Below are 113,172 nucleotides of genomic sequence, written 5' to 3' on the forward strand. Positions count from 1 at the left end.
CAAGGAAAGGAGCAGACACCATGAAAGAAAAAAGACGGGATAACAAAGGTCGTATCCTGCATACTGGAGAGAGCCAACGAACAGACGGAAAATACTTATATAAATATGTGGACGCATTTGGAAACACAAAATATGTGTATGCTTGGAGATTGACACCCACAGACCCGACACCAAAGGGAAAACGGGAAAAACCCTCACTTCGAGAACTGGAACAGCAGATAAGACGGGATATTGAGGACGGTATCGATAGCACAGGCAAGAAAATGACGCTTTGCCAACTCTATGCCAAACAGAACACACAGAGGGCAAATGTGAAGAAAAGCACAATGAAACAACGGGAACAACTCATGCGGTTATTGAAAGAGGATAAGTTAGGTGCTAGGAGCATTGATACAATCAAGCCCTCTGACGCTAAAGAATGGGCGTTACGCATGAAAGACAAAGGCTTTTCCTACAATACCATTAACAACCATAAACGCTCGTTAAAAGCGTCATTCTATATCGCCATACAAGACGATTGTGTAAGGAAAAACCCTTTTGATTTCAAGTTGAGTGAAGTCCTAGAAAATGATACCAAAGAGAAAGTCGCATTGACAGAGGAACAGGAACAAGCCTTATTGTCATTTATTAAGACAGACAATGTGTATCACAAGTATTATGATGATGTGCTGATACTGTTAAAGACAGGACTTCGTATCTCGGAACTGTGCGGACTGACAATCATGGACGTTGATTTTATCCATGAGGTTGTAGTTATCGACCACCAGTTACTAAAGAGCAAGGAACAAGGTTATTATATTGAAACGCCTAAGACAAAAAGCGGAACAAGGCAAGTGCCATTAAGCAAGGAAACGATACAAGCATTTCAACGGGTTATGAAGAAACGCCCAAAGGCAGAACCATTTGTGATAGACGGACGGGGCAACTTCCTATTTGTCAATCAGAAAGGCAAGCCCAAAGTTGCGATTGATTACAATATGCTTTTTGTCCGTATGGTAAAGAAATACAACAAGCACCATAAGGATAGCCCTTTGCCACATATCACACCGCATACGCTACGCCATACATTCTGCACAAGATTGGCAAGCAAGAACATGAACCCGAAAGATTTACAGTATATCATGGGACATTCAAATATCAGTATCACAATGAACTGGTATGCTCATGCGTCCATAGATACTGTAAAATCAGAGGTTCAGCGTTTAATCGCATAGAAGTATTTACCACGATTTTAACCACGCTTGATAGCGAAAATATAAAAAGATAGACCTAGATATGTGAGGTTTACCACAAAAGCAAAATGCCCGTAGAGCCGATAAAATAAGGCTTTGCGGACATTTAAGAAGATATAAAAAGATAGTTAAAAAGATATATATAATTTCTCTTAATTCATTATATTCTTCGCCCGTATCTGTAGCATTTGCACTCAACAAGCTGCTGTTGTATCTAGCCCGTTTGACGCCAGCTCCTTTATCATCCCGCTGTATCTCTATATCATATAATTTCCCTTCTAAATCAACTGCATATATATCCAGCCGAATTGATCTTCCCTGAAGATTATGAATGACATGCTGCACATGAACATCCTGAACTTTCAAATCGTCCCGATTCAGAATAATCTTCAAAAGAATTTCTGCACATTCCGAATCTTCAAATACTTTACTCATAAAGTCATCATCTAACAGGCGGAATTTTTTGATACGTTCCAAATCTGCTTCATGCATTTTCTGTAAATCTGAAACTAATTTATCATTTGGCTTCATACAATCCTCTCTCCTTTCACGAATATCTATAAAAGCAGAAATGACCGTCAAAGCCTTCGCTATATAACTATTTTATATAGTCTATAGTTTTTAGTCAAACAGATTTTATAGAATTAATTTTATGTTGTCTTTTAGTTATTTTCTCACATCCTATCACAAAATCAATCCAGAATCAATAACGAATTAAGTAAATAATATTTTTATATTTTCGCTTATTATCTTGACATAGTTGATTCCAAATGGTATACTCACCGTACCTTTTAAATAACTTTTGCTCTACAAGCAAAGGAGGGCGACTATGAATCACAAATCTATCAATTACGAATCTGAACAGAATACGGAGCGTGTTAACGGAGTTCATGAAGCTATGCCTGCGTATGCAGTTCCACGAAAAAGACAGGGGGAATATACCTTGGAAGACTACTATGCTCTACCAGACGATATCCGTGCTGAACTGATCGACGGCGAACTGATTTTTCTGGAGGCTCCCTCATCTATTCATCAGGAATTAATTGGCGAATTATTTTTTGAAATCAAGCTGTATATACGTACCAATAACGGCCCTTGTAAGATTCTTCCATCACCGTTAGACGTGCAATTGGACTGTGATAACCGCACGATGCTCCAGCCTGACATTTCCGTCATCTGTCATCGCGACCGCATCGTGAAAAAAGGCGTATACGGTGCACCCGATCTCTGCATTGAGATTGTCTCCCCGTCCAGCCGAAAAAGAGATTATGAAAAGAAACGTATGAAATACCAGAATGCCAGCGTACGTGAATATTGGATTGTAGATCCTAAAACAGAATCTGTCCTGTGCTATTTCTTTGAAGAAAGTGACAAACCTCATTCTCATACTTTCGACGATAAGATTCCTGTGCGGATCTATGACAGCAATCTAGTCATCAATTTTGCAGAAATTAAGGAGCGGCTTGTATAAACCGCTCCATGATGACTTTTCTTTTTTATGCTTTATATGACTATTTTTCATGTCAGTTTAGCCAATGCTCCTAACTGCCCATTCAGCAATTTTCTGTTCAGAAGCTTTTGCCTCAGCTCCATGAATCGCAAGACTTATCCCAAAGATTGCACCCTTGCACGCCTTTTTAAGTCCCTGTTCGCTGCTTCCCAGTCCGCTTCCTTCATGTGTCATCAGTCCCATTACCTTCTTGCCTGTAAAGTCCAGCTTCTCGAGCTGTGTAAATACTGCCATCGGATAAGTTCCACACCAACACGGTCCACATACAAAAATTTTGTCATATGCAGCAATATCTTTTAAATATGTTTTCAATTCCGGTCTGGCATTCTCCTGCCATTCTTTCTTTGCTTCTTCTACACATGCACGATAGCTCTCTCCATACTCCGTTACAGTTTCGATTTCAAAGAGATCTCCTCCCACCGCTTTCTGGATATATTCTGCACAAATTTCTGTGTTGCCCTTTGCAAGCTTCTCTATATTACCATTCACGTAATTCTCACCCTTTCGAGAATAGTAGATGATCAAATTCTTCGCCATATCTGTATTCCTCCTGTCTGAATGTTTAATTGCCTTTGTATACTCATACATTTTACTCGTCTGTAGCTATTCAGGCAAGAGTAAACTTATCAGATTCTTGGTATTCATTCTCTTTATTGCCATCGTTTTTAACAGGCAATTCTACTACTCCATTGCGATCAATATCCGTTGCATAAAGACTGTATTTTGGAGTTATTCATATGGATTTTTCTTGTTTTTTATGATATTTTCTAAATAGTACCAATAATTAAAAACCATTTCAAAGGAGGTATCCGTATGAAGCCCCAAAAAAGGTTCCGTTTTCTAATTATCGCACTAACAGCAACCATTTTTCTATCAGCATGCAAGTCATCAGAAAATAATAACTCTGTCAGTACTGCCGCTAAAAAAATTATCCAGACAATTGCTAACTGTCCGAACGAAGAATACTATTCTACGAGCGATATAACTGCTATCGGAGAAGGTACTGATAGTAGTTCAGAAAGTTCAGAAACCGAGCCCGAGCCTGTAGATACCTACCAGAATTTAAAAGATACACTCGGAGAATATTTTACTGATACGGCTTTTGATGCATTTTATAGCCAGGGAATTGCCGATAAATATTTCTCCGACGCTTTTATCAATAATTATGAAATCTCCGTTCAGGATATAGAATTGGTAGAAAAGAAGGATAATTCCGAAACCGTAAAAGTAACCTTAAAAAAAGGGTCTGTTGAAGACACCAATACCTTCTTGTTCACATACGATGATGACGGGCTTGTCACTAAAATCGTTATTACCGATTAGACAAAAGCCGCCGGACAACCTCGTGAAACTTCGTTCACTCAGCCCGCGGGCATACGCCCTCGCCTATTCCGTAAGCCGCTGAACAACCTCGCAAGCACAGCTTGCTCAGCCCGCGGCATATGCCTCGCCTATTCGTAAGCCGCCGGACAACCTCGTGAGCATAGCTCACTCAGTTGTGGGGCGGCGCCCCATGTATGCTTACGGCAGTGCTACAACCTCGTGAACTTCGTTCACTCAGTTGACGGGCATACGCCCTATGCATAAAAGAAAGAGAGGCCAGATCCCTACAAGTAGGATCTTTCCTCTCTTTCTTCCATGCGCACTGCCTATTTCTTAACAATATTTATATCTACTCGAAAATGTTGATTTTACGCTGTTTTTCGCTATCTATCTTATGATTTACTCCATTTTTACTCCAATTTTAAGCCAATATTTTCAGTTCGGCTACTTCTTCTTTTTTCTTTTCTTCTGAAACGTGCGTGTATAAATCGGTTGTCATTGCCAATGTGGAATGACCTAAAAGTTTCTGCACTACCTGTTGGTCTACTCCATTTTCATAACACCTTGTAGCGTATGTATGTCGCAAAGTATGGCAGGTAAACAGTTCAAATATCTTCGGCTCTCTCTTTTCTTCCTTTGCTAGTTCAATCTCTATTACATTGATTTTTGCCACATAGTCTTTGATTGCACTATTGACGTTATAATAATAAACTGGCGAACCGTCCGAACAGGTAAATACCAAGTTTTGAAATTCTTTGTGCTGTTTCCATATTGAGCGTTTCCACATCTTCTGTTCTGTCTGCTTTATCTTCTGATTTTGCAAAATCTCATACACTTCATCTGTCATAGGAATTACACGATTACTGGATATGGTTTTTGCAGTCGTATAGAAAAACTTTGAACCCTCTACGGGACTAGAAGCCTTTGAATAATGAATTGTCTTATTGATTGTAATTTCTCTTTTTTCAAAGTCACAATCTTCCCATTTTAGTCCCAGCACTTCTGCTTTTGTCAATATAAGTCTAAAAAAAATTTGCTTTTAATTCGCAAAAAGCACCACTGTTTTCATCCAGTGATGCTCCTGCGAACAATCTTATTCCGTTTATGCTTTTTCTTCTTTGTAGAAAATGTCATCCATCTTCCAGCTTATCTCCATACGACCTGGTTCATAAATAAAGACTTTCTCAATAATCTTTGACAGCTGTATTTTGTCAAAATCCTGCAATGCTGCAATCTCATTTACTTCCATTTCTTTTTCTGTTGCTTCATCACATTTTTTCTTCGCTACTGCAATCTCATTCTCCAATTCTGCTATCTGCAAAGTGATTTCTAAAATACGGGAAGTCGTTTTTTCCAGTTCTTCCATATACCCTTCCTTGTCCAACACTTCTGAACGATAATCAGAATATAGTTTCATCTTTCTTGACGAGAGTCGCTTTTTTTCACTTTTCAGTGTTGCGATATTTTCTTCTTTCAAAATTGTTTTATGCCATTCTCTTTTCTTTTTCTCAAGATTTTCCGAAATGAATTGTGCCATATTTCTGGCTGCATCCAGTACTGTTTCTTCTGCTTCTTTCCTGTCCATTTTACTTTCCGCACACCCACTAAGACCACTGATATGTGCCTGCATACAGCGATACCCAGTCTCTCTGCTGGTAAAACCAAGTCTTCTTCCACAGGTCGGGCAAAAGAAAATAGGGCAGGCTACTCCTCTTTTTGCAAGAACTTTTTTCTGGTTAGTAAACGCTTTCTCATTTGCTTTCCGGAATAATTCATCGGATATAATTGGTTCATGTGCATTTTCTACAACAATCCACTCCTCTTTATCATTGGAAACCAATTTATTGCTTCCTGTTCTTGCCACTCTCTTTTTATTCCAAATAATTTTTCCAAGATACACTTCATTTTTGAGCATATCTGAGATTGTTGTGACTGACCAGAGTTTCTTTTCTTTTTCGTTTTCTCTGTGCATTTTTATACCTTTTCTGCACATATACTCCCTGCATGTAAGCACATGGGTTTCGTTCAGATATTTTGCTATCTGTCCTTTGGTTTTCCCATCTGCCGCCATTGTGAATATCAGTTTCACTGTTTCAGCCGCTTCTGGATCTATAACCAGATGATGCTTATCTTCTGGATCTTTAATATATCCATATTTTGGAAAAGCCGGCATATATTCACCGTTTTTAGCATGTGTTTTCATCGCAGAACGAACTTTTCTGGACAAATCTCTGCTGTACATTGCGTTCAGCATATTTTTTAACGCTACACTCATTCCTCCAGTAAAACCAGAGGAATTGATACTGTCAAAACCATCGTTAATTGAGATAATTCGAATACCAAGGACTGGCAGGATTTTTTCCAGATAATTCCCCACTTCCAGATAATCTCTTCCAAATCTTGAAAAGTCCTTTATAACAATACTTTTTATACGTCCTGCTTTTGCATCTTCCATCATCCTCTGAAATCCTGGACGGTTAAAGTTTGTACCACTGTACCCATCATCTACATATTCAACTACTGAACAGTTAATAAATTCGTCCTGTTTTTTGATGAATTCGTTTATCAGCATTCTCTGTGCACTGACACTGTTGCTTTCGGCTTTTATACTGCCATCTACATCATTATCCTCCGACGAAAGTCTGATATAAACAGCGATACATTCTGTTACTGGCATGACTCAGCCTCCCGTTCTTTTGCATATTTTCTTAATTCTTCCAACATATCATCATACACCAAACGTACCGTAATAGAACCGCTTTCATGTATTTCGATTTTTTCTACAAAAGCATTGACCATTTCCTTTGTCAGCGTTCTCGTATTGCGGTATTTATTGATCAATGTTTCCCATTCTTCCTCTGTGTGAAAATTTTTTTCATATCCAACCTGATGCTTTAATAAAATCTCCATGTTATTCTGGATCTCTTTTTCTGTTTCCGCATCCTGCTTTGAAAATGTTTCATACTGCTCTGCATCAATAATACGGCACACATAATCCTCAAACAATCTTTCCCGGTGTACTGCCACTTTTTCCAGTTCTTTCCGGCATTTCTTGATTTCCCTGTTAAACACATCATATTTTTTAATGCTTTCCTGTCTTTGATTCAACCGCCGAATCAAATCTACATTTTCAACATATACATTGATATGTACACGTATCACACGCAGTACATAATCATTCACTTCCAAATCAGTGATAGAATGTGGCGTACACTTCCCGTGGAGCTTATTATTTCCACAGTAAAACCTACGATGATTGCCTTTTGTTTTCCCATATAAATACATGGTTTTTCCACAGTCTGCACATACAATTTTCTGCTTGAAAAAGTTGAAGTCTCTTACATTATTGCCATTTGATTTACGAGCTTCATTAACCCGTTTTACGATATGACCAATCTTTTCCTGTACCTCATCAAAATCCTTTCTGCTCACAAGTGCCTCATGGGTATTTTTGATAATGATCCATTCTTCTTTCTGATTCATTTTCTGTCTCTGTGCTGCCCAGGAATCATTGGTAAACTGATTATGCACACTATCACCGGCATAATATTGGTTCTCAAGGATTTTGTGGACTGTTCCTCCACTCCATGTCCATGTCGCTGACTTTTCATTTGCTTTTCCTGCTTTATCCAGCTTGTAGGCTTTCGGGCAGAGATACCCATCCGCATTTAATTTCCGGGCAATCTCTGCATAAGTCATTCCATCAATAAAATACTGAAATATCTTTTTCACCACTGGTGCTGCTACCGGATCTGGAATCAGCTGATGAGGATTATCCTTGTCTTTTTCATAACCATAAGCCATCTGACCGGAAGGAAATTCGCCATTTGCCCAGCTCGTCCGGTATGAACTTCTTATTTTCTTTGCCAAATCTCTGGAATAAAACTCATTATACACGTTTGACATGCTGATCAGCAGGCTTATGTCATCTCTGAACGAATCATAATGATCATTCACCGAAATAAAACGCACATTAAAGAATGGGAACACTCTTTCAATATAGCTTCCTGCCTCTACATAATTTCTTCCAAGTCTAGAAAGATCTTTAACAATAACACAGTCAATATTTCCCTCTTTGATGTCCTGCATCATCTCATTAAAACCATCTCTCTCAAAATTAGTTCCGGTTTTAGATATATCATAATATTCCTTTGCAACCACGATATCTTTCTGTTCTTTTACGAAATTATGAAGCAGAACCATCTGCGTTTCTATCGTATTTCTTTCTCTGTTCTTTTCACTCTCATAGGAAAGCCTTGCATAAAGGGCTGCATGTGAAACTTTTTCACACTGGTTTTCAGCTTCTGTAACCAAATTTTCTTTATTTCCAACATTTACATAATCTACTTTTCTTGATTTTCGAGCCATTTATACGACCTCCCTCTTTTGAATTTCTATTCTTCCGTCCATACCTGTGCTGACATCGCATCCCACCGACTGTATCTGCCGTAACAGAGATTGATAACAATCATCAAAATTAAATCTGACTTCAATATGTTTTTTGTCATATACTAATATCTGGTCAATCAGTTCAACAGCAACAGTTCTTGTAAGTTCCTGTATATTCTGATGCTCGGCAAAATAATCAAGCCAATGATATTTATCACTTTTTGATTCCAGGACTTCACTGATCTGTTGATCAATGCTTCGGACTGCTTCCTCGGCTTTTTTCCGTTTTTCTGTGTACCCGTCATGAAGCTCTTTATAATCTTCTTTTGAATGATTCCTTCACGGAAATCCTCATATAGATAATCTCTTAACTCCCGGCATCGCACGGCTTCTTTTTCTTTTGCTTCTTTTCTAATTTCCAGTTCTTTTATATCCAATTCTTGAATGGTACTTCATGGATAAAATCCATGATTTTTTTCATATCAAGGATATTCTCAATATGGATTTTTACCAGTTCCAATACTGTTTCTTCTAGTTTACCCATTGGTATTCTGTGTGCTGCACACGCTTTCGTAGCCGCATGTCTGGAACAGATATAGTAAGCGTATACCTTTCCTCCTGCCGGAACATCCCGTTTGATCATCATTGCCCCACAGTCTCCACAAACCGCAAGTCCAGATAATGGATATACCTTTTCCTCGTTCGGAGAAGTCCTTGTATCTATCCCTAATAATCTCTGCACCAGTGCAAATTCTCGTTCTGATACGATAGCCTCATGATTTTTTTCAATTCTAACCCAATCTGTCTCCGGCTTTTTCATCAATTTTTTTACTTTATGGTTTGGTGTTGTTCTTTTTCCCTGCACCAGAGTTCCAGTGTATACTTCATTTTCAAGGATTCTTTTTACCGACATGGCGCTCCATTCTGCCTGTTCGTGTGTTTTAAAATTATCCTGAATCCTTATTCCAAGACTGTGCTTATATTCCATTGGTGAAAGAACACCCTGTTTGTTCAATGCATTGGCAATTGCTGTCTGGCTCATACCTGATAATTTCATGCGGTAAATTTCTTTGACGATACCTGCCGCATATGCATCTAGCACCAGTTTGTTTTTATTATCTGAATCTTTCTGGTAGCCATACGGTGTAAACGCTCCAATATATTCCCCATTTTTTCTCTTTACTTCCAGGTGGCTTCTTATTTTGATAGAAATGTCACGGCAATATGCATCGTTAATGAGATTCTTGAAAGGAATCACGATTTCGTCTGCCTGACTTTTTCCTTCCAGGCTGTCATAATGATCATTGACCGCAATAAACCGCACGCCAAGTGCCGGAAATAATCTTTCGATATATTTTCCGGCATCAATATACTCACGTCCAAAACGGGAAAGGTCTTTTACAACGACACAATCCACAATTCCTTTTTTGATATCTTCCAGCATCATCTGAAATGCAGGACGTTCAAAATTAGAACCGCTGTAACCGTCATCCACCCGTTCTGATACAACAACTATATCCTTTTTATCTTTTAGGAAATTTTTTATCAGATCTTTCTGATTTGAGATACTGTTGCTTTCACGCTTTCCAGCAGTAGCAACATCGCCATCTTCTTTCGATAAACGAACATAAATGGCTGCATGATAGATTTTCTTTGAATTGTTAATTTGATTCATCTTCATCCTCCTTAGTTTTACCTTTCCATCAACATTGGTAAAACCCAGAGGGTGAGTCGATTTTGTCCTGATATGAATGAGGAGTCCTGAATTCCTCGTCTCCATATTAACATAACTCTTCAGATTTTACCATCACTTTTTATACAGAAAGCAAAAGTTCCTCAAATGCATCTTCAAAAGATACTCCATTGTTTGCAAACCTTATTTTCACTTTTACATTTCCTATACAGACAAGATAGGGATTTCCCACCTGTCTGAGATATTGAGCTATTCTTTTTTCCTTCGTCTGATTCCGGTCAATCCTTATTTTTCGGATATCCTTCAATTCCTTCAGATCCACATCATCAAAATCCGTTTCCAGATAGTTTCTATATTCTTCTGCCGTCATGCACTTCTCCTTCCATTCCCATCTGAATCCGTACTGCTTTCAGTACCCGATCCAGGCTCCACTTATTTACTCTTCCGCATTTCTCAATAATACATTTTGTGGAAATGCTCATAACCTGTTCAGCCAGTGCCAAACTTCCTTTTCGGATTCCCGTCATATCATATTTACTGATAAAAACATGTGTTGGCAAATACCGTTTCTTATATATTCTTGATGTCAGCGGAACTACCGTTATGACTGAACTGTATGTATTGGCTTTATTATTGCTCACTACGATCACCGGTCTTACACCACCCTGAACAGATGTTGTAGGAAACATACCGAGATCTGCCCATAAGATATCTCCTCTTCGAATCGTCACTTGTCATCTCTCCAATCTTTTTTTATTTGTAAAGCATTCATAGCGCTATATTGGCTCCACAGGGATACGGCAGAGTTCCTTTCCAAGCTGGAAAGCTCTGCCGCATAACCTCTATAGCCAATTTGATTATTAAACAGTGCTCGCTCGATTCTATTTATCCTCGATACCCCGAATCGTTACTCCTGCATCTGCAGGAAGGGAATAATAACCTGTCCGGATGCTACACTCCGGACCACAACCCAAAAACTCTCATTTCCAGGCTCTGGCAGTTCATAGGTTTACCAGTTACAGACTTCTCAGGGTCTGCAAGTGTATCGCATCTCACACATGTCCTCGCATCACCAGCCTGCCAACTGGCTTTGGTCAGTGCTTTTTCGCAGCATTATTAGCTCTAAAAATGTTTTTACGTCTTATAATCCTATAGCGGCATCTTCCTCGTGCTCACTGTATGAAATGTCACGTCAGTTATTATTGGATATTCAGTTATCATGGTGCAATTTAGGGAGTCCTTAAAGCTCCTCTAATTACTAAAGTCAAATGACTTCGGCAGATGCAAAAAATTTTCAAAATTTTTTAAAAAAATTCTTTCATATACATTTCACGCATTTTATTAAGGATCGTTTTCAGCTTGTACGCTAATACTTGTCTGGAAATCCCCATAATCTCTGCCATCTGCGTCTGAGTCTTATTTTCAAAGAAAATGCCATAAATAATCATGCGTTCCTCCGCATTCAGCTTATCGATCACTTTGTGAATATCCTGCTGTTCCATTTTTGTCAGTACACTGTGCTCCACATCACAGTTCAAATCCGGGAAATCCTCAATCATGAATCCTTCTCCATCAATAGACTGTCCACTGTAAGGTACCTCCCGCAGCATCTTATCCACGACCTCTCCTAATTCGTTCTTAATCTCAACTTTTTTTGCCTTGCTACTTCTGTAAAAATTGTTCATCGCATACGCAACTTCTTTTGTAATCTCGATCATTTCTCCATCAATATTTGCGTAGTACTTTCCTTCATAAAAATATGGGTGTTCAATGTACATATCCGTTCCTCCTAAATTTGAAATCTTGTTGCTCGTTTCAAATCCAGAAGGCGGACCTCTGTTTAGGATCATGCCTGCTCCGCCTTTATCCTGCCGGGATACGCCCGCAGTTATTGGCTGAGAAATTCAGGCACGAAAAAAAGCCCCAGTAGTTTTTTCTTAACTACTGAGGCTTTCGTCTCTTTCTTGTATTCAGTTATCTATGCCTTCTTTCATCAGCATAATCATTGTATCAGGATAAAGTTCACAAAGTATCCGCAATACGTTCCCATAAGTTCATCTCATTATTAGAATCGTACATATTTCAATGTAAAAAGTTCACCGTGTTATTCTTCTACTTCTTTTCCATCTATATGTAGTTGAAATTTATCAGGATTATTGACAACATCATAGTCCTTTCCATATTCTAAAGGTCTGTATTCGGCTGTCATTACCGATTCCCCGTCTTCAACATCCTCTTTCCATAAATAGATGTTCATATCAAGGCTCGTCGCATATCCTCTGTCTGTGGAGAATTTTGTTGAATAAAAAGAATCATCCTTGTACATCTGCAAAAGTTCTCTTGCAAACGCTTCTCTATCCTCAATATTTTCCCGGTTAGCGACCACAGTTAAATTTTCATCCCGATTTACGGAAAATGTTCCTACCACATCCGGTTCACCTTCTTTATGACTGGATTCAGGTTTCCCATATATACTTCCTGTAGCAATTATCAAGATGACTGCTCCTGAGATCCCTGTAATTATCTTTTTCTTCATATTTTCATTAATTTCCTTTTAATTTTTTTACTGCATAATTGATCACTTCTTCCGGTGTTGGTCTGTCTCCTTTAAGTGTCATTTTCTTCCATTCTTCCTGCACAGCCGGATCGGGATTATCAAATCCTGCATCTATGGCTATCTGCATTTCTCTGCGTACTTCTTCTGGTGTTGTGTTGTACTTTTCTGCAATCTTCTCATAAATAGTTTTCTCTCTCATTCATTTTCCTCCTATATATAACCGGAATTACTCCTTGTTCTATAGAACCAATTTAGCATATTTCTATTATCATGAAAAGACACTTTACAACTTAAATCTGAATAAATGGTCAAAAAAAGAAGAGCTACTTGCTCTTCCCAGTTTGTCATATCACTCTTCCAATAATGTGTGAATTACTTTGATGATTTTTTTCTGCTCTTTAATCGGAAGTTTTTCAATTTTTTCTGTCAGCTCATTGGTAACACCTGTAACTGAATGTGCCACAACATCAATTAAAAGAGTATCTGCTGAAACATCTAATGCATTTGCAATTGCAACAAAGGTATCCAATTTTGTAACTTTCAAGCCTCTCTCTATTACACTCACATGCGTTGGACTTAAATTTACTAATGCAGCCAGTTCCTCTTGCGTGAGATTTTTTGCTTCTCGTGCTGATTTGATTCGCTGTCCAACTGCTTTCAAATCCATCGTAACACCTCCTCCAGAACGAATAATCGTTCTGAATTTAGTATACTTGTGGATATCTTAAATATACAGAATCGCAAAACCAAGTTCTAATTCTACAGAACTATATCCAAAGTTTTTCTTTGCATTTTCGTAAAAAAGCGTTATGATTGAATCAGTTAAATCAAAGGAGGTATCAAATCATGAAATCACATAAATACTGGTCCTTAGGCGCACTTTTCTGTATGTTGGGATGCATTTATTCTGGAATCAAAAAATCTATGACTGCACATAAATACTTTGCCTATTCTTCATTGCTTTGTATGGGCATGTCCATTTATTCCGGTCACAAACTGGTTTCTCCAAAGAAGAAAAAAATCACTGAATCAAATAATAGTGAGAATAGTTAAATAAAAAATTGATCTTTATTCATCAAAGACAAAGTTGCTGGAGAATATTCTTTCTCTCCAGCAACTTTCTTTATCTTTAAGCCATTGAAACACAATACTGTCCAATCAGCTTCGTCCAACTATTATATTTATTCTTTTCACACACCTTTCGGCAAATTTCATTTTCCATCAATACACAGAACATCTTATCATAATCAAATGCCCAGACAGCACCTTTCACATGGTTTTCCACTGCATTCTGATCTATGCTTTTCAAACGACTAATCATTTTTTCAATTTCTGCATTTTCCAAGTTACCAATATTTTTACAGATGAATCGAAAGAAATTCAACGTTGCATATTCGTCATGCCAATGGAACTCTTCTGGATTGTTTTTAATTTTACTGGCTCGCTGCTGTTCTTCGATTATCTGATCAGCTATACCTTTCATCGAATCTTCGTATCTCATATTACTCACCTACTCTTCCTCAACGCCCAATGACGGTTTAAATCTTTTATCCTTTGCCTGCGGTACCACGATCTCATAAAAGTAAAACCCTAAATATCCAAGTGCCTGCTTCTTCATTTTATAAAATGAAGTCCTACCTATACCTAACTCCTGCTGTACTTCCACATCTGTCTTATTATAATGACTGCAAAAACAGGAATGAAGGATCTCACTGAGCATCACACCATTCGGTGCATAAAACTTCACCAGTGTCATTCCGCGATAGATCATATCTGACAAACCGTAAATGATCATCAGGTTATTCATTTCCCGGTGCATCTTCGGCACATTCAGCTGATTACTATAAATGCTCAGATAACTTAACGCATATGCCATATCTTCATTGATCTTCTCCTGGCACTCCATATCTAGTTCTTCTAACACAATCTGATTTTCTAAAATCAATTTCTGATAGCTTGTCATCAGTTCTTTAATATCAGTATAATGTCTTTCGATTGTAACTTCCAGATAATCCTGTGCATAGCTTGCCATCTGGAAGGTAATTTCTTTCATTGATTTAATTGCATAATCTCTGTCTGTCATCAGTTTCAAAATCTCCTTATCATCATCACACTAACTGGCGGTCTTTCAGACCAGTTCGCTTTCCCCATGATTTTGATGGGAAGCAATTACTTACTACAACTTGCAGAAGCGGATATCCAAAAGGCATTGTGGGAGCTGCCTTTGCTGACCGGAATCCATCTTCTTATGTAAAACCTACAGGAATATAAAGGGAAAGTGACTATCCCTGCCGGTTAATAATCCAAATAATATCGTCTATACCAATCTCTCCTTATGCTGTTTTTCTCTCCATAAACCATTTATCCACTTCATAAAACAAATGGCTTTCCTGTCCCTGTATCATACAGGTATACATCATTCCTACACCGCCTGCCTTTCTGCTGGCACATCGCTCAATTTTCAAAATTCTGTCAATGTTATATTTTCTTCCATCTTCCCAGGTGAAAAATATAGGAACCAGTTTTCCGTCTTTCCGAAACTCTGCCACTACATCTACATACACTTTATTCATACCGACACCTCACTATAAGATCTCTATTGCTCTTGGCGATGCCGGGATTCTGCGGATATATCCATTTAACTCCAACTGCTTGATTCTGGAAAATGCTGATGATGTTGATTTCACCCCGATCAATTTTCCAAATTCCCGTATTGTCGGTGGATATCCATGTTCATTGGTATATCGTAAAATACACTGATAACTTTCTTCCTGTTTTCTGGTTAATGCTTTTTTCAAATCTATCCCTCCAATTACCCATGGAAATAACTATGTGGATGGATCGTGTGCGTACCAGCGTCTAAGTGGGATAAGACTTTATCCTGATACATTGCCGCTCGCTGTATACTGAAATAACCAAACCGTCGTCTGATCTCATCTACAGTACGATCCAGCTTCTCTAACTTTTCCTTTTTCTCCTGATTTCCAAATAAATCCAACTGCACGGGAATATCATCTAACACAAGATCCGCAGCTCGGATTCCCAGGCTTCTAATGGGATGTTCCCATTTGTAATTATCTTTAAATAGCTGAAATGCTGCAGTTACAATCTCGTTTGTAATATTCGTTGGCTGTCGTAAATGTATCTGTCTGGAAAAACTATACAATCGATTATCTCGAACTGTAATTTCTACTGTTTTGCATTTAAATCCATGTTTCCGCAATCGTGCAGCTACACTTTCTGCCAATGCTATTTGAATGATCCAGACATCCAGATCATTTTCCAGATCTCTCGGTGTTGTAGTGCTATTACCTATCGACTTTACTGGTGCTTCATATCCTTCCTTGCAAACCGGATCTTCATCCCAGCCATTTGCGAAAGCCCATAATACATTTCCTATTTTTCCAAAATGACTCTCTAACAACTTTTCGTCTGATTCCGCAAGTTGCCCGATTGTCCGGATTCCAAGTTTTTGCAATTTCTTATTTGTCTGTCTTCCGACATAAAGCAAATCTGACGCTGGAAGCTGCCATATCCTGTCTTTATAATTTTCTCGATTAAACTCTGTGATTGCATCCGGCTTTTTATAATCTGAACCAAGTTTCGCATAAATCTTATTCCAGGAAATTCCAATACTTACCGTTACACCCAGTTCGTATTTAATCCGATGGCTGATTTCTCTTGCAATCGTCATTCCGCTTCCTTTCAGATTTCTGCTGTCCGATACATCCAGCCAGGCTTCATCAATTCCATATGGCTCAATCTTGTCCGTATACTCCGAATAGATTTCTCTTGCCATCTTTGAAAATCTCAAATACAAATCCATCCGTGGTGGTACAAATATGATTTCCGGACAAATCTGTTTTGCCTGCCATAATGCCATTCCGGTCTTTACACCTTTTTGCTTTGCAATATAATTTGCTGTCAGCACAATCCCATGTCTGGCTTCCGGATCGCCACCGACTGCCAGCGGCATTCCGGCAAATTCCGGATGATGCAGCATTTCTACACTGGCATAAAAACAGTTCATATCACTATGCAGGATCACACGCTCACTCAAACTTTTCACCTCCCAGCTGTTTCCTTCAACATGATGTCTTATCAATTTTTGTATGTTTAGTATATATCGACATTCCGGAGATAGTCAAGTAACATCTTGGTTGTGTTTTCTCCATTTTGGAGATTATTGTTGATTTTATTTCTAACATACGGTATAATGCATATAGAAAATTCAAATAGAAATGAGGCGAACAAATGCGTGATTTCGGGGAAATATTAGCAGAAAATAGAAAAAAGAAAGGATACTCTCAATCAGATCTGGTAGACCTGCTTTCTCAGGAAGGTATTCAGGTCACTACAAAAGCAATCTCCAAATGGGAGACCAATGCACGAGAACCAGCTTTACATGTTTTCCTGACACTTTGCCAGTTACTTGATATCGAAGATATATATGAATCCTTCTTTGGAGAAAACCCATATAACATTATGAGTGGATTGAATGAAGAAGGCAGAAATAAATTGATTGAATTTGCTGATATTTTGAAAGCTTCTAAAAAGTTTTCTCCACTGTCTGCAAAAATTATCCCATTCCATCATCCTGTAGAAATTACCTGGGAACCAGTTTCTGCTGGTACTGGAAATTACCTGGAGGATTCTGTAAAAGAAACCTATGATGTAGGACACCTTGCTCCTGAGCAGACTGACTTTGGTGTACGGATTTCCGGTGACAGTATGGAGCCACTTTATCATACAGACGATGTTGCATGGATTCAGAAAAAAGATTCTCTTGCTAATGGTGAAATTGGAATCTTCTATCTCAACGGCAATACTTACATCAAGGAATTACACGATGAGCCAGATGGTGTTTATCTGATTTCTTTAAATCAAAAATATCGTCCTATCCAGGTTTTGGAATCTGACTCTTTTAAGATTTTTGGAAAAGTAATCGGGAAATGCAAAGGTGCAGAAATTCCGGGATTTCATTAGACTTCAACAGCAGGTTCATGATCCTGCTGATAACAATAAGCAAAGGAAGTGATTGAATGGCAATCAATAATACACTAAAAGATATTCGTGAAGAACGGAATCTCATTCAAGCAGATTTGGCTGAAGCCATAGGTTCCTGCAGCCAGACGATAGGCCGCATCGAACGTGGAGAACGTAATCCCTCTCTTGAGATTGCAATCCGGCTGGCACATTACCTGAAAGTGCCTGTAGAAGATATTTTTCAGGTTGAAGACTGAAACACAGCTGCCAGAAAACCGAGGAGTAAAATCCCCGGTTTTCCTTTTGCTCAAAAATCAGTGTAATCCTTTTACGAAATCCGCTGCGTTTTTCATATCTTCTTCATTCGGATGGTCTTTAGCAATACCTCCAACCAGTTTAAATGGTCCGAATGTGTCATACCCTTTACAACCAAATTTTCCAACCACACTGGCATGTCTTTTATCCAAAATCTGCTCTATGGTTTTATAATTCGCACTCCCGCCATAAGTACAGATCAGAAATATCTTTTTGTCGTCCGGTAGATTCTTCTCTGCAAATTCCAATATCGACTGATGAAACTTTGAAAAATAGATTCCTGATGCAAACCCAATCATATCATAACTGCTCAGGTCTGCATCTGGCTGTTTCACAGCATCAATCAAATCCACCTGACATTCTTCTGCGATCCTCTTTACTAATTTTTCTGTATTTCCATGATGCACAGATGCGTATACTATCGCTGTTCTCATTTTTCTTCCTTTCCGTCTGCTCCGTCAATCAGGTCATAGCTCATATCCAAAAAGTCCAATATCTTCGCTTCACTGACTGAACCATCCAGTAAAATCGTGATCCAGTGCTGTTTATCCATATGGTATCCTGGTAAAAATCCATAAGTCTGAATAATCATGCTGGTCATTTCTGGATTGCACTTTACATCCATAATGTCAACCAGATCATTTCCCTCTAATCCCAGTTTCGATTTTTCAACCGTCATGATCACTGCATACCATTTTCCATTTTTATGTCGAAGTACTGCACTGTCCGATAGTTTACTCCATAAATATTCCGGCATTGTGCCATACTGTTTCTGCACATATTCAAAAATTTCTTCTTTCTTCACAATCTATTCAACTCCTGATTTTTCTGATATCCTGCCCATAATCATACCACATTTTCGTATCCCATACTACCTGCCAAATTCTTTTGCATTTTTCCGGTTCTCCTGACTTTAACTAATAGAGGGGTAAAACAGCAAGGACAGGAAGTGAGGATACACTTCCGGAAAATCCCAATTTAGGGTACCCTGCCCTAAATTGAAAAAACGCTGAAAGCAACGATACTACTGCCCTCTCAGAAAGGAGAACCCACCAATGGCTGAAAGAAAGAGAAACAAAGAAATTCATTTTTATGTCACCGAAGAAGAAAGGAAGCTAATCCGCAGGAAGATGATAGAATCAAAAACCAAAAACATGGGAGCTTATCTGCGAAAAATGGCAATCGACGGTTATATCGTCAACACCGATACCACTCCACTGAAGAAACAGTATGAGGAAATGCACAAGATTGGTGTAAATATAAACCAGATTGCAAAAAAGGTAAATATCACCGGAGATCTATATCCGGAAGAAATGCAAGAATTGAAAGAGATGGTGAAAGAATTATGGCGTATCTTAAGATCTTCCCCGTTAAAGTAACAGACAAGAAAGCTCTGGACTACATCACGAATCCAGATAAAACAGATGAAAAACTGTTAGTTTCCAGTTTTGGCTGTTCCCCGGAAACTGCAGATCTTGAATTTTCTATGACAAGAGAAATGGCAAAAAAGAATGGAATGGACAAAGGTGATAACCTGGCATTTCATCTGATCCAGTCCTTCAAGCCTGGAGAAGTTGATGCCGAAACCGCTCATCGCTTAGGGCAACAATTTGCAGACGAAGTACTGAAAGGAAAATATGAATACGTGATCAGTACTCATGTTGACAAAAATCATATTCACAATCACATCCTCTTCAACGCTGCAAGCTTTGTTGATCATCACAAGTATGTTTCCAATAAACGGAGCTACCACAAACTTTGTAGAATCAGCAATCGTATCTGTCATGAAAATGGACTTGCCACCAGTATGCCAACCGGAGAAAAAGGTAAAAACTATAAAGAGAACATGGAATATCATCGTGGCACCAGTTGGAAAGCCAAGCTACGTGTTGCGGTTGATAAGGCAATCTGGGTTTCCATCAACTATGAGGAATTTCTGCAAAAGATGCAGTTAGCCGGATATGAAATCCGCCAAGGAAAGCACCTGTCCTTCCGTGCACCAGAGCAGAAAAACTTCACTTATATGAAATCTCTCGGAAGCTATTATTCCGAAGAAAATGTTCGCATCCGCCTGGCAAAAAATCGTAGCAAAGTAAAAGCTCCAAAGCATCTGTCCAGAGAAGCCCGCCTGTATATCAATATCTCCACGTATGTTACAACCGGCAATCGAGAAGGATTTGAACGATGGGCAAAGCTCAATAATTTGAAAGAGGCGGCCCGCACCTTCAACTATCTTTCCGAAAATAACTTGCTGAATTATGACGATTTCAGGCAGCATGTATCTGACATTGAAGCTTCTGTGAAAGTTGCCGACCAAAGAATAGCACAAATCAACAGTGAACTGAGCACGCAGAAAGTCATTCAGAAACACTGTGATTCTTATCGGCTTTGCCGTAAAGTAATTGAAGATTGTAAATCTGCTAAAAATCCAAAAGCATACCGCACCAAACATCAGGCAGAATACCAGCTCCACGATTCACTAAAAAAAGAGCTTCAGGATCTCGGCGTTACCAAAATCCCAAGCCCTAATAAAGTCCAAAAGCTGATTGAAAATCTTGAATCTGAACAGGCTGCTACTGTCCGGGAAAAACAGGAATTGCAGAAAAAGCAGAAAACCTTGGAAATCATTCAGCAAAATTTCTCTGTGCTGCTCGATGCTCCGGAAATCAATTCAGACTTACTTCCGGCAAAACGGGAATCCGTTTCTGTCACAAGAGGTCAATAAGATTGCACTGCAACTCACTCATTTTCTTCCCAAGGTTTCAGACCCATTTCCTCCCAGGTGACACCATACGGTGCACCTCCGGAGGTATAACCGGCAATAAAGAAAAATCTGTCATCTTGCAAGATTTCTTCTTTAGCCAGATTATCTCTTGTTTCTTTTTTCTGTCTTGCTCGCCTCTGCTGCTTCTTTTGTTTCGCAAAAGCTGCTTTTCTCTGATATGCTTTCGTGTACTCCATACAGTAGAACGCAGCCTGCCGGTCTGCGGCAAGCTGCGCTCCCGCAGCGATGTTTCCATCGACCAGTCCTCCCCGCATCAGGTTCAGCACCGCACGGAGCACGACGGGAAAGAGTGTTGCTTTTTCCCCCTTATCGCCTTGTTGTAGCAGGAACAGTCCTCTTCCTTCGTTGAATACCGCACGCCTCCATCTATCGCCCTGTCAAAAGGTGCCGGCAGATCCATCCCAATCTGCCAGCTGTCAAATAATCTGGTATTTGCCATACGTTTCTGTTTCCTCCAATCTTTTATTTCCTACAATCCCTTGTAATTCTTTCGGCCGCTTCTTTGAAAAATCTCTCTTCCAGGTTCCTTACCGTACAATACAATTCGGGTAAAAGGTATTTGGGTTCTCCACTTTTCCACATTCCAATCCATTATATAAATATATTCGATCAAAGGTTGTTCTTGTCTTCCCTCCTTTTGCCAGCCTGAACATAAAAAAAGACACCAAAAAACAATTCTTTGCTTTTTGATGTCTTTTCTGTCTTTTCAGGCTGATGCCCGAATCAATATTACAGAAGTCCGAACAGACTTCTCCTGTACTTTTCGCACAATCTACTTTCAAATCCCGGACCTCTCCAGAATGAAATTTCTTATTCAGGATATTTCCCAAATAAAACTATTTACGCAATTATCATAGCACTGTATTTTGTTTGCGTCAACATTTCAATCACAATATATAGATAATATCTGTTGATTAGATGCAAATTTCTGTGCTAAATAATTCATTCAAGTTATGCTGTATCATTGCTCTGTTTTTCAACCGAAGCTTTCAATTTCTGAAAAGTCTCTTCGCTGATTGCATGTTCTATCCGACAGGCATCCCTTTCTGCGGTTTCCCGATCAACCCCGACAGCTACAAGCTGCTCCGTAAAGAACTGATGCCGTTCATAAATTTTCTCAGCAACCTCCCGCCCGTCTTCGGTCAGATGGAGATATCCATCTTCATCCACGGTCAGAAAACCGCCATTCTTTAACACACCTACTGCATGGCTGATACTCGGTTTACTGAATCCCATGTGTCGGGCAAGGTCAACGGAGCGAACCATGCCTTTTTCCTTTTGCAATACAAGGACTGCTTCCAAATAATCCTCGCCCGACGCATAAATCTTCATTGCCGCCTCCTTTACTGTGCCAGTTTCCAGCCGATAGCTTCCTGCCTTTCGGATACGAAGTCCGCATACAGACCCTTCTGCTGGATCAGTTCTGCATGAGTGCCGCGCTGAACGATATGGGAATCATCCAATACCAATATCTGATCCGCACCCCGGACGGTTTTCAGGCGGTGGGCGATCATAATAATAGTCTTGTCGTGCGTCAATTCCGCAATCGCCCGCTGCAATTCTTCTTCATTTTCCGGGTCAACGCTGCTTGTGGCTTCATCCAGAATGATAATCGGGGCGTCTTTCAATATGGCGCGGGCAATGGAAATACGCTGCTTCTCACCACCGGACAGGGTTCCTCCGCCTTCCCCGATCACCGTATCATACCCGTCGGTCAGGGCGGAAATAAATTCATGGCAGCAAGCCTTTTTCGCCGCCTCTACCACCTGTTCGTGCGTGGCATCCGGGCAGCCGAATTTGATGTTGTTCTCAATCGAATCGGCAAACAGATACACGTTCTGAAATACCATGCCGATATTCTTCATCAGGCTGTCCAGTTTAAAATCCCGGACATCTTTGCCGCCAACCGTAATTCTCCCGGCGTCTACATCCCAAAATCGGGCAATCAGGTTGCACATAGTCGTCTTGCCAGAACCGGACGGGCCGACAATGGCAGTGGTCGTTCCGGCAGGGATCGTAAAGCTGACATGATCCAGAATTTTTCGGTCTGCATAGGAAAAGTCCACATTATCAAATATAATTTCCGAGGATGCCGGAACCACATCTGCGCCCTTTTCATCCATGACCGGCGTATCGTCAATAGAGTTTGCCGTATCCATAGAAGCCGCCAGCATTTGCAGCAGGGAGGCCATGTTTCCGGCGTTTTCCAGATCATTGAACACCATAAAGGAAGCGATCACCAAAATCACGCCATAGGCCAATGACAGGGAACCGTTCAGCCAGAAGTAAATGGAGGCCAGGAGCAGCAAAACACTGAACACCCGGACAACAACCTGTTTCAGGGCATCATAGGGGACACTGGCTTTTGTCAGTTTCAAATTGTCCCGGCAGCTTGCCTTGATTGCGCTGTCAATGGACTGTGTGCTGTCCTTCTCCATACCGAAGGCTTTCACGATCCCCATCCCCTGGATATACTCCAGGACGGATTCCACAAGGCTTTCCTGTGTATGCTGCCGCACTCCGCTTAAGCGCTCAGATTTGCGGAGCGCCAGTTCCGCCGCTGCAAGATAAAGCAGGACGCCGACTGCGGCAATCAGACCGATCCGCCAGTCAAAAACCACCAAAACGATGACAAGCGCCACCGAATTGAAAAATCCGCCCAACACAGATACCAGCACACGCGCCGCCGAATTTTCCACATCCCCTAACGTGGTGGTAACGATAGCGGTAATGTTCCCGATACTGTTCTTGTTAAAATATCCCATCGGGATGTAACGCAGCCGGTCTCCGATGTGGATACGCTTTTCCGCCACCATACAGTAGCCGGTTTCCGTCTGCTCCATCGTGGAGAAATAGGTCGTGATGATCCTTCCAACCAGGGAAACAGCCATGATGCCCAAAGAAATCCAGATAAACCGGCTGTCCCGGTTATCGGATACCAACGCCTCCACCACGATAAAGAGGGCGGCAAACTGTAAAGCCGCAAACAGGCCGGAGAGGAACGCAAACAGCAGGGATTTTTTCAGCAGTCCCTCTTTGCTGCCAGCAAACGCAAAAATTTTTTTCAATGTTCCATACATTTGACAACACCCCCTTACATATGATCCTTTGCGCCGATATGCGCCTGCCACATATCCCGGTAAAGGGGACAGGTTTCCAGTAACTTATCATGCGTTCCCCGGGCATGGATAGTTCCATCCTTGACCACCACAATATTGTCCGCACCGATAATGGTAGACAGGCGATGGGCAATCACGATCAGCGTTTTACCCACTGTCAGGGCAGAGATTGCTTTCTGCACAACTGCCTCATTCTCTGGATCGATATATGCTGTCGCCTCGTCCAAAATGACCACAGGGGCGTCCTTCAGCATGGCGCGGGCAATGGCGATTCTCTGTCGCTCACCGCCGGAAAGATGGGAACCGGCGCTGCCGACAACGGTATCATACCCTTGATCCAACTTGCGGATAAAGGTGTTACAGCCACTTTGTTTTGCTGCCTGCTCCACCTCCGCATCTGTGGCGTCCGGCCTGCCCATGCGGATATTTTCCCGGATGCTGCGGTTAAACAGGTAATTATCCTGCGATACATAGGAAATCTGGGCGACAATTTCAGACAGCGGTATCTCCTTCAGTTCATGGCCGCCCAGGGTAATACTACCGGACGTAACATCCCAATACCCAGCGATCAGCTTCGCCACGGTAGATTTTCCGGAACCGGACGGTCCTACAAGGGCGGTCATGGTTCCCGGCTGAATGGAAAGGCTCACATCATGCAGCACCTCAGTTTCCCCATCATAGGAAAAGGAAACATGGTCGAGTCCGATACTGGTATCTGCCAGATTTACTGGCGTATCTTTATGGTTCAGTTCTTCCGCGTTCAATAGCTGGCTGATTTCCTCCACATTGGTTCCCAGTACAGCCAGGTCATCCGTAAAGGTAAAGACGGACATGATCGGTCCCACAAGCCCCAGGGAGAAAATCACAATGGAGAGGAACGCAGATAATTCCAGGCTGTCGGACAGCCAGAAGGCAAACCCACAGGGCAGCACACAGATCAGCACTGAGGGAAGGATCGCATTGTAGGCACTCATGGTTTTCTGGTTTTCCCGCATCCATTCCACATAGTAATTCGCATTGTAATTCACGGCGTCCGAATATTTCTTGTAGGAACCGGCTGACTGGCTGAACGCCTTGACGACTTCAATCCCGCCGATATATTCCACAATGGCATTCGCCATATCTTTTCCGGCTTTGACCGCACCCTCCCATTTCTTTGGGTAACTCATCATACCGACAGACATTACGGCAAGACCGACTACCAGCGTAACAAGGGACAACAGCGCCATGCGCCAGTCCATAATGAAAAGATACACGACAATTACCACCGGAACCAGGATGTTTGCGGTCATCTCCGGGATGAGATGTGCAAACGTGGATTCCATCCCTTCTACCCGGTCAACAATCGTTGTTTTATACTGACCGGACGGAGTATCCAGGATCGTTCCCATCGGAACGCGGGCCAGTTTCCCTGTCAGCCTCTCCCGGATATCCCGCAGCGTGTAATAGGCCGCTGTATGGGAAATAGTCGTTGACAGACTGGAAAACAGCACTTTCCCCAGGTAGCCGCAAAGTGCGACCATGCAAGCTGTCACATAACGGGAAAAATCCTGCTCCCCGTCCAACATCATTGTGACGATATGCGCCACACAGAAATAAGGCACCATCTGACAAGCAACACCCAAAACCGCAAGGACGACACTGCCGATGAATTTTCCGTGATACGGTTTGCCCCATCCCAATAAAACACTTATTGGCGACGCTTTCTTTTCTTCCTTCATTTTTCAGATACCCCCTTTATGAAGTATTCTCTTATTTTTCTGAGGCCATCTTCATCCATTCCGTACTGGTCAATAATCGAACCATCCTCAAAATGAATGATGTCCGTACAGCAATCTAAAATCAGTTCCAGGTCATGGGTAATGACATACACAGTGATTCCGGCATCCCTGACCTGCCGTAATACATTTGCAACCTCTTTCATATGCCTGTAATCAAGGCCGCTGGTCGGTTCATCAAAAAACAGGATCGAGCGTTTTGAAGCGATTACCGAAGCAATCGCAACCCTTTGTTTCTGGCCACCGGACAGGGACATGGGATGCCTGTCCTTAAAATCCAGTAAATCTAACCGACTTAGGATTTCTTCTGCCCGCTTCTGGTTTGCTTCCTCCATACTGATCAGCACTTCATCAAGGACCGACTCGGTGAAAAGCTGATGATTTACCTCCTGCATGACCATATAGCAGGTATTCAGCCGGTCTTTCGGACGGTATTTCTTTCCGTTCCAGACAATCTCCCCACAGCGCTTCTCCAAGCCACAGAAACAGCGTGAAAAAGTGGATTTCCCGGCGCCGTTATTCCCGATAATTCCAACGATCCGGTTCGTAGGGATTTCACAATCCATGATATGTAAGGTTTCCGGTTCGTTTTTATAGGCAAAGTGGAAATTACGAAGCGCAAGGGCGGTCTTTTCCTGCTGCGGTAAAACCGGAGGCAGGAGACGCTCCAAAGCAAACGTGCGCAGTCCCATATCGGAACGCTGCTGCTCCGTGAGCTGCTCAAATTCTGCCGCAGAATAATCATGACTCACCTGCCCGTCTGCCAGATAGATAAACCGATCCGCTAGACCGCGAAGATAATAAAGTCGATGTTCCGATACAATGATTGTTTTCCCCTGCGATTTCCAAAACGCAAGAATCTTTCTCAAATCAAGGATGGAAGCCGCATCCAGGTTAGATGAGGGTTCGTCCATAACGAGAACATCCGGTTCCATAATGGATACCCCGGCACAGGCAATCTTTTGTTTCTCCCCGCCAGATAAGTGGAAGATATTACGATCCATCAGCTTCTCCAGCCGGAAGTCCCGAACCGTTTTTGCCAACCGTTCCCGGATGTCTTTTTCTGGCTGTCCAAGATTTTCGCAGCCAAATGTAATTTCACTGGTGGTATCCACATTGAAAAACTGGGACCGGGGATTTTGAAACACGCTGCCCACAACTGCAGCTGTATCGTAAAGGGGCTGTTCGGAAACCTTGGCTCCATTTACCCATACTTCTCCCGTCATCTTTCCCTCATAATAATGTGGGATCAGTCCATTAATCAGGCGGGTGACCGTAGTTTTTCCACACCCACTTTCACCGCAAAGGACAACAAACTGACCATCCTCTATATTTAGATCAATATCCCGAACACCGCCGGTATTTTCATTCTCTTCTCCATAAGAAAATGAAATATGGTCAATCTTTATCATAAGCTCACCCCCTTAAAAAGAAAAATACTGTCCCAGCAAAAACAGAGCGAAACATATAGCACAGAGCAGGATCGCAATCATGTCCTGAACATGAAAACCAATCTGACATACGTTAGTCCGTTTGACCGGAGCGCCAAGCCCCCGCGTCAGTGCAGCGGCGGAAAGTTCATCTCCAATTTTCACAACAGACACCATCAGCGGTACAAGACGGTATTCCACCATCAAAAATGGATTTTTCCCTCCAAACCGGATACCCCTCATTTTCATTGCATCACTGATTGCCTGGTATTCTTCGCTGATTGTAGGGAAAAAGCGAAAAATAACAGACAAAGGGATGACGATTTTCTCTGTCAGGTGCATACGTTCCATCGAACCGATAAACTCACTGACTGAGGTGGAGGAAAGCAGCCAGGCCCCCGTCATAATACCAGGGGCAAACCGCGTCATAATGGATGTCATCGCCAAAACCACAAAGGACAGCAGATCGCTTAATGTCGTCAGCGCTATGCGTTCCAGTGCAAAGCAGGCGAGATATAAAAGCAGGTACTTGCCTGCCGTTTTGAAACGGCGTTCCGACAGGATCAGCACAAAGGGGATTAGGCTTAACACAGGTTTTACAAAATTCATAATCCCTTCGTTGCTGGTGCTGAACATCAATGTAGTAACCGTCAACAGCAAAATCAACTTCGTACGCGGGTCGAGCCGGATTCCTTTCCTTTTGTCCGTTGTGGCGGAAAAGGATACCCCCTCCATTATGCGATGCCCGCTTTCGCAAAATGTTTTTTCAGAAGCGTTTTTCCAAGCAGTCCGCCCAAAATGGCAAAGACAAAAATCCCGGCAACCACAAGGATAATGCTCCACATCGGCATAACCGCCATTACCCGATCGGCATATTTTTCCCCGAAGCTGGCGGCAAAGCTTGCCCAGGAGTCCTCGACCATAAAATACATCGGAATATATGTACCTACCATCCACAGGCTAAATACAGCATAACCAAGGATGCTTTTCTTTGCGCTTTTATAGTCGCCGGATTTCAAAATGAGATCCCCAAGCAGGCCGAAAATCAGTCCCATAGGAACACCCCAAAACCCCATGCCGGTAAGTCCCATCAGCAGACCGCTCAAAACACCCATGATTGTAACCATGCCAAATTTCTTAACCCTTGTGAGGAACAGCATGAAAGGGATACCGGTAATCAGCGACCACAGGCTTCCGAGAACAGGAAGAAAGATCGGGACAAACCCAATCGGAATGGCGACACAGCAGCCAATGACAAAGTAAAGAACCGTGAACAGACCAAGGTTAATGAGGTCTTTTGCTTGTAACTTGTTATTCATGATGAATACCTCCACATTCATTTTTCAGTTAGCATCTTCTAACCTTTTTTATAGAATAGCATAGTACCGGCTGATTCTCTACAACCAATCATCTTTTTAGCTCCAAACAGCACCGAGTTTTTCTGTTGACTGACTTTGACTGTGATCTTATAATAGAAGTGCAAGGCTCAAACAGAGCGGTTAACAGACCAAATGACAGGAGTTAGAAAATGAAGATAGATGAAATTATCAAGAAAAGCATTGAAATTCCAGGTATATCTATAAAACGAGGCGAATTTAGCGCAGAACTCATTCTAAAGGAGAGAGACGGGAAAGGTTCCATGACTTTTTTCCCTCTGTTCCCAGGAGTTACATTGGCTTATATTTTTGTGAACTCTCCTGCCTGGACAGCCCCAGACTTTCACGATAATGGCTCCATGGAAACAGGACCATTACTCTTAAATTACTGTGTAACAGGGCGATGCGAACTCATCCTGAATAACGGGAACTTTGTGTATGTGAAAGATGGGGAGATATCCTTAACCGAACGATTCGCCAGACAGCAATACGTTTATCCCCGCCGAATCTATGAAGGAATTGAGTTTTTTGTGGATATGGATACCGTAAATGCTCAAAGCTCCTGGGTAGAGGCTGAATTTGATATTGATTTCCACAGACTCAGAGATCTTTACTGCCCGGATGGGGGTACTTATATTGCGTCGGTTACGACTGAGATAGAAGAAGTCTTAAAAAAGCTGTGGTCATTACTGGATATTTCTGTTCCGCTGGCAATCCCACAAATGAAAATCTATACCCTTGCCCTGTTTTCACTGCTTCAAAATCTGAAAGAAATACCACCTTCCCAATCCTGCACATTCTTCACAGAAACACAGGTAGACATTGCAAAACGTGTGGAAAAAATCATCACTTCTGATCTGCGCCAACACCATCCTGCGTGGGAACTGGCTGCACAGTTTTCCGTCAGTGAAACCAGCCTGAAGAACTACTTTCGCGGAGTTTATGGTCAAAATATATCAATTTATTTACGTGAAATTCGTATGCAACGAGCTGCTGAATTACTCACTACTACAAACTTATCTGTATCGGAAATTGCAGAACAAGTTGGTTATTTGAATCAAAGCAAGTTTTCTTCGGCATTTAAGAAGCAGTTCAACGCTTCGCCATTAGAATTTAAGCGCCGCAAAAATTTAGAGAGAAATACTTCCAACTGACGGGTTCTAACATTTTTCACAATAAATATTTTTATTAGAAACTCATGACAAATGAAGTCAGAGTCATTTCTTATATTATAGGAAGTGACTCTGATTATTATAATTTATAAAAGTACCTATAAATTTTGCATAAGCTTTAATCAATTATTCCTTCTTCAATAGTTTCTTCTTTCCATTGCTCTTTATTCTTAATATACGCATAATATTTATATATAAGTTCATATGTCATGGGTTTAATTTCTAGATTCATTTTTTTTAATTCAGAGCGTAAGTTTTCTGTTGAAAATTCTATCTGTCTTTCTTGTTTCCAATATTTATCATCAAAAAAATCAAGAAATAACGTTATAGGCAAATCATCTCTATTATTCGCAATTTCTATCCATTCGTTTTTTTCTAAAGGTTGCAAGCAAATCCCTATCCTATCTACAATATCTACAGCATCTTGAAAGCTAATCTCTTTCGTATTTATAACATGATATGTCTTGCCATATTGATCTTCTATTTGGGATATTCCTACCACAATTTTCGCGACATCATCTATCGCAATCGGCGCTATGCTTCCTTTAATATCAGGATATACTCCTAGAATTAAACAACTTTTTATTATTCTAAAAATAAAGTCTCCATCATTACATACTCCTGTTTCCGAATCCCCAACAACATGCCCCAATCTGTAAACCATTACAGGGATTCCACATTCTTTTGCTTTCCATATCAGTCCCTCTGCAACCCATTTACTTTGTGTATAACCAATAGGTAAAATACCCGGATCAGAAATATCATCATTTTCCATAATTATATTATCGTTTGTTCTAAATTTTGAAAAAATTGATATTGTGGAAATATAAAATATTGCTTTTATTTTCTTATATCCTGCAAACCGTATTATTTCTTTTGTTCCATTTACATTTATATTCTTTAATTCATAGTAATCGCTCAAAAAATGTACCTTTGCTCCATTATGATAAATACAATCAACTTTTTCAGCTAATTTCTCATAAACATCCATGTCCATTCCCAGATTAGGTTCTCCCAAATCGCCTAAAACGATATGAACTCTTGCTTCTTCATAAAGTGACATATTAATTTTATTTAATACTCCTTCTAATCTGTCCTGTGCAGCTTCCATTGATTTCGCCCTTATCAAGCAATATATTTCCATATTAGTTTGCCTTAATATTTCTTTCAACAGATAGTTTCCTAAATTTCCTGTTGCTCCCGTCAATAGACATACTTCTTTTTTTATTGGCACACTCTTTCCTTTTAAATCTATATCCAATTTTACTTCCATCTCTAATTCTTTTGATGTCAACCCTGCTTTTAAGCAACCATTTAAAATTTCATATATGGCATTACTTAGTTTTTCTACTGTAGGATAAGAAAAAATATATGAAAATGGTATATCTATGGAATTATCAAATAATTTTTTTATTTCCCCAACTATCCGAATTGCATTTAAACTATTTCCTCCTATCAGAAAATAATTTTCATTTATTTTCAAATCCTTTCCCAGTTCTTCGCTCCATATTTTTTTTATTTCATCTTGTAATTCATATACAGTATACTTGTTTTTTCTCATATGGCTTTTATTGTTTCTCCTACTATTATCATTATATGTTCTACATAAATAATCCTTAATTTAAAGCCCCTTAATACAAATTGGCGGAAATTTATCGGGATAAATATCATGTGTAGGTCCTATACATGTGCCAATATCATTCCATAACTTACATAAATTCAATTGGTATTGTATAAACTGTCGATCACATTTTTCTTTAATTATAGTAATAAATTCATCAAAGGCATTGGCTATTCCCTCCGGCCATATATTCTCATATATGTCTTGATATGTGTATTGAAGGCATTCTTCGTTTAACACTTCACTTACTTTTTGTTTTGAATACTCATTGTCTCCAAACAGCTCTAGTATATTATCTTTCTTAGGGATAAAATATCGCGGTTCCCACAGTACAGCTCCTATGGAATTATCCATAACTAATTGACCGCTTTTTGTAAAAACTACGATTCTATGAAATAATAATGCATAATTGTCTGAGTCTTGCGAAACCATTCTATTTTCAACTTTCAATATCAACGGAATTTCGTTTATGCTCCCTTCCAGTATTGTTAATATTCCATTTTTTTCTCCTGTCTTATATACTTTACATGGTGTAATCCCTCCCAACATTTTCCCTATAATGTCCAAAAGAGGATACAATACTTGTATACTACATTCTGCTTCTACTAAAATCGGATCCGCTAAATGAAGAATTTTATTTGCATATCTAATAGCTGCCATACCAGACGGTAGCTTTGAATAAAAATTATTAATATAATAATGGCATTTATTCGCTATTGCTATTGCATACAATTCCTTCGCATCTGTAAAATGAACTGGTTGCTCTTGAATCACGTTTATTCCTTTTTTTAAACACTCTTTAGCAATTTCCGTTCCTTTTCCACCAGTAATAGATGATTTTACAGCCACACATACAATATCTACTTCACTGCTACTTATTTGTGAAACATTTGTATATAATGGAACGCCATTACTTTCTGCACACTTTCTAGATTGTTGACTCCCTTTTGATAATATCCCAACCAACTTACATTTTGTAGTTTTTCTTGTGATACCTTCTATATATATTCTTCCAAAGTTTGTCCCACAAACTATAACCCGATAAAATTTATTTTCCATATTTAATTTCATCCTATCTACTTTGTTTAATATAATTCATAATCTTAATCAAAGAGAATAAAGTAAACATCTATAGTTGTATTTACTTTATTCTCTTTTTTGTTTATTTTATTAACTTGGCCGCTTCACGCACATATGGTTCTTTAAGACAGCTAATATGTTCCCCTGGAATATAATCTACAGTTAATTGTCCTAACACAATGTTTTCCCACAAACTTTTATTGGTAATATTTCTAACAGGGAAAAAATGCTTCGTATCATCTTCCACAAACATTGCTTGTACATCTCCTACATATACCGAAGGTTCATAGTGCATGATTCCTTTGAAACTGTGTCGAAACAGAAGAAACAACATTTTAAACATACTTACATTATCCGCATCAATTTTCTCATCACCAGAAACATTCTCATATATTTTTTTTAGCCTTTCTTCTTGTGATAATTTATTTAATTTTCTAAAACTCATGCCCAAAATTTCATATTCTCCATGTAATGCACATAGATCTCCTATCGATATACCTTTATCCCCATTTTCCTCTTTGTATGTCTCTAGTGCTTTTTGTAGCAAATCATTACTCCCCAAATATCCGGCTTTTTCTATATCCGCTCCTATAGACAGTCCAAATGCCCTTTCAAGAAGCAGTTCATTATCATAATTATGACCGCACAGACTTGAGCTGATTGTAATTACTCTGCTTACATTTTTCCCTTTCTCAACCAGAATTCTTGCCGTTTCCAAAGCCAACCATCCGCCAACACAATAACCAATTAAAATATACTCTTCTGCTGGATGCTCTTCTAAAATGTCTGCATATACTTTCGCAGTTTCGATGATCAAACTATCCGTATCTCTCTCCAAATATTTATCAAAACTCCCAAAATTGAAGCCACATAGCAGATCACAAGGAGCACTGATATTTGCTAAATATGGAAGAAGTTCTTTATAGGAACTTAATGTTCCTGTTCCAGCATGAAAAAGTACTCTTGCCTTTTTACAATCTCCTTCCGCATCTTTGAACGTAATAAATGGAGAAATTTCTGGGACATTCTCCTTTTTTTCACTTTTTGTCACAAAATTATTTTGTAATTTTTCGGCAATTCCTCTTATAGTTGCATTTTTCATCATCTCCATCATTAAAGCATCCCATTTCCAGTTTTTTGCTTCCGGTAAGTTTTGAATCATTTTACTAATCGCTTGTGCAATGAGTAATGAATCACCACCTATCGAATAGAAATCATCATTTCGTCCTATGTTCTGACAACCGATAACTTCACACCATATTCTCTCAATTCGCTTTTCCAAGTCATCAATGCATTCTTCTTTTTTCTCTGTTTGATTAGAATTGTTTTTTTGTAAATACAATTTTTTCCTATCAATTTTGCCATTATTAGTCATTGGTAACTCTCTTAACTGAACTATTCTATTCGGAATCATATATGTAGGAATTTTCCCTTTTAAATATTCTTTTATTTCTCTTATATTTAATTCACTTTCCGACGAAAATTGAATTCCCATCAATACTTGTCCAGCAGGATATAAAATGTCGTTTTTTTCAGGATATGACATAAAAATATTACCCTCCATAGTTTTGATAATGCGTTGCCACTCATCAAAATTTATAAATATACTTTCACTTATTTTACGCCCATCCTCATATTTAACAGCCGCTTCTGCGAACTCAAACTCCACAGATGTCATCAGTGCATATCTTTTTCTTACTTCTTCTATAATAAATAAACTACCTTCATTATGAAGCATTTCTTTTAGATTATTGAGACTTTTTTTAATATCAACAGCATTATGCAAAACATTTCCACATAATATAATATCAAATTTCTCATTTTCAAATCCTTGTTCCCAATTCGATTTATTAATATCATAGATTTTGTATCGAATCCAATCATTATATTGTGAAAAAATCACTTTTGCCTTATTGAAAAAGAAATTAGATATATCTGTAAAATAATATTCTACATTACATGACTGTATTTTACTTAATAATTCTATGCTACTACCTCCAACTCCAGCTCCAACCTCCAAAATTCTTATTTTCTTTTTCTTTTGCTGTTTTATAATCTCTAATACTTCGTTGTGAAGTATTCTGTTAATAGATCTATTAACAATATTATCTTTATATGCAGCATATGCTATATCAAAATTTCCTTGAGGGAACAACAACTCATTCGGATGCATTACTCCTGTAATTAACTCTTTGAGATGCATGGAGGACTCATGTATATACTCCATCAATACGTCACTATATTGAATCTTCTTATCTACTAATTTCCACTCTTCCTCTGCTTTTTCTGCAATATTAGTACTATATATCTCTTCAATATAAAATCCTTCTTTATCCAAATGAAGATATTTGTTTTCTTTTAAAGCCATCAACCATCGCATAAGTAGCTGCTCATATTTCGGTATTACATTTAAAATACCTTTAATTTGTTCGAAGGAGTATCGCTTTTCAACATCCTCAAATACTTTTTCATTTACCAAAAAGCGTAAGATATACATCAAGGCTGTTTTATCTGCTTTTTCAATCCATTCTTGAAATTCCTTTCTTGTAAATTGAAATTTAAATTCTTTCTCCTCATCAATTATTTTTTTCTCTATTACCTTTTTTTCTTGCTTGCCTTTATTTCCTAGAATGTAAGCAGTTAAACTACCCTCATTACTTTTTACAACTACTGCATTTTCTATTCCCGGGTATCTCTTTAATGCATTTTCTATTTCGCCTAACTCCACTCTGTATCCATTAATTTTTACTTGTGTATCTTTTCTTCCTACAAATTCAATTACCCCATCTTCCCTATATAAACCCAAATCACCCGTTTTATATACTCTTTCCTCAATTTCAGTAATAAATTGAAATTTTTGATCTGAGAGAGTTACATCATTCATATATCCTTTCGCAAGACTCTTTCCAGCTATACAAATCTCTCCTATAACATAATCAAGGCAAGGCAAATTCTTTTCATTCAAAATATAAAATCTTTGATTAGATAAAGGAATTCCATAAGGTATATTTTTATCCGTACTTTTTACTCTATCCGTTGGATAATATATGGACCAAATGCCCCCTTCCGTAGCTCCGCCCAAACTAATACATTGAACATTTGGCATTTTTTGATGAATTTTTTCAACTAATTTAACTGGAATCCAATCCCCTGATAGCAAAATTAAGCGCAATGTATCCAGCTTGTACTCGGTAGTCTGTAAATAAGCCATATACATTTCCATTTGCGCCGGAACCAAATTAAGCACTGTTACACCATGTTCCTGACATAGTTTAAACCAAAAGGAAACTTTTTCCTTTTCTGTTTCTGATGGTAAAATCAATGTTGCCCCAACAAAAAATGTCGCAAAAATATCAAATACAGATAAATCAAAGTATAAATTTGAAATTCCGAATATTCTATCTTTCTCTGAAATATTAAATTTCTTGCACATATCCATAATTGTATTCATCGCTGCGGCATGACTCATCTCTACTCCTTTTGGAATTCCTGTACTTCCAGATGTAAAAATACAGTATGCCGTTGACTGTGGATCAATATACTTATATTTTATATCCCATACGTTGTTAAGCATTTCCGCATTTAGCAATATACTTTTTTCATCTTTCCAGCATGTTTGTTCATCACATATATTCAATTTTATATTAGCTTGAATCATTATTTGTTGTATCCGTTCAGCTGGTTGCGTAATATCAATTGGCACATATACTGCTCCAACTGACATTACCGCAACCACTGACGCAACTTGCCATACACCTTTTTCAAGCAAAATGCCTATTTTATCCTCTTCCTCTACATTTTTTTCTATTAATCGCTGTTGAATTGCACTTACATATTTTAGAAGATCGCTATATGAATATTTCTCTTTCTGATAAATAAGCGCAGTATTATAAGGTGTATTCCTACATCTCGTAAAAAAACCATCAACTAAAGATTTCTCATCAAAAGGGGTATTGGTATCATTAACTCTTGCCCGTATTTCTTTTGTTCTATCGCTTATCCCTACTTCTAAATTTTTTTCAAAAAAATCCTCGTCGCTTATGCTTTTATTAATTAGCTGGATGAATGATGCAAACATTTCATCAATTAATCCTTTTGGAAATACCCCATCTCTTATATCCCAATTAATCAATATTCCATTTATTTGTTTACTGATTTGGCAATCTATAATAACCTGAGGCGTTTCACTTATTTTATATAATAATTGTCTCTTACTTAATGTGCTGTCTTCACTTTCGCCCCCTATTGTACTTGTAAAAACATACGGGAAAAGATTTTCTTTTCCTTTTCTTTTTAGTTCCCGCAAAACTGCTATTCCAGTAAAGCTATCATGTGCTAAATTTTCAAATAAATTGCTTTGTACCTTCTCTACTTGTGCGTTTACTTTTCCCTCAAACGTTCCATCGAATTCAAATAACGATGTTGTTGTAAAATCCCCTACTATTCTCTGAATATCCTCATGAATACTTGGTCGTTGTAGGGTTGTAATATTAACTGTAAATTGACCATTTCTTGACCAATTGTTTAATGTTGCACAATACAAATACAAAAGCAATGCTGTCGGAGTAAAATTTAATTTCTCACATTTACTCACCAAATATTGCCACTTTTTAGGATCAACTGTATATTCTTTACATATGAAAGTTCCTTTCCTTATAATCTCCGGTTCCTCTCTTGTATACAGCTCCGGTTTTCCAGGAAAAACATCAACCTTATTCAGCCAATATTTTTCATCCTCATAATATTTGATTAAAAAATTTATATCCTCTTTCTGATTCTGATTATATATTATATAATCTCTGAAATTCAGTGTTAGCTTTTCCATTTTTTGATTATTGTACAATTTCTCCAAATCACTAATAATCAAATCTATACTAACAAAATCTCCAATTAACATATCCAATGACAAGCATAAAATGCTCGCATTGTCATGGATGAACAGACATAAATCAAACAAAATATCCTTCTCTGGATCATATTGTTTAAATTGCATTTCTTCCCTCTTGGCAAGTATTTTATGTTTTATTTTTTCTTTCTCCCAGCCTCTTATATCGTAAATTTGGACAGGTGCATTAAATATGTATGGTAAAAATCTTTGCTCGCCTTCTTTCGAAAATTGAACTCTTAGCATTTCATGTCTTTCAATAAGTTTTTTTACAGCATCTCGAAAAATAATCTCATCTGTAAATTCAGTTAAAAACTCAGCATAAACTTTACAACCTATTCCACCATAAAGATACCCCTGATTTCTTCCAAGCAGATATGCTGTCTGAATATCTGTAAGCGGAAATGGCTTGTATTTTTGATCTTCGCTAGATTGAATTTTTTTTCTCTCTTTTCTGTTTAAGTATTCTATAATTGCGTCTTTATTTACTTTTATATTTTGTTTTAGTTTTTCATCGAAAACGCCGACTGGACTTCTAAAATGCAATTTCCCATTTTCAATCCATAATTGTATTTTTCTTTTAGCGCATTCTTCAATAATACTTTTTAGTTCCATCTTTTCACCCTGCCTTAATAATTTTCAAACACAATAAATTTTATCTACCCTTCCGATTTCCAAATTATTTTGCAATTATCTTTTATAATATTCCTTCATTATAGTCCTCCGTCTTTTCTATAATTCTCTTTGCCAATTTTCTTACACTCGCATTTTCATACAAATCTTTTATCGTTATTACGATATTATATTTTTCATTTATCTTCCTTATTAGTTTCAATGCATTTAATGAATCTCCTCCAATAGAGAAAAATTCTTTATCAACACTTACGCGAATCCTCAGGATATTTTCATACTCGTCTAAAAGTCCCCTTTCCAAAGGAGTTGTTATTTCTGTTTTTTCCTTATTATTTTCTTCCTCGTATTGATACTCTTCTGCCAATTTTTTTCTATTTATCTTGCCATTATCTGTAAGTGGAAACTCATTTATATTAAAAATCCGCTTTGGTATCTCATATTTAGGAATTGTCGATTCTAATTTTTTCTTAATTATTTTTTCATCGTAATAAAGTTTTCCTTCTACTATTCCAATTATTACAATTCCATTGTTCCTTTTAATAGGAATTACCACAGACCTATTTTCTGGGAAAATATCGGATACAGCAGCTTCAATTTCGCCCAACTCTACCCTGTACCCATTGATTTTCACCTGATTATCCAGTCTTCCAAGGAATTCAATATTACCGTCATTCCAGTACCGTCCCATATCCCCGGTACAATACAGTCGTCCTCCATTTCTATCTAAAACAACAAATTTTTCCTCTGTTTTTTCTTTATCGTTTAAATATCCCTGTGCAACACCGTCTCCGGCAATATAAAGCGTCCCTGGTACCCAGTCCGGACAATCTTCCATATTCTGATCCAGAATATAATACTTCTGGTTTGCAAGTGGTTTTCCATACGGAATACTCTTCCAATCTTCCGGCACAACCTCTGGAATCTCGAAATGATTAGACCAGATACTGCCTTCTGTTGCTCCTCCAAGAGCAACAATCTCAACATTCTGGAACAGATTACGAATTCTCCCTGGAAGTGAAACAGGAACCCAGTCGCCACTCATCATTATCAACCGCAGCGATTGTGAAGTTACCTGCCTTTGATATTCCTCATATTCTGCCAGCATTTCTACAAAAGCTGGCACGCTGTTCCATACGGTAATATTCTCATGATTCAACCAGTGAATCCAATGCGCTGGATCTTTTCCATATTCCGGATCCGGAAGAACCAATTTCCCACCTGCGCCTAAAACGCCAAAAACATCATAAACAGACAGGTCAAAATGAAGATTGGAGATTCCAAACGCCGTATCCTGTTCTGTAATCTGATAGCGTGCATTGATATCCAGTATTGTATTCACTGCATTATGGTGAGTAATCATTACTCCTTTCGGCATCCCGGTTGTTCCCGACGTATAGATTACATACGCAAGGTCTCCCGCCTTATTCTCCTGTGCTTTGTATTCAGAATCGGTTTTTAATCCAGACACAGAAATACAATCCCACTCGTGCAGCCATTCGGTATCCTGATCATACGCCTGATTCTGCACAAGAATGATTCTTGTTCCACTGTCACGGAGAATCTTTTCAACTCGTTCTCTCGGATTATGGATATCTATCGGAAGATATGCGGCTCCGGCAAACAGGATTCCATAAACAGCAACTACCTGCTCCCACCCTTTTTCCATAAATACAGCTACCGTCTCTTCTTTTTTTATTCCCATGCTCTTCAACTGCCCGGAAATGTAAAACGCCTCTTCTTTTATCTCCCGATAAGTCATCCGTCTGCTGCACGTTACCAGCGCCTCCTTATCCGGAAATTTGTCTGCCGCCTCCAAGAATAATCCATCCAACGTTTTCTCTTCAAATTCAGCCGCCGTTTCATTCGCCTGACGCCGTTTTTCTGAAATTTCCGCTGTTACCAGACTTGCCGTTTTTTCCTGCATGATCTCCGGATGAACTGCTAGCGTATGAAGCAGGCCGGTATATGCCCGGAACATCTCATCCAGCATTCCCGGATAAAATAATTCGTCCACGGAATCCCAAAACAGGCATAAACAGCCATCCATTTCAACCACCTGATGATCCAGCCACACCTGCGGCGTCTGTGAAATGTTATAGTTCAGTTTTCCAAGCCACTTTCCTTCATTCCACTGCTCCACGCCAAGGCCACTGGTAAACACTACCGGCATAATAGCGCCCCGCATATTTCCAGTCTTTTTCTTTAATTCGCGCTCCAGTTCAACCGCGCCATAAGCTGTATGCTCCAGATCTTCTGTAAGCTGCTTCTGAATTGCCTTTGTCCTTTCCGCAAAATTATTCCCTGCATTCTTTATCTCCAGCAATGTCAGTGTTGTAAAATCTCCAACCAGATTGTTCACTTCCGGATGCAATTGTTTCCGGTCAAACTGCGTCAGATTAAGTGTAAAATCCTTATTACTGCTCCACAAGCGGAGAGTCTCCGCATAAGCACTCATCAAAAGAACAGAAGGCGTTACCTCCAGTCTTCCCGCCGCGTCTTTTACAGACTGCCATTCTTTCTGTGACAGTTTTGCGCTCCGGCGACAGAAACGCTGCTCTGTAATCTGGCTTTCGTTCTTTGCAAGCGGCAGATCCGGTGCGTCCGCAAAAGTCTCCACCCGGTCTTCCCAATATTTTTTATCTTTCTCATAAGCAGAGGTAGACTTTATCTGCTCCAGTCCCAGCACGTAATCCCGGAAAGACAAAGTAATCGGCATTTCCGCTTTTCCATTTCGATATACTTCTGCCCACTCATTTAAGAGATGGAACATACTCCAGCCATCAAAGATAATATTGTCAAAACTGATATGGATTCTATGCTTCTGGTCCTCTATTTTAGTGATTCGCACATCAAACAGAGGCCATTCATCTGTCTGAATTACCTGATGAGACATCTCTGCCCGTTTTTCATCCAATGCCTTTTCTTTTTCTGTCACTTCCAATTGTCGGATATCCGTCACGTCAATATGATACTGGGGAGTATTCTCCAGTATGCGCTGCATACCATCCGGCTGGATAATAACACGCATCATCCCATGCCTCTGTATCAACAGATTCCATGCCGTCTCTGCGCACTCAGTATCAAGGCCGTCTGCATCCAGTTCAAAATAACAGTGCGTTGCAACATTCCCCAATTCATACAATCCGCTTCTGCCAAGCCAGTAAGCATACTGCACATCGGTTAATGGGAACGGATGATATGCTTCCTCCAGATTCGGTTTGATCTGCAGTGTATCTTCTTCTTTCTGTTCGGACTGTTCAATAGCTTTTGCCAGAGATTTTACGGTCAGATTTTCAAAAATCGTGCTGATCGTTATTTTGCAGCCGAAGGTTTTCTGTACTTCCGAGATCAACCTTGTGGCAATCAGCGAGTCTCCCCCAAGGCTAAAATAATTATCTTCAATTCCGATATTTTCATATCCAAATAATTGTTTCCAGATATCTAAAAGCTTTTCTTCTGTTTCTGTCGTTGCCTTTGAAAATCGGATAACCGCAGTTTCTTCTTTAAAATCTTCCCGCAATTGCTTCCTGTTAATCTTCCCATTGGACAATGTTGGGAGCTGCTCCATGAAATGATAATTCTGTGGAAGCATATACTCCGGCAGTTTTTCTGACAGATATTCCCTTAGTGCTCCATTATGATAGGACAGGACAGACGCCTGCTGTCTGCTGCAGCATATACATCTTCCATATCTCTCTGTCACAGCACAGTCTTCGCCCAATCCTGCCTCTGATAAACATTCTCTCCACAGCAGGCAATCCGGGGTAACCAGCCCTGCTTCTTTTCTCTTGTCCCGAATATCCGCAAAACCATTTTCCAAAAAAGCCGCTGTAAGTTCCTGAAGGTATGTCCTTACCACAAGGTCAGTCATCAGCAATATTCCGTTTGGCTTCAGTAATTCCGCTACTTTCTTTACCGCATCCGCAGCATCAATATTTCTATGTAAAGCATTTACCGATATCACAACGTCATAACTATGCAAGGACATCTGCTGCTTATCCATGCCTTCTTCCAGATTCAGCATCTCAAACTCGACTCTCTCATATCCCGCAAGTTCTTTCTCTGCTTCCTGCAGAAAATATTTTGAAGAATCCGCATAAGTATAAGCCACGCTTACATCTTCCAGTGCATTCAAAAACTGTCTTGTAATTGCAGTGTCCCTTGTACCAATTTCTATAATCTGGAGTGGCTCTTTTCTGCGTTCTTCTGCCAGAAGCCTTAATCCCTGCACCAGTCTTTCCACTGTTTCCTCGCAGCCCGGAATCCTCCGAAGCAGCATATTCGGAGCCAAAGCCGGCTCTTTCTGGTAGAATACGTCCAGCGGAACTTCATTCCCAGTAACCATATGCTTCAGATACGGCTTCAGTTTATTAAAATACGTTTCCGTATCTCCAGCTTTTTCCGGTACAGCCACTTCCTTCCCGGTACGCGATAGTCTGCCGTCCTCTTCTCTCAGGATTCCTTCCTTCTTTAAAATTTCCAACCATCTTGCCACAGTATTCTTCTGTGTTTCCGTAATGCTCCCTTTTTCAAAAATTTCCTTCTGCGAAAGAACTTCCTTCTCTGATACAAAAATGCCTAACTCTATGAGTGTCTCCAGCATAAGCTGTACACATCTCTGGTCTGCATAGCAAGGAAATTTTTGTATGCTGTCTTCCGTTCCTGCTGCATCTGCCAATTGCTGACATCATCCTTCAGTTCTTTCCAGCCCCCGCCAAAGATATCTGTGCCGTACAAATACGTTGTAACTTTAGAATCTTCCTGTATCGGCGCTCCGATATAAGCAGCCAGCGTTTTATTGCCATGACCATCACTAACTGTATCAACAACTGCATGAGCCACACCCGGAAACTCCTGAATCACATGTTCAATTTCTCCCAATTCAATCCTGTGTCCGCGAATCTTTACCTGATGGTCTTTTCTTCCCAAAAATTCAATTGTCTCATCATCCCAGATTCTTCCGAGATCGCCGGTCCGATACCATCTTCCATACTGATCTGTGATAAATTTCTGCCCCGTAAGCGCAGAATCTCCCCTATATCCTTTTGCTACACCAAAACCGCCAATCCAGAGTTCGCCTTCTGCCCAGTAAGGGCAATCCCTTCCATACTCATCCACAACACGATATGCCTGATATCTGAGTGGCTTTCCATAAGGAATAGATTTCCAGTTTTTCGGCATCGGCAGGGTAACATTCTGATAATTGGACCAGATACTTGCCTCTGTAGCTCCTCCCATAGCGACAAACTGGCAATCCTCTGTCCATGCCGCAACCCTCTGCGGGAGATCCATCCCAATCCAATCTCCGGAAAGCATAACCGCCCTGATCGGCAGTTTCTGTTTCATGGATTCCGCCCGTATCAAAAGCATATCCAGAAGCACCGGCACTGAATTCCAAACGGTAATCTGATATTTCAACACTTGTTCCAGCCAGTAATCCGCATTCCTTCTCTCCTGCTCTGGAAGCAATACCAATGTTCCTCCTGCGCCTAAAATTCCAAAAACATCATATACCGACAGGTCAAAATCCATAGCTGATACAGCCAGCGCCCGATCTGCACTTGTCACATGGTACTTTTCATTAATATCCTGAACCGTATTCCATGCGCTTTCATGCGCAATCTCTACACCCTTCGGAACACCTGTAGAGCCTGACGTCATGATGATATAGGCGCTGTCCTTCGGCGACACCTCTGGCAGTCTCACATTTTCCTGTCCCTCTTCCATACCTTCCATCACAAGGATTTCCGTACCTTCCGGCCAGTCCAGTTTTTCGGATAATTCCCGATTCGTGACCACATAGCGGACTCCCGTCTTCTCATGGATTAACGCTCTCCGATCTTTAGGCTGGCTTAAGCTGACCGGAAGGTATGAATTTCCGGAAAGCAAAATTCCTAGTGCCGCCTCGATCTGTTCTATCCCGCGCGGCAGGGTAAGTGCAACCGGGACTCCCTTAATATCCTTTTCTGAAATCCCTGCCGCCACTGCTGTCGCCCGTGCTTTTAATTCCCCATAGGAAACCGATTTTCCGCTTCCCGCATCAATAAGCGCAATATCTTCCGGGCAAACTTCCGCATGGTTCATAACAGCCCAATGCAGGCATTCCACACGCTCCGGTACTCCTGTACGCGCTGTATCTTCAATTTCTCTTTTTCTTTTTTCAGGAAGCACATCAAATCGCTGATTCCAGTCCTTCTTTCCCAATTCATGCAGAAGATTCTCAAAACACTCCAGCATATCCGGGATCATATTCTCCGGGAATAACTTATCCACGCTGTCCCATGTAAGCTGTACGCCATTTTCATCTTCATAACTCTGGAAGTCATTCCACACCTGCGGCGTTTGGGAAATCATATAGGAAAACTGCCCCAGTTCTTTCCGGAACGTATCATTTACCAACGGCGTTCCCAGATTGCAGGCAAAAACAACCGGCGCCACTGCCGATGCGTCTCCATACATCTGTGCAAGATCTCTCTGGACTTGCACGCCGGAATATGCCGTATACTTCATATCCTCATGAAGCTGCTTCTGAATCCTGTCCAACAATTCCGCAAAAGTCGGATTTTCTTCGCAGTTAATCTCCAGCAATAACAGAGTAGTAAAATCTGCTATTACTTCCTCTAACCCCTGCTGCTCTGTTTTCCGGTTAAAAAACGGAATGTTAATAAGGAAACAATGATTCCTGCTCCATCGTTCCAGAACCACCGCATATGCAGTAAGAAGAACCATTGCCGGAGTTGTCTGGTATTTTTTTGCCCGCATTTGCAAATGATCCCATTCTTCCTTTTCGATTCTCACAATCCTGCGGTTGAACACCGTTTTTTCCACTTCTTGCGGACGTTTTGCCAATGGAAGGTCAGGGCCTTTTGGCAAATGCTCTAAACGATTCTTCCAGTATTTTTCTGCGTTTTTCCGTTCCTCCCCTTCTTCCTGTTTCTGCCGTTCTAGATAGGAAGCAAAATTCCACCCTTTTGATTCTTTCGGCAGGTTTTCCCCTCGGTAAGCAGATGCCAAATCCCTCAATAATATCTGCAGACTCTGTACATCAGCAACCAGAAGCGCCATGTCCACATGAAGGCGTGCCTTATTTTCAGGAAAAAGCGTAAGCTCTATTCCTGCTACTTCGCCTTCCTCAATCTTTAACTTCCGATGGGATAAACGTTCTCTGACAGATACTGCCATTGCCTCTGCTTCCTCAGATGACATCCGGGAAAAATCATGAACCTTTATTTTTTCACAATACGGCTTATCCAGGATTTTCTGTGTTCCATCATCCAAAAAGCAGGCGCGCAGCATAGGATGATGATACTGCAGTACATTCCATGCTTTTTCCAGACGCTCCGGTTCTATGTTTTCCCCATCAAACTCCAAATATGCGTGACAGTCTATCCCTCCAAGATACTGTTCTTCATCCCTGCCAACCCAATATGCATACTGTACGTCTGTTAAAGGAAACGGCTGTTTCATATCCTTTTCCGGCGTTATCTTAGATTCTTGCGCCCGTTTTTTGCCCGCTTTTTTCTTCATGCTGCTCTGGATTAACGCCCACCAGCCTTCAAAGGTGGGATTTTCCATCAATGAACCGAAAGAAACCTTAACCCCCTGTTTTCTCCACTGGTTTACCAGACGCATGATCGTCAGGGATGAAAGCCCAAGCTCCAACAGATTTTCGGAATCTCCAAAATCTCTGGCTACCGGCAGTTTTTGTTTGATCTGTTCCTTTATCTCTATATATTCCATGCTACTGTCTCCTTCTACTTTTCCTGAGCCATCCGTTCTAATGCTTTCTTATCTATTTTCCCTACGCTGGTCAGCGGCCATGTTTCAACCCGTTCTACCTGATCTGGCATTTTATACGCCGCAACGCCTATTTCCCGTAGAAACCTGTGGATTTCCTGTAAATCGATCCCGGCTTCATCATCGGTTACAAGGAATGCGCATATCCGATTTCCAAGGGTTTCATCCGGAACGCCGACAACGGCTGCCTCTTTGATCTCCAGATGCCTGCAAAGGTAAGCTTCAATCTCTGAAGGCATGATCTTTTCTCCGGCGCGGTTAATCTGCTCTTTGATCCTCCCACCCAAACGCAGTCTTCCGTCTTTCGTCCACATAGCCTTATCGCCCGTCCGATAAAATCCGTCCGGCGTAAAGCTCTTTTTATTCGCTTCCTCCGCCATATAATAACCATCAATCGTATACGGGCCTCTGGATAATAATTCCCCAAAAACTCCTTCCGGTACGGTCTTATCCTCTTCATCCACAATCTTCACTTCATCCGCAGGAGACACCGGAGTTCCCTGGCATCTTACGATCAGGGAATCTTCATCTTCCGGACTGGTAAAGGACAGCAGCCCCTCCGCCGTACCAAATACCTGCATCAGTTTGCAAGGCCATTCTTCAATGATCTTATCTGCAAGGGAATCTTCCAGCATTGCGCCGCCCACCTGCAAAATTCGCAGGCTGGATATGTCATAATCTTCATCCCATTCCAACATTTCCATGCACACAGTAACCATAGCAGGAACCAATGCGGTAATCGTAACGCCTTCCTCTGTAATTGCGTCAAGAATATCGTCCGGGCTGGTCGCAGACGCAAGCACAACTTTTCCTCCCACATCCAGCGTACCTAAAAGCCCCGGGCAGCATAACGGAAAATTATGGGCTACCGGAAGAGACGTCAGATAAACGTCGCTGCTATCCAGGCGGCATCTTTTCGCGGACATGCGGGCATTATACATATAATCCGTATGGGTGCGCGGAATCAGTTTCGGAACCCCTGTCGTCCCGCCGGACAGCAAAAGCACCGCCGTTTCATACCCATCCACAGCCGGAAATGCTCCATTTTCTCCATACGTTTCCGCAATCATTCCACTGATATCCCCGGATTCGCTATCTACAAATATATGCCGGATACATGAATATTTCTCTTTCATCGCATTTGCCATCGGCACATATGAAAATCCCAGATATTTCTCCACCACAATATAAGCGGCCGGCTTTGCCAGTTCAATAATTCCTTCCAGTTCCGCCTCCCTGTGGGCCGGCAGCATCATGATTGGCACCGCCCCAATCTTGGAAAGCGCAAAAAACACGATCACAAAAGAAATCCTGTTCGGAAGCTGCACAAGCACTTTGTCTCCCTTTAAAATCCCTTTACGCAGAAAAGCTGCCGCAAGACAATCTGCTTTTTGCTTTAATTCCATATAACTGATCTCGTCTTCACTGTCCGTGACCGCAATTCTTTCTCCATATTTTTCCGCCCACCTATCAAGCTGTTCTCCAAATCCACATCTCTCCCAGCCTTCCAGATTCTCATATTTGCTCATATCTTTCTTATAACCCATTTTATCTGTCTCCTTTCTCATGCGCCGCCACATACGCAGCATATCCTTTGATCCTGACCGGATACAGAAACCAGTCCTGATCTTTCTTATCTTTTTCTGCAATTTTCTCGTTTCTGACAGAGAAGAAATCCATTCCTCTTCCTAATCCAATTCCAAGCGCCTTTACATATGCCTCTTTCGCCGCCCAGTACTGGAAAAACAGATCCGGTCCTTCATTTTTTACATCTTCCGCTTCTTCTGCAGTATAAAAATTTTCCGCTATCTCCCTATAGTCCGGGCACTCTGCCATCTCCTGCACATCTACTCCGATATCCATTCCGACAGCGAATACCGCCAGTATGAATTCACCCGAGTGCGAAATGTTAAAATCCACTGTCCGCTTTCCCGCAATCTTTTTATGATAAGGCTTACCCAGTTCATTGACAGAAAAATCAATCGTTTCCATATCTAAGTATCTTTTTAAGAGGATCCGCACGACAACCTTCCCGGCTATATAACGCATCCTGTCTTCCGAAAAGCGGAATCTTCCGGCTTGCTCCAATTCCTGCCCACTCAGGATATATTCATGGTTCTTCCAGAAATCTGTCATTTCAGGCCAGCGGATACACCATATATGTATCTCATTTTCACGGATATAAAGTTTGTCTGCTGACAGAAATTCCTTTTCTCCGTATCGTTTAATCTCCATTTTTCATTCTCTAAAGCAGTCTCATGACCTCACTTATTACTTCGTCTTCACAATCCCTCAGATAAAAATGTCCTCCCGGAAATATCCGGTAGTTAAAATCATTGTCCGTATACTTTCCCCATTCCAAGATCGCACTCTCATCCGCTTCGTCGTCCTTTTCTCCGCCAAATGCAGAGATAGGTGTATGCAGCACTACTCCCGCTTTATCATAATACGTTTCATCCATGGTAAAATCCGCCCGCAGCATAGGCAGAAAGAAATCCAACAATTCCTGATTCTCTAGTATCTCTTTTGGCGTCCCTTCAAATCTTCCCAGTTCCCTCTTAAACGCTTCATCCGGAAGATGATAGATTGGATTTGGCTCCGGAATACTAGGAACCCGGCTGCCGGAAATAAACAGACATTTTGCAGTATATCCCGCTGCCTCCAACCGTTTTTCCAGCTCATAAGAGATCTTCCCACCCATACTGTGTCCCCATAAGGCATACGGTCCGTACACAACCTTTCTTACAGCCTCTTCCAGGTCATCTAACATAACCGACATATCTATATACGGTTTCTCCATGATCTGTTCTTCCCTTCCCGGAAGCTGAACTGGACATACCGTTACTTTCCCCTGCATCTTTTTCGCCCACTGGTTATAAGCAGAAGCACCGCCTCCCGCAAATGGCAGACAAAACAAGGTTATTTTCTCTTTACTAATATTTTCCGTATTTTTTATCAATTTCATATTCACTTTTATATTCCTCTGGCATAATGTTCTTTTTCTCTCTGTTTACCATCATTTTGTAATATGTTTTTCTCAATCACTTCTTATTTCTACCTGTAATTAGTTACATCTAACTCTTTGTCAAAAAAATTTTTGATCCATCCCAATATCAAACCGGACGCCAAAACAATATGCGCTACCATAATCCCGTTTACGATCAGGGAATATCCAATCACAGAAAAAACACCTGCTATCGCGCATTCAATAACTAAAATTACCCTCGCGCGCATCCCATAAACTTTTTTCTCTTTCGCATCCAACTTCTTGCTGCTGGCATCTACCGGCGCCATGATAAATATAACGCCAACCGCGACAAACCATATGATCCGCATTTGCCATATTACAGCCGGAGCAGACGCCAGATACAGACTGCATAGAAGGACAAGGATACCGGAAACAGCCATGCAGCCCCCTGCCTTTTCCAAATGAATCCCTCCGGCATACTGCCTTAAAACAGTAAAGGGCAATAAAAAGACTATCATCTCCATCCAATTCCCCGTTATGATGCCAAGTATGACGATGATAAGGTATATTACCACCCTGCCCAGCAGTACGCCGTAAGCATATTCATACAGCCTGCGGTCTTTCTCTTCAAGAATCCCATTCCTGCTTTGTAGTTCAAAAAGCCGACCAGCCATTTTTTTCCCCACTAGAATTTCCTCATTTTCTTAACTTCTTCCGGCTCATCTTCCTGATAGTACAGCCAGTTGCACGCCAGATTTGCCGTATACGCCGTCAAGCAGAGTGCAAGACAGTTTACAGCTCCAAGCAGTTTGATTCCCAGGTTTTTTCTGATTATTTTTTTCATAGTTACAAAGCCTCCTTTTTTCCGAAAGTTTACACAAAAATCGCCCTCTTTTCAATTACCGTGGCAAAAACGGTAACTTTTTGGGCGATTTTTGCACGTCCTTATTTGATTGTAAAGATCAGCTTAACAGAGAACTCCCGTTCTCCTGCCTCCACTCGTATAATTCCCGCATACTTTTTAACCAGTTTTCCAACCGTGTGCAGTCCGATCCCGTGACTGTCCGCGTCTCTTTTGGTGCTTATGTACCTGTCCTTGTCCTTTAACAGAGGGACGACATACCCATTGCAAAATTCCATGACAAGGAAATGCCCCGCATTTCCCATATACATCCTGCATTCCACATATCTGCCATCTTCTGTCTTTTCTGCCGCTTCCAGTGCGTTATCCAAAAGATTCCCTACGATCGAGATCAAATCCAACTCTTCCAGAAAATCCAGTCTGAGATCATTACCCAGAGTAATCCTATAGGATATATCCTTAGATTCTGCAAGAAATTTTCTTTCACATAGGATGCTGTTCAAGATCGGATGCTCACAATATACACTTTTTTGAAGATTCTGAATCCGGACGCCTAAATGTTCCATGATGTCCTTAACCTCTTGATTCTCTCCTTCTTCTATCAAGCCGGCTACTGTACAGATAAATTTATTTATATCGTGTAAGAATGCTCTGTTATCCTCATTAACCTTATTCATATACTGCAGATTGGCAATCTCCGCCCTGCTTTTCTGGTATAGCCGGTCCATCTTCTTCACTTCTTCTGATTTTTCTACAAACCTGTCAAATACTGTGAAAATGAAGATATTCGTCATTAACAGAAGCGAAGCTCCTACCGGAACCATAACCCTGTTCATTCCTTCAAAAGAAATATTTGAATAAAACACACATCCTAATATAATGATCGTAGCGGTTGGCAGCATGAGCAGCACAGTAAAAGTTTTATTCTCAATCGTCAGATAATCCCTTTTCCTTGTTACCTGATTAATGCATTTAATAAACAGAAATGTCATGGTACTCATCAGCAGGAGTGCTAATGTCTTTTCTGTTTCAGTCCTGAAGCCCTCGGACGCACCAGTCACGCCATATGCATTCGTAAGTGCCGCAAAGAGAAATTCGGGAATAATTGCCAGCACATAATAGCAGCATACCGTAACCAGCTTCTTCCATATATTTCCCCGGAACACAACCATAGACGCAATCATATAGATTACCGGAATCATTACCATATTAAGTATTGAGGATTCCAGGCGGTTGGTTCCGAACATTGCCAGTGCTGCGATACAATATACGAGAAATTTTTCCCAGAATCTTTCTCTTCTGTATGGGAGTATGTTCTTTTCCAAGTCATCCAACAGATACATCTGAAGAAGACAAATCAAATAATCTCTTATTATCATACCATGCCGTTCCTTTCCCCAAGAAATGTTATCAGTGCGTCGGCAAACTGTCCTTTTCTCGACCTCGAAACATTCAACTGGATTCCAAACGGCAGCAACGCAACGTTCTTTTCCAATCCTTCCACTTTTGCCAAATTCACAATATAGCTGTTGTGTGCATACTCAAATCCCCTTCCGGCCAGACACTCATACAGATCACTTAAAGATTCCTTGCAATGCATCTCTTCTATCTTTCCCTGTCTGGCAATGTATATCGTACAGCCCCTTTTCGCCAGACAGATATATAAAATGTCTTCCGTATGGATGCGCATTATCCTTCCCGCCGATGTAACTGTCACGGAAGAATCTCCACAGCACAATTTCACTTTTAATAAAATCATAGGTATTTCCTTTTTCAGACTTCTGTCATGCAGATCCTTCATGATGTACCGGAACGGTTGTCCAACATTAATGCTGTCAGGAGTCGGTTCAAAACAGCCGGAGCAGAACACCAATATCGCTGCTTCATTATATTCCCTCAGCTTCAGTACTGTTTTATTTCCATCCAATCCAGGCATACGCATATCCATAAAAATCAGATCATGCAAAATATCCGCATCTTCCAATAATTCTTTTCCTGATTCATATTCATAAAACCGTATCTCATTCGAAGACAGAATTCCTTCCGTTTCTATGACCGTCTTTATTTTCTCCCTGTATTCTTTATCATCGTCGCAAATTGCTATTTTACACATATTCATCCTCCAGTGTTAGTTTCTTCTAACCCTTTCCCATAAAAAAACCATCTTGCAGAATCTGAATCCTAAGATTATTTGCCTGTTCCTATAACTCCGGTTCCAAATCTGCAAAGATGGGATCTTCAAAAAATTCCTGTATTGTAATATCCAATCCATCGCATATCTTTTTAATTGTAACTACGCCAGCATTCCTGCTTTGTCCATACAAAATATTTTTCAGTGTTGAAGGCGGGACGCCTGAGCGCACCGCCGCTTCATTCACTGTGATATCTTTCTGCTTAATCAGATCGTTTAACCGATATATGACCGCTGTTTTTATATCCACGGTATCGACCACCTTTTTTTCTTCTATTTTATATAAATCGGCTTTAAAAGGTCGCCCATATATAGTCTTTTTGATCTATGCACGATATTTTTTTAACAGTTTTTCTTATTCTAGCAGAAATCCGCTAAATTTCTATATTTTATTAGATACATGAAACCCTGTGAGAACATTTCTGATCCTACGCAGGGTTTTCCACTTTGTTATAAAATTTTTATATTTTGCAGTATGCTGGATCGGAGTTATCATTCAACTTTCCTTCTGCTGCCGATTGTAAAAACATATTTTTACGAATAAATATTCAGCAGTTCTTCCGGAGAAAGCAGTGTAATCCAAAAGGAAAGAAAATCCTTTTTATTCCTTGTCACAATCGCATCACACTGATTCTCCTTCGTACAAGTTGCAAGTAGGCAGTCTTCAAAATCAGATACTCTCTGCAAATAAGCAGGCAGCACATCTTCGTTCGTCACTGTCAGCACTTTTGCTATGTCCAAAACGGAGCCAAGTGCCTTTCTATAAATTTATACCGTTCTTACATCCCGATCAGCTCCTCTCTCCAGCTCATCTTTTCCCTGCTTTTCTTGGATTTTTCTCTTATTGATTTCCAGTCGTTCATGAATAGATGGCTTCTTTGCCTTCGTAGTTGCTTTATTCTTTTCTGTTTGCATACTCGAAACTACCTTTTTCACAGCTTTGTCATTATCCCCTTTTGTCACATTCGCTGCTCTTGACGCTTCTACTCTGCTGTCCTGCTTTTCTGCAACCTGCCGTTCCTGCTTTTCCTGCACACTTTTTTCTTCCAGACTGCAAAAGCTCTGCAAATATGGCAGCACATGGTTCTGCATATCGGTCAGATCTTCCATACACTTCTGAAACTCTTCATTTCCCTTGTTTTTCAGATAACCAATCCAGCTTTCATCCGTAAGTTTCAGTTCATTTTGGAGTTTCAGCTGACTTAAAATACCGCCATTTCCTGTTCCAATATCTATTTTCCCTTTGAAATGTTGCATCATTTTATCGCCTTTTTCCGCATAATATATAGTAAAAAACATCTGGGCTGTTACCATCGGCTCATCCGTCCTCGGATTACGGTCTGCGTACCATTCCTTATCCTTCTGTGCAGTACGGGAATCCAGATCTGAGAGCTTCTGACAGCGTGGTTCCATCAGCTCTCGCTTTTCACAGTAATTCACATACACCATCGGCTCTGTTTCTTTGGATATATCTGGTTCGTAGGATTTCAGCCGTTCCAGCAAAACACCTGCCCACACGGACTGCTCACAGTCTTCTTCAATCACATCCTTCAGAAAGGAAATATAAGAACCAACATTTCCACTTTGCAGATCCAGCATGACTTCCTGTATGGTATCCTGCCCTGGCTCTACATGGTCCCGATAGTCATACGGATCGAAGTCTTCCGCAATCTCATCCAATGCTGCTGCCAGTTCTTCTGTTGTCATTTTTTTCGGATACATTGCCTCACGCACATCCTGAATCGGGATATATTTATAATCAGGCAATGCTTTATGAATCTTCTCCAAACCTTCACGCACCACCGGCTGATCTTTTAAAAACCGCACATTATCCAAGAAGTCGCCGTGTATCGTTGTTCCCATTACAATTAACAGTTCTGTTTCATCAAACAAGCTATCCTCCGGATCACGATAAATAATCCCCATTCCACTGCCTTTATAAGCGTTTTCCGGATCTTCTCTGTACTTCTCATAGATTGCTGCGATTTCTTTCACATCTGTGCTTTTCTCATAAGCTCCCATATCATGAATTTCATCACATTCTGCAGCATAATATTCCAGATAAGCTTCTTTCTTAGGCGGCATATTATTGAGTACATTATCAATCATGTTATAATTGGCCTCTTCCAGTTCCTCCACCTTTGCCAATGGCTTATATTCGCCCTGGCTTTTCTGAATCTCTGCCATTACAACTTCATCCATTTCTTCTACTTTCTCCATCAACCGATCATAATCTCCACGGATGCGTTCTCCAGTCCAGCCTTCGTCTTCCAAAAGTTCCTCCGCCGCTTCTTCAATAGAAATTTCATCATTCTCATAAACGCCACCATCCATCAAGCGGAAATCTTCATCGTAAAAGGAATAATCATATCCTTCTTCTGTTCTCTGAATAGCAAAGTAACGTTCTCCTACCTCATATGCCAGTTCACTAAGGACCTGTTCTTCCAGATTCAGGAAAGAATCTAGCTGTTCAAAACTGATACTGTCTACAAAATGAGCAGTTACTTTTTCCCCGTCATTCAGAACTACGATATCACTGACAGACAGGGAATGCCCACGGAAATCTTCCGGTCTATCAATGTTGAACCTTTCAAAAATATCATCCAGTGACATATTTCCTGATAATTCACCAACATAGACCAGCTTGTAATCTTCTTTTTTTATCTTCATACCATGACTTTCAATAAAACTCATATTCATAAAAGCATAGTTTTCGCCCGGTGAATCATCCCGGATCTGATAAATACCAAATACCCTTCTTGTTCCTAACAACAGGTTTGCTTCTTTCAATGACTGAATCTGTGGATATTTCTGCATTTCCCATTCCAGGTTACGGAAACGCTCCAGTTCTGTCATAGACATCTGATAATGCTCTGGTCCTCGTTCAATTTCCATACGTTCTGTGACATACATCGGTGATGAAAAATTAGTGATCAGATAGATATCTGCTCCTGCATCGTATAATTTCAGTGCTTCTTCCTGCTCAATGACACTCATAGGCTCCTGAAATGCTCCTAAATTTTCTTCTGCATAATCTAGGTTGTTATCCTTTATCCGTTCCCACATCTGCAATTCCATTCCAAACAAACCGTCGTGTGCCTGTATCATTTCTTTACTCGCATATTCACCTTTACTGCCATCACTTCCAAGGCAATAAATCTTAGAACCCATTCTGTGATAATCCAAGGCTGCTTCTTTTCTAAGTGGCACCATATCTTCTGCTGTATATCCATAGTCACGTAATTCCAGCTTACCTATGGTTGGATCCAGCAGTTCTTGAATATCCATTCTTGCGTCATCCAGCAAATCCTCTACACCTTCTTGATCTGCCTGACTCACTGCATCTGCCAGATTTCTTACCAAATTCCTAACTTTCTCTTCCTCGCCGATCAGATTCGCATATTCAAAAATCTGTTCTTTTACATCTGTTGAAAATTCTATATCTCTACGCTCTGCCTGAGCAATCCGTTCCTGCGTATATTCCTGCATTTTCTGCGTTTCTTTTCCTGTTATCATACTTCTCGCCATTCAAATTCCTCCTGTGTTCTAAAAAATGGCATAACAGGCAGAACCTTCTTCTACCAAATTATGCCATCTTTCCTGTTTATTTATTCCAGACCGAAGTCCCGTTTTCTGTTTTCCTTGCCAGTTTCACTTTCCCGCTGACTCTTTTCTTTATAAATCTGCAGTTTTTCATGGATAGAACCACGTGTCGGTCTTTCTTCTTTCTCATCTGATTCAGACACCTCTGTTTCTGCATCTTCCCGTTCATCCATATTGAGCAATGCATTTAATTCTGACAGTCGCTCCAGTTTCTGGTTCAACTCCTCTTCTTTTGGAAATGGCTTTCCAACCTCTTCTTTTGCATTTGCAAGCTGTTCATATACTGTTTCCAGTCTTTGTTGTGCTTCTGAAAGCTTCTCTGGATAACTGTCCAACAGATTGTTGATACGAGTAATATTTCCAAGTGCATCTGCTCCAAGATGAACTTTCGAGACAGCCTCATGTTTGACAGATAGAATAAATTCTTTACTCCATCCATCAAACTGAATCCTCATATTGAATCCCTGATAGTTTCCGATATCCATCGCAGCATCTACAGCTTTAATATCTTTACATACCGCCAGAAGTGCTGCTCCTGCCTCTTTCTTTTCTGTGAACTCTTTGCCGCCAATCTCCATAGTAAACTGCTCTGGATCTGTGATTTTATGCTCTGAGTAATGAGCGATGTCTGCCTTGTAGCTGTCAATGATTTCTGTCAGTTTTGCAATCTGTTGTGGAAAATTCCTTGCAATATCATCTTCCAGGCGGTACTGGTTATTCATGTGGTTGGCTTTTAAAAGTTTTAATTTTGCCACATCAACATCCAATGCCATCTTCTCTTTTACTGCTGGATTTCCGGTTGCAAGAGCTTTGACCTCTGCATAGGAAAGTGCCGCTTCGTCCACATCTTCACAGCTTCGCACAGGTGCTTTGCTGGTCATAATCTGAGAAATGAATTTCTGCTTGTTCTCAACCAACTGCCACATGTAGCTGTCAAATGTGGATTCAGTTACATACCGGAAGATATGAACCTTTTTATTATGATTTCCCTGACGGATAATACGCCCTTCCCTCTGTTCCAAATCAGATGGTTTCCAGCCAATATCCAGATGGTGCAACGCAATCAGACGGTCCTGCACGTTGGTCCCGGCACCCATCTTTGCTGTTGAGCCAATCAAAAAACGAACCTGCCCGGATTTCACTTTTCCAAACAGCTCCGTCTTCTTTGCTTCTGTATTTGCATCATGAATAAAAGCAATCTCTTTTTCCGGTACACCTTTCGCTATCAGTTTCTGCTTCAAGTCATCATAAACATTGAAACTGCCATCACCTTTCGGTGTGCTCAAGTCACAGAAAATCAATTGTGCAGATTTCTGTGCTGCCGTGTCTTTCCAGATCTCATAACTTTTCTCTGCACAGACTGATATTTTGCTTTCTGGATTATCTGGCAATAATTCGTTCACCAAACGCTGATCCAATGCCAATTTTCTTCCATCATTGGTAATTTTCAGCATATTATCAACCGAAGCATCTACCCCTCCGTTTCTGACAACTTCTGCACGTTCCCCCAGACTTTCTACGATTTCTTTCTGCTGTTCCGTTGGTTTCAGCACCACTGTTTCATATTCCGCCTCTGGCACAGGAAGCTTTAACTGATCGGAAGTCTTGATATCTGCAATCTCCTTAAACATATTCATCAGTTCCGGAATATTATAAAATCTTGCAAATCTTGACTTTGCACGGTAGCCTGTTCCTTCTGGTGCAAGCTCAATGCTCGTGACTACCTCGCCAAAGGTGGAGGCCCAGGAATCAAACAGTCCAAGTCCCATATTTTGTAATTTGCTGTTCTGCAGATACCTCTGCATAACATATAATTCCGTCATGCTGTTGCTAATCGGTGTGCCCGTAGCAAAGGTAATGCCTTTTCCTCCGGTAATCTCATCCAGATACTGACATTTATTAAACATATCCGCCGACTTCTGTGCTTCATTCTGTGCAATCCCGGCTACATTTCTCATTTTTGTATAAAGAAATGCGTTTTTATAACTGTGTGCTTCATCTACATATAAATGATCCACTCCCAGTTCTTCAAACGTAACTACCTGATCTTTTTTCTCTTTCTGATTCAGTTTCTCCAGCCTTGTCTGCAATGTTTTTCTTGTCTTTTCAATCTGTTTGACGGTATAACGTCCACCATCCTGTTCATACCTTGCACTCTGGATTGCCATTTCCAGATCATCAATCTGCCTCTGAAGCATGGCTTCCTGTTTCTCATCAGAGATTGGAATACGCTCAAACTGGGAATGACCAATAATAACAGCATCGTAATTTCCCATAGCGATTCTGGCACAGAACTTCTTTCGGTTTGCCGGTTCAAAGTCTTTCTTGGTTGCTACCAAAATATTTGCTCCTGGATATAACTGCAGGAACTCCGCTCCCCACTGCTCTGTCAAATGGTTTGGCACAACAAAGAGATTCTTTTGTGATAATCCCAGACGTTTGCTCTCCATTGCCGCCGCTACCATTTCGTAAGTCTTCCCAGCTCCTACTACATGTGCCAGAAGCACATTATCACCGTATAACTGATGTGCGACTGCATTTTTCTGATGCGGACGAAGCTCTATTTCCGGATTCATTCCTGGAAAACTCAAGTGACTACCATCATATTCACGGGGACGGATACTATTGAAACGCTCATTGTACACGCTTACCAGCCTTTCTCTCCTCTGCTGATCCTTAAAAATCCAATCTTGGAATGCAGCCTTCAAGGCATCCTGCTTTTGTGATGCCAACATAGTTTCTTTTTTATTCAAAACTCGCACTTCATCCCCATTGTCATTTACGACTTTATCATAGATTCTAACATCTTTTAGATTCAAGGTATCTTCCAGAATCCGGTAGGCATTTGCTCTCTCCGTTCCATACGTTGCATAAGCAAACGCATTTCTTGGACTGTCGGCGTTCTTTCCTGTAATCCTCCACTCACCATTTACCTCAGAGAATTTTACCTGTATTTCCTTCTGTGCAAGATACCTCGGCGTATGAAGCAGTTCCACCATAAAATCCTGATAATCCGAAGGTTCAATCCAGGTGGCTCCAATACGCACTTCAATCTCCGACGCTTCCAGATCTCTTGGCTGAACTGCCTCCAATGCACGCACATTCGGTGTGAATTCCGGATGATTCTCTGCAAAAGTTCTCGCTGTATTTAATTTATCTCTGACGTTTCCAGACAGATATTCATCTCCGCTTTCCCACTGGTCTGTCAGTGGATTTTTGAAGATAACTCCAACCAGCTCTTCTGTGATTTTCTCTTCGGTCTTTCCGGTCAACTGTGCCATATATGGAAGATCTACTTTAGCCTTTTCATTTAGGGACAGAGCAAGTGCTTCTGTGGCTGTCTCCACACTTGTCACAGCGACCGCCTTTTTAATGGTTCGTTTGGTGAACATGTCCGCTTTCCGCTTCAATGTTCCATCTTCATTCAAGTCTTCCAGGGAACACAGCAGACAATAAGAAGAGTCATCAGAAAATGCACGTTTGTTAGCATTACTTCCAATAACTCCATACTTTGCTGTGTAGGTATCATACACCTGATTCAGTTTTTTCTGCTGTTTCTGGATTTCTTCGTCTGTGACAAATTCTTCCATCTGCATGGCGATCAGTTCACGAACGGTATCACGGATTGCAACCATGCCTTTTACACGTTCTGCAGTGACTGCAGGCATTTTCACCTGATTCATCAAAGAATTGACACGGTAATATACCTGATCATCTACCACCGTATAGCTGTAATTTCGGACATTCGGATCTGCCGGAATACTCTCTGGCATCTCATCCAGTTCTGCCTCTATATCTACTGCCGCTACCATGCTTCCTCTGATGTGTTTTACAGCTTCTTGTAACTGTAATTCCAGATCAGCTCCTTCCATTGGAGCACAGGTTGTTTCCATACCATACGGACCGGACACTTCTTTCATCTCACCAAGAATCAATCCCGGATGCTGAACAAAATACTTGTTAATGGTAATCCCATTTGCATCACTCTCCAAATTCACCCAGTCTGGCATCTCTTTTGTGAAACTCTCACGCTTCTGGAAAAACAAAATATCAGCACTGACTTCTGTTCCTGCATTTGCCTTAAAAGCTGTGTTCGGCAGTCGGATAGCCCCCAGCAGGTCTGCACGCTCTGCCAAATATTTCCGGACTTCCGGTGATGCCTTGTCCATAGTTCCCTTTGTTGTGATCAACGCAGCTACACCACCTGGACGTAACTGATCTATAGTCTTGGCAAGAAAGTAATCATGAATCATAAAATTGTAGCGGTCATATTGACGGTCATTGACCTTATATGCACCGAATGGCACATTTCCGATTGCCACGTCAAAGAAATCATTGGGATAATCCGTCTTCTCAAAGCCTTTGATCTGGATATTGGCATCTGGATAGAGAAGTTTAGCAATTCTGCCACTGATGCTGTCCAGTTCCACTCCATAGAGTTTGGACTGGTTTAGATTCTCTGGAAGCTTTCCAAAGAAGTTCCCGACTCCCATAGATGGCTCCAGGATATTTCCCTTTGTAAATCCCAGATTCTCCAACACCTGATACATACTTTCAATCACAATCGGCTGTGTATAATGAGCATTTAATGTGGAAGCTCTGGCTGCAGCATATTCTTCCGGTGTAAGGACGGTCTTTAATTCCAAATATTCTGTCTCCCATGCAGATTTTGTCTCATCAAATGCATCTGCAAGACCTCCCCAGCCGACGTACCTGGATAAGATTTCCTGTTCCTCTGGTGTCGCATTGCGGTTCTCATCCTCACATTTTTTTAACAGCTGAATAGCCATAATATTGGCTCGGAATTTCTCCTTCGGTGTTCCCTGTCCAAGTTCATCATCTGTGATATGGAAGTTCGTTGCTGGAATCAGTTCTGCTATTCCGTTAATCTCTTCCAATGATTCTTTTTCTTCCAATACCTCAACTTCTCCCGACAGTTCTTTTTCTTTTTTATCATAATCTGTCCACACACGTTTAGAAATAGCAGTAAAATAGGAAGACTCTTCCTCCATGATTTCTTCCTTGATTTCCCGTAATTTATCTAAGGTATCCGCATTTACTGTTTTGTTGTGATAATGATAATAAAGTACTTCTTGTCCAAGTTTTACATCCAGACGTTCCAATTCTTGTGTTGACATTCGCTCCCAAATATCATCTTTTTCCGTATGAATCGTGAAACCTTCTCCATCATCATGATATTCTAATGTGTATTGAAGTCGATTCTCTTCTCCCTTAACTTTGCAAGCAAAATCATAGATTTTTGTTCTGGTACCGGACATATATTCTGAATCAACTAGTCGCAGATCCGTTATATCTTCCGCTGTAAAAGTATCCTGTTCCAGCTGTTCTCCTAACATCTGCTGTGCTTCTTCCAGGTCTGCCAGTCTTTGTGCTTCCTGTCGTTCTTCGTACTTTTCCATTTCTTCCGGTGACAAATAATCATCTGTGCGGATTAACTGGCGAACACGTTCTGCAACCTTGTTCCACTTTAATAAAACTTCTACCTCTGGACTGCCAATTTTCCCTTTTGCAAGTTTTAATCCTTTTGCATCATGGGATGCGTCGGAAGCATCTGCTCCTGGTATTCCGGGTGAGGAACCACCTGTTCCATACTCATTTTTCAGGAACTCAGCTGCATCTTTCATATCATGATGTTCCATGAAATACTCATAGATTCGGTTACGTCCTCCTGCAGTAATGCCGCCTCTTCTTAACACTGCGTCAATTTCATCCTGTGTGATAAAGGATAGTGCCGGACGTTCGACCGTAAATTTCTGGTCTACCCAGGAACGCTCCCTCTGAAGATCCTGAAAGCGTTGGAAATATTCCGGATTATGCTGAATCTCCCAGCGGTGATAATCTCCCGGATTCTCATCCATATATTTCTGCAGCCATTCAAAACGATAGACAATCGCATCTGCTTCCTCTTGATCTGTCCATGCTCCACTCACTACATCCTGCCAGTCTGAATATGATTGTTTCTTTTCCCAGTTTCTGCAAGTATCCCGAAAATGAAGTGCAAGAAGATTGGTCATTTCTTCCTGCTCCTGTTCAATGGCATTATTGGAAATCAAATTATCCACGTAATTTCCATCCTCATACATATCCCGAATTCTGTTCGCTGCTTCTTCCCACGTACCATGCGGTCAAAGTTTCTTCTGGCAGAGTCCCCTCGCCGGATACGGATACCATCATTGTCATACCAGATACTGATTTTCTGACCATCTATGGTAAATCCTTTGCCACCAGTTCCATATTCATCTTTCAGAAAACTCCGCATTTCTTCATTATCCAGACCTTCAATCAGTCTTGCTGTAATATGAAACAGTGTATTTTTCTGTCCGCTTCCCGTGCGGAGAATATCATTTACCACTTCATCGGAAATAAGAAAAGCGGCTGGCTGTTCCAATGCAGCTGCCGCTTTCCTTATTTCTCCTAACTGTTCCTCTTCTGTTGGGAACAGACTTAACTGTAAATAATCTCCTGAATCACCAGCTCCTCTGCCTGTGCCTTGATCTGGTTCATGTGTCTGGTCCATGCCATCCCGTCTGCCATTTTGTCCGGTGCCGGATCTTTCTCCAGAAGTTCGTTCATCAGGTCGTCTACTCTCTGTCTTGCCTGGCTGTCGATCTCCATCAGATGACTGTCCAGACGGTTCTGCAGTGTCAGAATGTTGAACCTGGCTACCTTGTGATTTCTCAGATACTCTTTCCGCATCATTCCGTACTTGCCGATGGTTCCTCTCGTCTCTTCCAGGCTGATATCTGGAATCTGATACTCTCCGTTCTGGCTGTAACTGATCTCTCTCATAGTCTGTTTCCTCCTTTTTTTCTTCTCTATCTTCTGTGTTATCTGTATTACTTTCACGCATTAACGTGTTAAATTCATTATAGACTACTTCTTTTTCTTTTGCAACCGTTTTCAGGTCATTTTCCAGATTATTCAGCACATATCGTCCAATCTGCATCAGGACTGGTCTGCTGATCTCATTGACTGCACTTCCCAGATGTCCTAATACTATCAGCTGATTAAAGTCCGTAATATGCCGAAAATCCTCTGCATCCAGATATTCCTGTGCATCCAGTCCACACCGGTTTAGTAATACATACCAGACACTATTGGTCATCAGTTCCCGAAATTCGACTTCCTGATTCTGTTCGTCCAGTTCTTCCAGAAATGTCCCTGTTACGTCCAGTCTCAGTTCTTCCAATGCATCTGGAAGCCATTCTTGCATACTCTCCTTCGCTGCCTGATGCAGACTTTCAGCAAGTCCTCCTTCTGTATCTTCCAGTGATAACTGCTCCTGCAGATAATCTGCCACCAGCTGTTCTCCTTCCACCGGAAGATTCCATAACTGAGGATCCTTTCCAAGATTCCGCACTTTATAAGTGTCCTGCACATCAAATACATACCGAAGTTTCGTTTTCGGTCCGGAAGTATTGTCAATCAAGGCAATCCCTTTGGATCCCTTTTTGATCCAGCGGTACATCTTCTGATTCCAGATTTCCATGGATGCTACGGCAGTTGCTTCCGGTCGCTGTGCATAAATTAAAAGCTGTTCTGGAAAAGTGTATTTGTACAGTCTGGATGCAGTGTTTAGGAACCGCATCCATTCCTGCGGACTGGCAGCTACATCTTTTGCCACCTCTTCCGTCAGCTGTTCCATTGCATATAATTTATTTGCCATGCGCTACTCCTTTTCATAAAATCAGGGACTGCTTAGCACAGTCCCCTTAAAATCATCGTTGTTACTCTTTATAATGCTGTGGCAAGCTCTTTTGACTTATTCTTTGGCACTTTGTCTCCCTCTTTTGCCTTGATTTCTGCCTTAGCTTTCTCCAGTCTTCCATGGATTCCACCTTTTACTTCCGCTTTTTCGGCTGCTTTTTCTTTCTCCAAACGAGCTTCCCTACGCTCAGCATTTTCCATAACTGCCGTTTTCCCATCACAAAACTGAACTTTATCGGAAAGCTGCTCCTGTCTCTCCACCTTTGTCTCATTGACTTCCTGTACCATCGCATTTAATTCCGGAACCTGAAAAATGCCGTTATCAGGAAGAATCAGCACTTCATGAATGGAAGATGGGATGACAAAGTAATCACTTCCCAGGCATTCCCCAATCTGTTTACGAATATCTTCCTGCAGTAACAGGGAAGCTCCATTCATCTTAGCTTTGTTTGTCAGACAGAACATTGGGTTTTCCATGGCTTCCATATCCATTTTTTCATTCAGCAGGTTTTCTGGTTCTTCACCAAAAATCATAGATTTGATAATCTCATTCATATCCATAAGTGTGACACCACGTTTTCGGTCTGCCACCATCGCATCCGCTTGAATCTGTTCGGCAGATACTCCCCACTCGTTCATCAGAGAAACAGTTACCGGAATACTGCTGATCCCTTCTCCATTTTCCTCCAGATTTACTGCATAATAAGCTGCAAAATCTCCGTGTTCTGTGACTACTTTATCTGCAAGAAGATCGGTATTCCATTCCTTATCACAAATTCTCATCTGTAATTTGTCCTTCATCTTTTCATAATCCAGAATATCCGTAACTCCCATATCAAAAAATTCTGCTTTTCCCTGTGCCTCAATACGCATATCAGCCACATCGCCAACACAAGAGTCTACATCTTTTCCATGGATATATTCCTGGTAGAGGGAATCCAGATAGACTGTCGGTACGATTCTCTGATCTCCGTTTGGAATCGTAATACCTGTCAACTTCAACCCGTTGTTTTTTTCTACTTCCTGCAGTTTAATTTCTGCGTCCTTGTAAGACTCTGGCAGATACTCCTTTACATTGTCTTTGACATATTCATAAAATTCTTTTCTGTTCATCATACGCTTTTACCCCTTTCTGATCATGTGATGGTTCATTCTTTTTCTGCTGATCATCTGCTCGGCTTTCTTCTGATAAGCCATCATTCTCTTTAAAGTTTTCTCCTGGTTTTTTCGTGCTTCCTGTCTTTTTTCCATTGCTTTCATCATAGTTTTCTATTCCTTTCTGTGATTTTTTTGTATGAAAAAGGGAGCCTCACATAGAAGCTCCCAATCATAACCATTGATTTTGGTTTCCTTATTTGCTTTTCCTTTTTCTGCTGATATAAAGTCCTGCCATACCTCCTGTGGAAGTTACAAGAAGTAGGATCGGCAGCCAGATATTCGTGCTGTCACCTGTTTTCGGTGCATTTGATATCTTTGTCTCTTCATGGGACTGTGGTGTATCCGGTGTGTTCGGTGTTTCTGGAACTTCCGGTTTCTCATTTATCAGATTAAAGGTAACTTCTACAACCGGCGTACTGTCATCTGCATAAGCAAATGTCACTTCATGCTTGGTCTGATCCAGTGTGTATCCATCCAGTGTTTTTGTTTCCACCAGATAATACTTGATAGCGGTATCATATTTGCCGTTCTTAAATGTGGCAATCTCATACAGCTTACTTTCTGCATGACCGGCAGCATCTGTCTTTAAGGTTTCCAGAACTTTTCCCTTACTGTCACGGAGTTCAAATTCTACCCCTTTCAGTGGTTCTCCTGACGATTTATCTGTCTTATTGAGAATCACTTTTCCCTTGGCAGTATCATCTTTCATAGCCACTTTCTGGATTTCTCCGGTATCTTTCACCTCAAATGTCACATCGGCTGTCAGAAGATATCCTTTCGGTGCCTGCTCTTCACGTAAGGTGTATTTACCGATTGGCAGTTTTTCAATATAGTGTGCTTCCTCTGTGGAAGTCCAGCTCTCTACTACCTGATCATCCTTATCGAGAATTGTCAGTTTCGCACCCGGAATCTCAGTTTCTCCTGTGATATCCGTCTTACTGATCTGCACTTTTGTCACATCATCTTTCATCTCATGCTTCTGAACCTCTGCTGTATTCTCTACTGTGAAAGTAATACTTTCTGCAGTGACATATCCATCTGCCGGTTTTGTCTCTGTCATGGTGTATTCCTTACCAACAACCAGTTCTTTGATCACATGGGATTCTTCCGTAGAAGTCCATTCATCTACTGTATTGCCATCTGAATCCGTTACTTTCAGGTGTGCACCTGGAAGTTCTTTGCCTGTTGTCAGGTCTGTTTTGGTCAGCTCTACTGTGGTTGGCTGATTTTCAAAAGTAAAGTCGTAGCTTACTTCTGCCTGGTCTTCTCCAGCATATTCAAAGGTAAATTCCTGTACTTCTTCTGTTGTAACAAATCCGTCCGGTGCAAAGATCTCTTTCACATAGTATTTTCCGTCTACCGGAAGATCTGCCGTAAAAGCGATCTGTCCTTTTTCATCCGTTACCCGCTGCTCAATCAGACTGTCTTTCTCAAGAAGTACCTCGCCCTTTGCATTTTTGATATTTTCACTGGTATAAAGACCGAAGACACCACCTGCAAGGACACGTTCTGTATCCTTTTCTTTCTTCAGAACCGTAATCTTTACTTTCTGACGGGCATTCTGCCATTTCTCATCATAAGTGATGACTGGTGTGTCCTGATCACGGTAAGAAAGATCAACATATCTCGGCTCTTTGTCCAGCACATAACCATGGGCTGTTTTTACTTCCTTCACATAGTATTTTCCAGCCGGGAGATCTCCCATCTGTGCAATACCATTGGAATCTGTGGTAATGGTTCCTACTTTTTCATCTGCTTTGAAATAATCTTCACTGACACCATCTGCCGCTTTGATATCTTCCGCAGCAAATACATCGAACGTCACATCTGTAAGGCTTCCGGTTACATACTCAAAAAGATGCTCCACGGTACCTTTTACATGATCCAAAAGTGTCACCTTATCCAGAAACTCTCCATTTTTGTTGATGATCAGAAGTCCTGTTGGAACTTCATCTTTCATCTCTACTTTCTGAATCTCGGCAGTATCTTCCAGTGTGAACTTCACATCCGTCGTTTTCAGATATCCATACGGTGCCATTTCCTCTCGAAGGGTGTATTCTTCACCCACAGTCAGTCGTTTGATCACATGTGGCTGATCTTTTACAGAAGTCCACTGATCCACAACATTTCCTTCTTTATCAAGAACGGTGAGTTTTGCCCCATCCAGTTCCACACCTGTTGTTACATCAGATTTTGTGATTTCAACTGTTGTCGGCTGGTTCTTTTTCACTGTTTTCAGTTTTACTGTCTTCACATCCTGCCCCTGGTAAGAAGCATCCAGATTCAGAACTTCATCAGAGGATACAAATCCCGCCGGTGCTTTTAACTCTTTCACATAATACTGTCCAAGCGGCAGATCCAGCGTACATGCTGCAAGACCATCGTTATCAGAAGTCATTTCCTGCAGAAGTGTATCTGCCTTTACAATGATCTCACCTTTCTCATTCTTCAGATCTTCTGTGTTATAGATGCCAAAGACAGCTCCTGCTACGGTTGCACCATTTTCTGCATCCTGTTTTTCTACCTGGATTGCAACTTTCTGGCGGTCATCGCCAACCATCACTTCCTGTTCGATCACAGGTGTATCCTGATTGGCATAGACAAATGAGACATCCGATCTGTCATGGTTCAGGACGAATCCTTCCGGTGCAGTCTTTTCTACCACATAGTAAGAACCAAGCGGCAGGTTATCAGCAACTGCTTTTCCGTCTTCCCCGGTCGTTACCGTTGTTACCAGTGCATCTTTTGCATAGATCAGCTGTCTGTTCCCATTTTCATCTTTCTGATAATCCGGTGTATAGATATTTTCAGCTGCATAGACATGAAATGATGCACCCTTCAGGTATCTTTCTTCATAAACAAAATCCTTTTTAAATCCGGTCAGCATCTCACCTTTTTTATAGATCGTCAGCTTTCCTTTTACCGGATGGTTCTCATAGTCTACCGTAATAATGGCATCTCCGCTCTCAGAATCCATCTGGTATGCTGTATTTGCATCCACCGCAATCTCTACATAGTTCTTATTGATTGTGTACCCTTCCGGTGCGTTGACTTCCTCAATCCGGTAATGTCCGATCTTCAGATTCTTCGGCATGATCAGATATCCCTGGCTGTCCGTAAAATAGGACTTATGAGTGGTTGTCACTGGGTAAGTTGTTACCTGCTCCACATACTTCTTGTTGTCCAGGTCATATACCTTAAATTCTGTTCCGGCAATCAATACGGATTTCTTTGTTTCATCATCTTTTTTCACGATTTTCAGTTTTGCCTTAAACTCTTCATCCAGAAGCACTCGCCAGATCTGCGGCTCGTTTGGATGATGTTCTGTGATATTCACTTCAAAATCATCGACTGGCTTGTAATTGTGCGGTGTTGTAGTTTCACGCACGATATAGCTTCCAAATGGTAATGGAATACTGCAGGCATACCCTTTTTCATCTGTAAAAATCTCAGTTGCTCCGTTTTCTCCACTCACTACTGGTTTGGCAGAATCAAAATCATAGCTTCCATCTGCTTTCTTTGTAAGGGAAGATTTCAGATAAACTGTAAATCCGGCTCCGGATAACAGCTCTGCATCGGTCTTTCCATTATTGGCTGCTTTGATGATCTGGAATGGCTGCTTGATGATCTGCTCACTGGAAGTGCACTCTCTTTTTACTTCTGCTGTCATATCTCCTTCATAACTGCACACAAGATCATGCTCTTCTGTATCTGCCAGGTATCCGGTCGGCGGTGTGATCTCTTTGACATAATATTTGCCAAGATATAAACCTTTTACAGAAGCCTGTCCTTTGTCATCTGTTGTAAGAGAAGCTACCTGTTCTCCTGCTTTATAAATAGTTCCGGTTGCTCCGTCCGGATGCACGATATCTTCACGGGCATACAGACCATAAACTGCACCTTTCAGTGTGGCATCTCCCTGTGATACTGCTTTTCCTGTTTCTTTATCAACTTTGAATAAATTGATCTTTGCTGTCACACGGTCATTGCTGAAGGTATGGGCAAATAATACGGTTGCTTCTTTATCATTGGTGTAAGAAAACTTGAACGTATACACATCTTCTGTATTTCTTACATAGCCTTCCGGCGCCTGATCTTCTTTTACGGAATAGGAATATCCAATCGGAAGATCTGCTGTGAATTTTGCAGTTCCATCTGCTCCAGTAGTTGCTTTCTCAATCAGTGTTCCTTTTTTCACAACAACGGTTCCGTCTGCATTTCTAATATCATCGGATGCATACAGAGCAAAAATACCGCCATTCAGTGGTTTCTTTGTATCTTTATCCTGTTTTACTACGGAAACATCTGCTTTCTGTCTTTCGTTGTTAAAAGTCACATCTGCAAATACAACTTCTTTATTCTGTCCGGCATAAGTCAGAGTCACTGGCTTTTCTTCGCTGCCGTTATAGAAATTGTCCGGTGCTTTTGCTTCTTTCACCACATAGCTTCCAAGATGCAGGTTCTTCAGTGTAACAGAACCATTCTCTCCCGTAGTCAGATTATCTTTTACCAGGTCACCTTTACTGTACACTTTTGTGCCATAAGCAGTTACGATATCTGCCCCGGCATACACGTTATACACTGCATTTTTCTGTCTGCGGTTTTCATACTGGAATACCGTTCCATTTTCACTGACATCTGCTCCGGTAAGAACCTGTCCTTCTTTGTAAATGGTAAGCTCTGCCAGCTGTTCCTTATTTTCCACAGTTACCGATGAGGTTTTACTTGCTACCAGTTTTACATTTGTTGCCGTTGCATTTACTACATATCCCTGTGGTGCTGTGATCTCTTTCAGATAAACAGTATCCTGTGTCTTGATGATCGTAACAGAAGATTTTCCATTCTTATCTGTTGCCGGCATCTGAGTGATCAGCTTTGTACAAGCCTCATCGCTGTATACACCGAATACTGCACCTGCAAGATTAACATCCGCTGTATCGTCTTTCTTTACGATTTCGATCGTAGCCTGTTCAATCCAGGACACCTTTAAGCTTACATATTTTTCATCAGCGACACCTTCTCCAAACACAAATGCCAGATCCTGAACACTTGCATTCGTAGTCAATTTATATGCGGAATAATCTTTTGTAATACTTCCCTTCATTTTTGCAGAAAAAGTAGCACTTACATCTTTTGTCTGTGTCAGAGGTGCTGAAAGATAAAACGTGGTTCCTCCTCCGATTGTTACGCTTGCACCTGCCGCACTTACAGTTCCCGTAGATACATTATGGAGCTTCACTCCCTTTGGTAAGTCCATTGTAATTTTCTGCTGGGAAGATGCGTTGAACTTAATATTTTCTGTTCTCTGGATATTTCCATCTACATAAGCTTTTACATTCGGTTTGGAAAATGACATCGCTACATCTGGTATTTCCGGCTTATTTACACAATAATTATAGAGTTCTTTTGCCAAAGCCTCGCCTGTAGCATTTGTTCCATAGAATGCATCACTGCTTCCATTGGCATATGATGCAGCCATGTGAATAATGATGAATCTTTTTCCTTCTGAGAAATCCGTGTGTTTATTCGCAAAAAAGCTTTCGCTCCCTGCGGCATCTGTGCCGTAATAACACACTTTTGCTAACGCCTGATTGTCTCCAATCTTTGTGATTGTATAATTTCCAGATCCTGGTCCTGGTTTTGCCGGCTGTACACAATACGCAGTTGCTCTGACGCTTCCGTAGCTGATATAGTACGGCTCTGTCAGATAGGTTCCAAGATTATAATCTGCATATCTATACAGAGGTCCTTTTTCGATTGTTACCTGCTGTGTACTTCTTGCTGAATAAGCCGAAACTGCTTCAAATGTTGCAATCTCTCCCTCTTCCATAGAATCAAGATCCACACCTTTGTCTCCTGCCTGTTCCAAAACATCATGAAGCTCTAACCCTGATTCTTCATCATAGGTATCCTGATTCTGTGCCTGCTCTACTAAATCATCAAATTCATCAGCATCAATATCGGTAATTTCCGAGTCTGATTCTGACTCCTCCGCTTCCTCTGTCTGCTGTTCACTGCCAGCTGTTTCGGATTCGGTTACTGCTTCACTCCCTGCAGTTTCTGTCTGCGTTTCTGTTTCTTTCTCACGCACAATCAGCTTTCGGCTGATCTGATACTTCGGATGCTCCTGATTTACCGGTTCCACATAATAGACCGCTTTGTAAGTGTCCGCATGATCTGTCGTAAAATCCTCATCCTTATCGTTCTTTGCTTCCTCAAATGTGACTTTAACCTTGTCAGCATCCTTGATTTCCAGTCCTGTGTAGTCTGATTTCACATCAAATACACTGCCTGTTTCGATTTCATAATCTTTGGCAGTCACCACCTCATCTTCATCCAGAAGGTCTTTCACTTCCTCATAAAGTGGCGGTTTTTCCTCTGGCTGAATCTCCGCTGCATATGCAGTCATCGGAGACAACACGGTACTAAGCATTGTCATGCCTGCCAGCAAGCCAGATACTACTTTTCTAAAATTACCTTTTTTCTTCATGCTAAGGTCCTCTCTTTCATAATATTTGTATGAAAACAGACAGTCCTTAGACTGCCTGCCATACACTACTTATCGTTGTGGGAAAATCAGATTGAACTGCACATTCCCCTCGCCGGGATCAACCATTTCCACAGTTGCTTCATACTGTCTCCCTGTTTTTCTGGATACCAGATCCTTATAATGGATTTTTCCTTTAGCCAGGAACTTCTTTGCTGCCGCCTTATCCATCTTTTTCCCCTGGCTTGCAAGGAATTTATCATTCTTCCATAAGGTAAAAGCACAGTTCCGATCAGAACAGTAAAAGTTTACTTTTCCTTCCCTGACATCAGCTCCACAGCGGGGACATTTGCCAATGACTTCTCCTTTTGCTTTTCCCTGAAACTTCTCTTTCTTTTCTTCTGAAATCCCCTGATATCTGGCAACCAGTTCCTGCATCAGCTCTGTAATCCCATTTAGAAATTCATCTGCTGTCTCTGTATTCTGGGCAATGTGATTCAATGCCATTTCCCACTCTGCTGTCATCTTCGGAGATTTAATCTCATCCGGCAGAACCGTAATCAGTACATTGCCATCATCTGTCGGCACCAGATTTTTCTTTTCCCTTTTCACAAAGCCAGACTGAATCAGTTTTTCAATGATTGCTGCCCTTGTTGCCGGTGTGCCAAGTCCTTTCTTTTCTGTATCTCCGGTCAGTTCTTCATTCCCTGCACGTTCCATTGCAGAAAGCAGGGTATCTTCTGTGTATTGTTTCGGTGGCTGTGTAAAATGCTCCGATACAAAAGAATCACAAGGGCCGTAATGCTTGCCTGCCCAGATATCCAGCTCCGGCTCTTCTTTCTCAATCTTTACGCCAAAGAACTGTTTCAATTTATTTTCGATCGCCTTGAATCCTTCCTGCTTTGTTTTCTTTGCCGTGAGATAAAACGTATGATAATTACAGGTAATCTGACATTTATGGCTCTCATAAATATAAGGATCTGCGGTTGCTGTCAGTACCCTGGCACTGATCAGATACAAAATCTTACGGTTTCGTTCTTTCAGTTCACCAATATCTGCTTTGGCTACTTCCATAGTCGGGATAATCGCATGGTGATCAGATACTTTCTTTGAATTTAATACCTTACTCACGTCTGGCTGATATTCCAGACCTTCAACATAAGGCATTTTCCCAAGTAACATCTGAATCAGAGTTTCTGTGCTTTCTTCCATCTCATCTGTCAGATACTGGCTGTCTGTTCTCGGATAAGTGACAAGCTTCTGCTCATACATCTCCTGCACGGCATCCAATGTCTGCTGTGCGGTATAGCCAAACATTCTGTTTGCTTCCCTCTGAAGAGTGGTCAGATCATAGAGTTTTGGAGGGCGTACCGTCTTCTCTTTCACATCATCCTTTTCCACTTCGCACATCCGCTCCAGGCAGTCCGCAGCCACTTTATCTGCATCCTCCTTTTTCTGAAAATGCTCTGTAACCGCATCCATATCATCAAACTTGATATGAGCCATATAATATTTTTCTTTGGTAAATTCCTTGATCTTCTGATTTCGATCCACGATCATGGCAAGTGTTGGTGTCTGCACTCTTCCAACTTTCAGATTCTGGTTATACAGAACGGAAAAAAGACGGCTCGCATTGATTCCCACCAGCCAGTCTGCCTTTGCCCTGCAAAGTGCTGACTGATAGAGACTGTCATAACACGAACCGTCTTTTAATGACGCAAATCCATCTTTAATTGCCTGTTCTTCCATGGAAGAAATCCAGAGCCGCTTCATCGGCTTTTTGCATCCTGCCTGCTCATACACCAGACGAAAGATTAACTCTCCTTCACGTCCTGCATCAGTAGCACAGATCACTTCATCTACATTGGAATCTCTCATCAGTTTTTTCAAGATTCCGTACTGCTTCTTTGTTCCATCCAAAACCTTGTGTCTCCAGCATTCCGGCACAATCGGCAGATCTTCATATCTCCATTTTTTATATTTTTCATCGTATTCCGATGCATCGCATAATCCAACCAGATGTCCTACGCACCAGGAAACGATATAACCGTTTCCCTCCACGTAGCCATCTTTTCTTGTTCTGGCTCCCAGTACCGAAGCCAGTGCCATCGCAACCGATGGCTTTTCTGCAATCACTAATTTCATTTACTCCTACTCCTCTTCTTCATCTTCCAGTACATCATCATTAAAATCTTCATCTCTCAGAATTTCCGGTTCTGCACTTTCTTCCTGCTCATCTGCATCGTCTACTTCCCGTTTTCTGACTCTGAATCTTCGGATTCATCTTCATCCTCTTCCATCTCATCCTCGTCATCATATTCATGCTTTGGTTTATAGACTTTGAAGTAATATCCTCCTGCCGCAGCTCCGACTGCAACCAGTACGATCAAAAGATACGTTCCAAATGAACTTTTATCTTCCGGCATCTGGATGTCATCCTCTACCTTATCTTTCTCGGATGACTCTGTCGTTTCCGGTTTTTCTTCCTCTGCTTTTTTCTCTGGTTCTGCATAAACCGTATCCACTTCCGGAAGTGTCACCGAATCAGAAAGTGTGAAGTTCATCAGATCTTTTTCACTGACTTCTGTAAGAAAATACACATTATCCTGAGATTTTGAATTGTCAATAATCAGATAGAAAATCTTACCACTCTTAGTTGAAATGGTATAAAACTCTTTTGTTCCTTCCGTAGCTGTTTTAGTAACAGAATCTGCTGTCTCGCCTTCTTTATTAAGCTGTTCCTCAATACCTGTCACTGTCCGATCATCCACGGTTCCTTTTGCATCTGTCGGCTCAGAAGCCTGTGCATCCTGCGGAAGCGGTGAAGTCGTTGTTTTCTCAGTCCCAGTTGCATCTGCACTGGTCGTGGTTGCCATTGCACCATTACTGTCACTGGAAGTTTTCTGTTTCTCTGCCTGCTTCTTTGCCCATTCATAGTAAGGATTCTGCAACACATACTTTTCAGAAGTATTTCCAGCACCGTCTGTTACCGTAATCTCAATCTGTTTTGTAGTAAAATCTTTCTGTGTCAGTTGCACTCTCAGCATTCCATCCTTCAAGTCTGTATAAGTGGTGCCATTGACTGTTACCGCAGTAATCCCGGATACTGTATCATTCCCCTGAATCGTCAGCACACCATCTGTCAGAGAAGCAGAAAGTGTCGGCTTTTCCGTGTCATAACACTTAATAGAGCGATTCTGCTCATAGACCTTTCCCTCACCATCTGTCACACGCACATACACTGTCTGATTTCCAGTGATCGTGATACTTCCGCTTCCGGTTACATCCTGCCAGCTTCCATCTTTTCCTGCTTTCGCTTCAATCTTTGCTATTGAGAAACCTTCCGGCATATGGCTGGCATCTACCGTAACAGCAATGGTTGTTTCTCCCTGTTTCCAGCCATCCGGTTTCTCAATCGTAATCGCAGGTGTGGTATTCTCAGCTGCATAAGCAGTCTGTGTCTGAAGCAAAGGTGTTGTCAGGCAAAGAAATGTCGTTGCTGCAAGCAAGCCCTTTTTTACCCTGCTTTTAGTAATTGTTCTCTTCTTCTGTTTCATTTTTTCCAGATTCATCATCGGCTTTTGTTTCCTCCTTCTGTATTTCCACCCTGCCGGGCAGTTCATTTTTCATTCTCTTTTTGAAAGCTTCCAATTCAGGAATACTCATATCCATTGCACGGATAATTCTTACAATTTCCAGATTTTCCGCTTCTGTTTTTGCAATCTCCGCAGCCTTGAACCGCTTTAAGTCTGCTTCATATCTGGCTTTGGATGCTTCCATTTTTTCCTTGGCTTTCTCATAATCCGCCGTTGCTTTTTCAAGACTTTTCATCGCTTCTCCTTTCCGGACGGCTGATGCAGCCGCCCTTTTTTCTTACCATCGTCCAAATCCATAGAAATGGCTCTGCCAGTATGGTGAATTGATGGACGTGTACTGCACCGGATGACCGCAATGGATCATCTGACCATTGCCTACATAGATTCCAATGTGCGTTACCGGAACTCCTGCATCATAAGTGCCTGTAAAAAAGATCAGATCTCCCGGCTGTGCTTCTGACTGAGATACCGGCGTGCAGATGTCATACAGTCCCTGTGCAGTCAATCTTCCTGTATTCCTTACACCAGAGTTTGTCAGGCAGTAACTTACAAATCCAGAACAGTCAAATCCACTTGGAGAATATCCACCCCACACATACGGTGTTCCTAGATATCTCGCTGCTTCGTTCAACAAACGCTGTGCCGCTTCACTGGTGTATTCATTGCCGCCAAAGCCTGCCCCTTCTCCAGTTTCCAGATAAAAGATCGGGTTTAAGCGCTCTCCATTTTTCAGAAGTTCAATATGAAGATGGCTTCCTGTAGAATTTCCAGTATTTCCTACAAGACCAATCTCATCACCTTTCGTGACGGATACACCTGCAGATACACTCCGGCTGCTTAAATGTGCATACCGCAGTTCATAGCCTTTACTGTCCTTGATCACAACATAATTGCCATAGCTGTCGTTATAAGCAGAAGTTGTAACCGTTCCGGTCAGCCCTGCCATTACTTTTGTTCCCTCCGACGCTCCGATATCCATACCATTATGAAGCTGATTTGCTCCTGAAATTGGATGAATCCGATATCCATAATAACTTGTCACACTGGAATACCAGTTAAAATCAACCGGTGTCGCAAACATCTGTAAATTACCTTTCGTATCGTTATAGGCACTGAACAGTTCTTTCTGGAAAAATCCCAGCCTGTCCTGACAGATCGACATCAGATTTCCGCTGTTTAAGGTGACATTCAGCACATCTACATCTCTTGTCCTGGTCACTTCCACTTCCTGGCTTCCATTATCATCTGCCAGATAGCATTCCCAGGTCTTATGACCATGTGCGGATGCTGCCGCATGACTGTCATAATAGACATCAAACTGTACACCGTATCTTGCGAAAGCTCCGGTATCTTCTACCGTATATTCGACACCATTCATGACCACCTTTGTTCCCATTGGAACAAACGGATTGGAAGCATCTACTGCTAAGGTATGATTGGCTGTTGGATATGCTCCACTGGCAGTCGGTCCTCCACTCCAAATACCACAACAGATTGGACAGTTACAATATCCGCTTGTTACAACCTGTCCCAAAGATTCTCCAACTCTTACTGTTGCTGTCTCTGTCACAGTTTCATTGACTGCTTCAGTAGTCAGATGATATTGCTCTGCAAACAATGCATCCAGTTCCGGCTTGACCTGTTCAAAAGTAAACTCCTCATACTTTGCTGACAGATAACTGATCAGGATAAACGGATCATGCTCAATAGGTCCGATGTTATATCGGTATTCCTCATGTCCCGGTTCTTCAGATTCCATGTTGTTAATCCGCTCCTGCAGATTAGCTTCCAGCTGTGTATAATACAGTTCCGCTTCCCGGATTGCTTGATCCGATGACAGATAACTGGTTCCCGTGTAAGTGATCACATTTTGTAAAAACACTGCAGAGCATGACGTGACATTCGTTATAATCAGAAACATCAATCCGATCAGAACTGCCACACTGATATACACCTTCCGGTTTTCTTTAAAGAATTGGTGACTTTGCCGCCAATCTTCTTGATATAATCAATCGTACCTTTTGTAGCTGTACCTACGGTCTGTTCACTTCGCTTTGCTTTGGCATAATCCCGTTTGATCTGTTGCTTCTGAATCTGTTTTTTTAGCTTCTTCTGCTCCTGACGGGCTGCCGCCTGTGTCTGTTTCTCTGCCTGTCTCTCCAGTCTGCTTCTCTTTCTGGAAGCCCTCTGTTTCCTTCGTCTGGCACTTCTCTGTTCCAGCCGGTAAATACCTTCGCATCCTTCTTCCAACTTATGGGCACCTTCTACTGCCGCATTATCGTCTTCATTTTTACTGATCTCACGGTGCAATGCTGCGGAAGTTGCACTTCCTGCTTTCTTAACAACAAAAGCTTTTTCTGTTTTCACAGATTCCCCTTCCCCAAACTTCAGGCGGGATTTCTTCTTTCCAGAACCCTCTCCTTCATTTGCCTGATAAACCTGTGCCTTCTTGGAATGCTGCTTTGCTTCCTTTTTCTTTCTTGCTTCCTCATAAGAAAACTTTTTGGCTTTTTCCTTCTGTTTCTGATGACGGAAATTGACTCCATCCGCATCCATCTGGTTCAGCTTCTCTGTTTCCCTATCACTTTTCACAGAAGCACCAGTCTCCTCATAAGCAAATTTCAGACGCTGTTTCTGCTTTGGTTTCTTACTCCCACCATTCTTCTTACTCCGGCTGTCCCCTCTGTTTTCTGAAAGATCCGCACGTTTTTCTTTCAGTCTCCCTGACTGGCTGGCTTCGGATTTTTCCGCAAGTCTGGATTCTTTTCCGACTTCAGCACGAATTCTTTTCCGGTTTTGCTGCTTTCTATTTTGTCCAAAATCCTCACTTTGCTTCTCTGTTCGCATCAGTTCCGGTGCATCCCTGGATTTTTGCACAGAAGGACGGATATTTTTCCCACTCCGTTCAGACTGGCGGGGAGACTTATCCACAAGGTTTTCTTCTTTTTCCCCCTGTTTTATTCCCATCTGTACATCACTGGCACGATTACTGACACGAACAGAAGATTTATCTGTCAGGTTTTCTTCCACCAGACCATCTTTGGTCATCTTCTGGACTTTCTTATCCCTGACTTTCATTCTCTGTTCTGCCACTACTTACTCCTCCTTCTTCGGATACCCTTTCCCTGCCTGTAACAAACAGAGAAAAGCGATGCCAAAAACAGCACCGCCACTAAAAGTTAATACATATGAAATTGCTCGTAACATTGTTTTCTCCTTTGATTTAATCTGCTTCGGAAGTCTCCTCTAAGCGGGTTGTCATGATTTTATAGAGGGAATTCTTCGGGAATCTGTCTACAAATGGGATAATGACATTTCCATAGAACAAAAGTCCTTCCCCCTCATTACTGTTGGTTACATAGGACAGCTGGGTTGGTGAGATATTCAGCTGTTTTGCCAGAATCTGCCTGTCTCCAGAAGCCTGATTGAGCATATAAATGAAGTCTGAGTTTTCAAAAATGTTTTCAATTTCCCTGGAAGACAGCAAATCCTTAATATTCTGGGTGATGCCAGTTGGAATACCACCCCATTTACGGAATCTCTTCCATATCTCCACACTATAAGCTGCGGTCTGCTCTTCCTTCAAAAGAAGATGGAACTCATCCACATAATATCTGGTGGACTTATGGGCAGAACGGTTCATCGTTACCCTGTTCCAGACCTGATCCTGGATTACAAGCATCCCGATTTTTTTCAGCTGCTTACCAAGTTCCTTGATGTCAAAGCATACAATGCGGTTATTGATATCCACGTTTGTCTGATGATTAAACACATTCAAAGAACCTGTAACATAAATCTCCAATGATGTGGCCAGTCGCTGTGCTTCCGGCTCTTCCTGTTTTCTCAGAAGATTATATAAATCCTCCAGGATTGGCATCTTCTCAGGTACTGGATCGGCAAGGTATTCCTGATATACTAACCGCACACAACGGTCAATAATGGTCTTTTCTACCGGCTCCAATCCATTCTTTCCTCCAACAATCAGTTCACACAAAGACAGAATAAAATCTGCTTTCAATGACAGCGGATTATCTTCCTCAGAATAGTTCAGGTTCAGATCCATCGGATTGATATACTGGTCAGATACTGGCGAAACCCGAACTACCTGCCATGCAGTGCCTGCACAAGTGCCGAATACTCGGCTTCTGGATCGCAGACGATGATATCGTCTTCTGTAATCAGAAAACAGTTCGTAATTTCCCTCTTTGCTGAGAACGACTTACCAGAACCCGGTGTACCAAGAATCAGTCCATTCGGGTTCTTCAGGCGTTTCCGGTCAACCATGATCATGTTATTAGACAAGGCATTTAACCCATAATAAAGAGCTTCCCCTTCCTGAAACAGTTCCTGTGTCGTAAATGGCACAAAGATTGCAGTTGATGATGTGGTAAGCCCTCTCTGGATTTCAATTCGATTGACTCCAAGCGGAATACAGGACATAAGTGCTGCTTCCTGCTGATAATCCAGCTGTTTTAAGGAACAATTATATTTCTGTGCGATCCCCTGCACCTGGAAAATATTATTATCCAGCTTCTGACGCTTCTTTGCGGTATTCATAACCAGAACCGTTACAAGGAACATTCTCTCATTTCTGGACTGCAGATCTTCCAGCAAGTTCTTCGCTTCTTCTCCATAGGTTACAAGGTCCGATGGAAGCACGTCCATATCATAACCGGAACGTACCGCTCGTTTCTGCTCTTCGATCTTCATCTTATCCAAATCTGAAATCTTGCTCTTGATCATCTTGATCGCTGAACTCTGGTCAATAGACTGGATATGGATGTTGACATTGATACTGTCATCTACATCCAGGAAATCTGCAAGCATCCGGTCTGTCAGCTCTGGTGCAAGAATCTGCAGGTAACTTACACTTCCCATCGTTCTTCCCATCAAAAATGTCTGATTCTTGGAAAAGTTAAAGGAAGTCGGTGCAATAAAATCTTTGGTCTTTAATCCGGTTTCCGGAAGCATCTTATACTGGAACTTAAATGGTTCGATCCGATCCTGGTTGAACACATGATACAGAATCTCCAGCCTTTCCAGACCATTCAAGGAATGTGCCTGTGCTCCCAGAACCTTAAAGTTGTTTAAGATATCTGTTTCGATTCTTTCAAGCCTTGGTCTTGCTACCTTCAGACTCTCTGCTTCAATTCCAAAAGTGATATACTTCGTCTTTACCAGACCATTATTTCCCTTGGAAAGCTGATTTTTCAGCATAGTACGGTACTCTTCACGAATGGCATTGAAGTCATCGTTCTGATCCGGAATGTCAATGCTTTTCTCAAATTCTGCCACATCCACCTGCTGATTGATAAAGGACAGCTGCACACTGATGGAAGAATCAAAGTAATTTAAGAAATCACAGTAATTCTCAAATATCGTGGTCTTATCCTCGTTTAAAGCCAGCTGATAATTGATGTCGTAAAACTGAATCGTCTTGGAGAAAAAGGTCTTTGTCACCTGGCAGATACCATCCTGCAACATCCGAATATACGGAATACTCTGCTGTGCAGTTGTAGGAATACTTTTCTGTTTCCTTCGGTCCCGCTCCTGTTTCTTCCTACGCTTTTCCTGTTCTCTTTCTTTTCTGCTTTTTTTGTTTCTTCTTTCCTGACGGTTTCTTTTTTCCGCCAGGGACAGACGCTCCTGCTGAGCCTCCTGCTTTGTCTTTTTTGCCATCCGGCACACCCTCCTTTTTTACAAGGGTGGAAATCTCCTGATAAAAATTTTCTGTCTTATATGGTCTTACTGCCGGACAGATAAACTTCTGTCGAATGATATTTGCCACCACTTTTTCAAAGGGAAGCCCGTCTTTTTCATACATTGCCATGAAGAAAAACGGAAGCATGACCGTTACCATCAAAATGGCAGCGATACTGGAACCGATTGGTTTTCTCATGAACAGATAAAACGGAATTCCCACAACTGCGGCAAGTGAAAAGAAAATCAACTGCCGCTTTGTCAGATTTAATGCTACTTTTGTTTTGACCTTGGTAAGGTCTTTTGGTACTGGTACATACGCCATGGTATGCGCTCCTTTCCTGCCCGTTAGTGGGCATTGAATATCGATTTGCTAAGGCTTCCGGTCTTGAATAATGAAAATGCAAGAATCACGGTATAAGCCGCTACTGAAAACATTGCTGCATGAAGGTCACTGGATATGGTCATTGCATTTACTAAAACTGCATAAATTCCCACACAGACCATCATGAAGAATCCCTGAAATGCCAGTGCGAACAAGCCTTTTAAATAGTTGTTTCCGATATTGCCCCATTCCTTATTGGTCATGGTGGCAAACGGAATTGGTGCTATGGAAGTATAAAGGTAAATTTCTATCATTCTTCCGAACAAGATTACCGTAATGATAATTGACAGAATGTGCATGGTAACACTGATCAACATCGTTTCCATGGATAGCAGGAACAAATCCCCTAACTCCATATCCTCCAGGGCATCCACAATCCGTGAAATTGCTTCTGTTGCATCCACCGCAGTGTTTCCTGATATCACCCCGGCGGCATTGTTGACCACATGCTGGCCAACATCAAAGACCGCCATCGTGATATTGAACGTATTTGTCACCAGATAAATGGCTACATACGCTTTGAAGATCCAGAGGAAAATGTTATAAGTCTCAAATTCATGAAAATTGTTTTTTTGTGTTACCATCGTGATCAATTCATAGCACAGGACAAAGGTGATGATCAGTCCCGCAATGGGGACAATCACCGTTTGGGATATATTCTGAATCAGATTAAAAATCCCTGCATTCCATCCCTGCGGTGTCTGTCCCACCTGCCCGGCTATGGTTCCCACCTGCTCATTGACAGACGTGAACATGTTATCCAAACATGACTTGATAAGTCCAATCAGGATATCCTTTATCGCTTCCGTAATTCTCTCAATGATGGTGTTCATCTACCACTCCTCTTAAGAGAACAATGTTGCCAGCTGTGGAATCAGGGTAGTTCCCAGCAGCATGATTCCGGCACCAGCCATCAGCTGTTTGATGCCCTGGCTCTTAGCGCCGGGATTGTCATTTCCATATCCTTCCAGAAGGTTTACGACACCCCACACACCAAGACCTGCGCCGATTGCGACTACAAGAGTTTTTAAAGTTGTAATTGCACTGCTAAAAAATGCCATATATTCATAAACCAAAACTGACTTCTTTCAGGTGTTTACGGGAATGAAAAAACACCGACTAAAAAGCCGGCGCACCTAATGTCAGTTATTCCTTTCCTCATTATTTTTCGTTCATTCCCAAGGTTACTCCGACAGTTCTACATGAATCACTTCCACCTCTTCTTCGGGTTTCGGTGTGTACTGCGGATTTAACTCTTTCTCTACTTTGTACCGGTTCTTCTCGTTTTCATCTGCAAGAAGCCGATAGTTTTTGTGTTTCGTGATATCATATTTATCCGAGAAAAATGGTCTGGCACCACGGATCTGCAGGATACATTTTCCTCCATCCATGACTGCAATCTCATCTTCCGTCATCAGCTGTTTGCCTGTTTTCTGGTAATTCAATCCAAAGGACTTCTGATTACTCCTCGTCTCCGAAGTGTTATACAGGTCAATGGTTTCCTTCCCCAGAAGCTCACTCATTTCCTTTAAGGTAGTTTTCTCTTTTCCACCAAGGAATAGTGTGGTATCACAGTTGCCCAGAATGGTATCTGCACTATCCTTATACATTGCCTTTAACTGACTCTGGGACTGCAAAATAATAGAAGCAGAGATTTCCCTGCTTCGTATGGTTGCAATCAGCTTGTCAAACTGAGGAATCTGTCCGATGTTGGCAAACTCATCAGCGATGACACGCACATGCACCGGAAGTCTTCCACCATATTCATCATCTGCCTTATCGCAAAGCAGATTGAAAAGCTGTGACTGTAACATGGCAATCACAAAGTTAAAGGTTGTATCTGTGTCGGACATAATCAAGAACAAGGCTGTTTTCCTGTCTCCGATCTTATCCAGTTCCATTTCATCATAAGACATGATCTCACGAAGTTCTGCGATATCAAATGGGGCAAGTCTGGCTCCACAGGATATCAAAATACTTTTCGCTGTCTTTCCAGCCGCCATTTTATATTTTTTATACTGTCTGACCGCAAAGTGCTGCGGATCTCTTTCTTCCAGTTCCTGGAACATCATATCCACCGGATTCTGATAAGTTTCATCCTCTTCACGGGTTTCGCTTTCGTTCAAAAGATCCAGAAGGGTATTCAGATTCTTTTCCTCTTCATCCCCTTCATACCAGATAAAAGCAATCAGTGCTGTGTACAGCAATTTCTCTGCTTATAGTGATAGGTAAGGTTTTGATATTATCTCCACCTTTTCCCCCACTTCACACCGGACATGCGACTTTCACCGCATCCGGCGCTCCATCGATTGTCTTCACAAGACATTTAATCAGTCACCAAATTTAAGTTTTATATTATTGCTGACAGGTTCGCCTGCTCTCGCAGACTATTGATTTTCACGAGCATCTTTTTTGTGATATTGAGTGTTTTTATCAGGTCTTTTATTGCTGCTTGGGGCAGTTCTTGTAACAGAATCAGATATTTTTTGTGAATCAGAACCATGTTTTTATATCTTTCAAATCCACCAAGTGATCCTGGTACTTTGAGCCATACAGCTACATGTTCCGCATCTGCGAATTCTTCTCCACTGATTGCACATTTTCCCTTTTGAGCAGAAAATAAAGATATTTTACTGTCATGGTATTCTGTGCTATGACCAACGGATATTTTTTCTCTCAGTCCTTTCAGAACATACTGATTAAGGTTAAGTTCTGTATGAATCAGAGCACGACCTTCTTTTGTATAACTACAAACGATTGATCGCTTCGCCATCGGTATTTTATTTTTGATGAATGCAATCGGATAGATCATCTGGTCAATTCCTGAAACATATCGAATCATTTTTGACTGTCCGAATCTTTCCTTTTCTGCTTGGGTGATAGTTCCACCCTCACGTTTTAGCATACTTCCTGTTTCTGTATTTAACCTGTTCGTCAAAACTGTCATTACTCGCCTATGGAATTCTCTGCAATCAATACTGATACAGGTGGCAAGCTGATAGTAATTCTGTATGCCTAACACCATGGAGTTATATAGCTGAATTTCTGATAAACAACTTTTTTTCTCTCTGGGTTTTGCGATGTTTTTCGCTTGTTCCACTAGCTTTGCTCTTTCAATTTCAACCTTTTTGTCACAGATTGCCGACTGCACCACATATTTATGATGCTTCAACCTTACCCTTATTTTGAATCCAAGAAACTCTGACCACCGTTTTCTGGTGTTCACAATCCTTGTTTTCTCAGGAGACACCTCTAATTTCAACCTCTCTTCAATCCACTCCGTAACCGCTTCTTTTGTCCTGACTGCGTCCTCTTTCGTTCTACAGAAAATCCTAAAATCGTCCGCATACCGAATGATATGCATTTCTTTCATTTCTGTGTTTTTCATAATCCTATAACCATGGCTTTTATCAAAAACCTTAGTTTTTCCGATTATTCTTTCTCGCCCTCTGCTTATAGCAATTGGATTTTCCTCCCATTGACTGGCTATCCACCAATCCAATTCATTTAGAACGATGTTTGCCAGTAGTGGTGAGATAATTCCTCCCTGTGGTGTACCCTTGTCGGGCAATACCGTTGTATTATCGGGCATTTTAATTGGAGCTGTTAGTATTCGCTTGATAATAAAAATCAGCGTTTTATCATGGATACCCAGCGACCATATCTGTCTGATTAACTTGCTATGATTTACGTTATCGAAAAATCCTTTAATATCAAACTCAATAACATAATGAAGGTTCATCATTTGAAGCATGGTGTAGGTTCTGTTAATGGCATGTTCAACGGATCTGTTCGGACGAAATCCATAACTATTATTGCTGAACTTTGCTTCGCAGATTGGTTCCATGATCTGCTTGATACATTGCTGTATCAGCCTATCCCATATGCATGGGATTCCCAGCGGACGTGTTTTTCCGTTTGGTTTCGGGATATCTTTCCGTCTTACAGGCTTTGGTCTGTAGCCGTGTTCGCTTCCCGTAACAATAAATCTCACTCTTTTTACCACATCATCAGGAGTTCGACTCCCAATATCTGTGATGTTCTTTTTATCTGTTCCTGCCGTGTAGCTGCCTTTGTTCGCTTTGATGTTTCGGTACGCAAGTAAAATGTTATCCCTGCTCACTATCAAATCCATAAGATTCTCAAATACTTCACCGTTCTGACTTTTTTGATATAGTTCATCAAAAGTATCTTGCATTCCATAGTACTCCGCATGACGCAGGTCATCTACACATAATGTTTTACTTTTCTTTGGCATAAGGCATCACCTCCTCTCGAAAGTGACCCTTTTGGTCTTACTCGTAATCCTTATCATAAGACTGAATAATGCCTGTTTATTTCAACCGACTTGTGACCATTCCTCCGAGTTCCTCTTTTTCGCAGAACTCATCATAAGTTCGATCACGGCTTTTCAGCACCAGTTCACCTGCTTATTTTCTTCGTCAGGCTATCCCATAATGGAATCTGATGCCTTTCCACGTTCCGATAATCCTATCTGTACATATATCCTTAGGTCTCTGCTATAGTCCTGTCAGCTTGGATGTGCCTGTAACACAACATGGTCGTTCGTAGGGTCAATTTCTACTGAACCACACTGACTGCGCTTTAACGCACCCATACATTTCTATATGGTCTTCTTTTAGAACCGTACATTCGCAGTTTTCGTCAGTTTACTCGCCAAAGTAAACATTCTAACCATAGATATTTTATAGATCCTAGACCTATAGGTAGCGCACCCCACCTCTGGGGCGTTTTCGAGAATCTTTTGGCAGATTCCTACGACTACTCTCGGTCGTTGTCACGGAGCTTCTCACCCCAGCCATTACAGCTGACGCAAGTCCGTCAAGGATAGACGTTTCAGGGCGTTACCCCATCATTCCACCTATCGGATTACCAGTTCACAGACTGGTTATTATTTAATAAACCAACACTGTGCGCAGACTTTTTACCGCCTGCGAACGTGTCGCACTCACCCAAAAATCTTCGGAAGCTTTTTCCCCTTCGCCTTTGGTATTCACAATGATTGTTGTCACCAGCTTCAGGATATCTTTTTCAGACCGTATATAAGCAAATGGATTGTAATGAAGCGATTTGGAAAAATTGATGGTATTCAGAACCTTAATCACATATGGCTCATGAACCACTTTTCCAGATTTATCTTTCATAATATTTCCATTCTTATCTTTCTTAGGCGGTCCCTTTGCTAACATCTTCCCGCACTCTTCGATCAGAGTACCTTTCGGATCTGTAATGACCATGGAACAATTCATCTGCATGACCGACGGCTTTACAAAAAATCGTGTCTTTCCGGAACCACTGCCACCGATGACCACGATATTTTTATTTCTCGCATACTTCGGCTGCTTTGGTCTGCTCTCCATAGTCAGTGCTTCTGTTGCTGTCAACGGAATATTCATCCAGGGATCATCTGACATATAAGGCTTGATATCCTCTGCAGTTCCCCATCTGGCTGAACCATACTCGATTCCTTTCCGAAGTTTCTTTGCATCTGACTGTTTCTGCCAAACTAATAGTTTCAAAACAACTGCGACAGTAACTCCAACCAATAGATCTCTCAGGTCAAAACTCAACAGAATCCCTGTAAAAATCCGATCTGCATGTTCCATCGCATATAACAGTTTGTTCCCTATATCTTCTCCGGGACTGCTCCTGTATAGGCAGGATGCTCGATCCGCATAAAAAGCGGTCAGAACATAGGGAAGATTCGTAAGAACCAGTTTCTTTTTATCCAGGGCGGACAGCCTGACCCCAGCTTTATTCTTCCACTTCTGCATCAGATTATTGCCGTTTTGTTTCTTCATCGGCTCTGTTCCTGATGTCGGCTCTTTACTTTGTCCTTCGTCTTCTTTGGCATCATTGCCCGGTAAGCTGCAAGACGCTTATGAATGGAAGGTTTATTCGCTTTTTGAATCTGTTTCTGGGAAAACTCACGGAAAGCAGCATTGAGGGCATCCTGATCACGTCCCTTGAAAAATACCAGATAAACCGGCGGCTCTTTGCTCTTGTCTTTTTTCAGAGCATAATTGATCCCATATTTTCTGGCATACCGTTCAAAGGACTTGATATTTTTGTCCGTGATCTCGATATTGACCATCCCGGCATTCTGTTTTGCCAGCTCTTTTACCGTGACCTTTCCCTGTTTCGGCTGATTTTTCTGTGCTTTCTTCTCTACTGATTTCTGCTTCTGATGACGCAGATACGCAACAAGAACCTTTTTCAACAGGTCTGCCGTAATCTTAGTAGCCCGAATACAGAACGTGACCGTTTTCTGAGTTACCTCTTCCTGCATGACTTTTCCCTCCTTTCAGCGATTCAACTGCTGTCCAAATCTGTAATCATGGCAATCACCCCCTTTAATGAAAAAAGACAGATTAACCGGTAATCAGGTTCTGCACCTGTACGAGTTTTTCTGTCCCTTCTTCTTTTCTCTTATCTTCTCCACCACAATAGATGGGAACACACATTTCAAGTATTCTACTGTAAATACGCTGATGGGCAGTATCCAAATCTGTGGACTTCATTTCATTCAGTCCCAGATTCGTTGTTATGATCAGCGGAAGCATTTTACAATAGCGGCTGTCTATCACATTATAGACCTGCTCCAAAGCAAACTCGGAATTTCGTTCTATTCCCAAGTCATCAATAATCAGCAGCGGATAATCCACAAGATTTTGTATAATCTGGTTCTTATCTGCCTGATAGCTGGTCATTTCATTTAAAATCCTGGAAAAGTTTGTCATCATGACACGTTCTCCCTGTTCCAAAAGTGCATTTGCAATACAGCCTGCAAAAAAGCTCTTCCCGGTTCCAACCGGTCCCATCAAAAGCAATCCTACATTTTTTCTCTTCATATCTGTCCAGTTTTCTACATACTGCCTGGCGATTAGTATCTTCTGGTTGCTTCCATTGTCATTTTCAAATTTCCATTCCCAGAATCTTCTTTCCCGAAGTCCGACGGATTTTCTCTGATAAAGCTGCCGCTGTTCTTCTTCCCGCTGCATCTTCTCATCCAGTTCCTGCCTGGCTTTTACCTCGCATTCGCACAAACAGGACACTACATGCTCAAAACCCATCAGACTGACTTTCATCTGTTTTCTTTTTCCACAGGTGCCACAATGAAGACATCCCTCTTCGTCCAGATAATCTGCTGTTACTTTGTTTTCCATCACAGGCTTTCTCCTTCCTGAAATTCATATTTATCCATTCCTATCCTGGTTCCATCCCTTTCTGCCCAAAGACAGATTGTTGCAAAATGGTTTTGATACTCTTTTCCACTGGATTTCATATAAACAGAAAGATGATCAATCCGTTTCTGGTAATCCCATGGAAATAGCGTCATCAACTCCTGCAGTTCAGCTTCCGACAGAACAACATTTTTAAATCTACCATATTGACTGAATTTTTCTTCCAAAGCGGGTGTATTGCCCTTACTCTTATCAGTATGATTCTTTTCAGTCTTATTTATCTTAGTATTACTTCCATCCAGATTCTTGCAGTCCGGACTTCTATTTTTTTGCGTTCCGGACTTCCAGTTTCTTGCAATCCGGATTTCCAATTCTTTGCAGTCTGGATTTCCAGTTTCTGGCATTCCAGAAACAAAGTATCTTACTGGCTTTCCTCTACTCCGTTTTACAAAATTTTTCACATATATGACAGAGGGACGATTATTCCCCTGCCGATACCGCTCGATCAATCCAATCCCATGCACACTATCCAGCTCATATAGAAGCTTTGTCACTGTCGTATGCGACATTCGCAACAGCTCCTGCAATTCTGCGATCGTGTAAATGATATAGACATAACCCTCACTGTCAATCCAGCCATTTTTCTTGGACAGGCTGATTCGATCAAGCAGAATTCCATAAAGGAGCTTTGCGTCTGTGGACAGGCTTGCAAACTCTTTTTCTGTGAACAGAGCTTTTGGTATCCGAAAAAAAGAAAACTGGTCAGATTCTTCTGCTCTGAAATATTCAAAATCTGCCATAATATTTTCCTACTCTTCTACATCAAAATCACAATTTGCTGCACTGCCTGTACCATGGCACATCTCATCAAATACAAAATTGAATGATTGAATCATTTCGTCCAAATAATAATTTCTGGCCTTCTTGTTACAAGCATACATATCACCAATAAAGCCTTCATCATTCCCCATCGCATGAACAAGGGTTTCCAGGACCTTCATAAACTTCTTTTTTGAACAGCTTTCATACTGTCTGTTCACATATTTCTGGATATCTAACACACGAGCAGGATTATTTTCATTTTCCTCCAGAATTCCAAATGCAAGATCCATACCAAACTCATATCCATCAGCCTTAATTTGATCAATATCCATCTCTCCAAGCTCATCCTGGTATCCTCGCTTTTCCATTGCAGTTAAAGACGTTTCATATTGATCAATATATCCCATATCCGCAATAGTTTCAAAAATATCTCTGGATGCTTTCACCATCTTATCCATAATAATTTCTCTTTCAGCCAGCGGCATATTTGCCATGATAGTATCTAATGTCATCATTGATTCTTCCTCCATCTCATTTTCATAAATACCATTGATATAAAAGTGGTTCGCCTTTCCATTGTTTGGAATGATACGCACCAGTTTACCAACCTGAACCAGTTCCTGTACTGCCTGATCTACTCCATACCGAGTCGTATTCAGGTCTTTCTTTATTTCACTTTTGGGATAGATAACAAACAGATTCCCGTTATGATCTACCCAGCCATTTTGCACCGCAAATTTCAAACGATCCAGAAATAAGCTGTATAGAATCTTTGCTGTATTTGACAGATTTTTGTATTTTTCCATCTGAAACAGCACCTTTGGCACCTGCAGACAATCTACCGGCATATACTCCATCTTACTCATTGATTGTTTCCTCCTTCTGTTTGTACAGCACTTCGGCTGAATTAATATTGATTTCCAGCATCCCTACAAACACCTGATAGTACAGCAGGCATATCTGTTCATCCTCTCTTGCCAGATACAATCCTTCCAGTTCATTGGACGGATGTTTCATTCCGTATACTGCCTGACAGATATCATGGATTTTCTCACATTCCACACTTCTAAGATGCATCTCCAAGGTGTGATTAAATCTCTGCCAGTCCTCCAGTTTCTGATTTACTGCCATCATGCACTGGAACAGTTCCGCTGCTTCACATGCTGCTGACAGCACTACATTTTTGTTGTTGATACTTCCATCGGCATTTTTCATATGCCCTACCATATACGCCTGATCTACTGAAACCATCTTTTATCCTCCTCTATCTAAACGGCATTTCTTCTTCCATACCCTCTGGGATCTCTAAGAACCCTTCCGCATCTTCTGGAAACGGTGGTCTGTCAACCATTTTTGCACCTGCGAATTCAATCCGGTTTGCATACACTTCGGTGGTATAGATCTTTTTCCCAGTATCCTTATCTTCATAATTACCTGTGACAATCTCGCCTTCCACCATGACCTTCGTTCCCTGCATCAGATAATCTCTGGCAAATTCTGCTTTCTTTGCAAAAGCCTTTACCGGAATGAAACTGACTTCATCGGAATAATTTCTTCTGACTGCCAGAACAAACTTGGCAATCTTATGAAGTCCTTTTTCATTCTCCACTTCGTTGTATCCGGGATTTCTTACTAATCGCCCGGAAATAACTGTTGTATTCATTGGCTTACCCCTCCTATGCTTTCATTGATTTGTAACAGATACCGATACATGGTCCACATTTTCCATAGGCACATCCGTAACATTCATCTTTTTCCAACTCTTCCTGCTTCATTTCATCGGCAAACATTCCTAACAGTGTTGTGTAAATCTTTTTCATTGCCAGGAATTTTTCTTCTGCTTTTTCCATCTTCTCTTTGTAAAATGGGATCAGTTCACGAAGAACTGGATGGAAACGTTCATTTTCATCATCCCAGGCACAGGTTTTCATCATACAGCGTGGCTGTTTCTCATAATTGCCCAGATAATATGGGCAGAACGTACAGCCTCTTTCTTTAACAATTGCCACCGGAATCACTGGCATCTGACTTTTGATTTCCTTTGTTACATGCTTACTTTCAATTCGCTCTCTCATCTTAAAAATCCTCCAAGAATATATATATTTGCAAAAGGGAATTCCCCTGAATTGCCTGTTTTTAAGCACAAAAAAAGAGGCAGACTTACGATTTTTATTTTCGCAAGCCTGCCTCTTATCAATCTAATATTCTATTTTCCAATGACATACCGTATAAACACGTATATCGCTCTGATCACATACACTGGAATCATGATGCTTCCAATCAATGCTCCAATAATGACACTTAATGCAGCCATCCCAAGTGTTGCTGTGGTATCCATTCCTCTCGGAATTAGAATCAACCGCATTTTATGTATTCCAAATGGAAGTCCGGCAATAAATACCCACCAGAACCAATCCGTCTGCCCACTGACCTTCATAATTGTTTTTGTCATCCAAAACCAGAATACCATAAATGCCAGTGGCAGAATTGATTTTTTAATTACATCTTCAATCGTCATCTTTTTTTCTCCCTCTGTCTGATTCCTTCCGCCACCTCCCGATTAAGGTTTGCCAGTATTTCTCTAACCACAGGAGAATCCAATCGAAAGGTTTCCAGATCTTTCTCCGTAAGCTCCCTTCCGTTCGCATCATATCTTCGTACAATTTTTAAAGCCATACTTTCACTTCCTTCCTGCTGATAATCCTAATGTTTTCAACAAATGTTTAAATTTCTCTCTTTTTATCCGTTTAACACGTATCTTTTCTATCTTTTCAGATAGACTTGTATTCTACTTGCCATATCTTCATTGTTCATTCTTTACCCTCTCTTTCTGCCCACGATGCCAGAAGCATAAATATAATTTCTTCCATCTGAGTCTTTGTATATGTCTCTGGAAAATATTGTTTCAATTTCTTCGCCGGAATCTGCACCTGAACTTTTTCAATACTTTCATTCATGCAAATCTGGTCAATCTCTGAATACGTCAACATCCGTTCTTTTGAAATCTGTTTCAATTCCTTTGCCTGCTTCATGGACGGTACTATATTGTGATTATGCATATACTGAAGTAATATCTGCTGCTCTTCAGTTCTCAAATAGGAAACTTCAACAGCTGTATTAAAGGGAAGCTTCTTCTCGTCTGCCAATTCTAAAAACTCTGCGATCAACTCTGTCAGATGAATATATCGAAGAATCTGTCTGGAACTATCTCCTGTATTCTGACTGACTTCTTCCGCCGCTAACTTCTTGCCAACTTGGCAAGAAGTTAAATCAGACCGTTTCCCCTGACGCTTTAACGCCTCATATTTCATTTTATAAGCGAATGCCTTTTCGCTGATTAGTAGCTCTTCTCGCTGAATGTTGGAATCTACCATGATCACCGTCGCTTCGTCATCTGTAATATCTTTGATGATAACCGGCATTTTCTCTAATCCTGCAAGTTCACATGCTCGTTTTCGCCGATGACCAGCTACAAGCTCATAACCACCGGACTCTCTCAACCGCACAATACCGGGAACCAACACGCCATATTGTGTAATGCTTTCAGACAATTCCTCCATTTTCTTATCATCTTTTACTTGAAATGGGTGATTTGGAAACGGATGAAGGCTTCCTATTGCTATCTCACTGATTCCATTGGTTGTCTCTTCGCTTGTTCCAAACAACGCATCAAGCGGCTGTAAGGAAATGGGTGTTGCTCTTTTTTTAGATGGCATCTTTCAGCACCTCCTCCGTCACTCTCCGATAAGCTTCTGTAGCTTTGCCTTTCGGATCATAAGAGAAAATACTCTGTCCTTCTCTGACTGCCTCCTTCATTCTTACGGAAAATGGAATATAATTATCAAAGATATTAATTTGACTTCCATATACATTTCTGAGAAGTTCCATATTATTCCTGGCATCATTCGTATGAGCATCCACCATCGTAAACAGAATTCCACCGACTTGCAGCTTCGGATTGATTTGCTTACGGACCTTACCGATCGTTTTTAATAACTGCTGCAATCCTTTGATTGGCAGGTAAGACGCTTCAACCGGAATTAGTACTTCATCTGATGCAGCCAGTGCATTGATTGTGATCATTCCCAATGATGGCATACAATCAATGATAATTGCATCATATTGATCCTTGATACCATATAAAATCTGTTTCAATACATATTCCCTGCTCATTGCATTTACCAACTGTACTTCCGTACCTGCCAGTCCAATGTTAGAACAGATAATGTCTATTCCTTCTGCCTGATGCCTGATATAACAGTCTGAAGGAATATCTTCATCTTTCATTACTGTATCCATAAGAGCTGTAAGTGTTTCATTACTTTCATCACAATCACGATATCCAAATCCTGCGGATACATCAGACTGTGGATCTGCATCTACAATCAACACTTTCATATTCTTTTGTGCCAATCCTACTGCTAAATTAGCTGTACATGCGGATTTTCCCGTTCCCCCTTTTTGGTTTACAATAGAAATAATTCTAGCCATTTTTTCATCACCTTTCAATCAATAAAAATGACCGAATCAGCTAAACAGATTTTCATCCATTACGAGCTAATTCGGTCCTGTTTTTCGCTATTAAATTGTAATATCACCACTTTCGTGATACAGTAAAAGCATCTCAGATAAAAGCGGAAATTTTCTTTCATCTGAATAAGTTTTTTATAAAAGGTAGGCCTTTCCTTCATAAATTTGTTGATTCGTTGCAAGTTTTTTTCAGGACCAAATCGACTCAACCCCTTGTATTTACTGGGTTTCCGTTGATTTAGTCTTATTTTATCATCATCATCTCCAATCCGACAGCCTGTTGTCACAGCAAATTTCAGAACATTGATGTGTATGTAGGAAGAAGCAAATGTAAAAAATTTCTCCTGTTCTTCTCTTGTTAATACACGTCTTTCTTTTTTCACTTCTTTTGGCACTTCCACGCCGATACAGGGATTTTTTCTGATGTATTCACTCAATACTGCTTTATCAAACATATCACTTAACATAAATCTGATATTCGATACTGTTCCATGTGCAAGACCGCTGTCTATCAAGTCATTTAAAAACTTCTGAACGTGATATGTTTTAATGTCCTGCAAATACATCTTTCCGATAGAGTTCTTCACTCTTGAATTGTAGTAACTGTGGTTTTTATATATCGTAGTCATTTTAACTGTTTTCTTCTTATACAACTCTGTCCACGTTACATACCATGCGTTTAAAGTGATACTTTCGCCATTGCCATTCAAACCATGTTCATCTTCATAAACCGCTTCTCGCAACTTCCGTTTTAATTCATTCAGTTTAAAATCATAAAGCGTTTTACGTTTCCCTGTTTTACTTGTAAATCTTGCAATATAGCGTCCGTCTGCTCTCTGTGAAATTCCCTTACCGAGTTCTTTGCCTTTTAAATCTTTACCCATACCAACTTTCCTTTCTTCTACTGAAAGAAATATGGTAAAGTAAATATTTCAATTTTCATTATATCGACACCCCATTTTCTTTTCAAGCCCTTTTGCATTGATATTCTAGCCATTCATCAAGTAATTTCTTATTTGCATACAGCCGATTACCAATGCGTACTGTAAATCTATTTTTCGGATTGTTCAACAGTTCTCTTGCCTTTGTTTTCCCAATCCCCATATACTCACAAAATTCATTTATATTTAGTAATGCTTTATCGATACGATTACCCCCTTTCGCCTAATTTTCTTGCTTTTATGTAATCATCATACAACTGCTTCTGTGTGATATTCATTTCTCCATTTTTTACAAGATTACCGATATAATCTCTCTGCTCTATCTTCCCAACCTCTGCAAACAGTTTCAAAGACGGGGCAACATACTTTTCTAACCACTCCCACACCTTTTGCAAACTTTTCTTCTGTGGCTGTATGGTAAGTTTCACCTTGCCTATATCTTTCATCAGTTCCGCCCACGCTTGATAGGTTGGATAAAGTCTTTTTCGTGTTGTCATGCTATCTGTCGGCTTTTCTAAAAATCGTATTTTGCTGTTCAATATTTCCATTGCCAGTCCTGCCACATCTCTATATTTCAATAATTCCTGTACTACACTTACTGCCATTTCCTGCCGAAATCTCAATTCATATCTGTTCCAATTTTCATCTAATTCTGTTCCATACTTTTTATTCTGTTCATATCCCTTTTCATAAAATACCAATCTCAAATTACTGGCTGAACTGCAAGATAAAGACTACCACCTTTACTCTGAAACACTTCTTCTTTCAGTTCTCCCGAGTCGTGAAAATCTATCTCCCGTAACTTTGAAGAAAGTAATCCCTCTTTTGTCCGTACAATCAAATCGGGAATACTCAAATACGGTTTTCTATCATCTATCGCCAAATCAATCCGAGGAACATTGATATGATACTGACAAACTCTGTTTAAGAAATCAAACCATGTTTCCTCATTGAGTTGTAAAAAATTCTCATAGTTGCGACAGCCTTTCCCACTCATCAAAATCTGAAAGCCTTGATACTGTGCATTTCCTGTCGGCTTTAGCACCTTGATATTATCGAAGATTGCCACAACCTCATGCCCTGCAATCCCTTTTTCATAGCCTGTTACCGTCATAAGTTCCAAAGGTATTCTCAGCACATCTTCTATAACTGCTTCTAACGGAACTTCCTTAATGGTTATCTGACACCAGTCTATCAAGCACTTAATTCTTCTTTCTGCCGTATTACTCCCCTGTTAGTGTAGGGGAGTTCTGGAAGAAAACTTCCGCTTCTTTCTTCCAAATTTATCAAACCTCCTTATCTGCAACGGCGTTGCCATTGCCCTGCCCTCAACCTGCCGTTTGGTACGTCAGAACGAGGACAGGAACTTTGACCGCCTACATATTTTTGTTTGGAACAGGGCGGATACCCTTACAGGTAATCTTCTCCACTAATACAGGGAAATTTCCTCTCTGCACATAAGGGGCATAAACTGGTTCTTCCAGTTCCACCACAGCATAAGGCTCAATCTTCGGAAGTTCCGTTGCTTCCAAGCGAATATCCACGCTGTTTCCAAGTTTCATGCTTCCAAGATGAAGTTTTAAGGCTTCCACTTCCTCTGTTTTCTTCTTACTGTCTTTATCATAGCGGTAACAGTTATCCGCACCCATAAAGCGAAGTTCTCCAAATGCTTCTTTTACCTGTTCTTTTGTCAATGTAATCTGCATACACATTCCTTTCTCCCCGTTGAACCGATAGGTCAGTTTCTCATATTTTCATTTTCCTATTACGACGCCGTTCATTGTTCAGTTTTTTCTGAACTTAATTGTATATTAGCACAGGCATATTCGTTTTGCAATAGAAAGTTTAGTTTTTTATAAACTTTTTGTTTTCTTTTTTCTGAACTTGTGGTATAGTGTCCTTAGACGATAAGATATGAGAAGTTATAACGAGATATGGAAAGAGAGGGTTTTTCAGATGAATACAATCGCAGAACGGATTAAATTTGCCATGAGAGCAAAAAATAAAAAACAGGTGGACATAGTCAAAGATACAGGTATCAGCAAAGGGGCGTTCAGTTCCTATCTTTCTGGACAATACAATCCAAAAGCCGATAAAATGGAATTGATTGCCGACTCCTTAGATGTAGACTTGCGGTGGCTTTACGGAGAAAATGTACCTATGGAACATACAAGTAAGAATAACAATGCCCTGCAATATGTCTTTTATAACAACTCCTGCTCCGAGTATCTTCTTGATAATTTAGACGATATCTATATTGCCATGATGACCCAATATGCCGCCCTTATTCCACGCTTTTATGTTCTTGTCAATCGTGCTGGAAATGCAATGCACCTATTACCTTTATTTTTGAAAGAAGATAGTTCCGAGTTCTACGAATGTCCGTCTGATTTCTTCTATTCCGACAGGCATACTATTTTTACAAGAGATTTTGAAAGTATTCACATGGTATTAACAACCGCCACGATTTACTATTACGGAATTGATACAAAAACTTATGAACCGAAAGTTACCAAACTTGCCTACTCACAGACTGACGATTGCTTTTATATTGACAATGAAGTACATGATTGTCATATCAAAGCATTTGAAAAAGAAGTGGTAAAAGAAGCACTTTACTTAAAACACAACGCCCAGTAACAGACAAGAGGACTTGCAAGGTTTCTGACCTTTCAAGTCCTCTGCTGTATCATGGTTCTGTTGGCTGTGTCCGTTCCGTCAAGGACTGCCCTACGGCGTATCGGCTACGCCTTGTTCCTTGACCTCACTACATTTCTCTCAACTTTTTAGAAACTATGAAATTACAAAGAAATGCTACCGCTACAATAATAAAGCAAATGATTGTACACCATACAGGTACTCTCATATCTAATTGCACTCGTAACAAAATCGTGATTGCTAAAAATACAGCTCCCACAATTTGTATAAAGTCTAATATCTTTTTTTGAAGTGTCTGTAAATGCTTCTTGTCTTTTATTCTTTCAGATTTCCATATTCCATAATTTACTTGCATATCATTTACATCTTCATCTGATATAAGTTCATCCATACTTACATCTAGTTCTAATGCCAGTTTTTTTGCCGTAATCAAATCTGGACATCTTGAACCATTTTCCCAACGACAAACTGTCTGCCTTGAAACATATAACTTATCTGCCAGTTGTTGCTGAGTGAGATTTTTTTCTTCTCTGAATTTTTTGATGTTATCATTTAATGCCATACTCCATACCTCTCTTTCATTCACATCATATAGCGATAGACCCTAAAATAAAAGTACCAGTATGTATTTCCTTTGTTTCCATTTTGGTAACATCTGTTTATTCCAAGTTTTCTACACCATAATACCGATATATCGCTGAACCAATGTATTTTGTAACCCCTTTTCCGTACTGTTTATCTGTGGCTTCTTCCAACTGAGAATGATTCAAATAATCTTTAGCCATTTCTAATAATAATACTCTTACATTATCCATTTTAAAAAGATTTTTACAACTTTTCCCCAATCTTTTTACTGCTTTCATTGACATATCTTTCATCGTAAACCGTTACGCTACTAAAGAGTCAAGATGTTTTTTCTATTTTATCACAAATTCAATAAAACTGCCCCTAATTTTACAAATAAGAAATGACGCAGATAATGTTTCCACTACCTACGCCATTTCTCATTACATCTTTGAAATATTTACTCCATTTTCTTTCAATCTTTACTCCAATTTTACTCCATTTTAAAAATCTGTTACGATATTTTACGGTATTCTATGATACCTTTCCCTTGAAGAAAAATGTCTGCAAGCCTTGATTTTAAGCGAACTTTTCAATATTCCCAAGCACTTTATTCTGTTGTGAGATTTTCTCTCAAATTATTTCATTACAATATTTATAATTTTCTTTGGTACGTAGATTTCTTTGATTACGTTGCCTGTGAGTTTATCTGCGATTGCAGCTTTTCCGGCTTCTAATGCTTCTTCTTTGGTTGCATCAGCTGAGATCTCGATTACGGCTTTGGTCTTTCCGTTGATCTGTACCGGTACTTTGATCTCGTCGTCTTTCATGGCTTCTTTATCGTATACTGGCCATCCGGCTTTGAATACGCTCTCTGTATGTCCCAGTTCTTCCCACAGCTCTTCTGCGATATGTGGTGCGAACGGTGACAACAGTACTGCCATGGTGGACAGTGTCTCTTTGTCGATTCCGCCTTCTTTCTTAGCGATCTCGATGAGCTTGTTGTTATGCTCCATGAATGCTGAGATTACTGTGTTCAGGCTGAAGCTTTCGAGACGCGTGGTTACATCGTAGATCAGTCTGTGACGCTCTTTGATCATCTCTTTACTTGCTTTCACGTCTGCATCTTTGCTGTCCATCACCAGATTCCATACACGCTTCAGGAAACGGTTAACTCCGTCGATTCCGCGGTCATCCCACTCTGCGTCTAACTCCGGCGGTCCTACAAAGAGTTCGTACATTCTCAGAGAATCGCATCCGTAATCTCTTACCAGATCATCCGGTGATACAACATTGCCTTTTGACTTACTCATCTTGATACCGTTCTTACCTGTGATCATTCCCTGGTTGAACAGCTTGTGGAATGGCTCATCAAAGTCAATTACTCCGATATCATATAAGAACTTGGTATAGAAACGTGAATACAGCAGGTGAAGTACGGCATGCTCTACACCACCGATATACATATCTACCGGAAGCATCTCATCTGCTTTCTCTCTGGATACCAGTTCTTTGTCATTATGATTATCCACATAGCGCAGGAAATACCATGATGATCCTGCCCACTGTGGCATAGTGTTGGTCTCACGCTTAGCGTCTGCTCCACACTGTGGGCACTTACAGTTCACCCACTCATCAATTGCTGCAAGCGGTGACTCTCCGGTACCTGTCGGCTCGTAAGACTCTACCTCTGGCAGGCGAAGCGGCAACTCTTCTTCCGGTACCGGTACGTTGCCACATTTCGGACAGTGTACGATCGGAATTGGCTCGCCCCAGTATCTCTGACGAGAGAATACCCAGTCACGCAGCTTGTAATTCACAGTTGCACGTCCAATACCTCTCTCTTCGATAATGTGTGGCGCTTCTTTCTTAAGTACAGAAGATTCCATACCATTCCATTCACCGGAATTGATCATGGTTCCGACAGCTTCTGTGTATGCCTCTGTCATATTTTCAATCTCTTTACCGTCTTTTGCGATAACCTGAATGATCGGAATGTTGAACTTGGTTGCAAATTCAAAGTCACGGTCATCATGAGCCGGTACACACATGATAGCTCCTGTACCGTAATCAGCCAGTACATAGTCTGACAGCCAGATCGGTACCTTTGCTCCATTCAGCGGATTGGTTGCATAGCTTCCTGTAAATACACCTGTCTTTTCCTTATCCTGCATACGGTCTACGTTAGACTTCATAGATGCATCGTAGATATACTGCTCTACTGCTTCTCTTGTCTCGTCTGTAGCCAGGCTCTTAGCAAGCTCATGCTCCGGTGCAAGTACCATAAATGTAGCACCATAAAGTGTATCCGGACGGGTTGTGTATACTGTAATCTTCTCATCTCTTCCTTCTACCGGGAAGTCTACCTCTGCACCATATGACTTACCGATCCAGTCAGTCTGCATCTTCTTAACCTTCTCCGGCCAGTCAAGCTTATCCAGATCGTTCAGAAGTCTGTCAGCGTACTTAGTGATTCTGAGCATCCACTGACGCAGATTCTTCTTCGTAACCTCAGCGCCGCAACGCTCACATTTGCCACCTACTACTTCTTCGTTAGCCAGACCTGTCTTACATGAAGGACACCAGTTGATTGGGAATTCCTTCTCATATGCAAGACCTTCTTTGAACATCTTTACGAAGATCCACTGTGTCCATTTGTAGAAGTTAGGATCTGTAGTATTAACCTCTCTGTCCCAGTCATATAACGCAGCGATCTCATTGATCTGACGCTTAATATTCTTTACATTCTGTGCTGTGGAAATCTCCGGATGAACGCCCATCTTGATCGCATAGTTCTCAGCCGGAAGTCCAAATGCATCCCATCCCATCGGGTGAATGATATAATAACCCTGCTGCAGCTTGTAACGGCTCCATACATCAGAAATAACATATCCTCTCCAGTGTCCTACATGAAGTCCATTTCCTGACGGATACGGGAACATGTCCAGACAGTAATATTTCTGTTTTTTATTTCCATTCTCATCAAACTGAACATTAACCGGATTCTTTTCCCAGTTTTCTCTCCATTTCTTCTCGATTGCCTTGTGATTGTAAACAATCTTCTGTGCCATAACTTTCCTTCCTTTCATATCGCAGATATCGGCGCAAATTCGCTGATACTGATATATTCTTTAATAAAAGCCCCTCCATCCCGAAAGAGACGAAAAGGCCTGTTTATGCACCTCAACTCAGTTTCTCACATATACTAAATAATTATAAGAAGAAACAGACTATAAGTCAAGAATTTTCACCCCTTGTAATTGACTGATAATTAATTCTTTTTTTAGTCTTTTTAGGTTGTCCGACAGTACTATTTCGTGTATAATTAACTTATAAGATTTGAGCGAACATCGAGACTCAAAAATATCTACATAAAGGAGTTGTTTCCCATGGTAAATTTATTAGCAGGCCCAAAAGGCAGCGGAAAAACACAGAAGATGATGGAGCTCGCTAACGAGCAGGTAAAAGCATGCAAGGGTAATCTTGTATTTTTAAAGAACAGCCACCGCGACACCAGAGGTGTTGGATTTGATATCCGTGTCGTATGTATGGATGATTATCCGGCTATCAATAATGCTGACGAATACATCGGTTTCTTATATGGTATGTACAGCAGTAATCTTGATCTGGAATGCGTATTCATCGACGGACTGATGAAGCACACCGGAATTAATCTGGAAGATGTCCCTGGATTTATTACACGACTGAAACAGCTCTCTGCTGAATGTGGAATCGACTTCTATGTAAGCCTCAGTGCTGAAAAAGACAGCCTGACAGGTGATGCTTATGAAGGATGCACATTCCTGAATTAATCCAATTGAATATGTTGATATGAATAACAAAAGGGCGTGTGAAAAAGCGAGAGTTTTTGCGGCACCCTCCGTAAGGAAGGTGCCCCAAGCAGGCTCTTGTAGCTCAATTAAATTTGTTTCTTTGAAACGGTGTAACCCCTGTGGTTACGCCGTTTTCTCTTTGTTACGCTGGGCGAGGTGCTGCTGGAAGGCTTCTTCCATCTCCTCCGGGGTCAGCTCGTGGAGGATGCCCACGCTGCTGTAATAGATGTCCAGAAGCTGCACTCGCTTGCCGTCAATCGTTTTCGGTGCATAGACCACGATTTTGTCCACGAACTCGTGAATCAGCTCCCGGCGCTTTGCCGCCAGCTGCTTTTTCTTGTCCTCCGTGTAGCAATCCATCTGCTTGCGGGCAATTTCTGCCGATATTGCTCCAATGCTCCGTAGGTGTGGACACTTTTGCCGCTTTCAAGCGTTTTGCAATCTGCGTCGGTCCAAGACCGTCCACACACCAAGCAAAGATTTGGCGCACAGTCTTGGTTGCTTCCTCATCCACGATCCAGCCGTTTTTGTTTTCCGGGTCTTTCAGATACCCATAGGGCGGATTGGTGGTCAGCGGTGCGCCGGACATTCCTTTGCTCTTGAACACATTTCGCACCTTCTAGCTGGTGTTCTTGGCGTGCCACTCATTGAATAAGTCCTGCATCGGAACAAAGTCGCTGATTCCCTTGGCGGTGTCAATGTTGTCCATAATTGCGATGTAACGGACGCCTAGGCTGTCAAAGCCCTCTTCCAGAAGCTGTCCTACAATGAGGCGGTTACGCCCCAAGCGGGAGTGATCCTTGACGATCAGGCGTACTCTAATACGCACTTTTTCTTCTTTCATTTAGATCATCTCCTTCGTAAAATTGGGGTATTTAGGGGCGTGCCCCTGAGTGAAGTCCGCAGGCTGCAAGGTTGCGGATTTGGATTGTGGGGTCACAATCCGATGCTCGCTATCCCTGTAGACAATAGTTTTATTTTTGTCGTTCTCTCCGAATGTCGTTTTTCTGTGCCTGCCCCGGAATCTCACCGCAGCGTCGCTCCGCTTACTCCCTTTCGGGAAGTTGTGGCAGAGTCATATCCCATTCGGACGGTCATTCAGTTTTCAATTTGCCCCTCAATAAGTAGACAGCGAGAAGGGCCGGAAATTAACCCCCTCAATAATCAACTGGGAACTTTTTTGCCGTTTGAACAAAAGAATTTTTGTAAACTTTTTGTGAACGGCTGCTATAACGATAAAAAGAGCCGGTACACAGCACATCAAATCAGCGGGAGATAATCTCTCGCTATATCTTTGATGAAACTATGTACCGGCTCTGAAATTCAGAAACCTTCAATGTCTGCTTTTTCCGACCCACAGGCAGTCACTACACTGGAACGGTGCAGCCACAATCTCTTTCGGCGGCTGCCTTGTGTTTCACTCAGATATTCAATTGTGGTTCTCTAATGAGATTATATATTGCAGCATATAGAACGCTTGTTTGTCAAGCAATTTTAACATACTGTTATAGGAAAAGCGGCCGTCATTTCCGACAGCCGCCTTTTGCTTGATTATTCAACTTTATTTTACACTGCGTCTTTTCTTTCTGCCGTAAACAGTTGTTACGACAACTGCGCCGCCACTGGCAAGCAACAGTGCAATCCACAATGTGAGATTGCTATTGTCTCCGGTCTGAGGCGAGGTAGTTGCATTGCTGCTCGGTTTATTGTTATTACCGGTGCTACCGCCAGTGCTTGTATTGTTATCACTCGGAAGCTTTGCCGTTACAGTTTGCTCCTTGGCAATTTCCTGTGTTGCTTTGGCATCCTTGTAATATTTGCCGCAGCCTTCGCAATACCAGTATTCGATATTGCCTTCAGAAGTCTTGGTTGCCGCTTTTGCTTCAATGTGCTTCAAGTCGGTATGGTTATCCGGTGCAATGCTTATTTTTTCGCTCACGACTTTTCCGCACTTATAGCAGGTACGAAGAACCTCCCCTTCTTTGGAGCAGGTAGCATTTTCCTTAATGACATCAAATTCCGGATTATAATCGTGAGTTTCGTGATAGCAGGCTTTAAAGGTGATATTCAAGTCCTTTGTAACATTCGGAATAGAAAATACAACAGGTTTTCCGTATCCATCAAAGGAATAAGTGAAATCTGTCCCCAGTTTCAAGCCTTTTCCGTCTTTACCTTCAACGAACAATTCATTAAAGGTAAGCCCCCATTGCTCCGTGCCAACATAATATTTTTCACTGGCAAGGTAAAGATTAATACTGAAATCCTCGCCTTTTTTCAGCTTGTAGGTCGTATCCTTCAACGGAGCAAACCCTGTCGTATCCGCAAAGGTTATAAGGCAAAATGTGGCTTCCTTTTCAAAGGCAGCATAAAATGTCTTGTTTTCCGTTACCGGTCCCAACGAAGAAAGCGCATACGGTGAATTCTTATTTGCTGACCATCCGACAAAAGTATAGATATAATCTTCGTCTTTGATGACAGGTTTGTTACCTTGGAATGTAATCTCTGTTCCATAATAGCCTTTATAGCTATACAGAGTTTCGCTTCCATCGTATGATTTAAAAGCAATATCGTATTGATTTCTTGTGTAGTAAAGGGACAATTGCAGCTTACCGTCTCCCGTTATTGTACCACTATCAGATGATTTCGTACTATCATACGAAAAACCATCTTTAATATATGCGGAGGAAGGTACAGTTGCTGTTGTATCTGTCTCACCGGCTTCAGTTTTTGTTATGTCCGGCACTTCCTTATATTGCCCATTTACATCCATATAATAGATGTTTACTGTGTAGGGTGTATTACCATTTGCTTTCCATTTTGCTGTATAGGATTGATTCCCAACAGTTCCTTTTGTAATCGTGACGGTAGGATATACATCCGATGTACCGCCTACTCCCCAACCGATAAAATCGTACCCCGGTTTTGTTGGAGTAGGTAGTGTGAAATCGTCGCTTTCAATGCTGAAAAGGGAGTATAATACGCCATCACCCTGTTTAATTTCAGGTGATGTTATATCATCAGAAAATACTCCGCCATCCAGATAATAATACACATATTGCTGTTTTGGCTGCCAGTGCGCAGTCAATGTTATATTGGATTGCCATTCTGTCATAATATCCAGATATTTTGACGGCGTTTGACTGCTATCTTTATCACAAGTCCAACCAATGAAATCGTAGTTTTCCCGCTCCAGATTGTTGTTCAACGTATCAAATGGTTCGTCAAATCCGATCTTATAGTACGGTGTTGCATCGTTTGTCTTGTAATAGTATGAGTAAATACTTTCATCAGGCGTGTTTTTCCAGCTTCCACCATTTAAATCATAAGTAATAGTATACTTAGTTGATGTTGAGGGAGTGGATTCTCCCTCTTTTACAACTGTTCCATCACCGGAGGACTTTTCTTTCAAAGCGCCGATAAGCCTATCCGGCACACCGTTTCCACACACAATTTTTCCGGTATTCACTACACCGGAAACGTTAAAATTACTAATATCGGATAGATATAATGTGCCGGTGTTAACAAAAGAATCTTCCAAGCCCAAGTTGTAACAGCCACTGATTCTTGCAGTTCCGTTATTTTGGAAGGAGCAACCGGAACTGACACCAAATGTTGAATTGGAACCGGTAAATGTAAATTCACTGTTATTTACAAAGCTTGCCTGATAACCAAGTGTAAAGCCATTTGAAATATTAACTGTCCCATTGTTTGTGAAGGTTTCATTCCCATACCAGCACCACATTTCAAATGAAGTATCTGTGTATGTTTCGCCGGAATTGATTGTTTTGCCATAATAGAGCGTCGATGCACTCACCGAAATTGGCAGAGCCGTAAAGATCATCAACATTACCATTATGAACAGTAGTATTCTTTTTCTCATAAAAGCCTCCTGTGTTTTATTTTTTTAGAATAATTGTTGTAGCCCGTATCATCCCTTCCTTTTTGCAAGCTGCATCAGTCCTTTTTTCGCCGCCTCGATCTGCGGCAGGAACAGCGCACGCTCGTTAAAAATCATATAGTTGTTCAGCGCCAGAATAGACAGGTGGACATACGGTTCTACTTCCTCTGCGGTGCAGCCGAGAATCTCGGCAATTTTTCTCGTATAATAAGGATAGCGACCTGCAAGCTGTACAAGGTATGGCTTGACTTTGTTTCCGTATTCCTGCGACACACATACGCTGACCAGAAAACGCATGACCGGGGACAGTTCATCCGCCAGTGCGCCGAGATGGTTCATCATATTGGCAACATCCTTAATATCTTCAAGGGCAATGCTGAACGCACCCTGCTCAATGCGAGAAATTGCTTCTTCGGTACATGCCAGAACCATTTCTTCTTTTGTATCGAAGTAATAATAGATACCACCGTTTTGCAGATTGTTTGCATTGCAAAGATCTGTGGTGGTCGTTACCGTCAACCCTTTTTCAACAAAACAGTCAAGGCATATACCGATGATTTTCTTCGTCCTCTCAGCCTTCTTTGATGTTTTCAAGACAAAAAAACTCCTTTCCCACCGAATATAATCTATCATGATATATTATAGTATACTCCCTCTCCTTGATAAATCAAGTACTTTCTTGAAAAATACAAATTCCATACAAAATCTATTGAGTTTCTTCAACTGTACACAAAACTTTATGACTTCTTGAATACTTCCCGAAAAAGAAAAGCCGCCGTCGCTTGACAGCAGCCTTTCCGATTGTTTGTTATGCGTAAATCAAATCGTTTGAAACAACCTCCATAGCGGTGTTGCGGATGCTGTTCATCTTCTGTACCCACAGCATTAGGTGTTCTGCTTTGAGTGCTTCCGTTACGCCCTCCTTTTCGGCAAGTTGTTTTACCAGCCAAGAAAACATTTCCTCTGCCTGCTCGTTTATATCGGCAAGGTAATCGTTCAGCTTGCCGCTTATCAGCAGTTCGGAATAGAGTCCCTTGCGGTGCTGTTTCAGATACCGCAAATGCCGCTGTCCCCACATGCCGATATGCCTTGATTCTTCTTTAGGCAGTTTCAGGCAGGGAAGATAGTAATCGCCCTGCAATTCATACCAAAGTCCGTTTTTCTCGTCATAAATATACTTATCCATTTTGTAATCCTCCAATTATGATTGATTTTACCTACAATCCAATCATTCCGGCCGATTACAAAAGCCAAAGGGAGAGGACTTCCTTACGAAGCCTCTCCCTTCATGCGTCCTTTTGTTTATGGATGTAATAGTAATTATATTACATAAAAAAGGGTATAATTCCCCTTACCCCATAAGAATGCTATTATGACATTTTGTGTGGATTTCCGCAAAGAGTGTAGTAATCTTACCAAAGAGACGGTATCCGGATTTTTCGGTTGCTTTTTTCCATACCAAGGAGTATTTATTCGCATTTGCTTCAAACTTGGATCCATCAATGTATAGATGTTGAAGATCCACATGCTCTGTCTCGAAGATTTCTTTGTTTATATCTTGAATTAGCATTGGCAAAACTGCCTGTTTTGAGTTAGAATAAATTATGTTATTAATTTTTTTCACAAGTTAATTATAACAGAAAGAAAGACCTTGAATTCATTATAAACTCTTGGTCTTTCTTTTTTTCGGGACTATTCTTTTTTCACAGCCCCTTCTTTATTTTACTCTTCTGGCAACAGATTTCTCATACTCTCCAACCCAATCATAAGTGTTGAAGTATTATGGAGAAGCGCTGATATTGCCGGTTGGATCACTCCTGCCACGCCAAGTCCGATCAAACTTCCGTTGATACCCACAATCAGACGATAATTACGATTGATACGCTTCATCATGGCATTACTCAGTTTCTTCAGCTGTACCAATTCCATCAGATCATCCGCTGCTATCGTGATGTCTGCGATTTCTCTTGCGATCTCTGCCCCATCACTAATTGCGATTCCCACATCAGATGCTGACAGTGCCGGTGAATCATTGATTCCGTCACCGATCATCACAACCTTATTACCTGCTTCTTTTTCCTTCTGAACAAAAGCTGCTTTATCTTCCGGAAGAACTTCCGAATAGTAAGCATCCACACCAACTGCTTTTGCTACCGCCTTTGCAGTATGTTCGCTGTCTCCAGTCATCATAACGATCTTTTCAAATCCTGCCTCATGCAGCTTCTGAATTGCCTCTGCTGCTTCCGGTCGGATCGGATCTTCAATACACAGCACTGCCGCCAGCTGATGATCAATTGCTAGATACAGTCTGGAGCATTCTGCAGATATCTGGTCGAAACATTCCTGTTCATTTTCAGGCAGAACGCACTGCTCATCCTCAAATACAAAATGATAACTTCCCAGTACGACCTTCTTCTCACCGATGTGTGATGCGATACCATGTGCCACAATATAATCCACCTTGGAATGCATTTCCTCATGCGTCAGATTCCTGTCTTTTGCAGCCTGTACTACGGCTTTCGCCATGGAATGTGGAAAATGCTCTTCCAGGCAGGCGGCGATACGCAGCATCTCTTCTTCATCTTTTCCGCCAAACGGAATTACCTCTCGGAATACCGGCTGTGCCTTCGTCAGTGTACCGGTCTTGTCAAACACAATCGTCTTAGCTTCTGAAAGTGCTTCCAGATACTTACCGCCTTTGACGGTAATATGATGGTCACTGGACTCTCGCATTGCGGATAATACCGTAACTGGCATTGCAAGATTCAGCGCACATGAAAAATCTACCATCAGCACCGATAATGTCTTGGTAACATTCCGCGTAAACAGCCATACCAAACCTGTTCCCAGGAATGTATACGGCACCAGTCTATCCGCCAGATGGGAGGCCTTGCTCTCGATCGCAGACTTCATTTTCTCAGATTCTTCGATCATGGTAACAATCTTCTCATAACGGGTTGCACCGCTCTGGGCAGCTACGCGGATTACCAGTTCTCCCTCTTCCAGCACCGTTCCTGCATAGACATATTTCTCTGCATTTTTCTGGACCGGAAGCGGTTCTCCTGTAAGCGATGCCTGATTTACCATCGCTTCTCCGGATACTACCACTCCATCAAACGGGATCTGGTTACCCATATGTACTACAATCTGATCTCCCTGCCGGATGGTCTCTGCATCCACCAATACTTCTTTTCCATCTTCCGTCTTCAGCCATACCTTGGTAATATTCAGAGACATGCTCCGCACCAGGTCTCCGACTGATTTCTTATGTGTCCATTCTTCCAGAATCTCTCCGATTCCCAACAGGAACATAACGGATCCGGCTGTACCGAAATCTCTACGTAATACAGATACCCCGATTGCTGTTGCATCCAGTACCGGCACTTCCAGCTTGCCTTTTGCCAGGCATCTGATACCTGCTGCCAGGTATTTGACCGACTTTACAGTAGTAATAACATTGGTAATCGAACACGGAACCAGCCATTTCATTACAGCACGTCTTGTCACGCTGTAAATCAGTTTCTCCTTATACTCTGCATTCAGTGCACGTCCGGAACTTTCCAGTACACTGTCCGGCACCGATACATCGTAGGAGAATGCTCGAAAGCGGTCAAGAATCTCTTCCCGACCGCCCTGATACTCAACTGTGGCGTCTCCTGTCTGTTCATATACCTTCACCTTTGTCACACCCGGCGTCTGTTCCAGATAATAACAAAGAATGTCAGCTTCTTTCATTGTCATCTTCCGCTGCACAGCATGGACACGAATTCTTCCCTTTATCTCATGCTTAATTATGAACCTCATATTTAAACGCCTCTATTCTATTCTTCTGCCAGAGTCTCTTCGAATGCTTCTGCCTCGAGAACTTCTTCTGCTTCGCTTTCTTCTCTGTCTTTATTGATCTGCTTAGCCTCTGCAAGAATGTCTTCTGCATTCTCCTGTACATTAGTCGCAGTCTTCATCAGGCAATCTTTAACACGGAGCACAGCTGCTGTTCCCTGTGTGTATACCTTTTTAGCATCCTTGCTTGAAAGTGCTTTGATTCCAGCTGATCCAAATAAAACTCCACCTGCAAATAAACCAATTTTCTTAATGTCTGCCATAGTAAAAACCTCCTGTGTAAAATATATTTTAAATAAATGACTTTTGCTTACAACTTACCTTACTCCACGTTCTGGTTGTTGCTCAAGCCTAACTTATTCTGTTGATATATTTTATCAATAAAGCCACTCCAACAGAATGATCTTCTGTCAGAGCGGCTCTATGATTGCTATATTTACTTTACAGATAATACCGTATTCGTTGTATCCCCTTCTTTATATTCCAGATTAACTTCCTGCCCCACATCATACCGGATTACATTGATATAATCTGCAACCGATACATCAAAGATCTCATCTGAACCTTCAAGCATCAGATAATAATGTGAATTGCCATCCACAACCGCTTGGGCGATTTTTGTAATCTTGCCTGCAATTGTCTTCACCTCTCTGGTATCTTTTTCCGTCTCTTTAACACCATTTGTATAAAGCAGATCCAGATAGTTATCCTCACACTGACTGACCGTATCTCCGATGGCTACGATCTGATACTTCTGAACATTAACCAGTGCATACTTCTTCACCAGCCCCGCATCATCCTTCAGGGCAATGAAATACGTCGGCTCACCCTGCAGGTTCAGAAGCAGTGGAAATGTCGCTGTATACTTCAGGTTCTGCACCTGTCCTTCCGCCGATTCCATAGCAGCAGCCTCAGTCGCGCCCTCCACTTCATAATATCTGGTCTCCATAGTTCTCTGATTTGCCAGTACGAATCCCACATTGGACTGGTCACCATTTACCGAAGTCACACCCGTGTACATCCATACATCGTCATCCATTGCCAGATAATTATATCCATCTGTAGACTTTAGGCAGTCCTTCTGTCCAAGCACACTGTTCAGAAATCCATGTTTCAATGTGCCGTAATAATCAAATAATTCTACCAGCAGATCTGCGGAATATGCCCGGTCTACCCACTGCGGTACATCCTCAATCTTGTATGACTTGCACTCTCCGGTCACCGCATTACACAGTACGACACTTCCAACCGTTTCACCGCCAAAGAGTCCGATATTAAACTTCTTTACCGGTGCTACCCAGTATGGGACTCCCTTATCATCAATCTCAAAACTCAGTTCATCAAAGATCGCCGTTGGATAGCGGAAACGCAAATGACGGTAAATATTTCGGTTCAGATATTCACTTGTAGAATACTTAATGCCCTGATCTAACTTTACAAGCTCTGTATTCTGGCTTGCCATATCAATCCGGATATACGCCGGGATACCTTCTGACTGGTTGGTAATCCATTTGATAAAGCTTGCGTATTTCAGCGGAGTCACACGCACCGGACGCTCTTTGTAGTTGATCTGTGTATAAATGTCATCCGCTTCAAACTGCGATACCATATCTACCATGCTTCCCATCTTACGGTCTCCAAGGATCTCAGCAGTATCCTTATCCAGAAGTGGTACTCTGTCAAATGACACCTCTTCTACGTCCTCTGTAAAATTGCCCTTTTCTACTTTCAGCAACTTCTGATATTTCTTCGCATTTACAATTGGAGAAGACAGGATTGAGCCGATCAGATACACAACGCCTACTGCAAGAAGCACCGTAAGCATCGCCTTCGCCGGTTTGGATTCCCGGATCTCTGTCGGGCGCATCCGCTTTCTGATAATGTAAAACACCAGAATAAATACGATCAGTCCTGCTATATAAAACCATGTGTCCGTGGAATGGATATTGATAGCCGGAAGGGTCACGTAGTAATAAATGCCGATCAGCAGGATCACACCGATTACTATCGCTGTTTTTCTTGATTTCTTCATATAGATAATTTCCTTTCTCTTTGCAATGAACACATTATAACATGAAGACCGGCATTTAAAAAGGATATGCCCTCAAAAGAACATATCCCTTATCATATTTATTCCAACTATTCCTCTGCGCGTTTTGCGATCTCAGCTTCCTGCACATCAGACGGAGCCTGTTCGTAGCGTGCAAATTCGTATTCGTAAGTTCCTCTTCCGCCTGTCATAGAACGAAGTACGGTACAATATCCGAACATACCTGTCATCGGCACATCTGCCTCAATCACGGTCTTGCCGCTTCCAACCGGATTCATGCCAAGCACACGACCGCGGCGCTTATTCAAATCTCCCATAACATCACCGGTATAATCATCCGGTACGGTAACCTTAACAGACGCGATTGGCTCCAGAAGTACCGGACCTGCTTCCATCACGCCTTTCTTGAACGCCTGAATCGTAGCAGTCTTGAATGCCATCTCAGATGAGTCTACCGGATGATAAGATCCATCATAAAGAACAGCCTTTACTCCAACTACCGGATATCCTGCAAGAGGTCCCTTCAGAACAGATTCCTGAAGTCCTTTCTCTACTGCCGGGAAGTAATTCTTCGGAACTGCTCCGCCAACTACTTCTTCTTCGAACACATATGGTGTCTCCAGATCTCCGGATGGCTCAAAACGCATCTTAACATGTCCATACTGTCCATGTCCTCCGGACTGTTTCTTATACTTGGTATCTACGTCAGATTTCTTCTTAATAGTCTCACGGAATGCAACCTTTGGTGTCTCCAGTGTGATCTCACATTTGTATCTGGCAGCCAGCTTGCTTGCAAGTACTTCCAGATGCTGGTCTCCCATACCATACAGTAGTGTCTGACGATTCTCGCTGTCGTTCACTACCTTTACAGTTACATCCTCTGCCATCATCTTCTGCAGAGCCTGAGATACCTTATCCTCATCGCCTTTGTTCTTGCATACATACTTCATATATGTATAAGGCTTAGAGTAATCCGTCTTGCCATAGAGTATCTGATTATTCTTGGTTGAAAGTGTATCACCGGTCTTCGTATTCGGAGACAGCTTGGCAATGGCACCAATATCTCCTGCAAACATCTCGCTGACTTCCATCGGCTTATTACCACACATGGTATAGATCTTACCAAGCTTCTCTTCCGTCTCTGAAGATGCATTGTACATGACATCATCGCCCTTTAACACACCAGAGCATACTTTTATGAAAGAATATTTACCGATAAACGGATCTACCATTGTCTTAAACACATACGCTGTCTTTGGAGAAGCGAAGTTATAATGACCTTCAAACATCTCGTTGGTCGTGCGGTTCACACCGATACACTCTCTGTAATCCGGACTCGGGAAGAATCTTACGATATCAGACAGGAGATTCGCAACACCCTGCGCCTGAATATTAGATCCCATAGCCACCGGTACGATTGTACCTTCCATAACTTCTGTACGCATGGCTGCACGAATTTCTTCAACAGAGAATTCTTCTCCTGCGAAATATCTCTCCATAAATTCATCACTTGTCTCTGCTACAGACTCAAGTAGCTTCTCACGATACTTCTCTACGTATTCCATGCAGTAATCCGGAATCTCACACTCTTCTCTCTGGCTGATACCGGTGTATCTTCTTCCTGCATTCTTGATAATATTGACATATCCCACCAGCTTTTCATTCTCACGAATCGGTGAAAAATGCGGTGCGATCACTTTTCCATACTTTTCGGTAAGATCTTCTACAATCTGACGGAAGCTGGCATCATCCACATCCATCTCAGTTACATAGATCATACGAGGCAGATTATACTTATCACAGAGTTCCCATGCCTTCTCTGTTCCAACTTCTACACCGGCTTTACCAGATACTACGATAACTGCTGCATCTGCTGCACTGACTGCTTCTTCTACTTCACCTACAAAGTCGAAATATCCCGGCGTATCCAATACGTTAATCTTTGCTTTCTCCCATTCAATCGGAACAAGTGTTGTACCAATTGAAAATCCGCGTTTCTGTTCCTCTTTATCAAAATCGCTGATCGTATTGCTGTCTGAAACTTTACCCATACGATTCGTAGCGCCTGATACATAAGCCATGGCCTCAACTAGACTGGTTTTTCCACTGCCTCCGTGTCCCAACAGGACCACGTTCCTGATCTCGTCTGTTCTGTAAACCTTCATATTTCGCTGCCTCCTTAATTTGTAAAATCTTACACTCGATTGAGTATGGTTATATTGTACTAAAATTTTCAGATATTTTCAACACTTATATACAATTTTTACAATCAATTATACTTTTTCACTTTAAAGTGTAAAATCATTGACAAAAAAAGTTCTACGGTAGTAAAATGTCATTATCGTGACGAATTCGGAGGTATGAAGTTTGAAACAAATAAGTAGAAGACAACTAAGAAATAAAGGGCATAGCAAATAAACCATCTTTCGGTGGTTTGAAAATCAAATATAGACACAACACCTAATCAGGTAA

Annotated in this window: 94 protein-coding genes and 6 pseudogenes; 11 read left to right on the forward strand and 89 right to left on the reverse strand. The window is 41.2% G+C overall.

The features are described from left to right. Positions 1-20: 20 nt before the first annotated feature. A complete protein-coding gene (locus DXA18_RS09705) occupies positions 21-1,214 on the forward strand; it encodes a site-specific integrase (protein WP_118383807.1) in 1,194 nt (397 codons plus the stop codon). A 6-nt stretch (positions 1,215-1,220) separates the two neighbouring features. Here DXA18_RS09705 and DXA18_RS15825 read toward each other — a convergent pair whose 3' ends face one another. Next, on the reverse strand, positions 1,221-1,763 hold the full coding sequence (locus tag DXA18_RS15825) for a PD-(D/E)XK nuclease family transposase (protein WP_199665568.1): 543 nt from the start codon (positions 1,761-1,763) through the stop codon (positions 1,221-1,223). Between the two features lie 298 nt (positions 1,764-2,061). Between DXA18_RS15825 and DXA18_RS09715 the strand changes: the two genes are divergently transcribed. Beyond that, complete coding sequence (locus tag DXA18_RS09715; protein WP_118383779.1) at positions 2,062-2,703, forward strand: Uma2 family endonuclease; 642 nt, start codon at positions 2,062-2,064, stop codon at positions 2,701-2,703. 57 nt (positions 2,704-2,760) lie between these two features. Here the strand turns inward: DXA18_RS09715 and DXA18_RS09720 are convergent, their stop codons facing one another. Next, positions 2,761-3,279, reverse strand: a complete 519-nt coding sequence (locus DXA18_RS09720) for a flavodoxin (RefSeq protein ID WP_118383780.1) — start codon at positions 3,277-3,279, stop codon at positions 2,761-2,763. Positions 3,280-3,555: 276 nt separating this feature from the next. Here DXA18_RS09720 and DXA18_RS09725 point away from each other — a divergent pair, with 276 nt between their 5' ends. Further along, positions 3,556-4,065: a hypothetical protein gene (locus DXA18_RS09725; RefSeq protein WP_118383781.1), complete on the forward strand. Its 510-nt coding sequence runs from the start codon at positions 3,556-3,558 to the stop codon at positions 4,063-4,065. A 421-nt stretch (positions 4,066-4,486) separates the two neighbouring features. Here the strand turns inward: DXA18_RS09725 and DXA18_RS09730 are convergent, their stop codons facing one another. The 10 genes and pseudogenes from DXA18_RS09730 to DXA18_RS09775 all read right to left on the reverse strand — a co-directional run bounded on the left by DXA18_RS09730 (position 4,487) and on the right by DXA18_RS09775 (position 13,371). Then, complete coding sequence (locus tag DXA18_RS09730) at positions 4,487-5,080, reverse strand: tyrosine-type recombinase/integrase (RefSeq protein WP_243007087.1); 594 nt, start codon at positions 5,078-5,080, stop codon at positions 4,487-4,489. An 87-nt stretch (positions 5,081-5,167) separates the two neighbouring features. After that, on the reverse strand, positions 5,168-6,742 hold the full coding sequence (locus DXA18_RS09735) for a recombinase family protein (protein ID WP_027089931.1): 1,575 nt from the start codon (positions 6,740-6,742) through the stop codon (positions 5,168-5,170). After that, on the reverse strand, positions 6,733-8,433 hold the full coding sequence (locus tag DXA18_RS09740) for a recombinase family protein (RefSeq protein ID WP_118383782.1): 1,701 nt from the start codon (positions 8,431-8,433) through the stop codon (positions 6,733-6,735). Before DXA18_RS09740 ends, DXA18_RS09735 begins: the two co-directional genes overlap by 10 nt. Further along, positions 8,434-10,129, reverse strand: a pseudogene (locus tag DXA18_RS09745) (recombinase family protein). It abuts the gene before it with no gap. 139 nt (positions 10,130-10,268) lie between these two features. Beyond that, positions 10,269-10,517 carry a DUF6870 family protein gene (locus DXA18_RS09750; protein WP_005344286.1) on the reverse strand — a complete coding sequence of 83 codons (249 nt, stop codon included), beginning with the start codon at positions 10,515-10,517 and terminating at the stop codon, positions 10,269-10,271. Then, entirely contained in the window at positions 10,498-10,878 is a 381-nt protein-coding gene (locus DXA18_RS09755) for a type II toxin-antitoxin system PemK/MazF family toxin (RefSeq protein ID WP_118383783.1), read from the reverse strand. The genes DXA18_RS09750 and DXA18_RS09755 overlap by 20 nt, the downstream gene beginning before the upstream one ends. A gap of 573 nt (positions 10,879-11,451) precedes the next feature. Then, positions 11,452-11,925 carry a sigma factor-like helix-turn-helix DNA-binding protein gene (locus tag DXA18_RS09760; RefSeq protein WP_024720747.1) on the reverse strand — a complete coding sequence of 158 codons (474 nt, stop codon included), beginning with the start codon at positions 11,923-11,925 and terminating at the stop codon, positions 11,452-11,454. A gap of 326 nt (positions 11,926-12,251) precedes the next feature. Beyond that, positions 12,252-12,683 (reverse strand): hypothetical protein, encoded by a 432-nt coding sequence (locus DXA18_RS09765; protein ID WP_118383784.1) that lies wholly within the window; start codon positions 12,681-12,683, stop codon positions 12,252-12,254. A 7-nt stretch (positions 12,684-12,690) separates the two neighbouring features. Further along, positions 12,691-12,903 carry a sporulation initiation factor Spo0A C-terminal domain-containing protein gene (locus tag DXA18_RS09770; protein WP_026648209.1) on the reverse strand — a complete coding sequence of 71 codons (213 nt, stop codon included), beginning with the start codon at positions 12,901-12,903 and terminating at the stop codon, positions 12,691-12,693. Between the two features lie 150 nt (positions 12,904-13,053). Then, positions 13,054-13,371: a helix-turn-helix domain-containing protein gene (locus tag DXA18_RS09775; protein WP_008688152.1), complete on the reverse strand. Its 318-nt coding sequence runs from the start codon at positions 13,369-13,371 to the stop codon at positions 13,054-13,056. 179 nt (positions 13,372-13,550) lie between these two features. On the opposite strand from DXA18_RS09775, the gene DXA18_RS09780 reads away from it, so the two are divergent. Further along, positions 13,551-13,757 (forward strand): DUF6219 family protein, encoded by a 207-nt coding sequence (locus DXA18_RS09780; protein ID WP_008688150.1) that lies wholly within the window; start codon positions 13,551-13,553, stop codon positions 13,755-13,757. Positions 13,758-13,833: 76 nt separating this feature from the next. Here the strand turns inward: DXA18_RS09780 and DXA18_RS09785 are convergent, their stop codons facing one another. From DXA18_RS09785 to dinB, 5 genes are all read right to left on the reverse strand, one after another. Next, positions 13,834-14,205 (reverse strand): hypothetical protein, encoded by a 372-nt coding sequence (locus tag DXA18_RS09785; protein WP_118037140.1) that lies wholly within the window; start codon positions 14,203-14,205, stop codon positions 13,834-13,836. Positions 14,206-14,214: 9 nt separating this feature from the next. Beyond that, the gene (locus DXA18_RS09790) at positions 14,215-14,787 is read right to left on the reverse strand and encodes a hypothetical protein (protein WP_118037135.1); all 573 of its coding nucleotides are present in this window, start codon (positions 14,785-14,787) and stop codon (positions 14,215-14,217) included. Between the two features lie 250 nt (positions 14,788-15,037). Next, positions 15,038-15,277 carry a hypothetical protein gene (locus tag DXA18_RS09795; RefSeq protein WP_054335621.1) on the reverse strand — a complete coding sequence of 80 codons (240 nt, stop codon included), beginning with the start codon at positions 15,275-15,277 and terminating at the stop codon, positions 15,038-15,040. Between the two features lie 12 nt (positions 15,278-15,289). Continuing rightward, entirely contained in the window at positions 15,290-15,502 is a 213-nt protein-coding gene (locus DXA18_RS09800; RefSeq protein ID WP_024720752.1) for a DNA-binding protein, read from the reverse strand. Positions 15,503-15,516: 14 nt separating this feature from the next. Then, on the reverse strand, positions 15,517-16,764 hold the full coding sequence (gene dinB, locus DXA18_RS09805) for a DNA polymerase IV (RefSeq protein ID WP_024728258.1): 1,248 nt from the start codon (positions 16,762-16,764) through the stop codon (positions 15,517-15,519). 194 nt (positions 16,765-16,958) lie between these two features. Here dinB and DXA18_RS09810 point away from each other — a divergent pair, with 194 nt between their 5' ends. Both DXA18_RS09810 and DXA18_RS09815 read left to right on the forward strand, forming a co-directional pair. Next, a complete protein-coding gene (locus tag DXA18_RS09810) occupies positions 16,959-17,690 on the forward strand; it encodes a helix-turn-helix domain-containing protein (RefSeq protein ID WP_024720754.1) in 732 nt (243 codons plus the stop codon). 56 nt (positions 17,691-17,746) lie between these two features. Then, positions 17,747-17,947 (forward strand): helix-turn-helix transcriptional regulator, encoded by a 201-nt coding sequence (locus DXA18_RS09815; RefSeq protein WP_005344265.1) that lies wholly within the window; start codon positions 17,747-17,749, stop codon positions 17,945-17,947. 57 nt (positions 17,948-18,004) lie between these two features. On the opposite strand, the gene DXA18_RS09820 is transcribed toward DXA18_RS09815, so the two are convergent. Beyond that, positions 18,005-18,439: a flavodoxin family protein gene (locus tag DXA18_RS09820; protein ID WP_024720755.1), complete on the reverse strand. Its 435-nt coding sequence runs from the start codon at positions 18,437-18,439 to the stop codon at positions 18,005-18,007. Continuing rightward, on the reverse strand, positions 18,436-18,810 hold the full coding sequence (locus tag DXA18_RS09825) for an MmcQ/YjbR family DNA-binding protein (protein WP_024720756.1): 375 nt from the start codon (positions 18,808-18,810) through the stop codon (positions 18,436-18,438). The genes DXA18_RS09820 and DXA18_RS09825 overlap by 4 nt, the downstream gene beginning before the upstream one ends. Before the next feature lie 250 nt (positions 18,811-19,060). On the opposite strand from DXA18_RS09825, the gene DXA18_RS09830 reads away from it, so the two are divergent. Together DXA18_RS09830 and DXA18_RS09835 are read left to right on the forward strand one after the other, a co-directional pair. Next, complete coding sequence (locus DXA18_RS09830; RefSeq protein ID WP_024720757.1) at positions 19,061-19,384, forward strand: plasmid mobilization protein; 324 nt, start codon at positions 19,061-19,063, stop codon at positions 19,382-19,384. Beyond that, positions 19,351-20,730, forward strand: coding sequence for a relaxase/mobilization nuclease domain-containing protein (locus tag DXA18_RS09835; protein WP_024720758.1), 1,380 nt, complete (start codon positions 19,351-19,353; stop codon positions 20,728-20,730). Before DXA18_RS09830 ends, DXA18_RS09835 begins: the two co-directional genes overlap by 34 nt. Positions 20,731-20,744: 14 nt before the next feature. Here DXA18_RS09835 and DXA18_RS09840 read toward each other — a convergent pair whose 3' ends face one another. The 8 genes from DXA18_RS09840 to DXA18_RS09875 all read right to left on the reverse strand — a co-directional run bounded on the left by DXA18_RS09840 (position 20,745) and on the right by DXA18_RS09875 (position 28,436). Beyond that, positions 20,745-21,044: a hypothetical protein gene (locus tag DXA18_RS09840; protein ID WP_243007088.1), complete on the reverse strand. Its 300-nt coding sequence runs from the start codon at positions 21,042-21,044 to the stop codon at positions 20,745-20,747. Positions 21,045-21,049: 5 nt separating this feature from the next. Next, positions 21,050-21,229: a hypothetical protein gene (locus DXA18_RS15550; RefSeq protein WP_024728260.1), complete on the reverse strand. Its 180-nt coding sequence runs from the start codon at positions 21,227-21,229 to the stop codon at positions 21,050-21,052. 512 nt (positions 21,230-21,741) lie between these two features. Then, the gene (locus tag DXA18_RS09850) at positions 21,742-22,122 is read right to left on the reverse strand and encodes a metal-dependent transcriptional regulator (protein ID WP_024720760.1); all 381 of its coding nucleotides are present in this window, start codon (positions 22,120-22,122) and stop codon (positions 21,742-21,744) included. A gap of 11 nt (positions 22,123-22,133) precedes the next feature. Then, positions 22,134-23,870 carry an ABC transporter ATP-binding protein gene (locus DXA18_RS09855; protein ID WP_024720761.1) on the reverse strand — a complete coding sequence of 579 codons (1,737 nt, stop codon included), beginning with the start codon at positions 23,868-23,870 and terminating at the stop codon, positions 22,134-22,136. Positions 23,871-23,884: 14 nt separating this feature from the next. Next, complete coding sequence (locus DXA18_RS09860) at positions 23,885-25,630, reverse strand: ABC transporter ATP-binding protein (protein WP_024720762.1); 1,746 nt, start codon at positions 25,628-25,630, stop codon at positions 23,885-23,887. Further along, entirely contained in the window at positions 25,627-27,099 is a 1,473-nt protein-coding gene (locus DXA18_RS09865) for an ABC transporter ATP-binding protein (protein WP_024720763.1), read from the reverse strand. Before DXA18_RS09865 ends, DXA18_RS09860 begins: the two co-directional genes overlap by 4 nt. 12 nt (positions 27,100-27,111) lie before the next feature. Continuing rightward, entirely contained in the window at positions 27,112-27,852 is a 741-nt protein-coding gene (locus tag DXA18_RS09870; RefSeq protein ID WP_024720764.1) for an energy-coupling factor transporter transmembrane component T, read from the reverse strand. Next, positions 27,852-28,436 carry an MptD family putative ECF transporter S component gene (locus DXA18_RS09875; protein ID WP_024720765.1) on the reverse strand — a complete coding sequence of 195 codons (585 nt, stop codon included), beginning with the start codon at positions 28,434-28,436 and terminating at the stop codon, positions 27,852-27,854. Before DXA18_RS09875 ends, DXA18_RS09870 begins: the two co-directional genes overlap by 1 nt. 209 nt (positions 28,437-28,645) lie before the next feature. Here DXA18_RS09875 and DXA18_RS09880 point away from each other — a divergent pair, with 209 nt between their 5' ends. Further along, positions 28,646-29,647: a helix-turn-helix domain-containing protein gene (locus DXA18_RS09880; RefSeq protein WP_024720766.1), complete on the forward strand. Its 1,002-nt coding sequence runs from the start codon at positions 28,646-28,648 to the stop codon at positions 29,645-29,647. 136 nt (positions 29,648-29,783) lie between these two features. Here the strand turns inward: DXA18_RS09880 and DXA18_RS09885 are convergent, their stop codons facing one another. The 48 genes and pseudogenes from DXA18_RS09885 to DXA18_RS10095 all read right to left on the reverse strand — a co-directional run bounded on the left by DXA18_RS09885 (position 29,784) and on the right by DXA18_RS10095 (position 95,563). Continuing rightward, a complete protein-coding gene (locus DXA18_RS09885; RefSeq protein ID WP_024720767.1) occupies positions 29,784-31,226 on the reverse strand; it encodes a thioester reductase domain-containing protein in 1,443 nt (480 codons plus the stop codon). A 60-nt stretch (positions 31,227-31,286) separates the two neighbouring features. Next, positions 31,287-32,345, reverse strand: coding sequence for a Gfo/Idh/MocA family oxidoreductase (locus DXA18_RS09890; protein WP_024720768.1), 1,059 nt, complete (start codon positions 32,343-32,345; stop codon positions 31,287-31,289). A gap of 103 nt (positions 32,346-32,448) precedes the next feature. Beyond that, a complete protein-coding gene (locus DXA18_RS09895; protein ID WP_118383785.1) occupies positions 32,449-37,866 on the reverse strand; it encodes a non-ribosomal peptide synthetase in 5,418 nt (1,805 codons plus the stop codon). Between the two features lie 82 nt (positions 37,867-37,948). Continuing rightward, positions 37,949-42,562 carry a non-ribosomal peptide synthetase gene (locus tag DXA18_RS16140; RefSeq protein WP_243007089.1) on the reverse strand — a complete coding sequence of 1,538 codons (4,614 nt, stop codon included), beginning with the start codon at positions 42,560-42,562 and terminating at the stop codon, positions 37,949-37,951. After that, the gene (locus DXA18_RS16145) at positions 42,469-45,624 is read right to left on the reverse strand and encodes a non-ribosomal peptide synthetase (RefSeq protein WP_243007090.1); all 3,156 of its coding nucleotides are present in this window, start codon (positions 45,622-45,624) and stop codon (positions 42,469-42,471) included. Before DXA18_RS16145 ends, DXA18_RS16140 begins: the two co-directional genes overlap by 94 nt. 14 nt (positions 45,625-45,638) lie before the next feature. Next, positions 45,639-47,228 carry a (2,3-dihydroxybenzoyl)adenylate synthase gene (locus tag DXA18_RS09905; protein ID WP_118383786.1) on the reverse strand — a complete coding sequence of 530 codons (1,590 nt, stop codon included), beginning with the start codon at positions 47,226-47,228 and terminating at the stop codon, positions 45,639-45,641. A 1-nt stretch (position 47,229) separates the two neighbouring features. Further along, on the reverse strand, positions 47,230-47,916 hold the full coding sequence (locus DXA18_RS09910; protein ID WP_118383787.1) for a 4'-phosphopantetheinyl transferase family protein: 687 nt from the start codon (positions 47,914-47,916) through the stop codon (positions 47,230-47,232). A gap of 10 nt (positions 47,917-47,926) precedes the next feature. Beyond that, positions 47,927-48,646, reverse strand: a complete 720-nt coding sequence (locus DXA18_RS09915) for a thioesterase II family protein (protein ID WP_179961961.1) — start codon at positions 48,644-48,646, stop codon at positions 47,927-47,929. 89 nt (positions 48,647-48,735) lie between these two features. After that, positions 48,736-49,335, reverse strand: a complete 600-nt coding sequence (locus tag DXA18_RS09920) for an accessory gene regulator ArgB-like protein (RefSeq protein ID WP_118383788.1) — start codon at positions 49,333-49,335, stop codon at positions 48,736-48,738. Further along, positions 49,335-49,493: a cyclic lactone autoinducer peptide gene (locus tag DXA18_RS09925; RefSeq protein WP_005344225.1), complete on the reverse strand. Its 159-nt coding sequence runs from the start codon at positions 49,491-49,493 to the stop codon at positions 49,335-49,337. The genes DXA18_RS09920 and DXA18_RS09925 overlap by 1 nt, the downstream gene beginning before the upstream one ends. Before the next feature lie 101 nt (positions 49,494-49,594). Next, positions 49,595-50,890, reverse strand: a complete 1,296-nt coding sequence (locus tag DXA18_RS09930; RefSeq protein WP_118383789.1) for a sensor histidine kinase — start codon at positions 50,888-50,890, stop codon at positions 49,595-49,597. Beyond that, a complete protein-coding gene (locus DXA18_RS09935; protein ID WP_008688094.1) occupies positions 50,887-51,624 on the reverse strand; it encodes a LytR/AlgR family response regulator transcription factor in 738 nt (245 codons plus the stop codon). The genes DXA18_RS09930 and DXA18_RS09935 overlap by 4 nt, the downstream gene beginning before the upstream one ends. 88 nt (positions 51,625-51,712) lie before the next feature. Further along, complete coding sequence (locus DXA18_RS09940) at positions 51,713-51,952, reverse strand: helix-turn-helix domain-containing protein (protein ID WP_008688092.1); 240 nt, start codon at positions 51,950-51,952, stop codon at positions 51,713-51,715. Between the two features lie 284 nt (positions 51,953-52,236). After that, entirely contained in the window at positions 52,237-52,443 is a 207-nt protein-coding gene (locus tag DXA18_RS09945; protein WP_024728263.1) for a PIN domain-containing protein, read from the reverse strand. Between the two features lie 27 nt (positions 52,444-52,470). Next, positions 52,471-55,230 (reverse strand): YodL domain-containing protein, encoded by a 2,760-nt coding sequence (locus tag DXA18_RS09950; RefSeq protein WP_055057313.1) that lies wholly within the window; start codon positions 55,228-55,230, stop codon positions 52,471-52,473. 80 nt (positions 55,231-55,310) lie between these two features. After that, positions 55,311-61,388 carry a DEAD/DEAH box helicase family protein gene (locus DXA18_RS16150; protein WP_330424527.1) on the reverse strand — a complete coding sequence of 2,026 codons (6,078 nt, stop codon included), beginning with the start codon at positions 61,386-61,388 and terminating at the stop codon, positions 55,311-55,313. Continuing rightward, positions 61,376-62,992, reverse strand: coding sequence for a hypothetical protein (locus DXA18_RS16155; RefSeq protein ID WP_243007091.1), 1,617 nt, complete (start codon positions 62,990-62,992; stop codon positions 61,376-61,378). The genes DXA18_RS16150 and DXA18_RS16155 overlap by 13 nt, the downstream gene beginning before the upstream one ends. Before the next feature lie 68 nt (positions 62,993-63,060). Next, complete coding sequence (locus tag DXA18_RS09960; protein WP_118018855.1) at positions 63,061-64,149, reverse strand: DUF5688 family protein; 1,089 nt, start codon at positions 64,147-64,149, stop codon at positions 63,061-63,063. Between the two features lie 6 nt (positions 64,150-64,155). Then, positions 64,156-64,296, reverse strand: coding sequence for a hypothetical protein (locus DXA18_RS15830; RefSeq protein ID WP_166460071.1), 141 nt, complete (start codon positions 64,294-64,296; stop codon positions 64,156-64,158). A gap of 88 nt (positions 64,297-64,384) precedes the next feature. Then, on the reverse strand, positions 64,385-70,681 hold the full coding sequence (locus DXA18_RS09965; RefSeq protein ID WP_118383790.1) for a SpaA isopeptide-forming pilin-related protein: 6,297 nt from the start codon (positions 70,679-70,681) through the stop codon (positions 64,385-64,387). 69 nt (positions 70,682-70,750) lie between these two features. Further along, positions 70,751-72,823 (reverse strand): DNA topoisomerase 3, encoded by a 2,073-nt coding sequence (locus DXA18_RS09970; RefSeq protein ID WP_118383791.1) that lies wholly within the window; start codon positions 72,821-72,823, stop codon positions 70,751-70,753. Between the two features lie 101 nt (positions 72,824-72,924). Continuing rightward, on the reverse strand, positions 72,925-74,253 hold the full coding sequence (locus tag DXA18_RS09975; RefSeq protein WP_330424528.1) for a CD1107 family mobile element protein: 1,329 nt from the start codon (positions 74,251-74,253) through the stop codon (positions 72,925-72,927). Further along, positions 74,207-74,509, reverse strand: a complete 303-nt coding sequence (locus DXA18_RS09980) for a DUF4315 family protein (RefSeq protein WP_008688068.1) — start codon at positions 74,507-74,509, stop codon at positions 74,207-74,209. The genes DXA18_RS09975 and DXA18_RS09980 overlap by 47 nt, the downstream gene beginning before the upstream one ends. 42 nt (positions 74,510-74,551) lie before the next feature. Next, positions 74,552-77,352, reverse strand: a pseudogene (locus DXA18_RS17620) (CD1108 family mobile element protein). A gap of 18 nt (positions 77,353-77,370) precedes the next feature. After that, entirely contained in the window at positions 77,371-77,481 is a 111-nt protein-coding gene (locus DXA18_RS09990; protein ID WP_008688066.1) for a hypothetical protein, read from the reverse strand. 16 nt (positions 77,482-77,497) lie between these two features. Continuing rightward, positions 77,498-79,953: pseudogene (locus tag DXA18_RS09995) on the reverse strand (VirB4-like conjugal transfer ATPase, CD1110 family). Continuing rightward, positions 79,835-80,299, reverse strand: a complete 465-nt coding sequence (locus tag DXA18_RS10000) for a PrgI family protein (protein WP_092073132.1) — start codon at positions 80,297-80,299, stop codon at positions 79,835-79,837. The pseudogene DXA18_RS09995 and the gene DXA18_RS10000 overlap by 119 nt, the downstream one beginning before the upstream one ends. A 23-nt stretch (positions 80,300-80,322) precedes the next feature. Further along, positions 80,323-81,192 carry a VirB6/TrbL-like conjugal transfer protein, CD1112 family gene (locus DXA18_RS10005; RefSeq protein ID WP_118383792.1) on the reverse strand — a complete coding sequence of 290 codons (870 nt, stop codon included), beginning with the start codon at positions 81,190-81,192 and terminating at the stop codon, positions 80,323-80,325. A gap of 12 nt (positions 81,193-81,204) precedes the next feature. Then, the gene (locus tag DXA18_RS10010) at positions 81,205-81,420 is read right to left on the reverse strand and encodes a Maff2 family mobile element protein (RefSeq protein WP_017144663.1); all 216 of its coding nucleotides are present in this window, start codon (positions 81,418-81,420) and stop codon (positions 81,205-81,207) included. 123 nt (positions 81,421-81,543) lie between these two features. After that, positions 81,544-82,575 (reverse strand): annotated as a pseudogene (locus DXA18_RS10015) (VirD4-like conjugal transfer protein, CD1115 family); the annotation flags it as partial. Positions 82,576-82,709: 134 nt separating this feature from the next. Further along, positions 82,710-84,617 (reverse strand): group II intron reverse transcriptase/maturase, encoded by a 1,908-nt coding sequence (gene ltrA / locus DXA18_RS10020; RefSeq protein WP_109258339.1) that lies wholly within the window; start codon positions 84,615-84,617, stop codon positions 82,710-82,712. Positions 84,618-85,317: 700 nt separating this feature from the next. Beyond that, positions 85,318-86,181: pseudogene (locus DXA18_RS10025) on the reverse strand (type IV secretory system conjugative DNA transfer family protein); the annotation flags it as partial. Next, a complete protein-coding gene (locus tag DXA18_RS10030) occupies positions 86,178-86,669 on the reverse strand; it encodes a PcfB family protein (RefSeq protein WP_024720793.1) in 492 nt (163 codons plus the stop codon). The pseudogene DXA18_RS10025 and the gene DXA18_RS10030, both read right to left, overlap by 4 nt. Positions 86,670-86,751: 82 nt before the next feature. Continuing rightward, positions 86,752-87,546, reverse strand: a complete 795-nt coding sequence (locus DXA18_RS10035; RefSeq protein WP_024720794.1) for an ATP-binding protein — start codon at positions 87,544-87,546, stop codon at positions 86,752-86,754. After that, complete coding sequence (locus DXA18_RS10040; protein WP_024720795.1) at positions 87,546-88,364, reverse strand: replication initiator protein A; 819 nt, start codon at positions 88,362-88,364, stop codon at positions 87,546-87,548. Before DXA18_RS10040 ends, DXA18_RS10035 begins: the two co-directional genes overlap by 1 nt. Positions 88,365-88,373: 9 nt before the next feature. Further along, on the reverse strand, positions 88,374-89,252 hold the full coding sequence (locus tag DXA18_RS10045) for a replication initiator protein A (RefSeq protein ID WP_024728267.1): 879 nt from the start codon (positions 89,250-89,252) through the stop codon (positions 88,374-88,376). Then, the gene (locus tag DXA18_RS10050) at positions 89,245-89,637 is read right to left on the reverse strand and encodes a hypothetical protein (RefSeq protein WP_008688048.1); all 393 of its coding nucleotides are present in this window, start codon (positions 89,635-89,637) and stop codon (positions 89,245-89,247) included. Before DXA18_RS10050 ends, DXA18_RS10045 begins: the two co-directional genes overlap by 8 nt. Positions 89,638-89,650: 13 nt before the next feature. Further along, positions 89,651-90,049, reverse strand: a complete 399-nt coding sequence (locus DXA18_RS10055; RefSeq protein WP_005344165.1) for a single-stranded DNA-binding protein — start codon at positions 90,047-90,049, stop codon at positions 89,651-89,653. A gap of 13 nt (positions 90,050-90,062) precedes the next feature. Further along, a complete protein-coding gene (locus tag DXA18_RS10060) occupies positions 90,063-90,461 on the reverse strand; it encodes a hypothetical protein (protein ID WP_008688044.1) in 399 nt (132 codons plus the stop codon). Between the two features lie 131 nt (positions 90,462-90,592). Then, positions 90,593-90,904 carry a DUF6050 family protein gene (locus DXA18_RS10065; RefSeq protein ID WP_022068206.1) on the reverse strand — a complete coding sequence of 104 codons (312 nt, stop codon included), beginning with the start codon at positions 90,902-90,904 and terminating at the stop codon, positions 90,593-90,595. Beyond that, a complete protein-coding gene (locus tag DXA18_RS15835; protein ID WP_164468309.1) occupies positions 90,901-91,062 on the reverse strand; it encodes a hypothetical protein in 162 nt (53 codons plus the stop codon). The genes DXA18_RS10065 and DXA18_RS15835 overlap by 4 nt, the downstream gene beginning before the upstream one ends. A gap of 134 nt (positions 91,063-91,196) precedes the next feature. Beyond that, positions 91,197-92,102 carry a ParB/RepB/Spo0J family partition protein gene (locus DXA18_RS10070; protein WP_024720797.1) on the reverse strand — a complete coding sequence of 302 codons (906 nt, stop codon included), beginning with the start codon at positions 92,100-92,102 and terminating at the stop codon, positions 91,197-91,199. Further along, a complete protein-coding gene (locus tag DXA18_RS10075; RefSeq protein ID WP_024720798.1) occupies positions 92,092-92,877 on the reverse strand; it encodes a ParA family protein in 786 nt (261 codons plus the stop codon). The genes DXA18_RS10070 and DXA18_RS10075 overlap by 11 nt, the downstream gene beginning before the upstream one ends. Positions 92,878-92,936: 59 nt before the next feature. Further along, positions 92,937-93,800 carry an integrase DNA-binding domain-containing protein gene (locus tag DXA18_RS10080; protein ID WP_243007094.1) on the reverse strand — a complete coding sequence of 288 codons (864 nt, stop codon included), beginning with the start codon at positions 93,798-93,800 and terminating at the stop codon, positions 92,937-92,939. Positions 93,801-93,882: 82 nt separating this feature from the next. Next, entirely contained in the window at positions 93,883-94,062 is a 180-nt protein-coding gene (locus DXA18_RS17430; protein ID WP_081021280.1) for an excisionase, read from the reverse strand. Between the two features lie 4 nt (positions 94,063-94,066). Beyond that, entirely contained in the window at positions 94,067-94,564 is a 498-nt protein-coding gene (locus DXA18_RS17625; protein ID WP_330424529.1) for a replication initiation factor domain-containing protein, read from the reverse strand. Next, positions 94,561-95,055 (reverse strand): replication initiation factor domain-containing protein, encoded by a 495-nt coding sequence (locus DXA18_RS17630; protein ID WP_330424530.1) that lies wholly within the window; start codon positions 95,053-95,055, stop codon positions 94,561-94,563. The genes DXA18_RS17625 and DXA18_RS17630 overlap by 4 nt, the downstream gene beginning before the upstream one ends. A 178-nt stretch (positions 95,056-95,233) precedes the next feature. Then, positions 95,234-95,563 carry a hypothetical protein gene (locus DXA18_RS10095; protein WP_004613680.1) on the reverse strand — a complete coding sequence of 110 codons (330 nt, stop codon included), beginning with the start codon at positions 95,561-95,563 and terminating at the stop codon, positions 95,234-95,236. A gap of 250 nt (positions 95,564-95,813) precedes the next feature. Between DXA18_RS10095 and DXA18_RS10100 the strand changes: the two genes are divergently transcribed. Next, positions 95,814-96,497, forward strand: a complete 684-nt coding sequence (locus DXA18_RS10100) for a helix-turn-helix domain-containing protein (protein ID WP_025482937.1) — start codon at positions 95,814-95,816, stop codon at positions 96,495-96,497. Positions 96,498-96,624: 127 nt separating this feature from the next. Here DXA18_RS10100 and DXA18_RS10105 read toward each other — a convergent pair whose 3' ends face one another. The 3 genes from DXA18_RS10105 to leuS form a co-directional block, all read right to left on the reverse strand. After that, complete coding sequence (locus tag DXA18_RS10105) at positions 96,625-97,077, reverse strand: helix-turn-helix domain-containing protein (protein WP_117494170.1); 453 nt, start codon at positions 97,075-97,077, stop codon at positions 96,625-96,627. A gap of 97 nt (positions 97,078-97,174) precedes the next feature. Further along, a complete protein-coding gene (locus DXA18_RS10110) occupies positions 97,175-97,378 on the reverse strand; it encodes a hypothetical protein (RefSeq protein ID WP_243007095.1) in 204 nt (67 codons plus the stop codon). Positions 97,379-97,717: 339 nt separating this feature from the next. Then, entirely contained in the window at positions 97,718-100,150 is a 2,433-nt protein-coding gene (leuS, locus tag DXA18_RS10115) for a leucine--tRNA ligase (protein ID WP_118383794.1), read from the reverse strand. A gap of 318 nt (positions 100,151-100,468) precedes the next feature. Here leuS and DXA18_RS10120 point away from each other — a divergent pair, with 318 nt between their 5' ends. Continuing rightward, positions 100,469-100,891 (forward strand): hypothetical protein, encoded by a 423-nt coding sequence (locus DXA18_RS10120; RefSeq protein ID WP_118383795.1) that lies wholly within the window; start codon positions 100,469-100,471, stop codon positions 100,889-100,891. Between the two features lie 144 nt (positions 100,892-101,035). Here DXA18_RS10120 and DXA18_RS10125 read toward each other — a convergent pair whose 3' ends face one another. The 11 genes and pseudogenes from DXA18_RS10125 to DXA18_RS10175 form a co-directional block, all read right to left on the reverse strand. After that, a complete protein-coding gene (locus DXA18_RS10125; RefSeq protein WP_199665569.1) occupies positions 101,036-101,203 on the reverse strand; it encodes a DUF4368 domain-containing protein in 168 nt (55 codons plus the stop codon). Continuing rightward, complete coding sequence (locus DXA18_RS10130) at positions 101,166-101,519, reverse strand: recombinase family protein (protein ID WP_118383797.1); 354 nt, start codon at positions 101,517-101,519, stop codon at positions 101,166-101,168. The genes DXA18_RS10125 and DXA18_RS10130 overlap by 38 nt, the downstream gene beginning before the upstream one ends. Before the next feature lie 12 nt (positions 101,520-101,531). Beyond that, positions 101,532-101,756, reverse strand: coding sequence for a hypothetical protein (locus DXA18_RS10135; RefSeq protein ID WP_118383798.1), 225 nt, complete (start codon positions 101,754-101,756; stop codon positions 101,532-101,534). A 717-nt stretch (positions 101,757-102,473) separates the two neighbouring features. Next, positions 102,474-104,792 carry an InlB B-repeat-containing protein gene (locus DXA18_RS10140; protein WP_118383799.1) on the reverse strand — a complete coding sequence of 773 codons (2,319 nt, stop codon included), beginning with the start codon at positions 104,790-104,792 and terminating at the stop codon, positions 102,474-102,476. 48 nt (positions 104,793-104,840) lie between these two features. After that, positions 104,841-105,404 carry a TetR/AcrR family transcriptional regulator gene (locus DXA18_RS10145; RefSeq protein WP_158567117.1) on the reverse strand — a complete coding sequence of 188 codons (564 nt, stop codon included), beginning with the start codon at positions 105,402-105,404 and terminating at the stop codon, positions 104,841-104,843. 214 nt (positions 105,405-105,618) lie between these two features. Then, positions 105,619-105,996 carry a TnpV protein gene (locus DXA18_RS10150; RefSeq protein ID WP_118383801.1) on the reverse strand — a complete coding sequence of 126 codons (378 nt, stop codon included), beginning with the start codon at positions 105,994-105,996 and terminating at the stop codon, positions 105,619-105,621. A gap of 192 nt (positions 105,997-106,188) precedes the next feature. Continuing rightward, positions 106,189-106,377: pseudogene (locus DXA18_RS17635) on the reverse strand (IS1182 family transposase); the annotation flags it as partial. A gap of 155 nt (positions 106,378-106,532) precedes the next feature. Next, positions 106,533-108,614: a heavy metal translocating P-type ATPase gene (locus tag DXA18_RS10160; protein WP_118383803.1), complete on the reverse strand. Its 2,082-nt coding sequence runs from the start codon at positions 108,612-108,614 to the stop codon at positions 106,533-106,535. A gap of 17 nt (positions 108,615-108,631) precedes the next feature. Further along, positions 108,632-108,913, reverse strand: coding sequence for a DUF6110 family protein (locus tag DXA18_RS10165; protein ID WP_118383804.1), 282 nt, complete (start codon positions 108,911-108,913; stop codon positions 108,632-108,634). Between the two features lie 173 nt (positions 108,914-109,086). Continuing rightward, complete coding sequence (locus tag DXA18_RS10170) at positions 109,087-110,682, reverse strand: CvpA family protein (RefSeq protein ID WP_118383805.1); 1,596 nt, start codon at positions 110,680-110,682, stop codon at positions 109,087-109,089. A gap of 107 nt (positions 110,683-110,789) precedes the next feature. Continuing rightward, a complete protein-coding gene (locus DXA18_RS10175; protein ID WP_118383806.1) occupies positions 110,790-112,865 on the reverse strand; it encodes an elongation factor G in 2,076 nt (691 codons plus the stop codon). Between the last annotated feature and the right edge of the window lie 307 nt (positions 112,866-113,172).

Source organism: Dorea sp. AM58-8, assembly GCF_003464045.1.
GTDB lineage: Bacteria > Bacillota > Clostridia > Lachnospirales > Lachnospiraceae > Claveliimonas > Claveliimonas ammoniilytica.

Bases quoted from the DNA above. Each gene is read 5' to 3' on its own strand.
- DXA18_RS10160 (WP_118383803.1), bottom strand. From the start codon at position 108,614: ATGAGGTTCATAATTAAGCATGAGATAAAGGGAAGAATTCGTGTCCAT.
- DXA18_RS15550 (WP_024728260.1), bottom strand. From the start codon at position 21,229: ATGGCAAATACCAGATTATTTGACAGCTGGCAGATTGGGATGGATCTG.
- DXA18_RS09975 (WP_330424528.1), bottom strand. From the start codon at position 74,253: ATGATGAATCTGGAAAAAATGAAACAGAAGAAGAGAACAATTACTAAA.
- DXA18_RS09720 (WP_118383780.1), bottom strand. From the start codon at position 3,279: ATGGCGAAGAATTTGATCATCTACTATTCTCGAAAGGGTGAGAATTAC.
- DXA18_RS10140 (WP_118383799.1), bottom strand. From the start codon at position 104,792: ATGAGAAAAAGAATACTACTGTTCATAATGGTAATGTTGATGATCTTT.
- DXA18_RS10135 (WP_118383798.1), bottom strand. From the start codon at position 101,756: ATGAAAGAAGAAAAAGTGCGTATTAGAGTACGCCTGATCGTCAAGGAT.
- DXA18_RS10175 (WP_118383806.1), bottom strand. From the start codon at position 112,865: ATGAAGGTTTACAGAACAGACGAGATCAGGAACGTGGTCCTGTTGGGA.
- DXA18_RS15825 (WP_199665568.1), bottom strand. From the start codon at position 1,763: ATGAAGCCAAATGATAAATTAGTTTCAGATTTACAGAAAATGCATGAA.
- ltrA (WP_109258339.1), bottom strand. From the start codon at position 84,617: ATGCCAAAGAAAAGTAAAACATTATGTGTAGATGACCTGCGTCATGCG.
- DXA18_RS09880 (WP_024720766.1), top strand. From the start codon at position 28,646: ATGAAGATAGATGAAATTATCAAGAAAAGCATTGAAATTCCAGGTATA.
- DXA18_RS09895 (WP_118383785.1), bottom strand. From the start codon at position 37,866: ATGGAACTAAAAAGTATTATTGAAGAATGCGCTAAAAGAAAAATACAA.
- DXA18_RS10080 (WP_243007094.1), bottom strand. From the start codon at position 93,800: ATGGGTAAAGATTTAAAAGGCAAAGAACTCGGTAAGGGAATTTCACAG.
- DXA18_RS16145 (WP_243007090.1), bottom strand. From the start codon at position 45,624: ATGGAATATATAGAGATAAAGGAACAGATCAAACAAAAACTGCCGGTA.
- DXA18_RS09815 (WP_005344265.1), top strand. From the start codon at position 17,747: ATGGCAATCAATAATACACTAAAAGATATTCGTGAAGAACGGAATCTC.
- DXA18_RS10095 (WP_004613680.1), bottom strand. From the start codon at position 95,563: ATGCAGATTACATTGACAAAAGAACAGGTAAAAGAAGCATTTGGAGAA.
- DXA18_RS09930 (WP_118383789.1), bottom strand. From the start codon at position 50,890: ATGATAATAAGAGATTATTTGATTTGTCTTCTTCAGATGTATCTGTTG.
- DXA18_RS09760 (WP_024720747.1), bottom strand. From the start codon at position 11,925: ATGTACATTGAACACCCATATTTTTATGAAGGAAAGTACTACGCAAAT.
- DXA18_RS09950 (WP_055057313.1), bottom strand. From the start codon at position 55,230: ATGGCGAGAAGTATGATAACAGGAAAAGAAACGCAGAAAATGCAGGAA.
- DXA18_RS09905 (WP_118383786.1), bottom strand. From the start codon at position 47,228: ATGGGTTATAAGAAAGATATGAGCAAATATGAGAATCTGGAAGGCTGG.
- DXA18_RS09935 (WP_008688094.1), bottom strand. From the start codon at position 51,624: ATGTGTAAAATAGCAATTTGCGACGATGATAAAGAATACAGGGAGAAA.
- DXA18_RS10120 (WP_118383795.1), top strand. From the start codon at position 100,469: ATGGTAAATTTATTAGCAGGCCCAAAAGGCAGCGGAAAAACACAGAAG.
- DXA18_RS09925 (WP_005344225.1), bottom strand. From the start codon at position 49,493: ATGAAAAAAATAATCAGAAAAAACCTGGGAATCAAACTGCTTGGAGCT.
- DXA18_RS10110 (WP_243007095.1), bottom strand. From the start codon at position 97,378: ATGAAAGCAGTAAAAAGATTGGGGAAAAGTTGTAAAAATCTTTTTAAA.
- DXA18_RS10075 (WP_024720798.1), bottom strand. From the start codon at position 92,877: ATGGCTAGAATTATTTCTATTGTAAACCAAAAAGGGGGAACGGGAAAA.
- DXA18_RS09865 (WP_024720763.1), bottom strand. From the start codon at position 27,099: ATGATAAAGATTGACCATATTTCATTTTCTTATGGAGAAGAGAATGAA.
- DXA18_RS09970 (WP_118383791.1), bottom strand. From the start codon at position 72,823: ATGAAATTAGTGATTGCAGAAAAGCCATCGGTTGCGATGGCACTGGCT.
- DXA18_RS09705 (WP_118383807.1), top strand. From the start codon at position 21: ATGAAAGAAAAAAGACGGGATAACAAAGGTCGTATCCTGCATACTGGA.
- DXA18_RS10030 (WP_024720793.1), bottom strand. From the start codon at position 86,669: ATGCAGGAAGAGGTAACTCAGAAAACGGTCACGTTCTGTATTCGGGCT.
- DXA18_RS10170 (WP_118383805.1), bottom strand. From the start codon at position 110,682: ATGAAGAAATCAAGAAAAACAGCGATAGTAATCGGTGTGATCCTGCTG.
- DXA18_RS09915 (WP_179961961.1), bottom strand. From the start codon at position 48,646: ATGAAATTGATAAAAAATACGGAAAATATTAGTAAAGAGAAAATAACC.
- DXA18_RS09990 (WP_008688066.1), bottom strand. From the start codon at position 77,481: ATGTTACGAGCAATTTCATATGTATTAACTTTTAGTGGCGGTGCTGTT.
- DXA18_RS09835 (WP_024720758.1), top strand. From the start codon at position 19,351: ATGGCGTATCTTAAGATCTTCCCCGTTAAAGTAACAGACAAGAAAGCT.
- DXA18_RS09870 (WP_024720764.1), bottom strand. From the start codon at position 27,852: ATGGAGGGGGTATCCTTTTCCGCCACAACGGACAAAAGGAAAGGAATC.
- DXA18_RS09840 (WP_243007088.1), bottom strand. From the start codon at position 21,044: ATGCGGGGAGGACTGGTCGATGGAAACATCGCTGCGGGAGCGCAGCTT.
- DXA18_RS09735 (WP_027089931.1), bottom strand. From the start codon at position 6,742: ATGCCAGTAACAGAATGTATCGCTGTTTATATCAGACTTTCGTCGGAG.
- DXA18_RS10040 (WP_024720795.1), bottom strand. From the start codon at position 88,364: ATGGCAGATTTTGAATATTTCAGAGCAGAAGAATCTGACCAGTTTTCT.
- DXA18_RS10100 (WP_025482937.1), top strand. From the start codon at position 95,814: ATGAATACAATCGCAGAACGGATTAAATTTGCCATGAGAGCAAAAAAT.
- DXA18_RS10045 (WP_024728267.1), bottom strand. From the start codon at position 89,252: ATGAGTAAGATGGAGTATATGCCGGTAGATTGTCTGCAGGTGCCAAAG.
- DXA18_RS10000 (WP_092073132.1), bottom strand. From the start codon at position 80,299: ATGGCGTATGTACCAGTACCAAAAGACCTTACCAAGGTCAAAACAAAA.
- leuS (WP_118383794.1), bottom strand. From the start codon at position 100,150: ATGGCACAGAAGATTGTTTACAATCACAAGGCAATCGAGAAGAAATGG.
- DXA18_RS09780 (WP_008688150.1), top strand. From the start codon at position 13,551: ATGAAATCACATAAATACTGGTCCTTAGGCGCACTTTTCTGTATGTTG.
- DXA18_RS09885 (WP_024720767.1), bottom strand. From the start codon at position 31,226: ATGAGAAAAAACAAGTATACTGTATATGAATTACAAGATGAAATAAAA.
- DXA18_RS15830 (WP_166460071.1), bottom strand. From the start codon at position 64,296: ATGATGAAAGCAATGGAAAAAAGACAGGAAGCACGAAAAAACCAGGAG.
- DXA18_RS09775 (WP_008688152.1), bottom strand. From the start codon at position 13,371: ATGGATTTGAAAGCAGTTGGACAGCGAATCAAATCAGCACGAGAAGCA.
- DXA18_RS09795 (WP_054335621.1), bottom strand. From the start codon at position 15,277: ATGAATAAAGTGTATGTAGATGTAGTGGCAGAGTTTCGGAAAGACGGA.
- DXA18_RS09830 (WP_024720757.1), top strand. From the start codon at position 19,061: ATGGCTGAAAGAAAGAGAAACAAAGAAATTCATTTTTATGTCACCGAA.
- DXA18_RS09855 (WP_024720761.1), bottom strand. From the start codon at position 23,870: ATGTATGGAACATTGAAAAAAATTTTTGCGTTTGCTGGCAGCAAAGAG.
- DXA18_RS09860 (WP_024720762.1), bottom strand. From the start codon at position 25,630: ATGAAGGAAGAAAAGAAAGCGTCGCCAATAAGTGTTTTATTGGGATGG.
- DXA18_RS10010 (WP_017144663.1), bottom strand. From the start codon at position 81,420: ATGGCATTTTTTAGCAGTGCAATTACAACTTTAAAAACTCTTGTAGTC.
- DXA18_RS10165 (WP_118383804.1), bottom strand. From the start codon at position 108,913: ATGGCAGACATTAAGAAAATTGGTTTATTTGCAGGTGGAGTTTTATTT.
- DXA18_RS09725 (WP_118383781.1), top strand. From the start codon at position 3,556: ATGAAGCCCCAAAAAAGGTTCCGTTTTCTAATTATCGCACTAACAGCA.
- DXA18_RS10070 (WP_024720797.1), bottom strand. From the start codon at position 92,102: ATGCCATCTAAAAAAAGAGCAACACCCATTTCCTTACAGCCGCTTGAT.
- DXA18_RS10035 (WP_024720794.1), bottom strand. From the start codon at position 87,546: ATGGAAAACAAAGTAACAGCAGATTATCTGGACGAAGAGGGATGTCTT.
- DXA18_RS09770 (WP_026648209.1), bottom strand. From the start codon at position 12,903: ATGAGAGAGAAAACTATTTATGAGAAGATTGCAGAAAAGTACAACACA.
- DXA18_RS09740 (WP_118383782.1), bottom strand. From the start codon at position 8,433: ATGGCTCGAAAATCAAGAAAAGTAGATTATGTAAATGTTGGAAATAAA.
- DXA18_RS09790 (WP_118037135.1), bottom strand. From the start codon at position 14,787: ATGACAGACAGAGATTATGCAATTAAATCAATGAAAGAAATTACCTTC.
- DXA18_RS10060 (WP_008688044.1), bottom strand. From the start codon at position 90,461: ATGAGAGAGCGAATTGAAAGTAAGCATGTAACAAAGGAAATCAAAAGT.
- DXA18_RS09980 (WP_008688068.1), bottom strand. From the start codon at position 74,509: ATGAAAAGTCTTGAAAAAGCAACGGCGGATTATGAGAAAGCCAAGGAA.
- DXA18_RS10105 (WP_117494170.1), bottom strand. From the start codon at position 97,077: ATGGCATTAAATGATAACATCAAAAAATTCAGAGAAGAAAAAAATCTC.
- DXA18_RS09820 (WP_024720755.1), bottom strand. From the start codon at position 18,439: ATGAGAACAGCGATAGTATACGCATCTGTGCATCATGGAAATACAGAA.
- DXA18_RS10065 (WP_022068206.1), bottom strand. From the start codon at position 90,904: ATGACGATTGAAGATGTAATTAAAAAATCAATTCTGCCACTGGCATTT.
- DXA18_RS10050 (WP_008688048.1), bottom strand. From the start codon at position 89,637: ATGGTTTCAGTAGATCAGGCGTATATGGTAGGGCATATGAAAAATGCC.
- DXA18_RS09910 (WP_118383787.1), bottom strand. From the start codon at position 47,916: ATGGAGATTAAACGATACGGAGAAAAGGAATTTCTGTCAGCAGACAAA.
- DXA18_RS09750 (WP_005344286.1), bottom strand. From the start codon at position 10,517: ATGACGGCAGAAGAATATAGAAACTATCTGGAAACGGATTTTGATGAT.
- DXA18_RS09875 (WP_024720765.1), bottom strand. From the start codon at position 28,436: ATGAATAACAAGTTACAAGCAAAAGACCTCATTAACCTTGGTCTGTTC.
- DXA18_RS09850 (WP_024720760.1), bottom strand. From the start codon at position 22,122: ATGAAGATTTATGCGTCGGGCGAGGATTATTTGGAAGCAGTCCTTGTA.
- DXA18_RS10150 (WP_118383801.1), bottom strand. From the start codon at position 105,996: ATGGATAAGTATATTTATGACGAGAAAAACGGACTTTGGTATGAATTG.
- DXA18_RS15835 (WP_164468309.1), bottom strand. From the start codon at position 91,062: ATGGCTTTAAAAATTGTACGAAGATATGATGCGAACGGAAGGGAGCTT.
- DXA18_RS09765 (WP_118383784.1), bottom strand. From the start codon at position 12,683: ATGAAGAAAAAGATAATTACAGGGATCTCAGGAGCAGTCATCTTGATA.
- DXA18_RS09810 (WP_024720754.1), top strand. From the start codon at position 16,959: ATGCGTGATTTCGGGGAAATATTAGCAGAAAATAGAAAAAAGAAAGGA.
- DXA18_RS16155 (WP_243007091.1), bottom strand. From the start codon at position 62,992: ATGGCAAATAAATTATATGCAATGGAACAGCTGACGGAAGAGGTGGCA.
- DXA18_RS10055 (WP_005344165.1), bottom strand. From the start codon at position 90,049: ATGAATACAACAGTTATTTCCGGGCGATTAGTAAGAAATCCCGGATAC.
- DXA18_RS09960 (WP_118018855.1), bottom strand. From the start codon at position 64,149: ATGATGAACAGAAAAGAATTTTATGAATATGTCAAAGACAATGTAAAG.
- DXA18_RS09785 (WP_118037140.1), bottom strand. From the start codon at position 14,205: ATGAGATACGAAGATTCGATGAAAGGTATAGCTGATCAGATAATCGAA.
- DXA18_RS10005 (WP_118383792.1), bottom strand. From the start codon at position 81,192: ATGAACACCATCATTGAGAGAATTACGGAAGCGATAAAGGATATCCTG.
- DXA18_RS09965 (WP_118383790.1), bottom strand. From the start codon at position 70,681: ATGAAGAAAAAAGGTAATTTTAGAAAAGTAGTATCTGGCTTGCTGGCA.
- DXA18_RS09715 (WP_118383779.1), top strand. From the start codon at position 2,062: ATGAATCACAAATCTATCAATTACGAATCTGAACAGAATACGGAGCGT.
- DXA18_RS09890 (WP_024720768.1), bottom strand. From the start codon at position 32,345: ATGGAAAATAAATTTTATCGGGTTATAGTTTGTGGGACAAACTTTGGA.